The organism is Curtobacterium oceanosedimentum (assembly GCF_040545555.1).
Taxonomy (GTDB): Bacteria; Actinomycetota; Actinomycetes; order Actinomycetales; family Microbacteriaceae; genus Curtobacterium.
Genome location: NZ_JBEPMD010000002.1, coordinates 168,108 through 282,354, shown reverse-complemented (window position 1 = coordinate 282,354; position 114,247 = coordinate 168,108). Strand labels below are relative to the sequence as shown.

114 protein-coding genes (2 of these 114 only partly in view) are annotated in these 114,247 nt (G+C 71.1%); 90 read left to right on the top strand and 24 right to left on the bottom strand.

What is annotated here, in order from left to right; genetic code table 11:
* The 3 genes from ABIC52_RS03230 to ABIC52_RS03220 all read left to right on the top strand — a co-directional run.
* Nucleotides 1-758: the 3' portion of an alpha/beta fold hydrolase gene (locus tag ABIC52_RS03230; protein WP_161972651.1), read on the top strand. 31 nt of this gene lie to the left of the window's left edge; only the last 758 of its 789 coding nucleotides appear in the window; its start codon lies beyond the left edge, outside the window; the stop codon is at nt 756-758.
* Between the two features lie 66 nt (nt 759-824).
* Complete coding sequence (locus tag ABIC52_RS03225; RefSeq protein ID WP_238638210.1) at nt 825-1,697, top strand: hypothetical protein; 873 nt, start codon at nt 825-827, stop codon at nt 1,695-1,697.
* A 164-nt stretch (nt 1,698-1,861) separates the two neighbouring features.
* Nucleotides 1,862-3,337 (top strand): APC family permease, encoded by a 1,476-nt coding sequence (locus tag ABIC52_RS03220; protein WP_209675641.1) that lies wholly within the window; start codon nt 1,862-1,864, stop codon nt 3,335-3,337.
* Between the two features lie 97 nt (nt 3,338-3,434).
* On the opposite strand, the gene ABIC52_RS03215 is transcribed toward ABIC52_RS03220, so the two are convergent.
* Entirely contained in the window at nt 3,435-4,178 is a 744-nt protein-coding gene (locus ABIC52_RS03215; protein ID WP_354026603.1) for a LysE/ArgO family amino acid transporter, read from the bottom strand.
* Between the two features lie 70 nt (nt 4,179-4,248).
* On the opposite strand from ABIC52_RS03215, the gene ABIC52_RS03210 reads away from it, so the two are divergent.
* Entirely contained in the window at nt 4,249-5,169 is a 921-nt protein-coding gene (locus ABIC52_RS03210) for a LysR family transcriptional regulator ArgP (RefSeq protein WP_354026602.1), read from the top strand.
* 56 nt (nt 5,170-5,225) lie between these two features.
* On the opposite strand, the gene ABIC52_RS03205 is transcribed toward ABIC52_RS03210, so the two are convergent.
* Nucleotides 5,226-5,771, bottom strand: coding sequence for a TetR/AcrR family transcriptional regulator (locus ABIC52_RS03205; RefSeq protein WP_126892010.1), 546 nt, complete (start codon nt 5,769-5,771; stop codon nt 5,226-5,228).
* A gap of 133 nt (nt 5,772-5,904) precedes the next feature.
* Here ABIC52_RS03205 and ABIC52_RS03200 point away from each other — a divergent pair, with 133 nt between their 5' ends.
* The 5 genes from ABIC52_RS03200 (at nt 5,905) to ABIC52_RS03180 (ending at nt 12,771) form a co-directional block, all read left to right on the top strand.
* The gene (locus ABIC52_RS03200) at nt 5,905-6,939 is read left to right on the top strand and encodes an aldo/keto reductase (protein ID WP_354026601.1); all 1,035 of its coding nucleotides are present in this window, start codon (nt 5,905-5,907) and stop codon (nt 6,937-6,939) included.
* Nucleotides 6,940-7,406: 467 nt separating this feature from the next.
* Entirely contained in the window at nt 7,407-9,335 is a 1,929-nt protein-coding gene (locus ABIC52_RS03195; protein WP_354026600.1) for a glycosyltransferase family 2 protein, read from the top strand.
* Nucleotides 9,332-10,072, top strand: a complete 741-nt coding sequence (locus ABIC52_RS03190) for an efflux RND transporter periplasmic adaptor subunit (protein ID WP_126892008.1) — start codon at nt 9,332-9,334, stop codon at nt 10,070-10,072. Before ABIC52_RS03195 ends, ABIC52_RS03190 begins: the two co-directional genes overlap by 4 nt.
* Before the next feature lie 84 nt (nt 10,073-10,156).
* Nucleotides 10,157-12,148 (top strand): glycosyl hydrolase, encoded by a 1,992-nt coding sequence (locus tag ABIC52_RS03185; protein WP_354026599.1) that lies wholly within the window; start codon nt 10,157-10,159, stop codon nt 12,146-12,148.
* A gap of 125 nt (nt 12,149-12,273) precedes the next feature.
* Entirely contained in the window at nt 12,274-12,771 is a 498-nt protein-coding gene (locus ABIC52_RS03180) for a hypothetical protein (protein WP_354026598.1), read from the top strand.
* Nucleotides 12,772-12,783: 12 nt separating this feature from the next.
* On the opposite strand, the gene ABIC52_RS03175 is transcribed toward ABIC52_RS03180, so the two are convergent.
* A complete protein-coding gene (locus tag ABIC52_RS03175) occupies nt 12,784-13,563 on the bottom strand; it encodes an Fpg/Nei family DNA glycosylase (RefSeq protein WP_126892006.1) in 780 nt (259 codons plus the stop codon).
* A 116-nt stretch (nt 13,564-13,679) separates the two neighbouring features.
* On the bottom strand, nt 13,680-18,524 hold the full coding sequence (locus ABIC52_RS03170; RefSeq protein WP_209823777.1) for an ATP-dependent helicase: 4,845 nt from the start codon (nt 18,522-18,524) through the stop codon (nt 13,680-13,682).
* A 150-nt stretch (nt 18,525-18,674) separates the two neighbouring features.
* Between ABIC52_RS03170 and ABIC52_RS03165 the strand changes: the two genes are divergently transcribed.
* Nucleotides 18,675-19,352 (top strand): PadR family transcriptional regulator, encoded by a 678-nt coding sequence (locus ABIC52_RS03165; RefSeq protein ID WP_209823778.1) that lies wholly within the window; start codon nt 18,675-18,677, stop codon nt 19,350-19,352.
* A gap of 100 nt (nt 19,353-19,452) precedes the next feature.
* On the opposite strand, the gene ABIC52_RS03160 is transcribed toward ABIC52_RS03165, so the two are convergent.
* Nucleotides 19,453-20,073, bottom strand: coding sequence for an alpha/beta hydrolase (locus tag ABIC52_RS03160; RefSeq protein ID WP_354026597.1), 621 nt, complete (start codon nt 20,071-20,073; stop codon nt 19,453-19,455).
* Nucleotides 20,074-20,146: 73 nt separating this feature from the next.
* On the opposite strand from ABIC52_RS03160, the gene ABIC52_RS03155 reads away from it, so the two are divergent.
* Nucleotides 20,147-20,689, top strand: coding sequence for an NUDIX hydrolase family protein (locus ABIC52_RS03155; RefSeq protein WP_058729559.1), 543 nt, complete (start codon nt 20,147-20,149; stop codon nt 20,687-20,689).
* Between the two features lie 82 nt (nt 20,690-20,771).
* Here the strand turns inward: ABIC52_RS03155 and ABIC52_RS03150 are convergent, their stop codons facing one another.
* Together ABIC52_RS03150 and ABIC52_RS03145 are read right to left on the bottom strand one after the other, a co-directional pair.
* Complete coding sequence (locus ABIC52_RS03150; RefSeq protein WP_022903197.1) at nt 20,772-20,972, bottom strand: CsbD family protein; 201 nt, start codon at nt 20,970-20,972, stop codon at nt 20,772-20,774.
* Between the two features lie 201 nt (nt 20,973-21,173).
* Nucleotides 21,174-22,847, bottom strand: a complete 1,674-nt coding sequence (locus ABIC52_RS03145; protein WP_354026596.1) for a DEAD/DEAH box helicase — start codon at nt 22,845-22,847, stop codon at nt 21,174-21,176.
* Nucleotides 22,848-23,116: 269 nt separating this feature from the next.
* Here ABIC52_RS03145 and ABIC52_RS03140 point away from each other — a divergent pair, with 269 nt between their 5' ends.
* A complete protein-coding gene (locus tag ABIC52_RS03140) occupies nt 23,117-23,965 on the top strand; it encodes an endo alpha-1,4 polygalactosaminidase (RefSeq protein ID WP_354026595.1) in 849 nt (282 codons plus the stop codon).
* 180 nt (nt 23,966-24,145) lie between these two features.
* Here the strand turns inward: ABIC52_RS03140 and ABIC52_RS03135 are convergent, their stop codons facing one another.
* Nucleotides 24,146-24,505, bottom strand: a complete 360-nt coding sequence (locus ABIC52_RS03135; protein ID WP_209675620.1) for a GntR family transcriptional regulator — start codon at nt 24,503-24,505, stop codon at nt 24,146-24,148.
* A gap of 46 nt (nt 24,506-24,551) precedes the next feature.
* The gene (locus tag ABIC52_RS03130) at nt 24,552-25,121 is read right to left on the bottom strand and encodes a DUF1684 domain-containing protein (RefSeq protein WP_126892607.1); all 570 of its coding nucleotides are present in this window, start codon (nt 25,119-25,121) and stop codon (nt 24,552-24,554) included.
* Between the two features lie 242 nt (nt 25,122-25,363).
* On the opposite strand from ABIC52_RS03130, the gene ABIC52_RS03125 reads away from it, so the two are divergent.
* Nucleotides 25,364-26,401, top strand: coding sequence for a DNA cytosine methyltransferase (locus ABIC52_RS03125; RefSeq protein ID WP_354026594.1), 1,038 nt, complete (start codon nt 25,364-25,366; stop codon nt 26,399-26,401).
* Complete coding sequence (locus tag ABIC52_RS03120; protein WP_354026593.1) at nt 26,398-27,621, top strand: hypothetical protein; 1,224 nt, start codon at nt 26,398-26,400, stop codon at nt 27,619-27,621. The genes ABIC52_RS03125 and ABIC52_RS03120 overlap by 4 nt, the downstream gene beginning before the upstream one ends.
* Nucleotides 27,622-27,629: 8 nt before the next feature.
* On the opposite strand, the gene ABIC52_RS03115 is transcribed toward ABIC52_RS03120, so the two are convergent.
* Nucleotides 27,630-28,112, bottom strand: a complete 483-nt coding sequence (locus ABIC52_RS03115; RefSeq protein ID WP_209675616.1) for a hypothetical protein — start codon at nt 28,110-28,112, stop codon at nt 27,630-27,632.
* 65 nt (nt 28,113-28,177) lie between these two features.
* A complete protein-coding gene (locus ABIC52_RS03110; RefSeq protein ID WP_209675614.1) occupies nt 28,178-28,810 on the bottom strand; it encodes a GNAT family N-acetyltransferase in 633 nt (210 codons plus the stop codon).
* A gap of 108 nt (nt 28,811-28,918) precedes the next feature.
* Here ABIC52_RS03110 and ABIC52_RS03105 point away from each other — a divergent pair, with 108 nt between their 5' ends.
* Together ABIC52_RS03105 and ABIC52_RS03100 are read left to right on the top strand one after the other, a co-directional pair.
* Entirely contained in the window at nt 28,919-29,524 is a 606-nt protein-coding gene (locus ABIC52_RS03105) for a 2-phosphosulfolactate phosphatase (RefSeq protein WP_238638266.1), read from the top strand.
* Between the two features lie 55 nt (nt 29,525-29,579).
* The gene (locus tag ABIC52_RS03100) at nt 29,580-29,882 is read left to right on the top strand and encodes a DUF427 domain-containing protein (RefSeq protein WP_126892605.1); all 303 of its coding nucleotides are present in this window, start codon (nt 29,580-29,582) and stop codon (nt 29,880-29,882) included.
* Nucleotides 29,883-29,906: 24 nt separating this feature from the next.
* Here ABIC52_RS03100 and ABIC52_RS03095 read toward each other — a convergent pair whose 3' ends face one another.
* From ABIC52_RS03095 to ABIC52_RS03070, 6 genes are all read right to left on the bottom strand, one after another.
* Entirely contained in the window at nt 29,907-31,205 is a 1,299-nt protein-coding gene (locus ABIC52_RS03095) for an Nramp family divalent metal transporter (RefSeq protein ID WP_354026592.1), read from the bottom strand.
* 62 nt (nt 31,206-31,267) lie between these two features.
* A complete protein-coding gene (locus ABIC52_RS03090; protein ID WP_354026591.1) occupies nt 31,268-31,969 on the bottom strand; it encodes a CGNR zinc finger domain-containing protein in 702 nt (233 codons plus the stop codon).
* A gap of 47 nt (nt 31,970-32,016) precedes the next feature.
* Nucleotides 32,017-32,496 (bottom strand): SprT-like domain-containing protein, encoded by a 480-nt coding sequence (locus ABIC52_RS03085; RefSeq protein ID WP_238638276.1) that lies wholly within the window; start codon nt 32,494-32,496, stop codon nt 32,017-32,019.
* A complete protein-coding gene (locus ABIC52_RS03080) occupies nt 32,493-33,368 on the bottom strand; it encodes a hypothetical protein (protein WP_126892654.1) in 876 nt (291 codons plus the stop codon). The genes ABIC52_RS03085 and ABIC52_RS03080 overlap by 4 nt, the downstream gene beginning before the upstream one ends.
* A gap of 136 nt (nt 33,369-33,504) precedes the next feature.
* Nucleotides 33,505-34,320, bottom strand: coding sequence for a DUF4064 domain-containing protein (locus ABIC52_RS03075; protein WP_209823786.1), 816 nt, complete (start codon nt 34,318-34,320; stop codon nt 33,505-33,507).
* Between the two features lie 180 nt (nt 34,321-34,500).
* Entirely contained in the window at nt 34,501-35,343 is an 843-nt protein-coding gene (locus ABIC52_RS03070) for a spermidine synthase (protein WP_354026590.1), read from the bottom strand.
* A gap of 144 nt (nt 35,344-35,487) precedes the next feature.
* Here ABIC52_RS03070 and ABIC52_RS03065 point away from each other — a divergent pair, with 144 nt between their 5' ends.
* The 6 genes from ABIC52_RS03065 (at nt 35,488) to rpoC (ending at nt 46,563) form a co-directional block, all read left to right on the top strand.
* Entirely contained in the window at nt 35,488-35,988 is a 501-nt protein-coding gene (locus ABIC52_RS03065; protein WP_209675606.1) for a hypothetical protein, read from the top strand.
* Nucleotides 35,985-37,196 carry a sensor histidine kinase gene (locus ABIC52_RS03060; RefSeq protein WP_209675604.1) on the top strand — a complete coding sequence of 404 codons (1,212 nt, stop codon included), beginning with the start codon at nt 35,985-35,987 and terminating at the stop codon, nt 37,194-37,196. Before ABIC52_RS03065 ends, ABIC52_RS03060 begins: the two co-directional genes overlap by 4 nt.
* Entirely contained in the window at nt 37,193-37,882 is a 690-nt protein-coding gene (locus ABIC52_RS03055; RefSeq protein WP_126892206.1) for a response regulator transcription factor, read from the top strand. The genes ABIC52_RS03060 and ABIC52_RS03055 overlap by 4 nt, the downstream gene beginning before the upstream one ends.
* Nucleotides 37,883-38,215: 333 nt before the next feature.
* On the top strand, nt 38,216-38,791 hold the full coding sequence (locus tag ABIC52_RS03050) for a hypothetical protein (RefSeq protein ID WP_209823789.1): 576 nt from the start codon (nt 38,216-38,218) through the stop codon (nt 38,789-38,791).
* A 354-nt stretch (nt 38,792-39,145) separates the two neighbouring features.
* Nucleotides 39,146-42,634 (top strand): DNA-directed RNA polymerase subunit beta, encoded by a 3,489-nt coding sequence (gene rpoB, locus ABIC52_RS03045; RefSeq protein WP_066657077.1) that lies wholly within the window; start codon nt 39,146-39,148, stop codon nt 42,632-42,634.
* 47 nt (nt 42,635-42,681) lie between these two features.
* Nucleotides 42,682-46,563 carry a DNA-directed RNA polymerase subunit beta' gene (gene rpoC, locus ABIC52_RS03040; RefSeq protein ID WP_058728465.1) on the top strand — a complete coding sequence of 1,294 codons (3,882 nt, stop codon included), beginning with the start codon at nt 42,682-42,684 and terminating at the stop codon, nt 46,561-46,563.
* 133 nt (nt 46,564-46,696) lie between these two features.
* Here rpoC and ABIC52_RS03035 read toward each other — a convergent pair whose 3' ends face one another.
* Nucleotides 46,697-47,062 carry a VOC family protein gene (locus ABIC52_RS03035; protein WP_126892208.1) on the bottom strand — a complete coding sequence of 122 codons (366 nt, stop codon included), beginning with the start codon at nt 47,060-47,062 and terminating at the stop codon, nt 46,697-46,699.
* Nucleotides 47,063-47,419: 357 nt separating this feature from the next.
* Between ABIC52_RS03035 and ABIC52_RS03030 the strand changes: the two genes are divergently transcribed.
* From ABIC52_RS03030 to map, 43 genes are all read left to right on the top strand, one after another.
* A complete protein-coding gene (locus tag ABIC52_RS03030) occupies nt 47,420-49,090 on the top strand; it encodes a GspE/PulE family protein (protein WP_126892209.1) in 1,671 nt (556 codons plus the stop codon).
* Between the two features lie 19 nt (nt 49,091-49,109).
* The gene (locus ABIC52_RS03025) at nt 49,110-50,822 is read left to right on the top strand and encodes a type IV pilus twitching motility protein PilT (protein ID WP_354026589.1); all 1,713 of its coding nucleotides are present in this window, start codon (nt 49,110-49,112) and stop codon (nt 50,820-50,822) included.
* Nucleotides 50,822-52,045 carry a type II secretion system F family protein gene (locus ABIC52_RS03020; protein WP_126890937.1) on the top strand — a complete coding sequence of 408 codons (1,224 nt, stop codon included), beginning with the start codon at nt 50,822-50,824 and terminating at the stop codon, nt 52,043-52,045. The genes ABIC52_RS03025 and ABIC52_RS03020 overlap by 1 nt, the downstream gene beginning before the upstream one ends.
* Nucleotides 52,046-52,237: 192 nt before the next feature.
* Nucleotides 52,238-52,666 (top strand): type II secretion system protein, encoded by a 429-nt coding sequence (locus ABIC52_RS03015; protein WP_342342911.1) that lies wholly within the window; start codon nt 52,238-52,240, stop codon nt 52,664-52,666.
* 78 nt (nt 52,667-52,744) lie between these two features.
* Complete coding sequence (locus tag ABIC52_RS03010) at nt 52,745-54,205, top strand: hypothetical protein (protein ID WP_209823790.1); 1,461 nt, start codon at nt 52,745-52,747, stop codon at nt 54,203-54,205.
* On the top strand, nt 54,202-54,906 hold the full coding sequence (locus tag ABIC52_RS03005; RefSeq protein WP_153257431.1) for a PulJ/GspJ family protein: 705 nt from the start codon (nt 54,202-54,204) through the stop codon (nt 54,904-54,906). The genes ABIC52_RS03010 and ABIC52_RS03005 overlap by 4 nt, the downstream gene beginning before the upstream one ends.
* A 50-nt stretch (nt 54,907-54,956) precedes the next feature.
* Nucleotides 54,957-56,777 carry a hypothetical protein gene (locus ABIC52_RS03000; protein ID WP_126890939.1) on the top strand — a complete coding sequence of 607 codons (1,821 nt, stop codon included), beginning with the start codon at nt 54,957-54,959 and terminating at the stop codon, nt 56,775-56,777.
* Nucleotides 56,774-57,604 carry a prepilin peptidase gene (locus tag ABIC52_RS02995; RefSeq protein ID WP_126890940.1) on the top strand — a complete coding sequence of 277 codons (831 nt, stop codon included), beginning with the start codon at nt 56,774-56,776 and terminating at the stop codon, nt 57,602-57,604. Before ABIC52_RS03000 ends, ABIC52_RS02995 begins: the two co-directional genes overlap by 4 nt.
* 20 nt (nt 57,605-57,624) lie before the next feature.
* The gene (gene pilM / locus ABIC52_RS02990; protein WP_126890941.1) at nt 57,625-58,677 is read left to right on the top strand and encodes a type IV pilus assembly protein PilM; all 1,053 of its coding nucleotides are present in this window, start codon (nt 57,625-57,627) and stop codon (nt 58,675-58,677) included.
* Nucleotides 58,674-59,390, top strand: a complete 717-nt coding sequence (locus ABIC52_RS02985; RefSeq protein WP_126890942.1) for a hypothetical protein — start codon at nt 58,674-58,676, stop codon at nt 59,388-59,390. The genes pilM and ABIC52_RS02985 overlap by 4 nt, the downstream gene beginning before the upstream one ends.
* A complete protein-coding gene (locus tag ABIC52_RS02980; protein WP_126890943.1) occupies nt 59,387-60,088 on the top strand; it encodes a hypothetical protein in 702 nt (233 codons plus the stop codon). Before ABIC52_RS02985 ends, ABIC52_RS02980 begins: the two co-directional genes overlap by 4 nt.
* Nucleotides 60,089-60,260: 172 nt before the next feature.
* Nucleotides 60,261-60,983: a CBU_0592 family membrane protein gene (locus ABIC52_RS02975; RefSeq protein WP_126890944.1), complete on the top strand. Its 723-nt coding sequence runs from the start codon at nt 60,261-60,263 to the stop codon at nt 60,981-60,983.
* A gap of 45 nt (nt 60,984-61,028) precedes the next feature.
* A complete protein-coding gene (locus ABIC52_RS02970; RefSeq protein ID WP_209675582.1) occupies nt 61,029-61,463 on the top strand; it encodes a DUF6121 family protein in 435 nt (144 codons plus the stop codon).
* A gap of 36 nt (nt 61,464-61,499) precedes the next feature.
* On the top strand, nt 61,500-62,633 hold the full coding sequence (locus ABIC52_RS02965) for a hypothetical protein (RefSeq protein ID WP_354026588.1): 1,134 nt from the start codon (nt 61,500-61,502) through the stop codon (nt 62,631-62,633).
* Nucleotides 62,634-62,980: 347 nt separating this feature from the next.
* Nucleotides 62,981-63,349, top strand: a complete 369-nt coding sequence (gene rpsL, locus ABIC52_RS02960; RefSeq protein WP_058728453.1) for a 30S ribosomal protein S12 — start codon at nt 62,981-62,983, stop codon at nt 63,347-63,349.
* A 5-nt stretch (nt 63,350-63,354) separates the two neighbouring features.
* Nucleotides 63,355-63,825: a 30S ribosomal protein S7 gene (rpsG, locus tag ABIC52_RS02955; protein WP_058728452.1), complete on the top strand. Its 471-nt coding sequence runs from the start codon at nt 63,355-63,357 to the stop codon at nt 63,823-63,825.
* A 101-nt stretch (nt 63,826-63,926) separates the two neighbouring features.
* On the top strand, nt 63,927-66,041 hold the full coding sequence (fusA, locus tag ABIC52_RS02950) for an elongation factor G (protein WP_126890947.1): 2,115 nt from the start codon (nt 63,927-63,929) through the stop codon (nt 66,039-66,041).
* A gap of 137 nt (nt 66,042-66,178) precedes the next feature.
* Nucleotides 66,179-67,366: an elongation factor Tu gene (gene tuf, locus ABIC52_RS02945; protein WP_065960042.1), complete on the top strand. Its 1,188-nt coding sequence runs from the start codon at nt 66,179-66,181 to the stop codon at nt 67,364-67,366.
* Nucleotides 67,367-67,509: 143 nt separating this feature from the next.
* Nucleotides 67,510-68,487 (top strand): DNA topoisomerase IB, encoded by a 978-nt coding sequence (locus ABIC52_RS02940; RefSeq protein WP_126890948.1) that lies wholly within the window; start codon nt 67,510-67,512, stop codon nt 68,485-68,487.
* 81 nt (nt 68,488-68,568) lie between these two features.
* Entirely contained in the window at nt 68,569-69,384 is an 816-nt protein-coding gene (locus tag ABIC52_RS02935) for a DarT ssDNA thymidine ADP-ribosyltransferase family protein (protein WP_209675578.1), read from the top strand.
* 767 nt (nt 69,385-70,151) lie between these two features.
* A complete protein-coding gene (gene rpsJ, locus ABIC52_RS02930) occupies nt 70,152-70,460 on the top strand; it encodes a 30S ribosomal protein S10 (RefSeq protein ID WP_022903286.1) in 309 nt (102 codons plus the stop codon).
* 13 nt (nt 70,461-70,473) lie between these two features.
* A complete protein-coding gene (gene rplC, locus ABIC52_RS02925) occupies nt 70,474-71,127 on the top strand; it encodes a 50S ribosomal protein L3 (RefSeq protein ID WP_022903285.1) in 654 nt (217 codons plus the stop codon).
* Between the two features lie 2 nt (nt 71,128-71,129).
* Nucleotides 71,130-71,789 carry a 50S ribosomal protein L4 gene (gene rplD / locus ABIC52_RS02920; RefSeq protein ID WP_126890950.1) on the top strand — a complete coding sequence of 220 codons (660 nt, stop codon included), beginning with the start codon at nt 71,130-71,132 and terminating at the stop codon, nt 71,787-71,789.
* Nucleotides 71,786-72,085, top strand: coding sequence for a 50S ribosomal protein L23 (gene rplW / locus ABIC52_RS02915; protein WP_058742338.1), 300 nt, complete (start codon nt 71,786-71,788; stop codon nt 72,083-72,085). Before rplD ends, rplW begins: the two co-directional genes overlap by 4 nt.
* An 18-nt stretch (nt 72,086-72,103) precedes the next feature.
* Nucleotides 72,104-72,943 (top strand): 50S ribosomal protein L2, encoded by an 840-nt coding sequence (gene rplB, locus ABIC52_RS02910; protein WP_058728264.1) that lies wholly within the window; start codon nt 72,104-72,106, stop codon nt 72,941-72,943.
* Nucleotides 72,944-72,954: 11 nt separating this feature from the next.
* On the top strand, nt 72,955-73,236 hold the full coding sequence (gene rpsS, locus ABIC52_RS02905) for a 30S ribosomal protein S19 (protein WP_017885529.1): 282 nt from the start codon (nt 72,955-72,957) through the stop codon (nt 73,234-73,236).
* Nucleotides 73,237-73,261: 25 nt separating this feature from the next.
* Nucleotides 73,262-73,654: a 50S ribosomal protein L22 gene (gene rplV / locus ABIC52_RS02900; RefSeq protein ID WP_035809257.1), complete on the top strand. Its 393-nt coding sequence runs from the start codon at nt 73,262-73,264 to the stop codon at nt 73,652-73,654.
* Nucleotides 73,654-74,451, top strand: coding sequence for a 30S ribosomal protein S3 (gene rpsC, locus ABIC52_RS02895; RefSeq protein ID WP_022903280.1), 798 nt, complete (start codon nt 73,654-73,656; stop codon nt 74,449-74,451). The genes rplV and rpsC overlap by 1 nt, the downstream gene beginning before the upstream one ends.
* A 2-nt stretch (nt 74,452-74,453) precedes the next feature.
* Nucleotides 74,454-74,873 carry a 50S ribosomal protein L16 gene (gene rplP, locus ABIC52_RS02890; RefSeq protein ID WP_022906346.1) on the top strand — a complete coding sequence of 140 codons (420 nt, stop codon included), beginning with the start codon at nt 74,454-74,456 and terminating at the stop codon, nt 74,871-74,873.
* Nucleotides 74,873-75,190 (top strand): 50S ribosomal protein L29, encoded by a 318-nt coding sequence (gene rpmC / locus ABIC52_RS02885; RefSeq protein ID WP_058728265.1) that lies wholly within the window; start codon nt 74,873-74,875, stop codon nt 75,188-75,190. Before rplP ends, rpmC begins: the two co-directional genes overlap by 1 nt.
* Nucleotides 75,190-75,474: a 30S ribosomal protein S17 gene (rpsQ, locus tag ABIC52_RS02880; protein WP_066657023.1), complete on the top strand. Its 285-nt coding sequence runs from the start codon at nt 75,190-75,192 to the stop codon at nt 75,472-75,474. The genes rpmC and rpsQ overlap by 1 nt, the downstream gene beginning before the upstream one ends.
* Before the next feature lie 31 nt (nt 75,475-75,505).
* A complete protein-coding gene (gene rplN / locus ABIC52_RS02875; protein WP_017885523.1) occupies nt 75,506-75,874 on the top strand; it encodes a 50S ribosomal protein L14 in 369 nt (122 codons plus the stop codon).
* 3 nt (nt 75,875-75,877) lie between these two features.
* Nucleotides 75,878-76,237: a 50S ribosomal protein L24 gene (gene rplX, locus ABIC52_RS02870; RefSeq protein ID WP_126890951.1), complete on the top strand. Its 360-nt coding sequence runs from the start codon at nt 75,878-75,880 to the stop codon at nt 76,235-76,237.
* Complete coding sequence (gene rplE / locus ABIC52_RS02865; RefSeq protein ID WP_126890952.1) at nt 76,237-76,827, top strand: 50S ribosomal protein L5; 591 nt, start codon at nt 76,237-76,239, stop codon at nt 76,825-76,827. The genes rplX and rplE overlap by 1 nt, the downstream gene beginning before the upstream one ends.
* Before the next feature lie 179 nt (nt 76,828-77,006).
* Nucleotides 77,007-77,405, top strand: coding sequence for a 30S ribosomal protein S8 (gene rpsH / locus ABIC52_RS02860; protein WP_065960021.1), 399 nt, complete (start codon nt 77,007-77,009; stop codon nt 77,403-77,405).
* Nucleotides 77,406-77,411: 6 nt separating this feature from the next.
* Complete coding sequence (gene rplF, locus ABIC52_RS02855) at nt 77,412-77,948, top strand: 50S ribosomal protein L6 (RefSeq protein ID WP_066657016.1); 537 nt, start codon at nt 77,412-77,414, stop codon at nt 77,946-77,948.
* A gap of 2 nt (nt 77,949-77,950) precedes the next feature.
* Entirely contained in the window at nt 77,951-78,322 is a 372-nt protein-coding gene (rplR, locus tag ABIC52_RS02850; RefSeq protein ID WP_066657014.1) for a 50S ribosomal protein L18, read from the top strand.
* Complete coding sequence (gene rpsE / locus ABIC52_RS02845) at nt 78,319-79,098, top strand: 30S ribosomal protein S5 (RefSeq protein WP_126890953.1); 780 nt, start codon at nt 78,319-78,321, stop codon at nt 79,096-79,098. Before rplR ends, rpsE begins: the two co-directional genes overlap by 4 nt.
* Nucleotides 79,098-79,283, top strand: a complete 186-nt coding sequence (gene rpmD, locus ABIC52_RS02840; RefSeq protein ID WP_031273241.1) for a 50S ribosomal protein L30 — start codon at nt 79,098-79,100, stop codon at nt 79,281-79,283. Before rpsE ends, rpmD begins: the two co-directional genes overlap by 1 nt.
* The gene (rplO, locus tag ABIC52_RS02835) at nt 79,280-79,744 is read left to right on the top strand and encodes a 50S ribosomal protein L15 (protein WP_066657012.1); all 465 of its coding nucleotides are present in this window, start codon (nt 79,280-79,282) and stop codon (nt 79,742-79,744) included. Before rpmD ends, rplO begins: the two co-directional genes overlap by 4 nt.
* Before the next feature lie 146 nt (nt 79,745-79,890).
* Nucleotides 79,891-81,213 carry a preprotein translocase subunit SecY gene (gene secY / locus ABIC52_RS02830; RefSeq protein WP_126890954.1) on the top strand — a complete coding sequence of 441 codons (1,323 nt, stop codon included), beginning with the start codon at nt 79,891-79,893 and terminating at the stop codon, nt 81,211-81,213.
* Complete coding sequence (locus ABIC52_RS02825) at nt 81,210-81,800, top strand: adenylate kinase (protein WP_126890955.1); 591 nt, start codon at nt 81,210-81,212, stop codon at nt 81,798-81,800. The genes secY and ABIC52_RS02825 overlap by 4 nt, the downstream gene beginning before the upstream one ends.
* Nucleotides 81,801-81,808: 8 nt before the next feature.
* The gene (gene map, locus ABIC52_RS02820) at nt 81,809-82,639 is read left to right on the top strand and encodes a type I methionyl aminopeptidase (RefSeq protein ID WP_354026587.1); all 831 of its coding nucleotides are present in this window, start codon (nt 81,809-81,811) and stop codon (nt 82,637-82,639) included.
* A gap of 149 nt (nt 82,640-82,788) precedes the next feature.
* Here map and ABIC52_RS02815 read toward each other — a convergent pair whose 3' ends face one another.
* On the bottom strand, nt 82,789-84,066 hold the full coding sequence (locus ABIC52_RS02815; protein ID WP_354026586.1) for an LCP family protein: 1,278 nt from the start codon (nt 84,064-84,066) through the stop codon (nt 82,789-82,791).
* Nucleotides 84,067-84,363: 297 nt separating this feature from the next.
* Between ABIC52_RS02815 and infA the strand changes: the two genes are divergently transcribed.
* From infA to ABIC52_RS02775, 8 genes are all read left to right on the top strand, one after another.
* Nucleotides 84,364-84,585 (top strand): translation initiation factor IF-1, encoded by a 222-nt coding sequence (gene infA, locus ABIC52_RS02810; protein WP_017885509.1) that lies wholly within the window; start codon nt 84,364-84,366, stop codon nt 84,583-84,585.
* A 70-nt stretch (nt 84,586-84,655) separates the two neighbouring features.
* On the top strand, nt 84,656-84,772 hold the full coding sequence (gene rpmJ, locus ABIC52_RS02805; protein ID WP_022903266.1) for a 50S ribosomal protein L36: 117 nt from the start codon (nt 84,656-84,658) through the stop codon (nt 84,770-84,772).
* A gap of 148 nt (nt 84,773-84,920) precedes the next feature.
* Nucleotides 84,921-85,295, top strand: a complete 375-nt coding sequence (rpsM, locus tag ABIC52_RS02800; protein WP_058728274.1) for a 30S ribosomal protein S13 — start codon at nt 84,921-84,923, stop codon at nt 85,293-85,295.
* A gap of 9 nt (nt 85,296-85,304) precedes the next feature.
* The gene (gene rpsK / locus ABIC52_RS02795) at nt 85,305-85,703 is read left to right on the top strand and encodes a 30S ribosomal protein S11 (protein WP_017885507.1); all 399 of its coding nucleotides are present in this window, start codon (nt 85,305-85,307) and stop codon (nt 85,701-85,703) included.
* Between the two features lie 205 nt (nt 85,704-85,908).
* Nucleotides 85,909-86,901, top strand: coding sequence for a DNA-directed RNA polymerase subunit alpha (locus ABIC52_RS02790; protein WP_126890957.1), 993 nt, complete (start codon nt 85,909-85,911; stop codon nt 86,899-86,901).
* 66 nt (nt 86,902-86,967) lie between these two features.
* Nucleotides 86,968-87,525, top strand: a complete 558-nt coding sequence (rplQ, locus tag ABIC52_RS02785) for a 50S ribosomal protein L17 (RefSeq protein ID WP_126890958.1) — start codon at nt 86,968-86,970, stop codon at nt 87,523-87,525.
* 168 nt (nt 87,526-87,693) lie between these two features.
* Nucleotides 87,694-88,806 (top strand): FUSC family protein, encoded by a 1,113-nt coding sequence (locus tag ABIC52_RS02780; RefSeq protein ID WP_126890959.1) that lies wholly within the window; start codon nt 87,694-87,696, stop codon nt 88,804-88,806.
* Nucleotides 88,807-88,861: 55 nt separating this feature from the next.
* Nucleotides 88,862-92,146: an AfsR/SARP family transcriptional regulator gene (locus tag ABIC52_RS02775; protein WP_354026585.1), complete on the top strand. Its 3,285-nt coding sequence runs from the start codon at nt 88,862-88,864 to the stop codon at nt 92,144-92,146.
* A gap of 48 nt (nt 92,147-92,194) precedes the next feature.
* Here the strand turns inward: ABIC52_RS02775 and ABIC52_RS02770 are convergent, their stop codons facing one another.
* Together ABIC52_RS02770 and ABIC52_RS02765 are read right to left on the bottom strand one after the other, a co-directional pair.
* On the bottom strand, nt 92,195-93,037 hold the full coding sequence (locus ABIC52_RS02770) for an ABC transporter permease (RefSeq protein ID WP_126890899.1): 843 nt from the start codon (nt 93,035-93,037) through the stop codon (nt 92,195-92,197).
* Nucleotides 93,034-94,032: an ATP-binding cassette domain-containing protein gene (locus tag ABIC52_RS02765; RefSeq protein WP_126890900.1), complete on the bottom strand. Its 999-nt coding sequence runs from the start codon at nt 94,030-94,032 to the stop codon at nt 93,034-93,036. The genes ABIC52_RS02770 and ABIC52_RS02765 overlap by 4 nt, the downstream gene beginning before the upstream one ends.
* A 165-nt stretch (nt 94,033-94,197) precedes the next feature.
* Here ABIC52_RS02765 and truA point away from each other — a divergent pair, with 165 nt between their 5' ends.
* The 6 genes from truA (at nt 94,198) to glmM (ending at nt 101,721) form a co-directional block, all read left to right on the top strand.
* A complete protein-coding gene (gene truA / locus ABIC52_RS02760; RefSeq protein ID WP_354026584.1) occupies nt 94,198-95,130 on the top strand; it encodes a tRNA pseudouridine(38-40) synthase TruA in 933 nt (310 codons plus the stop codon).
* Nucleotides 95,127-95,873 (top strand): MBL fold metallo-hydrolase, encoded by a 747-nt coding sequence (locus ABIC52_RS02755; RefSeq protein ID WP_354026583.1) that lies wholly within the window; start codon nt 95,127-95,129, stop codon nt 95,871-95,873. Before truA ends, ABIC52_RS02755 begins: the two co-directional genes overlap by 4 nt.
* Before the next feature lie 106 nt (nt 95,874-95,979).
* On the top strand, nt 95,980-99,045 hold the full coding sequence (locus tag ABIC52_RS02750) for an ExeM/NucH family extracellular endonuclease (protein ID WP_354026582.1): 3,066 nt from the start codon (nt 95,980-95,982) through the stop codon (nt 99,043-99,045).
* A gap of 308 nt (nt 99,046-99,353) precedes the next feature.
* Nucleotides 99,354-99,800 carry a 50S ribosomal protein L13 gene (rplM, locus tag ABIC52_RS02745; protein WP_022904636.1) on the top strand — a complete coding sequence of 149 codons (447 nt, stop codon included), beginning with the start codon at nt 99,354-99,356 and terminating at the stop codon, nt 99,798-99,800.
* Nucleotides 99,801-99,836: 36 nt separating this feature from the next.
* Nucleotides 99,837-100,322: a 30S ribosomal protein S9 gene (rpsI, locus tag ABIC52_RS02740; RefSeq protein WP_126890744.1), complete on the top strand. Its 486-nt coding sequence runs from the start codon at nt 99,837-99,839 to the stop codon at nt 100,320-100,322.
* Nucleotides 100,323-100,344: 22 nt separating this feature from the next.
* Nucleotides 100,345-101,721 (top strand): phosphoglucosamine mutase, encoded by a 1,377-nt coding sequence (glmM, locus tag ABIC52_RS02735; RefSeq protein WP_354026581.1) that lies wholly within the window; start codon nt 100,345-100,347, stop codon nt 101,719-101,721.
* Nucleotides 101,722-101,826: 105 nt separating this feature from the next.
* Here the strand turns inward: glmM and coaA are convergent, their stop codons facing one another.
* The gene (gene coaA / locus ABIC52_RS02730) at nt 101,827-102,771 is read right to left on the bottom strand and encodes a type I pantothenate kinase (protein WP_126890746.1); all 945 of its coding nucleotides are present in this window, start codon (nt 102,769-102,771) and stop codon (nt 101,827-101,829) included.
* A 166-nt stretch (nt 102,772-102,937) separates the two neighbouring features.
* The gene (locus tag ABIC52_RS02725; RefSeq protein WP_209675562.1) at nt 102,938-103,423 is read right to left on the bottom strand and encodes a glutathione peroxidase; all 486 of its coding nucleotides are present in this window, start codon (nt 103,421-103,423) and stop codon (nt 102,938-102,940) included.
* A gap of 70 nt (nt 103,424-103,493) precedes the next feature.
* Here ABIC52_RS02725 and glmS point away from each other — a divergent pair, with 70 nt between their 5' ends.
* From glmS to ABIC52_RS02680, 9 genes are all read left to right on the top strand, one after another.
* The gene (gene glmS / locus ABIC52_RS02720) at nt 103,494-105,341 is read left to right on the top strand and encodes a glutamine--fructose-6-phosphate transaminase (isomerizing) (protein ID WP_126890748.1); all 1,848 of its coding nucleotides are present in this window, start codon (nt 103,494-103,496) and stop codon (nt 105,339-105,341) included.
* Between the two features lie 8 nt (nt 105,342-105,349).
* Nucleotides 105,350-105,724 carry a holo-ACP synthase gene (locus tag ABIC52_RS02715; protein ID WP_126890749.1) on the top strand — a complete coding sequence of 125 codons (375 nt, stop codon included), beginning with the start codon at nt 105,350-105,352 and terminating at the stop codon, nt 105,722-105,724.
* Nucleotides 105,721-106,824 carry an alanine racemase gene (alr, locus tag ABIC52_RS02710; protein WP_126890750.1) on the top strand — a complete coding sequence of 368 codons (1,104 nt, stop codon included), beginning with the start codon at nt 105,721-105,723 and terminating at the stop codon, nt 106,822-106,824. Before ABIC52_RS02715 ends, alr (ABIC52_RS02710) begins: the two co-directional genes overlap by 4 nt.
* Nucleotides 106,821-107,981, top strand: coding sequence for an alanine racemase (gene alr, locus ABIC52_RS02705; protein WP_209675560.1), 1,161 nt, complete (start codon nt 106,821-106,823; stop codon nt 107,979-107,981). The genes alr (ABIC52_RS02710) and alr (ABIC52_RS02705) overlap by 4 nt, the downstream gene beginning before the upstream one ends.
* A complete protein-coding gene (tsaE, locus tag ABIC52_RS02700) occupies nt 107,978-108,490 on the top strand; it encodes a tRNA (adenosine(37)-N6)-threonylcarbamoyltransferase complex ATPase subunit type 1 TsaE (protein WP_354026580.1) in 513 nt (170 codons plus the stop codon). The genes alr (ABIC52_RS02705) and tsaE overlap by 4 nt, the downstream gene beginning before the upstream one ends.
* Before the next feature lie 117 nt (nt 108,491-108,607).
* The gene (tsaB, locus tag ABIC52_RS02695; RefSeq protein ID WP_354026579.1) at nt 108,608-109,234 is read left to right on the top strand and encodes a tRNA (adenosine(37)-N6)-threonylcarbamoyltransferase complex dimerization subunit type 1 TsaB; all 627 of its coding nucleotides are present in this window, start codon (nt 108,608-108,610) and stop codon (nt 109,232-109,234) included.
* Complete coding sequence (rimI, locus tag ABIC52_RS02690) at nt 109,231-109,782, top strand: ribosomal protein S18-alanine N-acetyltransferase (protein ID WP_250366238.1); 552 nt, start codon at nt 109,231-109,233, stop codon at nt 109,780-109,782. The genes tsaB and rimI overlap by 4 nt, the downstream gene beginning before the upstream one ends.
* Complete coding sequence (gene tsaD, locus ABIC52_RS02685) at nt 109,769-110,824, top strand: tRNA (adenosine(37)-N6)-threonylcarbamoyltransferase complex transferase subunit TsaD (RefSeq protein WP_126890754.1); 1,056 nt, start codon at nt 109,769-109,771, stop codon at nt 110,822-110,824. Before rimI ends, tsaD begins: the two co-directional genes overlap by 14 nt.
* Before the next feature lie 101 nt (nt 110,825-110,925).
* Nucleotides 110,926-111,723, top strand: a complete 798-nt coding sequence (locus ABIC52_RS02680; protein ID WP_354026578.1) for a DUF4190 domain-containing protein — start codon at nt 110,926-110,928, stop codon at nt 111,721-111,723.
* A gap of 180 nt (nt 111,724-111,903) precedes the next feature.
* Here ABIC52_RS02680 and ABIC52_RS02675 read toward each other — a convergent pair whose 3' ends face one another.
* Nucleotides 111,904-113,106 carry a class I SAM-dependent methyltransferase gene (locus ABIC52_RS02675; protein ID WP_354026577.1) on the bottom strand — a complete coding sequence of 401 codons (1,203 nt, stop codon included), beginning with the start codon at nt 113,104-113,106 and terminating at the stop codon, nt 111,904-111,906.
* A gap of 159 nt (nt 113,107-113,265) precedes the next feature.
* Here ABIC52_RS02675 and groES point away from each other — a divergent pair, with 159 nt between their 5' ends.
* Entirely contained in the window at nt 113,266-113,562 is a 297-nt protein-coding gene (groES, locus tag ABIC52_RS02670; RefSeq protein ID WP_056121496.1) for a co-chaperone GroES, read from the top strand.
* A 122-nt stretch (nt 113,563-113,684) separates the two neighbouring features.
* On the top strand, nt 113,685-114,247 hold the 5' portion of the coding sequence (gene rarD, locus ABIC52_RS02665; protein ID WP_354026576.1) for an EamA family transporter RarD. It continues 400 nt past the right edge of the window; 563 of the gene's 963 nt are visible here — the first part of the coding sequence; its start codon is at nt 113,685-113,687; its stop codon lies beyond the right edge, outside the window.

Here is a 114,247-nt window from a genome sequence, read left to right as displayed (position 1 = left end):
CCGAGAGCGGCTCCGGGCCCGCCCTGGTGCTGGTCGGCGGCGCGTGGGACCACCACGGCAGCCCGGCGACCGACCGGATCGTCGCCGCGCTCCACGACCGCTACCGGGTCGTCACGTACGACCGACGTGGTCGGGGCGCGAGCGGGGACACGGCACCGTGGTCGGTCCAGCGCGAGGTCGAGGACCTGGCCGCGGTCACGGCCTCGGTCGGTGGCCCGGTCGACGCCGTGGGGTGGTGCGTCGGTGCCGGCGTGGTGCTGCGTGGCCTCGCAACCGGCGTGCCGTTCGGTCGCGCGGTGCTCTGGGAGCCGCCGTACCGCGCCTCGGTCGACCCGCAGGGCGACGACGTGCTGTTCGCGGACTTCCTCGACGGACACGTCGCAGCCGGACGCCGCGCCCAGGCGGTGCGGGCGTTCCTGTCGCGGGTGCTCGGCGTCCCGATCCCGCACATCACGGCGGCCCGTCTCAAGCCCGGCCTCTGGCGGTCGCTCCTGGCCGATGCCCACGTGCTCGCCCGGGACGTCCGGGTGCTCAACGGCCTCTCCGTGCCCGAGCGGGTGGCCGCATCGGTCGGCGTGCCGGTGCTCGTGGCCTCCGGCGACCGCGGAGCGGAGTGGATGCGGCAGGCCTCGGTCGCACTCGCCGAGGCGGTGCCCGGTGCGCGGCACCTCGTCGTCCCGGGTCAGGGGCACGTACCGGAGCCCAGCGTGCTCCGTCACCTGGTCGACCGGTTCGTCGGGCTCCCGGCGCCCGAGTGACCCGACCGCCCGAGCCCCGATTCCCGAGCGGACTGGCGGGCAGCGCGCATGCGAGAGGATGAGGACGTGACTGCTCCCCGCCTCGGCCTGCTGCTCGACGTCGACGGACCCATCGCCAGCCCCGTGACCCGCACGATCGCGATCCCCTCGATCGTGGCCGACCTCGTCGCGCTCGCCGCCGAGGGCGTCCCGATCGTCTTCAACACGGGCCGCAGCGACGCGTTCATCCGCGAGCAGGTCGTCGGTCCGCTCGTCGCCGGAGGGCTCGCCGAGGGTGGCCGTGTCCACGCGGTGTGCGAGAAGGGTGCCGTCTGGTGCTCGATCGGCCCGCAGTACGACGGCGGGATGAGCGACCTGGTGATCGCCGAGGACCTCGCGCTCCCGCGGGACTTCGCCGACGAGATGCGCGACCTGGTCCGTGACGAGTACGCCGACCTGGTGTTCTTCGACGAGACGAAGCACGCGATGGTGTCGATCGAGCAGCGCGTGGAGGTGTCGAACGCCGCGTACCTCGCCCGCCAGGCCGAGTTCGACGCGAAGGCGATGGCGGCGCTCGAGCGGCGCGGGCTCGGTGTCCGCCGGCTCGACGACGTCCGGCCCGACGCCGACGGTGCCGTGCAGTGGCGGGTCGACCCGACGATCATCTCCACCGACGTCGAGTCGGACCGGTCCGGGAAGGACATGGGGGCCGAGCGTGCCCTCGAGCTGCTCGCGCAGGACGGGGAGCTCCCGGTGACCTGGCGGACCGTCGGCGACTCCCGGAGCGACTACGCGATGGCTGACTGGCTGCACGCCAACGGGCACGACGTCGCGCACGTGGACGTCCGGCCGTCGGACGGGGTGCCGGCGACGCCGTACCCGGTGCTCACCGCTCCCGACGGGATCATCCACGACGAGGCGGGCGCGCGCTTCCTGGCCGACTGGCGCCACGGGGCCTGACCCGCACCGCTGCGCGGGCGACGACCGGGGCGGACGGACACCGTGCCTCCCGTCCGGACGGCTGGTGCTGCTGGGACGCACGACGGGGCGGCGCCGTTTGCGAGCCGGGGTGGTACACCAGTACCCTCACGGGGTCCACCGCCAGCCGTTTGACGGGAACCCCCATGGCATCACCGCTCCGCATCAAGTCGATCGAGGCCTCCCTCGCCGACTCCGAGGAGAAGGGCCGCTCGCTCAAGCGGTCCCTCAAGACGTTCGACATCGCCGCGATGGGCATCGCGGTCGCCGTCGGCGCCGGCATCTTCTCGGTCGGCGCGAACGCCGCTGCGAACTTCGCCGGGCCGAGCGTCATCATCTCGTTCCTGCTCGCCGCCGTCACGTGCGGCCTCGCCATCATGTGCTACGCCGAGTTCGCCTCGACCATCCCGGTCGCCGGCTCCGCGTACACCTTCACCTACGCCACGATGGGCGAGCTGCTCGCGTGGATCGTCGGATGGGACCTCATCCTCGAGACCCTGACCGCGAGCGCCGTCATCGCGAAGTACTGGGGCATCTACCTGAGCACCGCGTTCGGGGTCTTCGGCATCGACCTCCCCGACACGATCCAGCTCGGTCCGATCGGCTTCACGTGGGGCCCGGTCCTCATCGTCGGCGTCTTCACGCTGCTGCTCGCGTTCGGGACGCGTCTGTCGTCGCGGGTCTCGGCCGTCATCACGGTCATCAAGGTCGCGATCGTCGTCTTCGTCATCGTCGCCGGTGCGTTCTTCGTCAAGGCGGCGAACTTCGCGCCGTTCGTCCCGCCGGCGGAGCCGTCCAAGGGTGCCGAGGGCGGCGTCCTGACCCAGTCGCTCGTGTCGTTCGTCACCGGTCAGGCACCGGCACAGTACGGCGTCTTCGGCCTGCTCGCCGCGGCCTCGCTCGTGTTCTTCGCGTTCATCGGGTTCGACGTCGTCGCGACGAGTGCCGAGGAGACCGAGAACCCGCAGAAGACCCTGCCTCGTGGCATCTTCATCGGACTCGGCATCGTCACGCTGCTCTACATCGGCGTCAGCATCGTCATCACCGGCATGGTGTCGTACCAGCGCCTCGCCGACGAGGAAGCGCCGTCCCTCGCGTCGGCGTTCGACATCGTCGGGCTGCCGTGGGCGGCCGGCATCATCGCCATCGGGTCGCTGATCGGCCTGACGACGGTCGTCATGGTCCTGCTGCTCGGCCTGTCGCGCATCGTGTTCTCGATGAGCCGCGACGGACTGCTGCCGCGCTGGTTCTCGAAGACGAACCCGAAGACGCAGACGCCCGTACGGGTGCAGGTCGTCGCCGGTGTCGTCGTGGCGTTCATCGCAGGCTTCACCGCGGTGGAGCGCCTCGAGGGCATGATCAACATCGGCACGCTCTCGGCGTTCGTGCTCGTGTCGATCGGCATCGTGGTGCTGCGCAAGACCCGCCCGGACGCACCCCGTGCCTTCCGGGTGCCGTGGGTGCCGGTGCTGCCGATCCTCTCGGCGGTGCTCTGCTTCTGGCTGATGCTCAACCTCGAGGTCGAGACCTGGCTGCGCTTCATCGTGTGGCTGGCGATCGGGTTCGCGATCTACTTCGGGTACAGCCGACGCAACAGCCGGGTGGGCAAGGGCCTGCAGTAGCGGCGGGCTCCGCTCCCGAGGAACCACGGAACCGACGTCGAACCAGCTCAGCGGGCTGGTTCGACGTCGGTTTCCTGGTTCGGCACGGACCGCGCCGCTAGGCCCCGACGGCGAGTGCGACACCGAAGGACAGCATCACGACGGCGACGAGCCCGTCGAAGACCCGCCACGTGAGCGGCTTCGCGAACAGCGGGCGGAGCAGCCGTCCCCCGAACCCGAGTGCGCCGAACCAGAGGCAGCTCGCGGCGACCGCGCCCACGGTCCACCACCAGCGGTCGTCGACGCCCTGCTGGTTCGCCACCGAGCCGAGGAACACGAGCGTGTCGAGGTACACGTGCGGGTTCGCCCACGTGAACACGAGCATCGTCGCGACGGCCGCGCCGAGCGTCGGGACCGCGCGTGCCGCGGAGGCGGTCCGGGTCGCGACCGCGGGCGTCGAGCTCCGGCCGGGAGGCTCCTCCTCCGCCCGTCCCGCCGGTGCGGCCGTCGCCGGGGTCACCACACCGTCGTCCGCCGCGTCCTGCTCGACGGCCATGGCCTCGCCGCTGGGACGCAACGCCCGTCGGGCCGCGAGCACGCCGTACACGACGAGGAACGCCGCGCCGACGAACCGCACCACCACGAGCGCGACGGGGAACCGTTCGACGACCACCCCGACGCCGAGCACCCCGGCGACGATGAGCACCGCGTCCGACACGGCGCAGACGGCGACCGCGGCGGCGACGACACGCACCGGCGCGCTGACCGCGAGGCGGAGCAGGTAGGCGTTCTGCACACCGATCGCGACGATCAGGGCGAGGCCGGTGCCGAGGCCGGAGAGCAGGGGGAGGAGCGCGGTCACGGTCCCGACGCTAGGAGTCGCACCTGGTTCAGTCCAGCTCACGTTCCTGCAGTACCGTAAGCTCTGCTGCATGCTCCGTCTGCAGCGGGACCACCTCGAGACGCTCCTCGCCGCGGTCGACCACGGCACCCTCGACGCAGCGGCCCGGGCACTCGCGATCACGCCGTCCGCAGTGTCGCAACGGATCAAGGCGATGGAGCAGCAGCTCGGACGGGTCCTGCTCCAGCGCACGACACCCGTCGCGCCGACCGCCGACGGCGCGGTGGTGCTCCGGCACGCGCGGCAGGCCAGGCTCCTCGAGGACGAGACCGCCCGGGCGCTCGGCGCGGGCGGGGACGCCGACGCCCCCGTCGTGCCGTCGATCCCGCTCGCGGTGAACGCGGACACGCTCGGCACGTGGTTCCTCGACGCCCTCGCCCTCGTCCGAGCGGACACCGAGGTCGTGTTCGACCTGCACCGCGAGGACCAGGACCGCACCGCTGAACTCCTGCGCGCCGGCACGGTGATGGCCGCGGTCACGGCCGAGGCCGACCCCGTGCAGGGCTGCTCGTCCGTGCCGCTCGGCATCGACCGCTACCGAGCCGTCGCCTCGCCCGCCTTCGTCGACCGGTACCTGGCCGGAGCGGCGTCGGAGCGGCAGATGACCGTGCGGTTGGACGCCGTCCCGCTCGTCGACTACGACCGCGACGACGACCTGCAGCAGGGGTACCTCCGCCGGGTCCTCGGGCACGCTCCTCGTGGGCCGCGACACTTCGTCCCGACCTCGGCGGACTTCGCGCGCGCGGTGTCGCTCGGCTTCGGGTGGGGGATGCTGCCCGAGGCCCAGTGCCTCGACGGCCTGCGCAGCGGTGCGCTCGTCGAGCTGACGCCCGGGCGCCGGGCCGACGTGGCGCTGTGGTGGCAGCGGTGGAACCTGGCGTCACCGCTGCTCGAACGGGTGACCGAGGCCGTGCGGGCCACCGCGCGCGAGCGGTTGCACCAGCCGGGCTGACCGCGGACGCTCCCCGCCCCTCCCAGCAGGCCGCGGAGCCCGCCGGCGGTGCCGGGTCAGACGGTCGCCCGCCAGCGCAGCCCGTCGACGAGCAGCCCGACCAGCTGCTGGCTCTGCTCGGTCGTCGGCGCCCCGTGGCAGAGGTCGGCGACCGCGCGGAGCAGCTGCGTGGCGTCGATGTCGTTGCGGATGGTCCCTGCTGCCGAGGCCGCGTCGAGCAGACCGGTCAGCGCCCCGCCGAGCCGGCCGATGAACCAGGGGTGGAGTCCCTCGAACGCCGGGTCACCGGACTGGAGCGCCGCAGCGAGCCCGCGCTTCGTCGCGACGAACCCGGTGAACCGCTGGAGCCAGAGCGCGAGGGCCTCGTCCGGCTCGTGGTGGTCGGCGAGGTCCGCGGCGGCGTCGGCGCACTCCTCGACGGCCTGCTGGAACACCGCGACCACCAGGTCGGAGCGCTGGGGGAAGTGGCGGTAGAGCGTGCCGACTCCGACGCCGGCGAGGTCGGCGATCACCTTGGCGGGAGCGTCGACGCCCTGGTCGGCGAACACCTGACGAGCGGCGTCGACCAGGGCGTCGAGATTGCGGCGGGCATCGGCGCGCACGGTTCCTCCGAACGGGATCGCGGTGGGGGCTTGCGGAAACGGAACGGCGTTCCGTATCGTTGCGGAAGAGTGTTCCGCTTAGAGCCAGCCTACGACGACCGGCCGCGGGACGCCACCGACAGGAGGCACCACCATGCAGTACCGCACCCTCGGCCGCACCGGCATCCAGGTCAGCCCCTTCGCGCTCGGCGCCATGATGCTCGGCACCGACGGTCGCATCGGCAACGGCGACGAGCAGGACTCGATCCGCATCGTGCACCGCGCGCTCGACGCCGGCATCAACGTCATCGACACCGCCGACCGCTACTCGCAGGGCGGGTCCGAGGTCCTCGTCGGGAAGGCGATCAAGGGCCGGCGCGACGACGTCGTCCTCGCCACGAAGTTCAACGGTCCGATGGGGGACGACCCGAACCGGCGCGGGAACTCCCGTCGCTGGATCACCACGGCGGTGGAGGGCTCGCTCCGACGCCTGCAGACCGACCACATCGACCTGTACCAGGCGCACCGCCCCGACGACACCGTGGACCTCGAGGAGACCCTGTCCGCACTCACCGACCTCGTCCGGAGCGGCAAGGTCCGGGCCATCGGCTCGTCGGACTTCCCCGCATCGATGCAGGTCGAGGCGCAGTGGACCTCCGAGCGCCGCGGTCTCGAGCGCTTCCGGTCCGAGCAGCCGACCTACTCGATCCTCAGCCGCGGCATCGAGCGCGAGGTCCTGCCGGTCGCCCAGCGCTACGGCATGGGAACGCTGGTGTGGAGTCCGCTCGCCGGCGGCATGCTGACCGGGCGCTTCCGTCGGGGACAGCAGAACGACCTGTCGCGGGCGGGCATGTTCCGCCACGACCAGGACGACCGGCGGATCGACGCCGTCGAGCAGGTCGTCGCCCTCGCCGAGGAGACCGGCATCCCCACGACCCACCTCGCCCTCGCCTTCGCGATCGCGCATCCCGGCGTCACCAGTGCGCTGATCGGACCGCGGTCGACGGAGCAGCTCGACGACCTGCTGGCGGCGGCCGACGTCGCGCTCTCCGACGAGGTGCTCGACCGCATCGACGCGATCGTCCCGCCGGGCACCGACGTCACGCGGCTCGACCAGCAGTACCAGCCGCCCGCGCTCCTGCGACCCGAGCTCCGCCGTCGTCCGGCCGCCGAGCGCTCCGCCGCCTGATCCCCCCGACCCCTCTCGCAAAACGCAACCCCGGCGGTTGCTCGCAGCGCTGTACCGCTGCGAGCAGCCGCCTTCGTTGCGTTTCGCGGAAGCGGGAGGGCGGGAGGGGGAGCGGGCCGGGGAGCCGTCGTCACCCCGACCCCGCACCGCCGAGATGCGGGAAACCGCAAGAAGCGGCGGGGTCCTGCGGGATTCACGGGACGGACACACGAGCGCGTCGAGCGGGTCGTAGTGTCGCTGACGACCGACGGCACGGGCCGTCGTCGCACGACCGCTCTCGACACACCGAACTCCGCGACCGCACCCTCGGTCGCGACCTCCCCGGCGCAGGATCCCTGGTCCCGCCGCCGAGCCGGACCCCCGAACGGTCCGGCCCATGTCGCCACAGTCGCCGACGCCCGTCTCGCGACCCGTCGGCGTCCCTGCCTGTGGGCCGTGAGTCTCTCCCGACCCGACAGGAGATCCTCATGTCCGCACCCACGGACGTCCGTCGCTCGCGCCCGGACGCCAGTGCTCCGCAGCACCGCCGGAGCGCGCCACCGCAGTCCTCCGACGTGGCCCGGCCCGTCCAGCAGCAGCGACCGCAGCCGCAGCTGCTCCCGCCGCAGCTCACCCCCCGTGACCCGGAGCCTGCGCGCCGAGGCCAGCTGACCGAGCAGGTCCAGCACGCGCGACCCCGGTCGGAGAGCCGCGCGCACAGCCCCGTCATGGTGCTCATCGTGCTCGTCGCGACCCTGGGCGTGATGGCCTACGCGGTGTTCCTCCTCGACCCGGCGAACCGCGGCGACCTCCTGCCGTACGGCCTGGTGATCATCGCGGAGAGCGTGCTGGTCGGCCAGGCGCTGCTGTCGATGTGGACGATCCTGTCCGGCGGCGCCGACCCCCGGGACTTCGCGTTCCACCACACGCAGGACACCCTGTTCGACCGGGACACGATCGAGCGCGACGGGCTCACCGACCAGCCGCACCGCTGGCCGATGCACGTGCGTGGGCGCCGGGTCGAGGTCGACGTGTTCATCACGGTCTACGGCGAGGAGCTGTCGAAGATCGCGGCCACCGTCCGGGCAGCGGTCGCGATGCGCGGCGAGCACCGGACCTGGGTGCTCGACGACGGTCGGAACGACGACGTGCAGGCGCTCGCCGCCCAGCTCGGCGCGCGGTACGTCCGCCGCCTGTCGTCGCACGGCGCCAAGGCCGGCAACATCAACCACGCCCTGACCCTGGCCAAGGGCGACTACTACGCCGTGTTCGACGCCGACTTCGTCCCCGAGCCGGAGTTCCTGTTCGAGACCGTGCCGTTCTTCGCGGACGACACCATCGCCTTCGTGCAGACACCGCAGACCTACGGCAACCTGCACAACCTGGTGTCGCGCGGCGCCGGCTACATGCAGACGGTGTTCTACAAGTTCATCCAGCCCGGTCGGAACCGCTTCAACGCGGCCTTCTGCGTCGGTACCAACGTCATCTTCCGCCGCAGCGCGATCGACGACATCGGCGGCATGCACACCGACTCGAAGTCCGAGGACGTCTGGACCAGCCTGATGCTGCACGAGCGCGGCTGGAAGTCGGTGTTCATCCCGATGACCCTGGCCGTCGGCGACGCTCCCGAGACGATCGAGGGCTTCACGAAGCAGCAGCTGCGCTGGGCGACCGGCGGGTTCGAGATCCTGCTGACGCACTTCCCGTTCAACCCGAAGCACCGCCTGACCATGGACCAGCGACTGCAGTACCTGGTCACCGCGAGCTTCTACCTGACGGGCATCGTCCCGGGTCTGCTGCTCCTGGTGCCGCCGCTCGAGATCTTCTTCGACCTGCGCCCGATGAACCTGTCGATCGGTGCCGGTGAGTGGGTGCTGTTCTACCTCGGCTTCTACCTGATGCAGGTCGTGCTGGCCTTCTACGCGCTCGGCTCGTTCCGCTACGAGACGCTCCTGCTCGCCGCCGTGTCGTTCCCGATCTACGCGAGCGCGCTCTGGAACGTCCTGTGCGGCAAGGAGCAGGCCTGGCACGTCACGGGGGCGGACCGCGGCCGGACACCGTCGCCGTTCAACTTCATCGTCCCGCAGGTGCTCGTCTTCGTGTTCCTCGCCCTGACGAGCGTGGTGGCGGTCTGGCGCGACACCGGCAACGGCCAGTTCACGCTCGCGACGGCCTGGAACATCACGAACACCCTGGTCTTCCTCGCCTTCATCGTCGCGGCGTTCCGCGAGCAGGCCCGGAACCGCGTGGCCGACCGTGCGCGTGACCGCGGCGAGCCGGCCCGCCCGGCCGCGCTGCTCGCGCAGGCGCCGGCCAGCCCGGTCCGGACGACCGTCGTCCGACCCGACACCCTCGAACCCCAGCGCGCCGCGATCGCCGGCGTCGCGATGCAGATGCAGGACGGACCCCGCGCATGACCTGGACCAACCGACTCCGACTGTTCGGCGGCCTCGTGGTCGTCCTGGTGATCGTCGCCGCGTGCACGCTCGTCTTCAACCAGCGGCAGAGCGCCGTGGCCAGCACCTCGGCCGCGATCGCCGCGCAGGAGTACGCCGTGGGCACCGACTACGGCGGCACGGTCACCGAGGAGTACGTCCAGGAGGGCGACTCCGTCACCAAGGGCGAGAAGCTCCTGCAGGTGCAGAGCCTGCAGCTCGCCCAGGACATCCGGAAGGGCGTCGTCGGCGCGGACACGCAGACGAGCGCGTACGACATCGGCGAGGACGGATTCATCACGTTCAAGGCCGAGGTCTCCGGCACCGTCGCGAAGGTCGACGTGAAGACCGGCGGGTACGTGCAGGCGGGTTCCGAGCTCGGCACCATCCACAAGCAGGACAGCCTGTTCGTCACGTCGGAGTTCACGGTCACCCCGCGCGACTACGGCCGGATCCAGAACGGCGCCGAGGTCGAGCTCCGGCTGCCCGACGACCGCACGATCACCGGCACCGTGAAGAACGTGAGCGTGGAGACGAACGACGCCGGCAAGGCGAAGACCACCGTCGACGTCGAGAGCCCCGAGCTGTCGGCCTCGCCGTCGTCGGGCATCACGAGCCCCGGAACGCCGGTCGACGCGACCCTGCACCTGCGCGACGACGGCACGCTGGCGGGCGTCACCGACGCCGTCCGCGACTTCTCGCGTCAGATCGGGCTGTAGCCGGTGCGGCACCACCTGCACACCGACGGCCGCCCTTCGGGCGCACGCCGGGCCTCCCGACCGCTGCTCCTGGCCGTCCCCCTGGTGGCGTCCGTCGCCCTGCTGCTGAGCGCGTGCACCGGGACGGGAGGCGCGGACCACCCGACCCCGTCGGCCACCGCGACCGACTCGGCGGCCCAGGCGCGCGCGGTCGCCGCCCTGGGTGACGTCGCGTCGTCCACGGTCGGCACGATGCGCCTGGCGGAGGGACTCACCCCGCCGACGAACCGGTGGTTCTCCGGCCTGGTGTTCGGCGACGCGCCGCAACCGGTGTTCCCGACGCCGATCTCGTGGCAGGTCACGGACCACGGCTTCGCGGCCGGGCTGCCGGACGTGACCGCGACGGAGAAGACGATCGCCGGTGGAGCCGTGCCGCAGGTCGGCTTCGACCTCGGGGCGACGAGCACGGTCGTGTCGGCGTACGACGCGGTCTCGGTGACCGTCGAGCACCGCGACGGCGACACCGTGCTCGGGCACTCGGTCGTCGCCGAGGGCTCGCCCCTCGTGACCTACACCGCGGACCGCGACCAGACCCTGACCGGTACGTCGCCGCTCGACCCGACCGGTGACGGCACGGCGACGATGTCCGGCGGCGGCCGGACCTGGCAGGTCGTCGTGCGCGACGGCTCGGTCTCCCGGTCCGGCGTGACCCTGCGCAGCGGCGGCTCGGTGGTGCTCCTGCCGACGCCCGACGGTGCGTCGTCGTCCGAGGTCAGCCGGCTCGTCGAGGCCGCACGGCCGCTCTCCGGCACCTCGCTGGAGCGCAGCGCGACCGGCGGGTCCCAGCGCACCACGCTGTCGTACGACTTCGACGGCGGTGCCGGCGTGCTCGTCCCGCAGCCCGGCCAGGGCACCCGGGGGCTGACGTGCACCGACCTGCGCGTCGCGACCCTGATGGGTCCGGCGCCCGTCTGCACCGGGACGGCGCTGCGCTTCGGCGTCGACACCGTCGAGCCGTCCGACCGGCTCGACCTGTCCGGCCTGACCGACGGCCAGCGGGACACCCTCGCGGCGCAGGTGCGGCAGGACGCAGCCGGGGTGGACGCGTCGTCGTACGCCGCGGACTCGTACGGCGGCGGCAAGGACCTGTACCGCGTCGCGACGCTGTACCGGCTCGCCGTCGCACTCGGGCTCGACGACCAGGCCGCAGCGCTGAAGACGTCCGTCGTCGCCGAGCTCGACCAGTGGTTCGACCCGGCCGGGTGCGGTGGCAGGACCGCCCGGTGCTTCGCCCACGACCCGGAGGTCCACGGGCTCGTCGGGCAGCAGGCGTCGTTCGGGTCCGACGAGTTCAACGACCACCACTTCCACTACGGGTACGTGCTGTCCGCCGCCGCGATGGTGGCCGACGGCGACGCGTCCCTCGTCCGGAAGTGGCGCACCGTCGCGGACCTCGTCGCGGCGGACATCGCCTCGCCGACCGCGACCGCGTCGTTCCCCGCGCTCCGTGTCTACGACCCGTACGCGCAGCACTCCTGGGCGTCCGGCTACTCGCCCTTCGCCGACGGCAACAACCAGGAGTCGTCGTCCGAGGCGGTGTCCGCGTGGAACGGCCTCGCCCGCTGGGGTGCCGTGTCCGGGTCGTCGACGCTCGAGTCGACCGGCACCTGGCTGCTGTCGAACGAGGCCGCCTCGGCGCAGCGTGACGTGCTCGATCCCGACCTGTCGGCGTTCCCGGGCTTCACGCACCGGGTCGTCTCGCTGACGTGGGGCGGGAAGCGCGACCACGCCACGTGGTTCAGTGCGGCGGCCGCTGCACCGGCGGGGATCGAACTCATCCCGATGCCGGCGATGGCGGGCGAGTACGTCGACGCGGGCGGACGGCAGCAGATCCAGCGGGTGCTCGACGAGGCCGTGCCGGACGGCCGCTACGGCGTGCAGTTCGGCGACTACCTGCTCATGTACCGGGCCCTCGGCGGGAAGGCCGACGCGGCGGCGGCACTGCGCGACGCCGAGCAGCTGCCGGACGCGGTCATCGACTCGGCGAACACGCGGTCGTACCTGCTCGCGTGGATCATGACGCGGGACCGGTCGTAGCGGCCGGTCCTCGCATCCCCTCGACGGGCGGCACGGCGGTCTCCGGACCGCGGTGCCGCCCGTCGTCGTTCGCTTCCCGGACGCCCTGGGGTCCTGCACGGGGACCGCGGCCTACCGTCCACGCCATGACCACGCGAGCCAAGACCGCCACCGCGCTGCTCGGCGCTGCCACCCTCGCCCTGCTCCTGACGGCGTGCGACCCGGGCGGCGCCCAGAACATCGACCCGGTCGGCAAGGTCCCGGGCGACGAGCAGAAGTCGCAGTCGGCCGAGTGCGCCGTCGCGTCGAGCAACGCCGTGGACGCCATCGGCACCGCCGTCGGCCCGCACGACACCACGGACTTCGCCGACGTCGCGAAGGGCGACGGCGGCTGGTACCTCGCGGCGTCGATCGTGCCGTCGGACAGCAAGGACGCGAACGACGACGAGCTGACCATCTGGGCGACGGAGACCGACCCGACGGCCAAGGACTGGGACGGCACGATCTACGCCGTCAACCAGACCGCGAAGGACGCAACCTCGGACGAGTCGCGGTCGGCGTCACCGGCGCCGAGCTCGTTCAGCGCGGACTCCGACGCCGCGAAGCGCGCCGAGAGCTGCGCCGTCGAGGCCGCCGACCGCTGAGTCGCGCCCGCGTCAGGTCTGGCAGCGCGGGCACCAGTAGGTGTCCCGCAGCGTGAGCTCCGAGTCGCCGAGCTCACCCCGCCGCACGGGCGTCCCGCACCGGAGGCAGGGCTTGCCGGCACGGCCGTAGACCCAGAACCGACGCCCGGGCCGGTCGACCCCGGTCGTGACGCGGTTGCTGCGGTCACGGTTCATCGTGATGAGCCGGTGCGACAGCGCGATCGCCCGCGCGGGGTCGGGTACCTGTCCCACGGGTCGCGTCGGCAGCACCCCGCGCAGGAAGCAGAGCTCGTTCCGGTACACGTTGCCGAGTCCGGCCAGCACCCGCTGGTCGAGCAGCGCGAGTCCGATCGGCCGCTCCGGGTCGGCCGTCAGGTTCTCGAGCGCCCGGTCGGCGTCCCAGTCGGGGCCGAGCAGGTCGGGGCCGAGGTGCCCGACCACCTCGGACTCCTGGTCGCGCGGGACGACCTCGAGCACCCCGAGGGTGAACCCGACGGTCGAGACGTCCGCGGCGTCGAGCACCACGCGAGCCTGGTGCGCCGGTCGCCGCCACCGCTCACCGGGGGCGTAGACGTCCCAGCGGCCCTCCATCTTCAGGTGCGAGTGCACGGTCAGGTCGCCGATGCGGTGCAGCAGGTGCTTGCCGCGTGGCACGACCTCGTCGACCGTGCGGCCGACCAGGTCGAGCGTCGCGAACGCGGGGACGCGGAAGTCCGAGCGGGTCAGGACCTTGCCCGCGAGCGCGGTGTGCAGGCGCCGGGCGGCGCGGAAGACGGTGTCACCCTCGGGCACGGTGCACCTCCGCTCCCGCTCCGGTTCGTCCGCCTGCCCGTGCCGGGTTCCGGTCACAGGCACGGGCACGGCCGCGGGCTCGGCCACGGGGACGCGGCCGGGAGGCCCTGGTCGCCTCAGACACGCAGCCGCAGTCCCTGCGGGGTCGCCGTGAACCCCGCCTCGCGCAGCGCCGACCCGAGCGGCGTCTCCAACACGAAGTCGCCGTCCACCCGTTCGACCGAGAGCTTCCGCAGGCCGCTCCGCACGGTCGCCGCGATGGAGCGTGCCGCGACCGCGAGGTCCGCCGGGTCGTCGGTGAAGGTCAGGACGGACTTGCCCCCGCGCTCGACGTACACCGCGAGGCGGCCGTCGACGGTGGTCACGAGCGCTCCGGCCTTCCGCCCCGGGCGGTGCCCGCGCCCACCCGTGGTCGTCGACCGGGTCGGTGCGGCGGCGGCAGTGGTGGACGTGGCCGGTGCTGCTGCACCGCGGGCGCCGGTCGGGGCGACGGCGTCGGCAGCGGCGGACCCCGCGTCGGGGTCAGCGGGGGCGTCCTCCGACGGCCACGGCAGCGCGGCGCCGTACGGGTTGGCCGGGTCCGTCGCGGCGAGGGTGAGCGCCTGACGCTCGCGGTCCGGGTCGGCACGCTCGTCGTCGTCGAGGTCCCGCGCGTACGTCCGGAGCCGGTCGACCGTGGGGCTCGTCGCGAACTGCGCCGCGCCGAGTCCCTCGACAAAGTAGCCCCGGCGTGCACGACCCGACTCCTCGAACCGGCTGAGCACCCGGTAGACGCCGGCGAACCCGCCGCGGACGCCCTCGACCTGCACGGCGCCGCGGGTCACGACCCCGTACCGCTCGAGCAGCTGTTCCGCGGTCGCGGCCGCGCGCAGCGTCGAGTCGGACTCGGCGAGCGGCAGGATCGACCACCGACCGCCGACGGACGGCGGGCCGGACTGCGACGGCAGCGTCGGCCGACGACGCCCGCGGTACGCCCGAGCCCGCGGCGCACTCGTCGACCGCGCCTTGCCGCCGAGCATCGCCCGGAGCGGCGCGAAGGTGTCGTTCGTGACCTGGCCCGCCCAGACCAGGTCCCACAGCGCGGTCGTCAGGGCCTGGTCGTCCGTGCTGCCGACGGCCTGGCCGAGCTGCCGGAAGAAGTAGGCGCCGCCGCCGGCCAGGGCGCCGAGGACGTCGCGCTGCAACTCGGTGGTCTCGCCGCCGTCGGGCTCGGCGAGGGTGGTCGACGCGGTCTCGGCAAGGTGCAGGCGCACCCAGCCGTCGTTCCCGGGCAGGGTGCCGCCGCCGGACCAGAGGACCTCGCCGGTGGCGGTCAGCTCGTCGAGCATGCTCGTGGAGTAGTCGGTGACGCGGGACGGCAGCACCAGCGTCTCCCACGCGCTCGCGGGCAGGGCGACCCCGGCCAGCTGGTCGATGACCTGCAGCACGCCGTCCACGCCCCGGAGGCCGCCGCGGGTACCCGGTGCCTGCACGTGCTGCCACGCGGGCAGGAACCGGGCGAGGGTGTCCGGCGAGACCGGCTCGACCTCGTGCCGGAGCGCGGCGAGCGACTTCGTGCGGATGCGGCGGAGGACCTCGGCGTCGCACCACTCGGCGCCCTGGCGGTCCGGGCGGAACTCACCCTCGACCACGCGGCGGTCGGCGACCAGTCGGCGCAGGGTGTCCTGCACGACGGCGATGCCGAGTCCGAGCCGGGTCGCGGCCTCCTGCGCGGAGAACGGCCCGTGCGACCGGGCGTACCGGCCGACCAGGTCGCCGAGGGGGTCGGCGACGGGTTCGACGAAGGCGGTCGGCACGCCGATCGGCAGCGGGACCCCGAGGGCGTCGCGCAGGCGGGAGGCGTCCTCGATCACGGACCAGCGCGTCGTCCCGCCCTGCGAGAACGACAGCAAGCGGCGGTCGCGCTCGAGCGTCTCGAGCGCCGACCGGACCGTCGCACGCGCGGCGTCGGAGCCGGCGGTGCCGAGGCCGGCGGTGTCGGGGGTGCGACTGTCGGTGTCCGCGCTGTCGGCCACCCAGCTGCGGGCGACGAGCTCGTCCAGCTCCAGGGCACCGACGAGCCGCAGCACGTCGACGAGCCCCTCGGTGTCGCGCGCGCGACGGTCCGGGGAGAGCCGCTGCAGGTCGCGCTCGACCGACGCGATGACGGCGGGGTCGAGGAGCTCGCGCAGCTCGGCCCGCCCGAGCAGCTCGCCCAGCAGCGTGGAGTCGAGCGACAGTGCCGCCGCCCGACGCTCTGCCAGGGGCGAGTCGCCCTCGTACATGAACGCCGCGACGTACCCGAACAGGATCGACCGGGCGAACGGCGACGGCTGCTCGGTCTCACGCTCGACCAGGCGGATCCGGCGCTCGGCGATCTGGTCCGAGATGCCGAGCAGTGCCGGCACGTCGTAGACGTCCTGCAGGACCTCGCGCACGGTCTCGAGCACGATCGGGAACGTCGGGTACTTCCGGGCGACCTCGAGCAGCTGCGACGCCCGTTGACGCTGCTGCCACAGCGGGGACCGCTGGCCGGGGTTCCGACGGGGCAGGAGCAGCGCCCGCGCCGCACACTCGCGGAACCGGGCGGCGAAGAGCGCCGAGCCGCCGACCTCGTCCGTGACGAGTGCCTCGAGGTCGTCCCGCTCGAACACGAACAGGTCGGCCCCCGGCGGCTCGGCGTCGGTCTCCGGGATCCGCACGACGATGCCGTCGTCGGCCGCCATCGCGTCGCCGTCGATGCCGTGCCGTTCGCGCAGGCGCGCGCCGACCGCCAGGGCCCACGGCGCGTGCACCTGCATGCCGTACGGCGAGTGCAGGATGAGCCGCCAGTCGCCGAGCTCGTCGCGGAACCGCTCGACCACGAGCGTGGTGTCGTTCGGCACGTGTCCGGTCGCCGCCCGCTGGTCGCGCAGGAACGTCAGCAGGTTCGTCACGGCGCGCTCGTCGAGCCCGCCGGCAGCGACGCGGGCGCGGGCGTCCTCGTCGGACGCGGCGTCGACCTCGCGCACGAACGCACCCGTCGCGCGGCCGAGCTCGGCCGGACGTCCGATGCCGTCACCCTTCCAGAACGGCACGCGGCCGGGTTGCCCGAACGCGGGGCTGACGATCACCCGGTCGTGCGTGATCTCCTCGATCCGCCAGCTCGTCGCACCGAGGGCGAAGACGTCGCCGACGCGGGACTCGTAGACCATCTCCTCGTCGAGCTCGCCGACGCGCGACGCCTTCTCGCCGACCATGAAGACGCCGAACATCCCGCGGTCGGGGATCGTGCCGCCGCTCGTGACCGCGAGCCGCTGGGCGCCGGGACGCCCGGTCAGGGTGCCGTGCACGCGGTCCCACACCAGGCGCGGCCGGAGCTCGGCGAACTCGTCGCTCGGGTAGCGACCGGTCACCAGGTCGAGCGTCGCCTCGAACGCCGAGCGCGGCAGCGAGCTGAACGGCGCACTGCGGCGGACGAGCTCGAACCAGTGCTCGACCTCGACGGTGTCGATCGACCCGGCGGCGACGGTGTGCTGCGCGAGGACGTCGAGCGGGTTCGCGGGCACCGAGATCGACTCGATCTGCCCGGAGACCATGCGCTCGACGGTGACCGCGCTGTTCACGAGGTCGGCGCGGTGCTTGGGGAACAGGACGCCGCGGGAGATCTCACCGACCTGGTGTCCGGCGCGACCGACGCGCTGCAGGCCGCTGGCGACCGACGGCGGTGCCTCGACCTGGACCACGAGGTCGACCTCGCCCATGTCGATGCCGAGCTCGAGCGAGCTGGTCGCGACGACGCAGCGCAGGCGTCCGGACTTCAGGTCGTCCTCGATGATCGCGCGCTGGTCCTTCGACACGGACCCGTGGTGGGCCCTGGCGAGCACCGGGACCGCCGGGTCGGAGCCGCCGCCCTCGGTCTGCCCGGACTGCCCGATCACCTGGGCCGGCGGACGCTTCGGCTGCGCGACGGGCGCGTGTGCCGACGCGCGACCGGGGGACTGCGTGACGGGAGCCGACCCGGCCACCGCGCCCACGGCCTCCGGAGCGACGACCGCCGCCGTGTCGACGGCCGCGAGCACCCGCTCCTCGTGGATCTCGTTCAGCCGCGCCGTCAGGCGCTCCGCGAGCCGGCGTGAGTTCGCGAACACGATCGTCGACCGGTGCTCCTCGATGAGGTCGACGACGCGTTCCTCGACGTGGGGCCAGATCGAGCCGTTCGTCGGTGACTCGGTCGCGTCCGCGCCGACGGGCGGGGCGCCGAGCTCGGTCATGTCGTCGACGGGCACGACGACGCGCAGGTCGAAGGTCTTCTGTGCGGGCGGGGCGATGATCGACACGGGGGCGCGTCCACCGAGGAACCGTGCGACCTCCTCCGCCGGGCGCACGGTGGCGGACAGGCCGATGCGCTGCACGGGCTTCTCGAGCAGGTCGTCGAGTCGTTCGAGCGAGACCGCCAGGTGGGCGCCACGCTTGGTCGACGCGACCGCGTGCACCTCGTCCACGATGACGGTGTCGACGTTCACCAGGGTCTCGCGCGCCTGCGAGGTCAGCATCAGGTAGAGCGACTCGGGCGTGGTGATGAGGATGTCCGGCGGCTGTCGCAGGAGCCGTTGCCGGTCGGACGACGGGGTGTCACCGCTCCGGACGCCCACCGTGACCTCGGGCGGTTCGGTCCCGAGCCGACGCGCGGTCTGCGTGATGCCGACGAGCGGGCTGCGGAGGTTCCGCTCGACGTCGACGCCCAGCGCCTTGAGCGGGGAGACGTACAGCACGCGGGTGCGCTGCTTCGCCGGCGGGCGGTCGGTCGCGCTGATGAGCCGGTCGATCGACCACAGGAACGAGGCCAGCGTCTTGCCGGAGCCGGTCGGCGCGACCACGAGCGCGTGCTGCCCGGTGGAGATCGCGTCCCACGCGCCGGCCTGTGCCGCGGTCGGGCCGGGGAACGCGCCGCGGAACCACTCCGCGGTCGCGGGGGAGAAGCGCTCGAGGACGTCCGTCATGGTCCGTCCCATCCTGCACGTCGCCACCGACAGCGGGCCGGGCGGAGGAGATCCTTGACACAGCGATACGTAGCGATCTATCGTTGAGCCATCGCGATAGGAACAGAACCAATCGCGAGCTCACTTCACCACCGACAGGAAGGAGTCTTCATGCGCCCCTCGCACGATGACCTCGACAGCACCACGCCCCGCCGCGGCACCCGCGGCACCGGTCCGCGCGGCCCCCGCTTCGGCGGCGCGCGGCAGCACCACGGCCACGGCTTCCCCGGCCGTGACCGTGGCGACCACGACCACGGCGGACGCGGCGGCTTCGGCCCCGGCTTCGGCGGACGCGGCTTCGGCCCGGGCTTCGGCCCCGGGTTCGGCGGCGGCCCCGGGTTCGGCCGCGAACGCCGCCGCCGCGGTGACGTCCGCCTCGCGATCCTCGGCCTGCTCGCCGAGGGTCCGCAGAACGGCTACGCCGTGATCAAGACCATCGCCGAGCGCACCGGCGGCGCTTGGAAGCCGAGTCCCGGCTCCGTCTACCCGACGTTCCAGCAGCTCGTCGACGAGGACCTCGTCGTCTCGACCGGCGACGGCCGCAAGACGCTCTTCGAGCTCACCGACGCCGGCCGCGCCGAGGCCGAGGCGAAGGCGGACGAGATCGCCGCCGCGTTCGACGCCGCACCGGGCATGCCCGACACGCAGCGCGAGTTCGTCGAGGCCCTCCGCAAGGCCATGGGGGTGCTGCACGTGTACCGCACCAGTGCCTCCGACGAGCAGACCAAGGCGGCGACGGCGAAGGTCGACCAGCTCCGCAAGGACCTGCTGCAGATCCTCGCCGAGTAGCGCCGTGCCGGACGGGAGGCGCGTGGCGGGCCCGCCACGTGCCTCCCGTCCGTCAGCCGGTCACCCGGTCACCTCCGCGTACCGGTCGCGGGAGCGGTCGTCAGGAGGCGTCGACGAACGCCGCCACGTCGGCGAGCTCCTCGGCGGACACCGCGTGCGGCAGGCCGGCGTACGACCGGTCGGTCACGTCGGTGTTCGCCGCGGCCCACGCCTGCGTGCGGGCGGTGGCCTCGGCCGGGATCACCGGGTCGAGGTCGCCGTGCCCGAGGAAGACCCGCGGACGGACGGCTGCGACGGCCTCGTCCCGTGCGTCCGTCACCCCGGGCACCACGAACCCGGAGAGCGACACCGCGAAGGCGAAGGCCGCAGGTCGGGCGCGCAGCAGCTGCAGCGCCATCGAGCCGCCCTGCGAGAACCCGAGCAGCCCGATGCGCGGGTGGTCGGCGGACACGGAGTCGATCCAGTCGAGGACGCCCTCGACGGCGGCGTCGACCGGCTCGAGCGCGGGCGACCCCGGCGTGCCGAGCGGGTACCAGGAGAACCCGGGCCCCCACGGCATCGGCGCGCGGAGCGACGCGATCGTCCACGCGGACGGCAGCGCGGGCGCCAGACCGAGCAGGTCGCGCTCGTGCGAGCCCACCCCGTGCATGGCGACGAGCAGGGGCGTGCCCGCGCGTTCCCCGGTCGGACGGGTCCACTGCACGATGTCCGCATCGATCACGTGGACAACGCTAGCCGTCCACAGCGACCGCGCCTCCCGCCGAACTCGCCGGGGCGACTGGTAGACACGGTGCATGGCCTCGCTGCGCACCCCCGACCCCGACTCCGGCTGGCTGTCCGACGAGGAACTCGCGAACGTCCGTCGTCGGCTGCCCATCTGCTACGTCGAGGCACTGCCCGTCCGGACCGACGGACTCGGCGTCGTGACCGAGGTCGGCGTGCTGCTGCGCGTCGCACCGAGCGGCTCGATCGCCCGAACGCTCGTCTCCGGTCGCGTGATGTTCGGTGAGTCGATCCGGACCGCGCTCTTCCGGCACCTCGAGAAGGACCTCGGGCCGATGGCCTTCCCGCAGCTCCCTGCGAGCCCCACGCCGTTCACCGTGGCCGAGTACTTCCCGCTCCCCGGTGCCTCGGTGTTCACCGACGAGCGGCAGCACGCGATCTCCCTCGCGTACGTGGTGCCCGTGACCGGGACCTGCGAGCCGCGGCAGGACGCCCTCGAGCTCACGTGGATGAGCCCGATGGAGGCAGCCTCGGACGCGGTGGCCGAGGAGATGGAGGGCGGTCGCGGAGCACTCCTGCGCGCCGGTCTCGCCTCGGTCGGTGCCCTGCACTGACGGTCCGACCGACACCCGGACACGACGAAGCCCCCGGAACCGCATGGTTCCGGGGGCTTCGCAGCGCGGTCGTGGACCGGCTTCAGTGCTTCTCGTCGCGGAGGGAGTCCGCGACGCCGTGCGCCGCGTCCTTCACGTCGTCGACACCCTGCTTGGCCGACGCCTTGGCCTGGTCGGTCTGACCCTCGGCCTTCAGCTTGTCGTTGCCGGTCAGGTTGCCAACGCCCTCCTTGACCTTGCCGACGAGCTTCTCGCCGGTGTGGTTCTCTTCGCTGCCAGCCATACGGTCTCCTTCCAACGACGGACGATTCCCCGTCGGCCACTCACGCGGCCTTCGGTGAAGGAGAACCTACGCGGGAGCACTCCTGCTGCTCCCACCGGACGTCCAGGTTCCGGATGCCGACGCGAAAGCGACAGGACGCTGCCGAACAACGGCGGCGTCCTGTCGCTTTCGCGGACCACTCAGGCTCGAGCCCGCCGACGCTCAGTGGCGGTCGGCAGCCCCGGCCGGACGCGACGCCCGACGCGAGTCCCCACGGCGACGACCGCCGCCGGACTCACCCGCACCGGACCGACCCGCTGCGTAGCCGCCCTCGGACGACCACACCGGAGCGGACCCGCCACGGACGACGTCGCTCGACGCCCGACGGCTGCCGCCCGAACGGCGCTGACCACCGGTCGCGCCGCCCGACGCCGCAGCACCCGAGCCGGTGCCGCGACCGGCACCGCCGGCACGACCGGCAGCACCCGCGGAGGCCGAGGCACCCGCGGCGGCCGGACGACCACCGCGACCACCGGCGGCGCGACCCGAGCCGCGACCGGCCGAGGCGGCCTCGGGAGCCTGCGTCGAGCCTCCCGACCGTCCGCCGCGACCACGACGACGACCGCCGCCGGCCGAGTCGGTGTGTCCGCTCTCGGCCGCCCGCGGCTGTCGCAGACGCTGCTGCTGGACCGGGGCCTCCTCGACGTGACGGATCGGCGCGACCTCGCCCACGAGCTCGGTGACCGCCGGCGAGGTCGCGGTGACCTGCTGCGGGGTGACCTTGATCGCCGCTGCGCGCATCATCTGCGCGACGTCGCGGCGCTCGGCCGGCAGCGTCACGGTGACGACGTCGCCCGAGGAACCGGCACGCGCGGTGCGGCCCGAGCGGTGCAGGTAGGCCTTGTGCTCGGTCGGCGGGTCGACGTGCACGACGAGCTCGACGTGGTCGACGTGCACGCCACGGGCGGCGACGTCGGTGGCGACCAGCACGAGGGCCTCGCCGGACGAGAACTTGGCGAGGTTGCGCTCCCGGGCGCCCTGCGACAGGTTGCCCTGCAGGTCGACCGCGGGGATGCCCTGCGAGCTGAGCTGCTTCGCAAGGCGCTTCGCGTGGTGCTTGGTGCGCATGAAGAGGATGCGACGACCGGTGCCCGAGGCGAGTGCGCGGACGAGGTCCTTCTTCGCGTCGGCGTCGGCGACCTCGAACAGGTGGTGGGTCATCGCCTCGACCGGGCTGGTCTCGTCGTCGACCGAGTGCATCACCGGGCTGTGCAGGAACTTCTTGACGAGCTTGTCCACGCCGTTGTCGAGCGTGGCCGAGAACAGCAGGCGCTGCCCCTGCTCGGGCGTGGCCTGCATGATCTTCGTCACGCCGGGCAGGAAGCCCATGTCGGCCATGTGGTCGGCCTCGTCGAGGACGGTGACCTCGATGTCGCCGAGGTTCACGTGCCCCTGCTGCATCAGGTCGGCGAGGCGACCCGGGCAGGCGACGACGACGTCGACACCGGCGCGGAGCGCGTCGACCTGACGGCCCTGGCCGACGCCGCCGAAGATCGTCGTGGTGTTCAGGCCCATCGACTTCGCGAGCGGCGCGAGCGTCGCGTCGATCTGGGTCGCGAGCTCACGGGTCGGGGCGAGCACGAGCGCACGGGGGCGACCGGCGCGACGCGGCCGACGGCTCGCGGCGAGCCGCGCGGCCAGCGGGATCGCGAAGGCGATCGTCTTGCCGGAGCCGGTGCGCCCGCGGCCGAGCACGTCCTTGCCCTGCAGGGAGTCGGGCAGCGTGTCGGCCTGGATCGGGAACGCGGTCTCCTTGCCCTGCTGGGCGAGGGACTGGACCATCGGCGCGGGGACGCCGAGGTCGGAGAAACGGATGTCGGAAGGAGTGGCGGTCATCGTGACCTTTCGAGCCGGCTCGTGCCGGCCGTGGGCGCGCTCGGTTTCGGCGCGCGGGCGGGATCCCCGCGTCAGCAGAGGCTGACGCGGTCGCCGCAGCAGAGAGCCTGGCACCGGGTGACGGTGCGCGATCATCGACCGGATGAGGGTCGGGAGTCGGGGGCGTCCGTACGACGCACGAGGCGATCGGCGCCTCGAGTACCACCAGCATAGCGGGTACCCGTGGAGCGAGCCGAGGCCGTTCGCGCCCGGCGTGCGATGATCCCCTCGTGCGCACGCGATCCGTCCTCCTGACCACCGCGATCGCGCTGGTCGCCGTCCTCGGCAGCGCGGGCTGCGCCGAGGCTGCCGCGCCCGCCGCGCCTGCCGCGTCGTCGGCGTCCTCGCACCGGGACCTGCCGACCTCGGGACGCCCGGACTACCAGCTCGGCGGCGGCTACACCCCGCCCTCGGGCGTGACGATCGTCGAACGCGACAGCACCGACCGTCCGGCCGCCGGCAGGTACTCGATCTGCTACGTCAACGGCTTCCAGACGCAGCCGGGAACGCTCGCCGAGTGGGAGCGCCGCGCACCCTCGGCACTGCTGCGCGACGACTCCGGGGAACTCGTCGCCGATCCCGGCTGGCCGGACGAGGTGCTCCTCGACACCCGGACCGCCGCGGAGCGCGCCGCGATCACGGCGGAGCTGACGACGTCGGTCGCCCGGTGCGCCGACCGCGGGTTCGACGCCGTGGAGTTCGACAACCTCGACTCGTGGACGCGCTCCGGGAAGCGGCTGACCCGGTCCGCGAACCTCGCGCTCGCGACGGCGCTCGTCCGCCTCGGGCACGAGCACGGCCTGGCCGTCGGGCAGAAGAACACCCCGCAGCTCGGGAAGGCCGGTCGGCAGTCGACGGGCTTCGACTTCGTCGTCGCCGAGGAGTGCGTGCAGTACGACGAGTGCTCGGCCTACACGGAGGCGTACGGGGAGCGCGTGATCGACGTCGAGTACGCGGACACCCTCGACCGGTCGTGGGCGTCGGTGTGCCGGCTGCGCGACCGTCCGGCCATGACGATCCTGCGGGACCGCGACCTGGTCACCCCGGCCTCGGACGAGTACGTCTTCGAGCACTGCTGACGTCACGGTTCCCGGTTCGCGGTTCCGGGTTCCGCGAGACGCAACCTCGGCGGCAGTGCGCAGCGGCACGGCGTTGCGCGGCCCCGCGGACGTTGCGTGTTGCGGAAGGCGCGGGGACGGGGACGGCCGGGAGGCGCGGATCGCGTCCGTCCCGCGAGCTGCGGAACGCGGGTGGCCGGGTCAGGCGGGCCAGGCGTCGCGCAGGGCCGCCGCCGCCTGGTCGGCGGACAGACCGGCCTCGCGCGCGGCGGCCGCCAGGGCGTGCGCCGCCGTGGCGACGGCGTCGGGGACCTCGGCCGGCCGGACCACCCGCGTGCCGGCGCCCCGCGCGGTGTGCACGAGACCGGCCTCCTCGAGCAGCTGGTAGGCCTTCGCGACCGTCCCCGGGGCGAGCGAGAGCTCCTCGGCGAGGGCCCGCACGCTCGGCAGGCGCTCCCCGTCCACCAGGTAGCCGGCGGCGATCTGCGCCGCGATCTGCGAACGGACCTGCTCGAAGGGCGGCACCCGGCCGCCCGCGTCGAGTGCCACGAGTCCCGTCATGCGATCCACCCTTGCGTCCTGTCCGTGTGCTCGTGCCTGCGCGGCGTCAGAAGTCGTACTGCTCGCCGACCGGGATCGGCACGGCGACGGTGTTGCCCGGGGGAGCGAGGGGGCACGCCCAGGCCGGGTCGTACGCGCACGAGGGGTTGTACGCGAAGTTGAAGTCGAGGACGAGCTCGCCGTCGTCACCGCCGAGGTCCGCGCCCTTGATCGTGTCGAGCAGGTAGCGGCCGCCGCCGTACGTGCCACGGGCCCGGCCGGCGCTCGCGTCCTTCACGGGGACGAACACCCCGCCCGCGTAGCCGCCGTGCGACCACACGTCGAGCGTGCCGATGCCCGGCAGCCGGACGACACCGAGCCGGTCGAAGTGCACGGTGCCGTCGGTGCCCGTCTCGACGTCCATCGCCAGGGGCTCGGCCGACTCGATGCGCGCGCGGAACCGCCAGTCGGGGTCGTAGTCGGGGACGGGCAGCGCCTCGAAGTCGCGGGCGTCCTCGTCGAGCAGCGGACTGGCCGGGTGCTCGGCGAACATCGCGTCGCGGGTCTCGCGCCACATCGCGTGCGCGGTCTCGGGGTCGGCCGTCGCCCGCACCCGTCGGTACAGGTCGAACGTCATGCGCCGCCAGTCCACGGTGGCGAGCGTGCTGTGCACGCGGTCCTGGGCCCTCGGCTCCTGCGTCTGGCTCACGGGGACGAGCGTACGCCCGTGCGCTCCGGACCCGCCAGCGACCGGCCGGTCCTGTGGAGGCAGAAGGTCTTCCTCTGAGACTTGGTCCTTGCACTGATCCCGCGGGCATGGCGCCGCGGCTGCTCCATGGCACGAGTCTCGTGTCGTTGGGACGTGGGAGGCTAGTCCTCATGACCATCGGGAGTGCGCAGTACTCAGCAATTGACCTCTTCGCGGGTGCTGGTGGGCTGAGTCTCGGCGCTGGAAGGGCTGGACTGCGTGTTGTTGCCGCCGCGGAGTTCGACGCTGATGCGCTTGCTACCTTCGCTGGTCTTCATGCCGACGATTCCCCGGAACTCCTCGAAGGTGACATCAACCGTCGAAGCTTCGAGCGCTTCCACGGCGAGGTAGATGTGGTCATCGGCGGCCCTCCCTGCCAGCCGTACAGTCATGGAGGCCTGCGCATGGGTGTCACCGACTCGCGAGACGGGATCCCGGCCTTCATACGAGCAGTTGAGGAGATTCGGCCAAAGGCCTTTCTGATGGAGAACGTTCCGGGCCTTGCAGTGGGCTCGGCCAGGAAGGTGCTCGACCAGACGGTGGCTGCGATGAGGGAGCTGGGCTACGTCGTGGAGCACCGCGTCCTTCGAGCAGCTGATTTTGGCGTATCGCAGCGGCGGCAGCGTCTTTTCATCCAAGGGGTACTGGATGGGCTGCCGCATTGGCCGCGCCCAACTCACGGTGAAGGCACGCAGTCGCCTTGGGTAGCCGCAGCTAGTCTCCTCGATCCGATCAATCCGATAGGAGAGCCGAATCTGTCCAGCGTGACCTACGCTCGCACTCCGGACCTCCGACCTAGTCCCTGGGATGGTCATCTTTTCAACGGTGGCGGGCGGCCGATCAACCCCGATGGACTTGCGCCGACGCTTCTCGCATCCATGGGGGGTAATAAGACGCCGTGGCTCGACGCAGCCGAGCTAGTTCCGGCATATCACGCTCACCTTCGGTCGGGAGGGAAGCCTCATAGCGGGCCGGTTGAGGGCGCACGGCGTATCACGGTTCAGGAGGCAGCTCTCCTACAGGGGTTCCCAGTTGAGACGGAATGGTTCGGCCGACGCTCGTCGCAGTATCGCCAGATCGGTAACGCGGTGCCCGTCGCTCTTGCGGCGGCTGCAGTGCAAGGCCTTGTGACGGCCGTTTCAGTACAGAATGATTCGGTGGCCGCATGAGCGCTAGATCGGAGGACCTTGTCGAACTGCTGCGTGAGCGGTTCGAGAAGATGCCGGCGCGAGTGCAACTTGGTCAGGCTGCGGAGGACGTCCTGGCGCCGCTGGAACGTCCACTTCTCGGAGATGAGCCGCGGCACAGCCAGGCGGCGGAGGCTGCTCTCACGATCATCGCATTTTCGTTACTGGCGGGCAGGGTGCTCGACCTTCGCCTCGGCAGTCCGGACGTGTCTCCGAAGACCGGGCGCATATCAGGTGATCGCACTGTAGGTGACCTCGTCTGCGAACGACTATTGATGCCTCGGAACATCCCCGCGACACGAGGGCCATTCCAATCATCGACCTGGAGGAGTGGCTATAGGGCGAGTCAAGCGCGCGCTGCGGACCTCAGTGAGTTCCTGAGTTGGCACGAGAACGCAAGTCTCGCAGACGTTGATCAATTCTGTGATCGCCTTGTTGCGACTTTCCTGAGTGCCGCGGCGACGCTCGAACCCCTACCTAAGGTGGACGCGTCGTCTTTGACGTTTGCTCGGTTCCGTTCGTTCCTTGATGAGCTCTTCCAAGTGAAGAGTGGTGGGGCTTTCGAGCAGTATTGCTTCGCGGCGCTTCTGGAGCGTGAAATGAGCACTTCAGGAGTCGACGGCAGGGTAGTGACGAAGTCCGTTCGGTCGAGTGATTCGGCGACGGGTGCTGCCGGTGACGTGATTGTTCGCCGTGGGGGTCGCACGGCGGAAGCTTACGAAGTCACGGCTCGTCCTTGGCGGACCAAATTAGGTCAGTTGAGTACGAGCGCTCGCGCGGGGTTGACGGAGGTCACCATCGTGGCGAAAGACGTCGGCCCTGATCTTCGAGGAGTTGACCTGGAGGCCGAGCTGGCTCTCCTGCAGGCCGAACTCGCTGTTGACGTGGTCGTGATTGACCTACAAGGGAGCCTCGATCTTTTCTCGGGACGGATTGGTCGCTTCGAACGTGCGGACGTCATCCGACAGGTGTACTCGAACCTAGTTCAATGGCACAGGCGTGAGCCTCACCTGATCGCATCGTTCGTGACGTGCATCAGGTCGGTTGCGCTCGCGATGGACGAAGTCGAGGAGGCGGTCCTTCCCAACGATCCGGTCGAGGTAGACACAGCTGACGCTCGCCGCATGCTGGAGGATTTGAAGGCTTCTGAGTCCGCTGGAGCCCTACGCGCTCTGGCTCGGCTGCTCAGTCAGGAGGCGTAGCGTCCGCGTCAGCTGCCGGGACGACGCCAGGACGGCGCGAGCTGCCGCATCCGGAGCGCACGCCACTGCCAGATCACCCACATGCCCGGCCAGAGCGCGGCGCCGAGGACCGCGGGACGCATCCGGTAGGTCAGCCGGTCGAGCAGCAGGGTCCGACCGTCCCCGAGGTCGACGGTGGCCATCCGGTGCCGCATCGTCATCCGGCCGAACAGGCCCGAGACGCCACCGCCGTTGTCGCGCTGCACGGGGACGCCGTCCACCTCGTACAGGTCGATGTCGACGTGCGTGTCACCGCTCGGCACCACCCCGAACGCGTCGGCGGCGATGGGGTGCGGGACGCCGGGGGTCCATCGGTCCGGCAACCCCTCCGGCGACCGCGACCGGTAGACCAGGAACGGCTTCGTGACGGCGACCATCACCGACGGCGACAGCAGGGCGTCGCGGACGGCGTCGACGGGTGCGTCGAGGACGATGCGGAGACCGACGTGCATGCAGCGGACGCTACGCCGCGGCTCTGGACGGGCGACGTCCGCCCTGGGGACGGTACCGTGCGGGGTCAGGCGTGCCGGGCGGCCCGGCGGCGGGCGCCCTCGGCGCGGTCCCGGGTGCGCAGCCGCTCGGTGAGCGACAGGCGCACGGTCGGCCACTCGGCAGCGGTGATCGAGAAGACCACGGTGTCGCGCAGCGTGCCGTCGCGGCCGATCGAGTGGCTGCGGAGCACGCCGTCCTGCTTCGCACCGAGCGACGCGATCGCCGCTCGTGACTGCTGGTTGTGCCAGTGCGTGCGGAACTCGACCGCGATGCAGTCCCAGGTGTCGAACGCGTGCGAGAGCAGGAGCAGCTTCGCCTCGGTGTTGATCCCGCTGCGCTGCGTCGCACGCGCCAGGAAGGTGTAGCCGATCTCGACGCGACGGTTGGCCGTGTCGATGTTCGCGAAGGTCGTCGCCCCGACGACGCGACCGGTCGGGCGGTCACGGATCGCGAAGGGCACCATCCGTCCCGCGGCGTGCTCGCCGAGCCGCCGGTCGATCTCGGCCTCGACCCGGTCGGGGGCCGGCACCGAGGTGTACCAGGTGCGCCAGAGGTCGCCGTCCGCCACCGCCGCCCGCAGGTCGTCCGCGTGCTCGGCCGCCAGGGGCTCGAGGGTGACGCGGTCGCCGGTCAGGGTGGGGACGGTGGCGATCTCCATGGTCACCGATCCTACGGTCGCCGGTCCGACAGCGGGGCCTGGCGGACGCGCACCCGCAGCGCGGTCCTGTGGAGACGGACAGGTGCGGACCGCCGGTACCGTGGAGTGGTGGCAGCACGCACGCAGGAGCAGTACCAGGTCCGGTTCGCGTGGGGGACCGCCGGCGCCGACCGGATCGCGCACGGCACGCACCTCGTGGTGTGGGTGGACGTGCTGCCGGAACCGTCCGGGGGCGGGGCCGATCCCGCGGCACGGGCGCGGGCCGCGGCAGCCCTGCTGCCCGACGGTCCGGAGGTCGTGCTCGGCCACCTCGCCAACGCGGCGGCGGTCGCGGAGCGGGTGACGAGCCTCCAGGCCGAGCGCGGGGACCGGTGCGTCGTCGCGGTCGTCGCAGCCGGCCGCACCGCCGACGGCGCCGCGACCGTCGCGGACGCGGCGGGGGAACCGTCGGACGTCGCCGAGACGCCCGAGCCGGCGGTGGAGGACCTGCTCGCTGCTGGAGCGGTCGTCGACGCGCTCGTCACGGTCGGGATCGACCACACGTCGCCGGAAGCCGCAGCCGCCTGCGCCGCGTACACGGGGCTCCGTCGTGCGGTGAAGCACCTCGTGACCGCCGCCGAGGGTGCGACGGACCTGGACCGCGAGACGGTGCACGCGGCGCTCGCCGCGGGACCCGAGCTGGTCGTCCTGCGGGAATCCGGGATGCGGGCGTAGCGTTCCCGATCGCACGAGGCGTCGCGAGGACGCCGCTGATCGCAAGGAGCACGTCATGAAGGCAGTCGTCGGCGACACCGTGATCGCGGAGGCTCCGCAGGAGGACCTCATCCAGATCGAGGGCAACTGGTACTTCCCGCCGTCGAGCGTGAAGCCGGAGTTCTTCTCGGAGAGCGACACCCAGTACCACTGCCCGTGGAAGGGCGACACGCAGTACTGGACGGTCACGGTGGACGGACAGGAGCTGCCGGACCGCGCCTGGACGTACCCGACGCCGATCCCGTCGTCGTTCGACCGGGTCGGCAAGGACTACTCGGGCTACTACGCCTTCTGGAAGGACGTCCGCGTCGTCGACTGACGCCCGACGCCCGTCGCGAGCCGCTCAGCCGGCCCCGGTCAGGGTCAGCACCACGAGCGCCACGTTCAGGGCGACGATCACCAGCGCGATGACCCCCGCGACCACGCGGGTGGTCATCGCGTTGACGTCTGCGCCCATGACGCTCCGCCGCGAGGTGTAGACCACGAGCGGCACGATCGCGAAGGCGATGCCGAAGCTCAGCACCACCTGACTGAGCACGAGGAGCATCGTCGGGTCCGCGCCCACGGCCAGGAGCACGACGGCGGGCACCAGCGTGACGAGTCGACGCACCACGAGCGGGACGCGGACGTGCAGCAGGCCGTGCATGATCTCGGCGCCGGCCATGCAGCCGACCGAGGTCGAGGCCAGGCCGGACGCGAGCAGGCCGATCGCGAAGAGCACGCCGACGACCGGGCCGACGTTCGTCGCGATCGCGCCCTGGGCGCCGGGGATCGTGTCGGTGCCGGGGACCCCGGGGAGCGTGGCCGCCGCGAGCACGAGCATGCAGACGTTGACGCCGCCCGCGACGACGAGGGCCAGGGCGACGTCCCACCGCGTCGCGACGAGCACCCGGCGGCGCTCGGGCCCGGCGGGGACGTCGCCGTGCCGGTCCCGTGCCAGGGCGGAGTGCAGGTAGACCGCGTGCGGCATCACGGTCGCACCGAGCATCGAGGCGGCGAGGAGCACCGACTGCGCGCCCTCGAACCGGGGGACGAGCCCGCCGACGAGTTCGCCGGGGGAGACCTGCGCGAACAGCAGCCCGGCGCAGAACCCGACGGTCAGGATCGCGAGCATGGTCGTCACGACGGCCTCGAACGTGCGGGTGCCCCGGCGGCTGTGCAGGAGCAGGATCGCCATCGACACCACGCCGGTCAGCACGCCGCCGACGACGAGCGGCAGGCCGAACAGCAGGTGGAGGGCGAGCGCACCGCCGATGACCTCGGCGACGTCGGTGGCGGCGGCGACGACCTCGGCCTGCACCCAGAACAGCAGCCGGGGTGTGCGGCGCATGCGGAGGCCGAGGTGCTCGGGCAGCGACCTCCCGGTGACGACCCCGAGCTTCGCCGACAGGTACTGGACCACGACGGCGCTGGCGTTCGCGGCGACGAGCACCCAGAGCAGCAGGTACCCGTACTGCGCGCCGGCGGTCAGGTTCGCGGCGACGTTGCCCGGGTCCACGTAGGCGATGGCGGCGACGAACGCGGGCCCGAGCAGGGTGAGACCCGCGGCACGGCGGCGCGGCCGCTCGGGGCCGGGCGAACCGGTGCCGGCAGGGCGTCCGGACCGCCCGGGGTGGGCGCGGCGAGCGGCGGTGTCGGTCATGCCGACAGCCTGCCAGGTTTCGGCGTGCCGAATCCACAGGTTCGGCAGGTCTAATCGGTTGCTCAGGCCGCGGCGCGACGAGCGCGGTGCGCCCGCACCTTCGCGCGGTTGCCGCAGCGCTGCATCGAACACCACCGACGGGTCCCGCCCCGTGAGGAGTCGTAGAACACGAGCCCGCAGTCGTCGGCCGAGCAGCGGCTCAGACGGGTCGGTTGTCCGTCGGCGGCGACGTCGTCGAACCCGACCTCGGTGAAGAGCGCCACGGCGTCGCGCGCCACGCTCGACAGCGCCTGGGCCAGGCGGACCCGGTTCGCGCCCGCTCGACGTCGGCCCCCGGGCAGGCTCGGGGGGACGTCCGGCAGCGCCGCGAACAGGTTCACCGTGTCGATGTCGTCCGGCGCCGGCCGGGTGCGTCCGGTGCCGGCGCGGAGCCCCGCGGCGACCGCGGTCCGGGCCGCCGGGTCGGACGAGCCGACGGGGGCCGGGGCGGCGGCGACGGCCAGCCGGCCGATCGCGGCGCGGAGTGCCCGGGCGTCCTGCAGTTCCCGCGCCGTGGCGCCGACGTCGATCGGTTCGGTGTGGTCGCCCAGCCACTCGTCCAGGTCGGCCGGCGTCACGAGGAGTTCGCCGAGCCGTGCGCGGGGGCGACGGACGTCGGGGTCGTCCGCGAAGCCGCCGGTGTGGGCGAAGTCCAGGGCGATCCGGCCGGCGTCGAAGAACCACGACGACCCGCTGTCCGTCCGGATGTGCTGCCCCGTGTGCATCCGACCAGGCTAACGGCTCCCCGGCGCGCCTCCACGTGCCGCATCGATCATGCGGTAGCCGCGCGCCGCTCCCAGGCGATGAGGTTCCGGCCGTCGAAGCGCCGCGAGCACCGGGCACACGCAAGCGGCCTGGTCGGCGTGCGGTAGCGGAAGTGCTCGTGGCCCGCCGGACACGTCCCGATCCAGGGCGCGAGCTCGGACGCCACGGGTCCGTCGTACAGGCGGGACCCGGTGTACCCGATGTCGGCCGCCGTGCGACGCCACACCGGGCCGTGCCCGGCGCGGGGACCGGCGAGCGCGTGGGCGACCTCGTGCAGCAGGACCTGGTCGACGTCCTCGTCGGACACCCTGCTGACGATGTGCCGACTCACCGTGATGCGTCGACGGCCGAAGTCGCACTGCCCCGCCCGGGTCTTGGCGTGGTCGAACGCGAACGTCCAGCGGCCCGGGCCGAGGTGGGCGGTGAGCAGCTGCTCCGCCCGCGCACGGACGCGTTCCAGCACGACCGCCGAGGGCTGTGCCGTCACCGGCGGTCGGTGCCCGGCAGGTCGTCGGTCGGCTCGTCGCGGGGCGCCTGCCCCTTCTGCGCCGCCTTGGCTGCGATCCGGCCCCAGATGTCGTCGGCGTCGGTGCGTGCGGCGTCGGGTGCACCGAGCACACGACGGCGGACCGGCGGGACCTGCTTCACCGGTTCGGCGACGCGCGTCGTCTGCGGCTCGTCGTCCTCGGCACGGCGGGCGGCGACCTCGCGTGCGGTGCGGGGCTTGTCCGCGACGGCCTTCGGCTGCGCGACCGATGCCCGGAGCGCGGCCTCCACCGCGGTGCGGAGCGCCTCGGTGCGTTCGGACGGTGCACCCGCCTGGCGGAAGGCCTGGTAGGCACGCGAGAGCGCCGAGCGGGCCTCGTCGAACCGGGACAGCTCGAACAGCGACCAGCCCTCGAGCTCGGCGGCGGCGCCCTCGAGCTCCGGCCACTCCTCGGTCCGGGCGGTGTCCCGTGCCATGGCGGCCTCGGTCGCGGCACGCTCGTGGCGACCGAGGTCGTGCAGCACGTGCGCGCGACGGATGCGGGCGGCGACCTTGTCCGACCGTTCGCCGGTGAACATCGTCAGGCGGAAGACCTCCTCCGCCACGACGAGTGACTCGTCCAGCCGACCGAGCAGCCGGAGGAGCTCGGCCCGCTCGGCCAGGGCCTCGGTGCTGCGGCTCTGCCCGAGGTCGCGCAGCCGTTGCTGCACGACGTCGGCGTCCACCGCCGGCCGCAGGCTGATCGGCGCGAAGGTGCTCCCCGGGCTCACACCCGCGGTGACCGGGGCGGAGTCGCCCGGTGCGGCATGACGGGGTTCCCGGGCGCGGTCGGCGCGGTCGGGCTGCTGGCTGTCGTCGGGCGGGAGGGACATCGGTTCGAGGGTAACCGCGGCCTCCCGTGAGCGGGCGGTGCCACGCGCACGGGGGGTCCGAGAACGCGGGACGGCCCCGGGATGCGGAACGGCCCGCCCCGCTGCAGCGGGACGGGCCGTCGGTGCGACGCGTGGGTCAGTTGGTGCCGGTGACCGCGGCGGCCGCGGCGATGCTGATCGCGATGAACGTCGCGAAGGTGGCGACGACGGCGAGGATGATCGCGAGGACACCCCAGACACGACCCCGGCCCGAGACGGCCGCGACGATGCCCTGTACGAGGGCCCACAGCCCGAGGACGGCTGCGATGCCGACCACGATCAGCCCGCCGCTGAGCTGGGTCAGGGCCGACGGGTCGTTCATCAGCTGCTGCTGCATCTGCTGCTGCTGCTCGACGGAGCTGCCGCCGTTCTGCGCGATGTCGGCGAGTGCGCGGTTGCCGGCGAAGGCCGCGCCCATCAGGGCACCACCGACGACGCCGAGCACGAGTGACAGGACCCCGAGCGCGAACGCGACGAGGCCGACGGTCTTCTTCTTGCGCTTCGGCTCCTCGTACGACTGCCACGCCGGGCTGCCCGCGCTCGCCGGCGCCGAGGACGCTGCGTACGGCTGGTGGGAACCCTGGTGCTCGCCCCACGTCGGGGACTCGTGGCGGCCGTCGTGCTGGTCGCGCCGACCGTGCTGGTCGTGCTCGCCGTACTGCGCAGGCTGGCCGTACTGCGGCTGCTGCCCGTACTGCGGCTGGCCGTGGTCCTGCTCGCCGTACTGCGGCCGGCCCTGCTGCTGCTCGCCGTACTGCGGTGCCGAACCCGGCGCCGGGTCGACGCGCTCGCCGTAGCGGGGTGCGTCGTGCCGGTCGTGCTGCGGCGCACTGCCCCAGACCGGCGCGTCGGCGTTGCCCGGCGCGTTGCCGTCGCCCGTCCGGTCCTCGTTGCTCCGGTCGTCGTTCGTCATCTGGGGACTCCCTCGGTCGGTCGCGCGGTTGCGCGGTCGTTGTCCCCCATCCTGACAGCCGGATGCCCGACGTGTTCAGGGCGACACGGTGCTCCTGTACCTGTCCCACGGCCTGGAGGCTCGGTGGCGGACCGGCACCGGGCCTCCCGTCCGACGGGTGGTCGCGCCGCGACCGCGGGCTCAGCCGCCGAAGACGCTGCGGTTCGGCTCGGGGGACGCGACCGCGGTCGCGTCGGTGACGATGGGGGCCCCCGCCGTGAAGGCGCGGAGCTCCTGACCGTGCACCACCTTCGCCGGCATCGGGTCGGACGAGTACCGCCGGGGCATGTCCGCCACGGGCAGGTCGGTCCGCGACCCGAGCAGCACGATGTTGCCGAACCGCCGCCCCTTGAGCATCCCGGTGTCGGCGACCGCGGCGACCGACGGCAGGACGGCCTGCAGCGTCGAGGCCTGCCCCCGTGCGAAGGCGAGCCCGGCGCCGTCCGCCACGTTGACGGCGACGATCCCGGTGGGCGAGAGGAACTCGGCGACCGTCCGGTAGAACTCGATGCTCGTCACGTGTGCCGGGATCTGCGAGCCCCCGAACACGTCCACGACCGCCAGGTCCACCGTCCCGCGGAGCCCGGTCGGCAGCTTGCCGAGGACCTCACGGGCGTCCCCGTACCGGACGCGGATCGACGCACCGCGCGGGAAGGGGAGCACCTCGCGCACGTGTTCGACGAGGTCGCGCTCCAGCTCGACGACCTGCTGCCGCGAGCCCGGGCGGGTGACGGCGACGTACCGCGGCAGGGTCAGCGCCCCCGCGCCGAGGTGCAGCGCCGTGATCGGGCCCTCCGGCAGCAGGTCGATCGCGTGCCCGATCCGCCGGATGTACTCGAACGCCAGGTGCGTCGGGTCCTCGAGGTCGACGTGCGACTGCGGCGTGCCGTCGACCACGAGCGTGAAGGACCCGGGGCGGTGCCGGTCCGGCTCGACCGACGCCCAGCCCGCACCGATCCGGAACCCGTCGAACGCATCAGCCATGCCCCCAATGGAACACCACCGTGATCCCCACCCGGACCACCACCCGGACCACCACCCGTGGGTGGTGTGCCGCCGACCGCCGGCTCACGAGGCTGGGACCACCGGTCGGGGACCCCCGCCGGACACCTCGTCGGAAGGCACACCGTGTCCACCCAGCTCATCGCGAACGCCGTCATCGGCCTCGTCCTCGTCGGCTTCCTGGCGTACCGGCAGGCGACCTGGCGGACGCTCGACCCGGCGCGCGTCTGGCGCGCCCCGCTCGTCCTCGGCCTCGTCGGGGTCGTGGTGCTCGCGCAGGCGGCCGCCACCGTGACGACGCTCGACGTGCTCTTCCTCGGCATCGAGGCCCTGCTCGCGGTCGCGGTCGGCCTCGCGATGGGGTCGATGACCCGGTTCCGCGTGACCACCACCCCCGACGACCACGGCCGGACGCTGCAGGCGCGCACCGGCTGGGCGGGCGCCGGGCTGTGGCTGCTCCTGGTCGCCGTCCGCATCGGGCTCGACGTCGTCGGCGGACACCTCGGCGCGCACCTGCTCACCTCGACGGGCGCGATCCTGCTCGTCCTGGCGCTGAACCGGGCGGCACGGGCGCTGGTCGTCGACCAGCGCGTCCCGCGTGCGGCCAGCGGCATGATGGTCCGGTGACCAGCAGTCCGGACCCGGGGAGCACCACCGCCGCGTGGACCGAGCCCGTGCGCGACCGGAGCGGCTCCGTGCTCACCCGCGCCCTGAACCTGCTCGGCGTGCTGGTGGTCACGTACTGGTTCGTGCGCACCGGGACGGCCACCGGGCACCCCGCGTGGGTGTGGGTGGTCGGGTCGGTGGCGCTCGCCGCGTGGGTGCTCCGTGTCGCCGCGCGACGGGAGCGCCTGCTGCTCGCCACGGCCTGGGTCATGGTCGTCGCCGGGGCGGCGGTCGTCGTCCCCACGGGGGCGGTGGCGGTCGCCGTCCCGCTCGTGGGCGTCGTCGTCCTCGGCGCGAGCGCGCGGCAGCCGGCGTGGGCGGGACCGGTCGCCGCGACCGTGGCGCTGGTCGAGGTCGCGGGCACCGCCGTGCCGGCCGGGACACCGGTCGCCGTGGTGCTCGGTTCCGGCGGCGGACTGCTCCTGGCCGCCGTCGTCGGGTTCAGCCGCCGCCAGGCCCGCCTCGTCGAGGAACGCACCCGGCAGGCCGCGGTCGAGCAGCAGCGTGCCGGACTGCTGGCGGACCGGTCGCGGGCGGCCCGCGAGGTCCACGACGTCCTCGCGCACTCGCTCGGCGGGCTCGTCCTGCAGCTCGACGCGGTCGAGGCGCTGCTCGAGGCCGGCCGCGTCGAGGAGGCCACCCGGCGCGCCGGCGCGGCGCGGGCCCTGGCGGCGTCCGGGCTCGCCGAGGCCCGACGTGCGGTGCACGCGCTGCGGGACGACACGACGGGGCCCGTGACGCAGCCCGTGGACCTCGCGGGGCTGGCCGACGCCCACCGCGCCTTCGGCGGGGCGCTCACCACGCGCGGCGACCTGGGCCTGGTGTCGGTCGACGCGGCGCACCGCGCGGTCGTGGTCGCGGCCACCCGGGAGGCGCTGAGCAACGCCCGCCGTCACGCCGCCGGTCGACCCGTGGAGCTGTCCGTACGTGCGGCCGGCCCCGTGGTCGAGGTGACGGTGCTGAACGCGCTCGACCCCGCGAGCTCGGGCGCGGGCTCGGGCGCGGGCTCGGGTTCGGGGGCCGGCGCCGGGCTCGGTCTCGTCGGGATGCGGGAGCGGTTCGCGGAGCTCGGCGACGACTCGACCGTCACGGCCGGCGTGGTCGACGGGTCCTTCGTCGTGGCGATGCGCGTGCCGGCGACGACCGGCGGTGCGGGGGAGCGGGCGTGACGATCCGGGTGCTCGTGGTGGACGACCAGGCGATCGTGCGGGACGGCCTGGTGACGGTGCTGTCGCTCGAGCCCGACGTCGAGGTCGTCGGCGAGGCCGCTGACGGCGCTGCGGCGATCACGATGGTGGACGAGGACCCGCCGGACGTCGTGCTGATGGACCTGCGGATGCCGGGCACCGACGGCCCGACCGCCACCGCGGCGATCACGGCCGCACACCCCGAGGTCGCCGTGCTGGTGCTCACGACCTACGCCGACGACGCCTCGATCGTCGGCGCGCTGCGGGCCGGGGCGCGCGGGTACCTGACGAAGGACGCGGGCCGACGGGAACTGGCCACCGCGGTGCGCGCCGTGGCCTCGGGACAGGCCACGTTCGACGCCGGGGTCGGTGCGCGGCTCGTCGCGCAGCTCGGCGCGGGCCCCGGCACCGCCGGCGGTGCGGGAGCCGCCGGTGTCGACGTCGGTGTCCGGGGTGACGCTCCCGGGGGTGGGCTCCGTGACCGCTTCCCCGCGCTCACGCCGCGGGAGGCCGACGTGCTCGAGCGGATCGCCGCCGGTCGGACGAACCCGGAGATCGCCGCCGAGCTCTTCCTGACGGTGCCGACCGTGAAGTCCTACGTGAACCAGGTCTTCGCGAAGCTCGGGGTCCGCACCCGCGCCGAGGCCGTCGCCCGCGTCCTGCGCTGACGCAGCGTCGTCCCCGCACGGCCGGCCGACGTCACCACCAGCCGACGTCACCACCAGCCGACGTCAAGGGACAGGACGTACCGTTCTCCACGTCATCACCCGACAGGTGTCGAGCACCGCGCCCCGAGGGCGTGGCGTTCCGCCGGTCCGGGTGACCACGACGTGGTCGGCACGACCCCGCGCGACCCCCACCGCGCCCGGGTGCCCCGCACGTCGTCGGCGTGCCCCGAGGTGCGCCGCCCTACGGCGTGCGACGGCGCACCACACCACGCGTGCGCCGATCCCGGATCCGAGCGGCACGCGGCAGGACCCGACTCCCCCAGGAGACCCGCGATGACCGACACCCTCAGCGTCCCCACCCTGCGACCCGGCCGTGCTCCGCGACCCGGCCGTGCCACGAGACCCGGCCGCGCCCTGCCGGGGGTGCACCCGTCCACCCGGCCGCACCGTGCCTCCAGACCGGTGGTCGCGGACGGTGAGCGCGCTCCCCGGTGGATGCGCGCGGTCGGTGCCGTGCTGCTGCTCGGCGGTGGCGCGCTGACGGCGGCCGTCCTCGGCTGGCCGGGGGACGCGCCGGAGGTCGCCCTGCTGCTGCCGGGCGTGGTCGCCCTCGTCGCCGGAGCCCTGCTGCTGCTCGCGCGGACCGGCATCGCGGTGACCGACACCGACGTGGTGCTGCACTTCCGCCCGCTGCCGGCGCGCCGCATCGTCCGACGCCGGATCGCGGACGTCGCGGTCGTCGAGGCGGATGCCCGCACCTTCGGCGGGGTGGGGCTGCGCCTGGGCCGGGGCGTGCGGGCGCTCCTGCTCACCCCGGGGCGGGGCGTGCGGATCACGGACGACCGGGGTCGGGTCACCTTCGTGCGTGCCGAGCACCCGGAGGAGCTGCTGCAGGCACTCGAGGACTGACCCGGCTGCGGCTGACACCGAGGGGAATGCTCGGTGGGTGGCCGTGCTTATACACGCCATCGCCGAATCCGGTCAAGCCAGGACTGGACAGCGCGCGCCGGGGCGACCTATGATGACAGTTCGCGCTCCCTGGCATTCGTGTGTCGTCATATTGCGGTCGAACACGCGCCCTGGTGCAGCCGGTCCCGTATATGGCGGCGGGACCCGCTCACCGATCATCCCACAGGTCCCCGACGGTCGTTGCCGTCGTGCGTTCCGTGTCGGTGGTCCCGGGGTCGCGCCGAGCGATCAACCCACTCACCTACGTGCTGCTCGTCAGTACCGGCCCGACGGGGCCTACCGGAGGTCACACCCTTGGCTGCTGCGCCCAACGCATCCACCAACCCCAAGAACGGTCGCAACCACTCGCGACTCTCGTTCGCCAAGATCACGGACACCCTCACGGTGCCGGATCTGCTCGCCCTCCAGACGGAGAGCTTCGACTGGCTCGTCGGCAACGACGTCTGGAAGGCCCGCCTCGCCGAAGGACAGGAGCAGGGTCGCACCGACCTCGCGCTGCACTCCGGCCTCGAGGAGATCTTCGAGGAGATCTCCCCGATCGAGGACCTCGGCGAGACCATGCAGCTCTCGTTCACGTCCCCGGAGCTCGAGGACCCGAAGTACTCCATCGACGAGTGCAAGGAGCGTGGCAAGACCTACGCCGCGCCGCTGTACGTCAACGCCGAGTTCATGAACCACATGACCGGTGAGATCAAGACGCAGACCGTCTTCATGGGCGACTTCCCGCTCATGACCGAGCGCGGCACGTTCATCATCAACGGCACCGAGCGCGTCGTCGTCTCGCAGCTCGTCCGCTCGCCGGGCGTGTACTTCGAGCGCCAGCAGGAGAAGACCTCCGACAAGGACATCTACTCCGCACGCGTGATCCCGTCGCGTGGTGCGTGGCTCGAGTTCGAGATCGACAAGCGCGACCAGGTGGGCGTGCGCATCGACCGCAAGCGCAAGCAGTCCGTGACCGTCTTCCTCAAGGCCCTCGGCCTGACGAGCGAGGAGATCATGGAGGAGTTCCAGGGCTTCGCCTCGATCGAGTCGACCCTCGAGAAGGACGCCGTCCTCACGAAGGAAGAGGCGCTCAAGGACATCTACCGCAAGCTGCGTCCGGGCGAGCAGGTCGCCGCCGAGGCCGCGCGTGCGCTCCTCGACAACTTCTACTTCAACTCGAAGCGCTACGACCTCGCCAAGGTGGGTCGCTACAAGCTGAACCGCAAGCTCGGCATCGACGCGCAGCTCTCGGACTCGGTGCTGACCGTGCAGGACATCGTCCGCACCATCAAGTACCTGGTCTCGCTGCACGCCGAGAAGACCACGCTCGACGGTGTCCGCGACGGCGAGCCCGTCCAGCTGCGCCTCGACGTGGACGACATCGACCACTTCGGCAACCGTCGCATCCGCGCCGTCGGCGAGCTCATCCAGAACCAGGTCCGCACGGGCCTGTCCCGCATGGAGCGCGTCGTCCGCGAGCGCATGACCACGCAGGACATCGAGGCGATCACCCCGCAGACCCTGATCAACGTGCGACCCGTCGTCGCCGCGATCAAGGAGTTCTTCGGCACCTCGCAGCTGTCGCAGTTCATGGACCAGAACAACCCGCTCGCGGGTCTGACGCACAAGCGTCGCCTGTCGGCCCTCGGCCCGGGCGGTCTGTCCCGTGAGCGTGCCGGCGTCGAGGTCCGCGACGTCCACCCGTCGCACTACGGCCGCATGTGCCCGATCGAGACCCCGGAAGGCCCGAACATCGGCCTGATCGGTTCGCTCGCGTCGTTCGGTCGGATCAACTCGTTCGGCTTCATCGAGACGCCGTACCGCCGCGTCGTGAACGGTCAGGTCACCACGACCATCGACTACCTCACGGCGTCGGAGGAGGACGACTTCGTCGTCGCCCAGGCCAACGCGCCGCTGACCGACGACTTCCACTTCCAGGACGACAAGGTGCTCGTCCGGAAGAAGGGCGGCGAGGTCGAGCTCGTCGGCAAGGACGAGGTCGACTACATGGACGTCTCGCCGCGCCAGATGGTGTCGGTCGCGACCTCGCTCATCCCGTTCCTCGAGCACGACGACGCGAACCGCGCCCTCATGGGTGCGAACATGCAGCGTCAGGCCGTCCCGCTGCTCCGTTCCGAGTCGCCGCTCGTCGGCACCGGCATGGAGGGCTACACCGCCATCGACGCCGGTGACGTCGTCACCGCCGACAAGGCCGGTGTGGTCTCCGAGGTCTCGGCCGACGCCGTGACCCTGCAGCTCGACGAGGGCGGCACGCAGACCTACTACCTGCGCAAGTTCGACCGCTCGAACCAGGGCACGAGCTACAACCACCGCGTCATCGTCTCCGCAGGCGAGCGCGTGGAGCAGGGCGAGGTCATCGCCGACGGCCCCGCGACGGAGAACGGCGAGCTCGCGCTCGGCAAGAACCTCCTCGTCGCGTTCATGCCGTGGGAGGGCTACAACTACGAGGACGCGATGATCCTGTCGCAGAACCTCGTGAAGGACGACACGCTCTCCTCGATCCACATCGAGGAGTACGAGGTCGACGCCCGCGACACGAAGCTCGGCAAGGAGGAGATCACCCGCGACCTCCCGAACGTCAGCCCGGACCTCCTGGCCGACCTCGACGAGCGCGGCATCATCCGCATCGGCGCCGAGGTCCGCCCCGGCGACATCCTGGTCGGCAAGGTCACGCCGAAGGGTGAGACCGAGCTCTCCGCCGAGGAGCGCCTGCTCCGCGCGATCTTCAACGAGAAGTCGCGCGAGGTGCGCGACACCTCGCTGAAGGTGCCCCACGGTGAAGAGGGCACGATCATCGGCGTCAAGGTCTTCGACGCGCAGGACGGCGACGACGAGCTCGGCTCGGGCGTCAACCAGCGCGTGGTCGTCTACATCGCCCAGAAGCGCAAGATCACCGCGGGTGACAAGCTCGCCGGTCGTCACGGCAACAAGGGCGTCATCTCGACGATCCTGCCGGTCGAGGACATGCCGTTCCTCGCGGACGGCACCCCGGTCGACATCGTGCTCAACCCGCTCGGCGTCCCCGGCCGCATGAACTTCGGCCAGGTCCTCGAGATCCACCTCGGGTGGCTCGCGAAGCAGGGCTGGAACGTCGAGGGCATCCAGGAGTGGGCATCGGCCCTGCCGGAGGCAGCGCACAGCGCGGCGCCCGGCACGAAGGTCGCCACCCCGGTGTTCGACGGTGCGTACGAGCGCGAGATCGAGGGCCTCCTCGACAGCACGCTCCCGAACCGCGACGGCGAGCGCCTGATCGGTTCGTCCGGCAAGGCGCAGCTCTTCGACGGCCGCTCCGGCGAGCCGTTCCCGGAGCCCGTCTCGGTCGGCTACATGTACATCCTCAAGCTGCACCACCTGGTCGACGACAAGATCCACGCTCGTTCGACCGGTCCGTACTCGATGATCACGCAGCAGCCGCTGGGTGGTAAGGCGCAGTTCGGTGGACAGCGGTTCGGTGAGATGGAGGTGTGGGCGCTCGAAGCGTACGGCGCCGCCTACGCCCTCCAGGAGCTCCTGACGATCAAGTCCGACGACATCCTCGGCCGCGTGAAGGTCTACGAGGCGATCGTCAAGGGCGAGAACATCCAGGAGCCCGGCATCCCCGAGTCGTTCAAGGTCCTCATGAAGGAGATGCAGTCGCTCTGCCTGAACGTCGAGGTCCTCTCGGCGGACGGCCAGGCGGTCAGCCTCCGCGACACGGACGACGAGGTCTTCCGTGCCGCTGAAGAGCTCGGCATCAACATCTCCTCGCGGTTCGAGTCGTCGTCCGTCGACGACATCTGAGCCGGCCCGTACCGAACACGTTTCGAACTCAGCAAGAGAGAAGAACATTGCTCGAAGCAACGTCATTTGACGCCATCCGGATCGGCCTCGCGACCGCCGAGGACATCCGTCAGTGGTCGTACGGCGAGGTCAAGAAGCCGGAGACCATCAACTACCGCACCCTGAAGCCCGAGAAGGACGGTCTGTTCGGCGAGCAGATCTTCGGTCCGTCCCGCGACTGGGAGTGCGCCTGCGGCAAGTACAAGCGTGTCCGCTTCAAGGGCATCGTCTGCGAGCGCTGCGGCGTCGAGGTCACCAAGTCCTCGGTCCGTCGTGAGCGCATGGGCCACATCGAGCTCGCCGCACCCGTCACGCACATCTGGTACTTCAAGGGCGTCCCGTCGCGCCTCGGGTACCTCCTCGACATGGCGCCGAAGGACCTCGAGAAGGTCATCTACTTCGCGGCGTACATGATCATCGACATCGATGAAGAGGGCCGTCACGCCGACATGCCCGGTCTCGAGAACGAGATGCGCCTCGAGATCAAGAACCTCGAGGGTCAGCGCGACTCGATCATCGCGGACCGCCTCAAGAAGCTCGAGGACGACCTCGCAGCGCTCGAGGAAGAGGGCGCCAAGGCCGACGTGAAGCGCCGGACCAAGGACACCGCCGAGAAGGAGATGTCCCAGGTCCGCAAGTCCTTCGACGAGGACATCACCCGCCTCGAGCGCGTGTGGGAGGACTTCCGCAACCTCAAGGTCGGCGACCTCAAGCCCGAGGACGCCGTGTTCCACGAGCTGCAGGACCGCTTCGGGATCTACTTCGACGCCTACATGGGCGCCGAGGCGATCAAGCTGCGGCTCGAGGCCTTCGACCTGGCCGCCGAGGCCGAGTCGCTGCGCCTGCAGATCGCCGAGGGCAAGGGCCAGAAGAAGATCCGCGCGATCAAGCGTCTGCGCGTCGTCAGCTCCTTCCTCGCCACCGGCAACTCGCCGGCCGCGATGGTGCTCGACGTCGTGCCGGTCATCCCGCCGGAGCTCCGCCCGATGGTGCAGCTCGACGGTGGCCGCTTCGCCACGTCGGACCTCAACGACCTCTACCGTCGTGTGATCAACCGCAACAACCGTCTCCGCCGCCTGCTCGACCTCGGTGCCCCCGAGATCATCGTGAACAACGAGAAGCGCATGCTGCAGGAAGCGGTCGACGCGCTGTTCGACAACGGTCGTCGTGGCCGCCCGGTCACGGGTACCGGCAACCGCGCCCTGAAGTCCCTGAGCGACATGCTCAAGGGAAAGCAGGGTCGCTTCCGCCAGAACCTGCTCGGCAAGCGCGTCGACTACTCGGGCCGTTCGGTCATCATCGTCGGCCCGCAGCTCAAGCTGCACCAGTGCGGTCTGCCGAAGCAGATGGCGCTCGAGCTGTTCAAGCCGTTCGTCATCAAGCGCCTCATCGACCTGTCGCACGCGCAGAACATCAAGTCTGCCAAGCGCATGGTCGAGCGTTCGCGTCCGCAGGTGTGGGACGTGCTCGAGGAGATCATCCGCGAGCGCCCCGTCCTGCTGAACCGTGCGCCGACGCTGCACCGTCTGGGCATCCAGGCGTTCGAGCCGCAGCTCGTCGAGGGCAAGGCCATCCAGCTCCACCCGCTCGTGTGTGCTGCGTTCAACGCGGACTTCGACGGTGACCAGATGGCCGTGCACCTGCCGCTGTCGGTCGAGGCCCAGGCCGAGGCCCGCATCCTGATGCTCGCCTCGAACAACATCCTCAAGCCGTCGGACGGCCGTCCGGTGACCCTGCCCGCACAGGACATGATCATCGGTCTGCACCACCTGACGACCGTCCGCGAGGGTGCGCTCGGCGAGGGCCGTGCGTTCTCGTCGGTCGCCGAGGCGATCCTGGCCAAGGACCAGAACACGCTGCACCTCAACGCGATGGTGAAGATCCGCATGTCGGGTGTCCACTTCGCCGAGGGTGAGGCGCCGGAGGGCTACGAGGTCGGTCAGCCGATCCTCCTCGAGACCACCCTGGGCCGTGCGCTCTTCAACGAGACGCTGCCGGCGGACTACCCGTTCGTCCAGCGCGTCACCGACAAGGGCACCCTCTCCGCGATCGTCAACGACCTCGCCGAGCGCTACTCCAAGACCGAGACGGCCGCCGCGCTGGACCGGATCAAGGACGCGGGCTTCTACTGGGGCACGCGCTCCGGTGTGACCGTGGCGCTGTCGGACGTCGTGACGCCTCCTCGCAAGAAGGAGATCATCGCGGGCTACGAGGTCCAGGCCGCCAAGGTCCAGGGCGAGTTCGACAAGGGTCTGATCACCGACGCGGAGCGCCGCGCCGACCTGATCAAGATCTGGACCGAGGCCACGAACGAGATCGCGCAGGAGATGCGCGACAACTTCCCGATCGACAACACCATCAACCGCATGGTCTCGTCGGGTGCTCGTGGTAACTGGCTGCAGGTGCGCAACATCGCCGGTATGCGTGGTCTGGTGAACAACCCGAAGGGTGAGATCATCGCCCGCCCGATCATCAACTCGTACCGCGAGGGCCTGACCGTGGCGGAGTACTTCATCGCCACGCACGGTGCCCGCAAGGGTCTGGCGGACACGGCTCTCCGTACCGCCGACTCCGGCTACCTGACCCGTCGTCTCGTGGACGTGTCGCAGGACGTCATCATCCGTGAGGACGACTGCGGGACGACCCGTGGCCTCGAGCTGCCGATCGCGACCAAGGGCGAGGACGGCAAGCTCGTCCGCGACCCGCGCGTCGAGAACACGGTGTACTCGCGCACCCTGGCCGTCGAGGCCGTGGACGCGAACGGCACCGTGGTCGCCGAGGCCGGTTCGGACGTCGGTGACGTCCTGCTGGACACGCTGCTCGAGGCGGGTGTCGAGAGCATCAAGGTGCGCTCGGTCCTGACCTGCGAGTCCGCCGTCGGTGTCTGCGCGAAGTGCTACGGCCGTTCGCTCGCCACGGGCAACCTCGTCGACATCGGCGAGGCGGTCGGCATCATCGCCGCCCAGTCCATCGGTGAGCCCGGTACCCAGCTGACGATGCGTACCTTCCACACGGGTGGTTCGGCCTCGGCCGACGACATCACGCAGGGTCTGCCCCGCGTGACCGAGCTCTTCGAGGCTCGCACCCCGAAGGGCGCGTCCCCGATCGCCGAGGCCCCCGGCCGCGTCACGATCGAGGACACGGACAAGGGTCGTCGGATCATCCTCACGCCGGACAACGGCGACGAGCCGTTCATCTACCCGGTGCTCAAGCGTGCGACCCTCCTCATCGAGGACGGCCAGCACGTCGAGCTCGGCGAGCAGTTCATCGCCGGCACGGTGGACCCGAAGGAGGTCCTCCGGGTCAAGGGTGTGCGCGAGGTCCAGAAGCACCTCGTCAACGGTGTGCAGGACGTGTACGGCTCGCAGGGCGTGCCGATCCACGACAAGCACATCGAGGTCATCGTCCGCCAGATGCTCCGCAAGGTCACCGTCGTCGACCACGGCGACACCGACCTGCTGCCGGGTGAGCTCGTCGACCGGTCGCGCTACAACGCGCTGAACCGTGCGGCGCTGCAGGAGGGTCGCAAGACCGCCTCGGCTCGCCAGGAGGTCATGGGCATCACGAAGGCGTCCCTCGCGACCGAGTCGTGGCTGTCCGCCGCGTCCTTCCAGGAGACCACCCGCGTCCTCACGCAGGCGGCCATGGAGGGCAAGCAGGACCACCTCGTCGGCCTCAAGGAGAACGTCATCATCGGTAAGCTCATCCCCGCCGGGACGGGCCTCAGCCGGTACCGTGACGTGGACGTCGCCGCGACCGAGGAAGCCAAGGCGGAGCGGTACCCCAACCGCATCTTCGCCGACGACTCCTCGTTCTCGGACGCCGACCTGAGCTTCGTCGACTTCGACAGCTTCTCGTCGGACGACTTCACGCCCGGGACCTACAACTGAGCCTGAGCTGAACCCGGAAGGCCCCCGCATCCTCGGATGCGGGGGCCTTCCTCGTCCCACCGGCCGGGACGGCGGACGGGAGGCCCGTGGCGGGCCCGCCACGGGCCTCCCGTCCGCCGTGTGGCACGGTCTCTCAGGCGGTACGGCCCTTCTCGTCGACCAGCGAGTAGAGGCTGAGGACGTTGCCGTCGGGGTCGCGGACGTCGAACCAGTCGACGGCGCCGTCGACGCACTCGACCGGGCCGACGTCGATGCCGAGCGAGCCGATGCGGGCGTGCTGCGACCGGACGTCGTCGACGCCGAAGCGGACGGCCGCGGGGCGCTGCTCGGCGTCCGCGGCGAGGAAGAGCTGCAGCCAGATGCCGCCGATCTCGTACTCGACCACGCCGTCCTCGGGCTCGAGGTCGGGGTCCGCGCGCTGGAACACGGCGCCGTACCAGAGGCAGGACGCCTCGATGTCGGAGACGGGGAGCCCCACGGTCACGCTCGTGATGTCCATGTCTCATCATGGCTCGGAGCGGTCCCGCACGTCGAGGGGTTCGTCGTGCACCGGCCTCCGATCCGTCGTGTCCCGAACGTTCCTGCACAGGCCTTCGGCGTCGCCTCGTCGTCCACCGGCCGTCATCCCGAGCCGCGCGCCGCCGTCGTGGTCACGGAGCATCGACGCATGACGACCACCAGCCGGACCACTCGGTACCCGTCGGTACCCCAGCACTGGGGACACCCGCCACCCCGTCGCCCCCTCGTTGTGGGACTGCGGGGGTCGCACCGGGCGGCCGTAGCGTGGACGGGCGCCGCGCCGCTGCGGAGCACACAACCACGACCCGGTCTCGACCCGAAGGAGGCCCCGGGACACATGGCCACCCTGTCCGAGATCCTCATCCTCAACGGCGCACTGCCGATCGAACACCTCGACTCCATGACCGGCGACGAGACGATCGACGAGCGCGCGATCCGGTCCCTGGTGGACCAGGGTGTCGTGAGCGAGGCGCAGTACATCACGGCGCGTGCGGCGTCGAACAACTCGCACACCGTCCCGCTGACCGACTACCCGGTCGACGGCACCGCCGTGTCGATGCTGCCCGCGGCGCTCTGCCGCCGGCACGGGGTGCTCGGCATCGGGTTCGAGGGCGAGACCCTCGTGCTCGCGATGGTGAACCCCTCGAACGTGCTCGCGATCGACGACGCCCGCACCGCGTCCGGTCGTGCGATCAAGCCGCTCCAGGTCGAGGAGCGCGACCTCGTCAGCGCCCTCGACCGGTACCTGCGGGCCGACGACGAGATGAACGACCTGACGTCGTCGCTCGAGGACCAGTCGGCTGCGCAGACGCAGCAGCAGGTGGACCTGACCGACGGTGCACTCGACGACGTCCCGATCGTCCGCTTCGTCAACCTGCTCGTGTCGCAGGCGATCCAGGACCACGCGTCCGACATCCACATCGAGCCGGGCGAACACGAGGTCCGGGTGCGTTACCGCATCGACGGCGTGCTGCACGAGATGGCCCCGGCGCCGAAGAACATCCAGAACGGCGTGATCAGCCGGCTCAAGATCATGAGCGACATCGACATCGCCGAGCGTCGGAAGCCGCAGGACGGCCGGATGTCGGTGCGTCACGGCGGCCGGCAGATCGACCTGCGCGTGGCGACGCTGCCCACGGTGTGGGGCGAGAAGGTCGTCATGCGGATCCTCGACAACACGAACACATCGCTGACGCTCAAGGACCTCAACCTGCTCGAGCAGAACTTCCAGGCGTACCAGCGGTCCTACTCGAAGCCGTACGGCATGATCCTGGTCACCGGACCCACCGGTTCGGGCAAGTCCACCACGCTGTACACGACGCTCAACGCAGTCGCGAAGCCCGAGATCAACGTCATCACCGTCGAGGACCCGGTCGAGTACCGGATGGCCGGCATCAACCAGGTGCAGGTGAACCCGAAGGCCGGCCTGACGTTCGCGTCCGCGCTGCGCTCGATCCTGCGCTCCGACCCGGACGTGGTGCTCCTCGGTGAGATCCGCGACCACGAGACGGCGCAGATCGCGATCGAGGCCTCGCTCACCGGGCACCTGGTGCTCTCGACCCTGCACACGAACGACGCTCCCTCGGCCGTCACCCGCCTGACCGAGATGGACATCGAGCCGTTCCTGGTCGGGTCCGCACTCGACTCGGTGGTCGCCCAGCGTCTGGCCCGCCGGCTCTGCGACCGGTGCAAGGCCCCTGCGGTGTACGAGCCCGAGCAGCTGCACGCGCTCGGGTTCCTCGACCGTGCGGACGCGGCCGTGCCGGAGTTCTTCGCGCCGATCGGCTGCGCCGTCTGCTCGAACACCGGGTACCGCGGCCGCATCGCCCTGCACGAGGTCATGACCGTCACCGAGGAGATCGAGCGGCTCGCCGTCGCACGGGCCTCGAGCGCCGAGATCAGCCGCGTCGCCCAGCAGCAGGGCATGCTCACGCTCCGCCAGGACGGGTGGGAGAAGGTCAAGCTCGGCATGACCAGCGTCGACGAGATCCTGCGCGTGGTCGCGTAGTCCCGGGAGCACGAGGACGATGAACGAATCGGTGTACGACATCGAGGCCGGCGACGACCCCGTCGCCGGGTGGCACCCGGGGGTCCCGGGCAACGAGGTCGGCGGTCGTCGGGCTGCGCGGCTCGCGGCTGCCGCTGCGGCTGCTGCGGCGTCGGCCTCCTCGGCGCCGTCGGCCGCACCGGCCGACGACCGGTCGAGCGTGCCGACGTCGAGCAACGCCGTCTACGACCTGTCGGCCGAGCCCGACTGGGGTGCTCCGGCGGCGTGGAGCCCGGCACCGGAGGCCACGGTGGGGTCGGGTCCGGCGAGCACCGGCGTGGCGGCCGGTGCAGGGTCGTGGCCACCGCCCGCCGGCGACCCCGTCGCCGTCCCGGTCGCGCAGCCGCAGACCGCGCCGGCCACGCCCCCGGCCGCCGTCCCGCCGTCGACCGCTGCGTACGGGTACGCGGACTCGGTGACCGAGCACCTGCCGGTGGTGCCCGCGGTGGCGACCACGAGCCTCCAGGCCGTCCCAGCGACGTCCGGCCACGCGGTCGACCCCGCGTCGCACCCCGAGATCGGCTTCACGCGCCACGCTCGCGAGGTCGCCGACGCCGACCTCATCACGGCGCTCTCGCAGGTCGTCTACCAGGGCGCCTCGGACCTCCACGTCACCGCCGATGCACCGCCGACCGTTCGGGTCGACGGCTCGCTGCGACCTGCGGTGCCCGGGGGACCCTGGGCACGCAACAAGGTCATCGCCGCACTGAAGACGCTGCTCACCCCCGAGCAGGCCGGCCAGTTCGACCACGAGCAGGAGCTCGACTTCGCGTACTCGCTGTCGCCGGAGTTCCGCTTCCGCGTGAACTACTACCAGCAGCGCGGCAACTGGGGTGCGGCGTTCCGCATCATCCCGACGAAGATCAAGACGCTCAAGCAGCTCGGCATCCCGCAGCACGTGGGGGAGTTCGCGAAGCTGCCCCGCGGGCTCGTCCTCGTGACCGGACCGACCGGATCCGGCAAGTCGACCACCCTCGCCGCGCTCATCGACCTGGTCAACGAGACCCGTGCCGACCACATCGTGACGGTCGAGGACCCGATCGAGTTCATGCACGACCACAAGAAGGCGATCATCAACCAGCGCGAGGTCGGGGCGGACACGCACTCGTTCGCAGCCGCGCTGAAGCACGTGCTGCGACAGGACCCCGACGTCATCCTGATCGGTGAGCTCCGCGACCTCGAGACCATCTCCGTCGCACTGACCGCCGCCGAGACCGGCCACCTCGTCTTCGCCACACTGCACACGCAGAGCGCTCCCGGCACCATCGACCGTGTGATCGACGTGTTCCCGCCGCACCAGCAGGGGCAGATCCGCACCCAGCTCGCGGCGACGCTCGAGGGGGTCGTGTGCCAGACCCTCGTGCCGAAGGCGAACGGGTCGGGCCGTGTCGTCGCCACCGAGATCATGAAGACGACGCCCGCGATCGCGAACCTGGTGCGCGAGGGCAAGACCTACCAGATCACCTCGGCGATGCAAGCCGGCCGCGACGCCGGGATGCACACGATGGACCAGGACCTCGCCGAGCTCGTCAACGTCGGCACCGTCACCCGCGCCGCCGCGATGGAGAAGGTGCACGACGAGGACGGCTTCGACCGGCTCGTGCAGCGCGTCGAGTCGCCGTCCGACTCGTCCGCCGCGGCGATCGCTGCGTCGGAGATCGACTTCGGCGACAAGTACTCCGGAGGGCACTGATGTCACTCGCGTTCGACTACCGGGGCCGTGACGGCGCCGGCAAGCTCGTCAAGGGCCGGCTCGACGCTGCGTCCGAGGGTGCGGTCGTGCAGCGGCTCCGCACGATGGGTGTCTCGCCGATCGCGATCACCGAGGCGAAGCCCGGCACCGGACTGCAGACCGAGATCAAGATCCCGGGGTTCGAGAAGGGCGTCGGGCTCAAGGACCTCGCGATCATGTCGCGCCAGGCGTCGACGATGCTGTCGTCCGGACTCTCGCTGCTCCGTGCGCTGACGATCCTGGCCGACCAGACGGACAACAAGAAGCTCAAGGACATCCTCGGGAAGGTCCGGGACGACGTCGAGCGCGGTGTCTCGTTCTCCGACGCCGTCGCGAAGTACCCGGTCGACTTCCCGCCGATCATGATCAACATGATCCGTGCCGGAGAGACGGGCGGGTTCCTCGACCAGGCGATGGACTCGATCGCGACGAACTTCGAGAAGGAACACAAGCTCCGATCGACGATCAAGTCGGCCATGACCTACCCGGTCGTGGTGCTCGTGATGTCGCTGCTGGCCGTCGTGGTCATGCTCATCTTCATCGTGCCGATCTTCCAGGACATGTTCGCGTCGCTCGGTGGTCAGCTGCCCCTGCCGACGCAGATCCTCGTGCAGTTGTCGCATGCGATGCGGTGGGCCGGGCCGATCCTGGCGGTCGTGGCTGTCGTCGGCTGGCTCTGGTACCGAGGCAACAAGAACACCGATCGGTTCCGCGCCTTCCGCGATCCGGTCCTGCTCCGGATGCCGGTCTTCGGACAGCTGACCAGGAAGATCGTCATCGCGCGCTTCGCGCGGAACTTCTCGAACATGATCGGGGCCGGCGTGCCCATCCTGCAGGCGCTGCAGATCGTCGGGGAAGTGTCGAACAACTTCGTCGTGCAGAAAGCATTGACGCGCGTCGCGGAAAGTGTCCGGAAAGGCGAGTCGATCGCCGAACCGCTCGCCAAGGAATCGGTCTTCCCGGCGATGGTCGCGCAGATGATCGCGGTCGGTGAGGACGCCGGTTCACTCGAGGTGATGCTCGAGAAGATCGCGATCTTCTACGATTCCGAGGTGGAATCCACCACGGAATCCCTGACCTCGCTCATCGAACCGTTGCTCATCGCATTCCTCGGCGTGGTGGTCGGCGGCATGATCGTCGCGCTCTACCTGCCGATCTTCCAGATCTCCTCGCTCGTCAAGTAACTCGACGACGCGCACCCTCCGTTCGGGGGTCGGTCAGGAATTCCGCACCCCCGGTACTGGGGGCATTTCGCAACGCAGATCACCCCCGTTCTCGGGATTATGCCCGGAAAACGCCGTCAATACGCTTGCCAGCGGCGGCGGAGCACTCTGCGGCACATCCCCATCGCATTCCCGAGAAGAATGGAATCCACCATGTACTTCGCTCTCATGGGCAAGCTCGACGCTCGCCGCAAGGGCCTCCTCGAGGACAAGGAGAAGGGCTTCACGCTCATCGAACTCCTGGTCGTCGTGATCATCATCGGCATCCTCGCCGCGATCGCCATTCCGGTGTACCTCAACGTGCAGAACAACGCGAAGGACGCGTCGGTGAAGTCCGACCTGGCGAACGCGAAGACCGCGGTGATCGCGTTCCAGACGGATAAGAACGGCACGCTGCCGACGACGGCGGAGTTCGGAACTTCGGCGACGATGACGCCGTACGGCTACACGAAGAGTGACGGCACGACGTTCACCTACGTCCCCGCGGCGACCGGAAGCTCCTTCTCCATCTGCGCGGTCGGCGACACCAAGACCAGCTGGAAGATCACGGACACGACCGCAGCGGCCAAGGGCACGTGCTAGTCCTCTGACCCTGTGGGGGCGACCTGTCCGCGGACGGGTCGCCCCTCCGTCGCACTGACCATCACCGAGGAGGTGACCGTGATCCGCAGACTGCAGCGCGTGCTGCGCCCGGTCGACCCGTCGGCCCGTGAATCGGGCCTCTCGGTCATCGAGGTCATGGTCGCCATGATGGTCTTCGCCGTGATGAGCGTCGGGATCGCCTACGGCATCGCCAACACCCTCCAGCTCACCCAGACGAGCCGTGGCCGCGAGACCGCGGTGGCGCTCGCCTCGCAGGACATCGACTCGATGCGGCAGACGGCGGCCGCGACGACCGCCGGCATCTTCAAGGTGGTGAGCGCGTCCGGCGCGACGAACACGAAGACCCTCGGTGGCGTCACGTACCAGGTAGACCGGTCCGTCCGGTGGGTGCAGAGCGACGGTGCGAGCGGCGCGTGCGGCACGTCCAACGGCAAGCTCGCCTACAAGAGCGTCGTCGCGACGGTGTCGTGGCCGAACGCTCGAGGCGGCACGTCCTCGACCTCGATGACCTCGGCGATCGCCCCGAGCGACGCGGTCACCGACCCGGGCTACGGCACCGTGATCGTCTCGGTCGCGAACGCATCCGGTGCGCCGTTCCCCGGCGTCGCCGTCTCGCTGACACCGATCGCGGGCAGCGGCGCGATCGCGCCGAGCACCGCGCCGCTGCCGACCGACTCCCAGGGGTGCTCGTACGCGGTCAACGTGGTGCCGGGCGACTACACCGTCACTGCCACCGTCGCGGGCGGCATCGACACCGACCAGAAGCAACCCTCCCAGCAGACGCCGATCACGGTCGCTGCCGGCGCGAGCGCCCCCGTCCCGTTCGTCTACGACCGCGCGAGCCAGCTGACCCTCCGGTACGCGCAGACCTACGGCGCGACGCTCCCCACGAACATGCCCACGGTGCTGTCGAGCACCGGTGGCGGGCTCGACACGGTGACGCCCTGGGACACGACGAGCTCGACGCTCGCGATCACGTCAACCTCGACGCCCTCGCTCCCGGTCTTCCCCTTCACCTCCGGGTACACGGCGTTCGCCGGCCCGTACTCGAACAGTCCGAACTCCAGGGTCAACTGCCTCAGCCCGAGCGCCGCAGCGTGGACCGCACCGAACGCGGACGGCGCGGTCGGAGCCACGCCTGACGTGATCACGACGAGTGCGGGGGCGCCCGCGAGTGGGTCCGTGCGCATGGGCGTCGCGACGATCAAGGGCGTCAAGGGGCGCTACGTCACTGCGGTCTCCTCATCGACCCCCGGGCCGGGCGACCCGGGCTGCACCGCGGGCATGACGATGAAGTTCCCGGTGTCGACCGCGGACACCGCCACCATCGCTCTGCCCTTCGGCACGTGGACCATCTCCTCCGGGACGACCTTCGGGTCGACGTCGCGCAACGAGATCGCCACGAACGCCTCCAACGTCGCGCCGGTCACCCCCGGGTCGGTCAACCGCAAGACCGCGCTCATCGTCATCAGCTACGACAACACGCTCACCCTCGACCCTCGTGGACAGACCTCGTGACGCGGATGCTGGGCAGGCTGCGCCGCGAGGACGACGGCGTCGGCCTCATGGAGCTCATCGTCGCGATGAGCATCTCGATGGTGATCCTCGTCGCGGTCGGTGGGTTCTTCACCGCGACCCTGCGAGCCGGGTCGACCAACACCCGCTCCGACCAGAACGCCCGCTCCGCGTCGATCGTGATGAACTCGCTCACCCGGTACGTGCACGCAGCGAGCCTGCTCCCGGTGGCCGACGGCACGTACGCCGCCGCGATGACGCAGGCGGACGGCTCGAGGATGACGTTCACCGCCTTCGTGAACCTCGACGGCAACGCCACCGACGTCCCGGTGCAAGTGCGGTACTCGCTCAACGGCGCGAAGGGCCTCGTGCTCGACCGGTGGACGGGTACCACGACGAAGGGGTTCACGACCTTCCCAGCGCCGACACAACCGCCCACCACCTCGACCGTCCTCGGCGGGGCGGTGTCGTCCCCGACCGGTGACGGTGACCCGCTCTTCACCTACCTCGGCGCCAACGGCACCGCGTTGCCGACCCTCGCGGACGGGTCCCTGGCCGCGTCCCAGCTCGGAGCGGTCCGGGCCGTCCGCGTGAACCTCGAGCTCGGCGCCCCGGCTGCGGACACCCCGGGCAACACCCACATCCAGAACACGCTGTACCTGTTCAACGTGGCCTACGGCACGAGCACCGGAGCGACGCCGTGATCGGCCGGATCAGCACGGCACTCCGCCGGACGCACGGCGACGAACGGGGCATGGCCCTGGCGAGCGTCGTGATCTTCGGCACGGTCATGCTCATGCTCGTCGCGACGATGGTTGCGGTGTCCACGTCGGGCGCGGTGAAGTCGGCCACCGACCGGAACTTCCAGAACGCCATGGCCGCGGCCTACGCCGGCCTGGCCGACTACCAGTCGAAGCTGTCCAACGACAACGGCTACGCCCTGTACGGTAACGCGGCGGCACAGTTCAGCAAGACCAGTGGATCGACGTTCACGGGTGACGACGACAACCCGGCGTTCACGAGCAGCGGCTCGCAATGGGCGTCCGTCGTCGGCTCCACGGACCAGGTCTTCCGCTACGAGGTCGACAACGCCGACTACTCGTCGAAGGGCGTGCTGCGCGTCCGCGTCACCGGGAAGGCCGGCGGGAGCGTCCGGTCGCTCGTGGCGAACCTCAAGGGCGACGGCTTCATCAACTACCTCTACTTCACGAACTACGAGTCGTCGAGTCCGGCAATCTCCGGCAGTGACTGCACGACCGCCTACCAGTGGCAGGGCGGGGTCTCGAACCGGTGCCAGGCGGTGCAGTTCGCCGGAACGGACGTCCTGAACGGACCGATCCGGACGAACGACGTCTTCACCGCGGCGTGCACGACGACCTTCAACGGCAGCGTCGAGCAGCACGACACGCGAGTGCGACCGTCGAGCGGGACCTGCGGCGGCCAGTTCCTCGGCGGTGACCCGTCACCGGTGCCGTACCTCGGGCTCCCGGCGCTGAACTCAAACATGTCGCAGGAGACCAGGACCGACATCCCGGCGACGGTTCCCCGCCCCGGGTGCCTGTACACGGGGCCGACCCGGGTCACGTTCCTCGGAGGCGGCAAGATGACGGTCTGGTCGCCCTGGTCGAAGGCGACGCAGATCCGGGTGGACAGCGGGTCCGGCAAGGTGTCCGCGAGCGCGGACACCGCGAAGGCGGCGTCGCTCTGCGGGTCGATCGACGCCCTGCAGAGCCAGGGCGGCGCAACGATCCCCACACTGCCTGCGAACCTCATGTACGTGCAGGACGTCCCGTCCGCGACGAACAACGTGAACACCTGGTCCGGGACCTTCCCGTCGAAGTACACGAACACCTACTGCACGACCACGGTCACGGTCGGGGCGAACGGCAGGGCGACGACGAAGGCGAACCAGCCGTTCAGCAACGGACAGGGCTACCCGGCGGCAGGGGAGTGGGTGAACGGCCGGAGCGCCGGTCGCAACAACACGACGCAGACCGGTTCCGCGCCGGACACCTACTCGTGCACCGCCGGGGACGTCTTCGTCAGCGGTCCGTTCGCCGGCGCGATGACGATCGCCTCGTCGGGAACCATCTGGGCGACCGGCAGCGTGACCTACAGCGATCCGACCACCGACATCCTCGGCCTGGTCGGCCAGAACGCGGTCGAGGTGTACAACCCGACGAAGTGCACCTCCTCCGCGTACGACGGAACCGCGTGCAACAACTCCGGGATCGCGCTGCTGAACCGCTCGAACGGGGACGGCATCACCATCAGCGGTGCGATCGCGAGCAACGCCGGGACGTTCTGGAACCAGAACTACGACGTCGGGCCGAAGCTCGGCGTGCTCAAGGTCGTCGGCTCCATCGCGCAGAACTGGCGCGGTCCGGTCGCGACCACCGGGAACACCGGCTTCTCGAAGAACTACGTCTACGACCAGCGGCTGCTCACCACCGCCCCGCCGAAGTTCCTGCAGCCCGTCTCGACCTCGTACGGCGTGACGACCCAGGTCGAGGTGCAGGCCGCCTACCAGGTGGACGGCGCCTGCGCGACGGCGAGCACGGGAGCCTGCCGGTGAGCGCCGCCTGGGTCATCGCCGCCCTGGCCGGAGTGCTCGGCCTGGCGATCGGTTCGTTCCTCAACGTCGTCGTGCACCGCGTCCCTGTAGGGATCTCCGTCGTCGCGCCGCCGAGCGCATGCCCACGGTGCGACCACCCCATCCGCCGGCGGGACAACGTCCCGGTCCTCTCGTGGGTGCTGCTGCGCGCGAGGTGCCGGGACTGCGCCGCGCCCATCTCCGCCCGCTACCCCGCGGTCGAGGCGGTGACCGCCGTCCTCTTCGTGGTCGTCGCCCTCGTCGTCCCGCAACCGCTGGGCGCTGCGACGCTCGGCGAGGCCTTCGGCCGGACCGTGCTGCTCGGCGCGCTGCTCTTCCTGATGGCGGTGAGCGTCGCGCTCTCGCTGATCGACCTCGACACGCACCGCCTGCCGAACGCCGTCGTCTACCCGGCTGCCGTCGTGCTGCTGGTGCTCCTCGGCGCGGTGTCGGCGGTGTCCGGGGACTGGGGGGCCCTGCTGCGCGGTCTCCTCGGCGCGGTCGTGCTCGGCGGGACGTACCTGGTCCTGGCGCTCGCCGTCCCCGGTGGGATGGGGCTCGGCGACGTCAAGCTCGCCGTCGTCCTCGGCCTCGTGCTCGCGTACCTCGGATGGGGACCCCTCGCAGTGGGAGCTTTCGGCGGCTTCCTCGTCGGCGGTACGGTCGCGATCGCACTGGTCGCCATCGGTCGCGCTCGGATGGGCAGCGGGGTCCCGTTCGGGCCGTCGATGCTCGTCGGCGCGTGGATCGGCATCGTCCTCGGCGCACCCCTCTGGTCGGCCTACCTCGGGCTCCTCGGCCTCTCCTGACCCTCAACGAAAGCAGCACCATGGGAAAGAGCATCGTCGGCGTCGACATCGCCGCGTCGTCGATCCGCGCGGTCGAGGTCGGGGACGCCGACCGTGGCCGCCCCGTCGTCCTCCGGGTCGCCGAGGTGTCGACACCCGAGGGGTCGGTCAGTCGCGGCGAGGTCCTCGAGCCGAACACGGTCGGGGCCGCACTCCGACAGCTCTGGTCGACGGGCAGGTTCCGTTCGCGCGACGTCGTCCTGGGCATGGGGAACCAGCGGGTCCTCTCGCGTGACCTCACCGTCCCGCACGCGCCGCTCGCGCAGATCCGTGAGAGCCTCCCGTTCCAGGTGCAGGACATGCTGCCGGTCCCGGTGGGGGACGCGATCCTCGACTTCTACCCGGTCAGCGAGGGCGTCGACGAGTCCGGTCCGGTGATCCGAGGCCTGCTCGTCGCAGCGATCAAGGAGGCCGTGCTCGCGAACGTCCGCGCCGTGCGGCTCGCAGGCCTCAACCCGGTCGGTGTGGACCTCATCCCGTTCGCCCTCACGCGGGTGCTGAGCCCTGCGCAGGCGCAACACGGAACGATCGCCATCATCCAGGTCGGCGCGGACACCACGAGCGTCGTCCTCGCGACGGACGGTGTGCCGCAGTTCGTCCGCATCATCCCGTCCGGCGGGGACGACATCACCCGGTCGCTCGCCGGCCGACTCGACATCCCCTTCGCCCAGGCCGAGGCGGTGAAGCGGCACTTCGGGATCGGACCGGGCGCCCGCACGCCGGACGACGCGCGAGCTGTCGCGGCGGTGTTCGACACGGTCAACGAACTCGTGACGAGCCTCCGCAACACCATCAACTACTACGTCAACACCCGCCCGGACGAGGTCGTCGCCGGCATCGCACTCGTGGGTGGCGGCGCCCGGCTCATCGGGCTCCGCGAGGCCCTCGCCGACACGACGCACCTGCCGGTCACCACCCCGTCCGCCTTCCTCGGCGCGGGCTTCGGGCGGGCTGTCCGCGAGGAGGACGTCCTCGCGCACGGTGACTCGGTGGCCGTCGCCTACGGACTCGCAGTGGGGAGCAAGGCAGCATGACCAGCACGCAGGAACGCACGGAGGCTGCGCAGGGTCGTCGCGGCCGCGGGGCCCGTCGTGGTGCCTCGGACTCGACCGCGGGACGCGCGCCCCGGGTCGACCTCCTCCCGGCAGAGGTCTACGTCGAGCGTCGGCAGCGGGCGCTGACACGGCGCGCATGGCTCGGTGTCGTCGTCGTCGGCGCTGCCGTCCTGCTCGCGAGCGGCGGGGCGATGGCGAACCAGATGGCGACAGCGGCCTCGCTGACCGCCGCGCAGGCAGAGACCACGACGCTGCTCGCCCAGCAGCAGCGGTACGCGGAGCTGCGGGCAGCGGAGCGCGACTCCGACCTCCTGGAGTCGGCCCGGACCGTCGGAGGGTCGACCGAGGTCGAGTGGGACGGGACGCTCGGCGGCATCCGCGACGTCCTGCCGGCAGACCTCGCGATCAGCGGGATGACCGTCGCTTCCGCGACCGCGACGGAGCCGTTCGGACAGGCTGCCGATGGAGGTCCGCGGCCGAGGGTCGCGACGCTCGCGCTGACCGTGGCGTCGACGACCATCCCGTCCGTACCGGACTGGACCAGCCGCCTGTCCGGCCTGACCGGCTACCTGGACTCGTCGATCTCGTCGATCTCGTACGACCAGGACCGCGGCGAGTACACCTCCGTCATCGAGCTCGAGCTCGACGCGCGGGCCTACGACGGCAAGTACGACAAGGACGCCGACCGATGACGAAGCACCACCTGTCCCTCGTGATCGCCCTGGTGGTCGGTGTCGCGGTCCTGGCCGGCGGCTGGTTCCTCGGCGTGCAGCCGCAGCTCGCCGGGGCCGCGTCGAACCGGGTCCAGCAGGCGACCATCGACGCGACCAACGACAAGAACCGCGCCGAACTCACCCGTCTCGCAGCGGCCTTCTCCGGCCTCGATGCGACGAGGGCGGAACTCGAGCGGCTGCGGGCCTCGGTCCCGTCGACCGTCGACTCCGAGTCCTTCGTCCGCGAGATCGACGCAGACGCCGCTGCGGCCGGGGTGCAGGTCACGAACGTGACCATCGGGGACGCGACCCCCTACGCGCCAGCGAGCGCGGAGTCGGCCAGTGCGGAGCCGGCGAGCGCGGTGACGGCCACCCCGGGAGCGACCGCGGACGGCGCCGAGGAGACTCCGTCGGCGCAGGCTGCCACGGATCCGTCCATCACCGACGCGAACTTCTCGCTCGTACCCGTCACCGTCGCGGTCCAGGGGTCCTACGACCAGGCGCTGGCGTTCACGAAGGCGATGCAGTCCGGGTCGCGACTGTTCCTGGTCTCGGGGATCGCAGCAGCGAGCGAGGAGGAGGGCGACTCGCCCCCGATGCAGTCGCAGTCGTGGTCGCTGTCCGGGTCGGTCTACGTCTTCACGGGCACCTCGTCGAGCGCCTCGACGAACGGCTGACACCCCTCCGCAGAGCCCCCCGCGAAGTGGGTGCGACACGCCACGCCGCACCCACTTCCGCGACACCCGTCGCTGTGCCTACGATGCTCCCGACGCCGCACTCGCGGCTGCTCACACCCCTCTCGGACGGTCGCCTCAGGACGGCCGTCCCTCGTCGTGCCCGGAGTCGCGCGTGTTGGTCGGAATCGTGGAGTTCCTCGGCTGGTTCGGAGCCGTAACCGTCCTCGCAGGTTACCTGCTGTTCTCACTGGGCAAGATTCCGAACGGGCCGCTCTACCAGTCCCTCAACCTGGTCGGCGGGCTCTCCGTCGCCGTCAACGTCGCCGCGCACCACGCGGTCCCGTCGACGATCGTGAACGGCGTCTGGGCGGTCATCGCCGTGGTGGTCCTGGTGCGGATGGGCCGCGCCCGTCGCGCCGCCCGACGCGGGGTCTCGGAGACTCCCGCGGTCACCGTCCTGCACGTCGAGCCGCCGACGACGACCGCGGTCCTGCCGGTCGTCGGGCCCGCGCTGCGGGACCACGAGGCGGAGTCGACCCTGCTCGACCCGGAGGTGGCCCCGGCGGAACGCGACCACGAGGCGGAGCAAGCCCAGTGGAACCACGAAGCAGCCCCGGCGGGACGCGACCACGAGGCGGAGCCCGCGCAGCACGACCGCGCCGAGCCGCGCCTCCAGGACGGCACCGCGGCCCCCGTCGCCCCCATGACCGAGTCCGTCCCGGTCATCACCGCGACCATCGCGCTCGCGCTCGTCGCGGCGGCACAGCACCACGCGAGCCAGGAGCGCCCCCAGGGCCAGGAGCACCCCCAGGGCCAGGGCCAAGGCCAGGCTCCCGTGCCGGAGCGCGACGCCGAGCAGGACCGCGAGCACGCGCAGGAGCGCGCTGCGCGGTGACGCGGCGGCGCCGCCACCCAGGGCGCCCGGCAGTACGATCGAGCCATGTCCCGGTGGCTGATCGCGACGATGACGTCGGTCCTCTTCATCGCCCTCGTCGTCGCGGTGACGGGCTTCGAGGCCCTGCTCGCCGACGTCGAGGCGATCCCGCAGTCGGACGCCGGCCCGTACCTCGGTCCGGCGATGGTGGTCGCGGCGGCCGCGGTCGTGTTCCTCGCCACGGCGGCGGGGATCCGCGAGGGCAACCCCGGCGTCACCGCACTCGTCGCCGCTGCGGGCACCTACCTGGCGATGCTCGCGACGGGAGCGGTGGGCTACTCGATGACGCGGGGGGACGGGACCGAGCTCCTCGTGTTCCCCGCGGGTTCCGCGCTGAGCCCCTTCGTGGTCGGCTCGGTGGTCGTCGCCCTGCTCTGCGTCCTCGGCGGTGTCTCCGCCGCCCGGTACCAGGCCCGGTCGCGGGGGACCGCGCGGCGGTAGGATCCCGGAGCACGCACGAGGCACGACGGGGGACGCATGACCGACAACCAGCCGGGCGGGTGGGCACAGGTCCCGCACGTCGACACGCTCCGGGGCACGCAGGAGCCGCCGGTGCCCGTCGCCGCCCCTGCCGCACCTCGCCCGCGTCGCCGGATGCGGCGTGGCGCACTGGTCGGGATCATCGCCGGCGGTGCAGCCGTGGTGCTGCTGCTCGTCACGGGCGTCGTCGGGTACGCGACCCAGTCCTCCTCGCACTCGGCCGACCGGCCGGTGCGGGCCTTCCTCGACGACCTGACCGCGGGCCACGTGGACGACGCGCTGCGCCTGGCGGGTGTCGACCGCGACGACGCGGACGTGCTGCTCACGGACGCCGCCTACGCGAAGGCGACGGACCGTGTCACCGGGTACCGCATCGCAGCGACCCGCACCGACGGTGACACCGCCACCGTGCGCGCGTACCTGCGACAGGGCGGCCGGGACGTCGCCTCCACCTTCACGCTCGACCGCACGGGGACCGACTGGGGGGTCTTCCCGGTGTGGGAGCTCCAGGCGCCGGACCTCGGACGGGTCCAGGTCTCGGTCCGCGGCCCCGGAGGGACCACGGTCGAGGTCGCCGGGCAGCGCGTCCGGACGTCCGACGACGGCATCGCGAACCTGACCGCCCTGCCGGGTTCGTACGCCGTGGCGGTCGACGGCGGGAAGTGGTTCACGGCAGCGGGCGCGACCGCGCGCGTCCCCGGCTTCAGCACGACCGGTTCGGTGCCGGTGTCCATGACCACGGAGCTCACCGACGACGGGAAGCAGGCCGCCCAACAGGCGGTCGACCGCTGGGTCGACGGGTGCATCGCCTCCACGGACCCGGCGCCCGCTGGCTGCAGCTTCTACGCCTACGGCGAGGACCCGGCCTACACCTACACGAACCAGAAGTGGACGCTCGAGCAGCGCCCGCAGGTCACGGTCGGCGGATGGCTGTCGCGTGGGTGGACGGTTTCGACCTCGACCTTCGGTCGCGCCACCTTCACCGCCGACATCTCCGGGCCCGACGGCGTCGGCACAGCATCGGCGGGTCCGATGAACGTCAACGCGAGCGGGTACGTGTCGGGCTTCTCCGACGACGGCGCGACGTTCGAGTCCGCCGTCGGCAACGGTTCGTCCGACGCCGGTTCCTGACGCGGACGGGTCCGGTCCGGCGGTCGCCGCCTGGAGGCCCGCCCCACCATCGCGGACAGGTCCGGACGCGCGGTCGCCGGCCCGGAGGCTCGTCTCGCCACGGCAGCGTCGGCGCGCTCCGGGCGCGACGCGCCCGGATTGATTTCGCCGTGTGACGCGGGTAGTCTCTACCGGGTGTGCGCCCTCGGGCGCGCCCGAAATCCCGGGTCATCATCGTCGACCTCGACGAGACCGTACCGGGTCATCCATCCCACGACCTCCCTCCGCCGTCAGGCGGTGATCAGCGTGGGATGAGGAAGCCGACGGAATGCGTCGGCCAGAGCACGAGCGAAGAACCAGGAGAACAGTTGCCTACCATCCAGCAGCTCGTTCGCAAGGGTCGTACGCCCAAGGTCGTCAAGACCAAGGCGCCGGCACTGAAGGCGAACCCCCAGCAGCGTGGTGTCTGCACCCGCGTCTACACCACCACCCCCAAGAAGCCGAACTCGGCCCTGCGCAAGGTCGCTCGTGTCAAGCTCTCGAACGGCACCGAGGTCACGGCCTACATCCCCGGTGAGGGCCACAACCTGCAGGAGCACTCGATGGTGCTCGTCCGCGGCGGTCGTGTGAAGGACCTCCCCGGCGTGCGGTACAAGATCATCCGCGGTGCCCTGGACACCCAGGCCGTCAAGAACCGTAAGCAGGCCCGCAGCCGCTACGGCGCGAAGAAGGGTTGAGTTAGATGCCTCGTAAGGGTCCCGCCCCGAAGCGTCCCGTCGTCGCCGACCCGGTGTACGGCGCGCCGATCGTCTCGCAGCTCGTCAACAAGATCCTCCTGGACGGCAAGAAGGGCCTCGCCGAGCGCATCGTCTACGATGCACTCGAAGGCGTCTCCGCCAAGAACCAGCAGGACGCCGTCGCGACGCTGAAGAAGGCGCTCGACAACGTCCGTCCGACCCTCGAGGTCCGTAGCCGCCGCGTCGGTGGCTCGACCTACCAGGTCCCGGTCGAGGTCAAGCCGCACCGCGCGAACACCCTCGCGCTCCGCTGGCTCACCTCGTACGCCAAGGCCCGTCGCGAGAAGACGATGACCGAGCGTCTCATGAACGAGATCCTCGACGCGTCGAACGGTCTCGGTGCCGCGGTCAAGCGCCGTGAGGACACCCACAAGATGGCCGAGTCGAACAAGGCCTTCGCCCACTACCGCTGGTAATCCCGGCTCGGTAGTCCCGGCTCCGATCGGGCGTCGGTGGTCACGCACCACCGACGCCCGCCCGGGCGCCACCCTCTCCTACAACTCTTCCGGAGGAACCTGTGGCACAGGACGTGCTCACCGACCTGAACAAGGTCCGCAACATCGGCATCATGGCGCACATCGATGCCGGCAAGACCACGACGACCGAGCGCATCCTGTTCTACACGGGCATCACGCACAAGATCGGTGAGGTCCACGACGGCGCTGCCACGATGGACTGGATGGCGCAGGAGCAGGAACGCGGCATCACGATCACGTCGGCCGCGACGACCTGCTTCTGGGACAACAACCAGATCAACATCATCGACACCCCCGGTCACGTGGACTTCACGGTCGAGGTGGAGCGCTCGCTCCGCGTCCTCGACGGTGCCGTCGCCGTCTTCGACGGCAAGGAGGGCGTCGAGCCCCAGTCCGAGACCGTGTGGCGTCAGGCGGACAAGTACGACGTCCCCCGCATCTGCTTCGTCAACAAGATGGACAAGCTCGGCGCGGACTTCTACTTCACCGTCGACACGATCATCAACCGCCTCGGTGCGGAGCCGCTCGTGCTGCAGCTCCCGATCGGTGCCGAGAACGACTTCGTCGGCGTCATCGACCTCATCGAGATGCACGCCAAGGTCTGGCCCGGCGACGCCAAGGGTGACGTGACCATGGGCGCCCAGTACGAGGTCCAGGAGATCCCCGCGGACCTCAAGGACCGCGCTGAGGAGTACCGCGCGAAGCTGATCGAGCGCGTCGCCGAGACCGACGACGCCCTGCTCGAGAAGTTCTTCGGCGGCGAGGAGCTGACCAAGGACGAGATCAAGGGCGCGATCCGCAAGCTCACGATCGCTTCCGAGGTCTACCCGGTCCTCTGCGGCTCGGCCTTCAAGAACCGCGGCGTCCAGCCGATGCTCGACGCGGTCATCGACTACCTCCCGTCCCCGCTCGACGTGCCGCCGATGATCGGCCACGACGTCAAGGACGAGGAGAAGGAGATCATCCGCAAGCCCGACGCCACCGAGCCGTTCTCGGCCCTGGCGTTCAAGGTCGCGGTGCACCCCTTCTTCGGTCGTCTGACCTACGTCCGCGTGTACTCCGGCTCGATCGAGTCCGGTGCCCAGGTCATCAACTCGACCAAGGGCAAGAAGGAGCGCATCGGCAAGATCTTCCAGATGCACTCCAACAAGGAGAACCCGGTCGACAACGTGACCGCGGGCCACATCTACGCGGTGATCGGCCTCAAGGACACCACCACCGGTGACACGCTCTGCGACCCGACCGACCAGGTCGTCCTCGAGTCGATGACGTTCCCGGAGCCGGTGATCGAGGTCGCCATCGAGCCGAACACGAAGGCCGACCAGGAGAAGCTCTCCACGGCCATCCAGAAGCTCGCGGAAGAGGACCCGACGTTCCGCGTCGAGCTCAACGCCGAGACCGGTCAGACGACGATCAAGGGCATGGGCGAGCTCCACCTCGACATCCTCGTCGACCGCATGAAGCGCGAGTTCAAGGTCGAGGCGTCGGTCGGCAAGCCGCAGGTGGCCTACCGCGAGACCCTGACCAAGGTCGTCGAGCGCTACGACTACACGCACAAGAAGCAGACCGGTGGTTCCGGCCAGTTCGCGAAGGTGCAGATCGCCCTCGAGCCGATGGAAGTCACGGCCGAGAAGGTCTACGAGTTCGAGAACGCCGTCACCGGTGGTCGCGTCCCGCGTGAGTACATCCCGTCGGTCGACGCCGGTATCCAGGACGCCATGCAGGTCGGCATCCTCGCCGGGTACCCGACCGTCGGCGTGAAGGCCATCCTCAAGGACGGCGCGGCGCACGACGTCGACTCGTCCGAGATGGCGTTCAAGATCGCCGGTTCGATCGCCTACAAGGAGGCCGCCCGCAAGGCCGGCCCCGCCATCCTCGAGCCGATCATGGCCGTCGAGGTGCGTACTCCCGAGGAGTACATGGGCGACGTCATCGGTGACCTGAACTCCCGTCGTGGCCAGATCGCCTCGATGGAGGACGCCTCGGGCGTCAAGGTGGTCCGCGCGAGCGTGCCGCTGTCCGAGATGTTCGGCTACGTCGGGGACCTCCGGTCCAAGACCTCTGGTCGTGCGGTCTACTCGATGACCTTCGAGACCTACAGCCAGGTCCCGGCCAAGGTCGCCGAGGAGATCATCGCGAAGAACAGCGGAGAGTAACGCTCCGGCGTTCTCTCCACAGGCGAGGGTGCCCGGCGACGGGCCCCTCGTCACCAAGTACAGTTAGACACACACCCTGCACGCCAACGGTTCACGGAACCGGGGGCATGCTCTCCGAGTCCTGAGGAGGACCCACAGTGGCCAAGGCCAAGTTCGAGCGGACCAAGCCGCACGTCAACATCGGAACCATCGGTCACGTCGACCACGGCAAGACCACGCTCACGGCGGCGATCACCAAGGTTCTGCACGACCAGTACCCGGACCTCAACGAGGCCCGTGACTTCGCTCAGATCGACAGCGCTCCCGAGGAGCGCGACCGCGGCATCACGATCAACATCTCGCACGTCGAGTACCAGACCGAGAAGCGCCACTACGCGCACGTCGACGCTCCTGGTCACGCCGACTACGTGAAGAACATGATCACCGGTGCGGCGCAGATGGACGGCGCGATCCTCGTGGTCGCCGCCACCGACGGCCCGATGCCCCAGACGCGTGAGCACGTCCTGCTCGCCCGCCAGGTCGGCGTCCCCTACATCGTCGTCGCGCTGAACAAGTCCGACATGGTGGACGACGAGGAGATCCTGGAGCTCGTCGAGCTCGAGGTCCGTGAGCTCCTCGGCTCGCAGGAGTTCGACGAGGACGCCCCCGTCGTGCAGGTCTCGGCGCTCAAGGCGCTCGAGGGCGACGAGAAGTGGGTCAAGTCCGTCCAGGACCTGATGTCCGCCGTCGACGAGAACGTCCCGGACCCGGTGCGCGCCACCGACCAGCCGTTCCTCATGCCGATCGAGGACGTCTTCACGATCACCGGTCGTGGCACCGTCGTCACCGGTCGTGTCGAGCGTGGCACGCTGGACCTCAACTCCGAGGTCGAGATCGTCGGCATCCGCCCGACGCAGAAGACCACGGTCACGGGCATCGAGATGTTCCGCAAGCTGCTGGACAAGGCTGAGGCGGGCGACAACACCGGTCTCCTCATCCGTGGCCTCAAGCGCGAGGACGTCGAGCGCGGCCAGGTCGTCGTGAAGCCGGGTTCGGTCACGCCGCACACCGAGTTCAAGGCGAACGCGTACATCCTGACCAAGGAAGAGGGCGGTCGTCACAACCCGTTCTACGCGAACTACCGTCCGCAGTTCTACTTCCGCACCACGGACGTCACCGGCGTCATCACGCTGCCCGAGGGCACCGAGATGGTCATGCCCGGCGACACCGTCGCCATGTCGGTCGAGCTGATCCAGCCGATCGCGATGGAGGCCGGCCTCCGCTTCGCCATCCGTGAGGGTGGCCGCACGGTCGGCGCCGGTACGGTCGAGGAGATCGTCAAGTAACTCCCGGTTCTCCGGAAGACACTGCGCCAGCGGGGTCGGGCCTTCGGGTCCGGCCCCGCTTCGTCGTGCCCGGCGGACGTCCGGTCCGTCCCGGGCGCGTTCCCGGTGACGGGTCCCAGGCGTCGGCAGGCAACATCGTGGGAGTGACCCGTCTCCGCCGCTCCGCGACCAACGGTCGTGGCTACCACCGTGTCCGCAGCGGCAAGGGCTTCTCGTACCGCGACCCGGACGGGAAGACCGTCACCGACGCCGTCGTGCGACAGCGCCTCGACGACCTCGTGATCCCTCCGGCCTGGGACGACGTGTGGATCTCGCCGTACGAGAACGGGCACATCCTCGCGACCGGCAAGGACGGCGTCGGCCGGCGTCAGTACATGTACCACCCCGGGTGGCGCGAGCGGATGGACCGGATCAAGTACGACCGGGCACTCGCCCTCGCGGAGTCGCTGCCGTCCGCGCGACGGATGGTCACGCAGGACCTGCGGCGGCCCGAGCCCGACCGGCGGCGTGCCCTTGCCGCGGCCTTCCGGATGCTCGACCAGGGTTCGCTCCGGGTCGGGTCCGAGCGCTACGCCACCGAGCACGGCAGCCGCGGCCTGTCGACGCTGCTGTGTGCGCACGCCCACGTGTCCGGCGACGACATCGAGCTCGACTTCCCGGGCAAGAGCGGGCAGGAGTGGTCGTCCACGATCCACGACCACGACCTCGCGCGGGTGATCGCCGGGATGAAGCGTCGTGGACCGAACGCGCGCCTGCTGTCCTTCCGTGCCGAGCGCGGTGCCGAGTGGGAGCCGCTCGCCGCCGAGGACATCAACGAGTACGTGAAGGAGCGAGCCGGTGACGAGTTCACCGCGAAGGACTTCCGCACCCTGCACGGGACCGTCGCGGCCGCGGTGGACCTGGCGCGTACCGGCCCGCAGTCGAGTGAGGCCAAGCGCAAGAAGGCCGTCTCGCACGCCGTGAAGGCCGCGAGCGAGGAGCTGGGCAACACCCCGACGGTGTGCCGGCAGAGCTACATCGACCCGCGCCTGCTCGACGCGTACCAGCACGGCGAGACCATCGACCCCGAACGCCTCCACGCCGCCGAGTCCGAGGTGCGTGCCCTGCTCTACCGACAGTGACGGAAGGGGGCGGATCATGACGTACGGTTGGACACCGTGCCCGATCTCCCCCACCCGGGCACGGAAGGACCTCTCCCAGTCGTGACCGACGAGTGCATCCACGGTTTCCCCACCGAACTCTGCGACATCTGCTCGCCCCGACAGGCCGAGGTGCCTGCAGTCCCCACCACGCCGACGCCCCGTCGGACCCGCATCACCACCGACCTCCGCTCCACCCCGGCCCCCGCGCGCGGCTCCTCGTCGCTCCGGTCGCCGGCTGCTCCTGAACTGCCGGAGCCCCGCGTGTTCGCGTCGCTCCGGGCGCACCACGCCACCCACGTCGACAACCTGGCGTCCATCGTCGGCGAGGGCGCCGTCCTCGCCGCCGACACGGCCACTCCGGTCGTCGACGTCAGCTCTGCCGAGACGCGTGCCGCGCGCGCCGAGGCGACCGCTCCCGACGGTGGCTCCGTGTCGGGTCACGTCCCGTTCACGCTCTCGCCGGACGCCACACGCTGGGACGAGCTCCGCCGCGGCGCCGAGGGCACCCGCTGGTCCGACGCCGCCCGACGCACGCGTGCCACCGAGTACGTCGTGCTCGTCGTGCCGGTGTCCGCGTTCGGCGCCTCCGTGATCGTCGCCGACCAGGACGCCGAGGCCGACGACGTGCGCTTCGCGGTCGGACCGGAGGCAGCGACGAACCTGATCCGTCGCACCGACTTCACCGACCCGGAGATGCACGGCCTCGAGCTGCTCGCCGGGCCCCGTGTGCCGTTCTCGTCGATCGCCGTCATCGGGGTGCCGAACGACCGCGTCCGACAGCAGGTCAAGACGCTGCTCGCCGAGCACCGCGTGACCGGTCCTCGGGTCGCGGTCTTCCCGCCGTGGTTCGTCCCGCCGGTGCCCGAGGAGTTCTGACCCGGTCGGACGCCCTCCCTGCCATCGTGCCCGCTCGGCCTCGCCGAGCGGGCACGATCCGTTCCGCCGACCTCGACGGAGTCACTCGACGGAAGGTGTCGGGTCCCGTCTGGCCGCGCCGAGCGGGCGAGATCCGTCACGCTGAGCCCCCGGACCCGACCGATCCCACCCGCGCGGCGCTCGGCGCGCGGCGTGTCCTGCCCGCTCGCGGACCGCCACCGGACCCGACGTGCGCGGGCCCGCGCCCGTCGAGTCGAGAAGGGTGCCGAGGGCGGACCGACCACCTCGGGAAGGTGCGCGACGCGCCCGGGGTGCGCCGCGCCTCCAGGCCGGGCAGAACCGCGCCGTTCCGGGGGAGCGCGCCGTCCCGAGCCCCGCGGAACCCGACGACACGCCCGGGTTGCACAGGTGCCGTGCCTATGCGAGACTTGTCCGGTTCCGAATTCCGCGGGCGTTCGCGCGCGCAGGATCACTGCTCTGGCAGTGCACAATCCCTCCGTCCAGCGGAGCTGGGTTGGGCCGCAGGCAGCAGAACACGATCGAGTCCCCACCACCACCCCGGGTGCACCTGTGCCCGGAGTGGGGGGAAGCGACATGCCCACGCTGGACGGCCACGGTCGCCCTGCGCGGTTGACAGGAGAACAGCGGTCATCCCCCGCGGATGCGGCCGGTTGGTTCAGGAAAACAGCCAAGCCCTGCAGGAATGCACGGTGACGGCGGCGTCAGGCGGCCCGAGGGTGCGCGGCGCAGAGAGGACAGAGAGACACATGGCGGGACAGAAGATCCGCATCCGGCTCAAGTCGTACGACCACGAGGTCATCGACACGTCGGCCCGGAAGATCGTCGACACGGTGACCCGTGCCGGTGCGACCGTGGTCGGCCCGGTGCCGCTCCCCACCGAGAAGAACGTGGTCACCGTGATCCGTTCTCCCCACAAGTACAAGGACTCGCGCGAGCACTTCGAGAAGCGCACGCACAAGCGGGTCATCGACATCGTCGACCCGACGCCGAAGGCCGTCGACTCGCTCATGCGACTCGACCTCCCGGCCGACGTCAACATCGAGATCAAGCTGTAAGGGGGACTGACCGATGGCGAACTCAACCAAGACCGTCAAGGGCCTCCTCGGCAAGAAGCTCGGGATGACCCAGGTGTGGGACGAGAACAACAAGTTCATCCCCGTCACCGTGATCGAGGTCGGCCCGAACGTGGTCACCCAGATCCGCAACGTCGAGCGCGACGGCTACGAGGCGATCCAGATTGCCGCCGGCGCGATCGACCCGCGCAAGGTGAACAAGCCGGCCGCCGGCCATTTCGAGGCTGCTGGTGTGACCCCGCGTCGCACCCTCACCGAGATCCGCACCAACGACTCCGCCGAGTACACGCTCGGCCAGGAGCTCACCGTCGACACCTTCGAGGCCGGCCAGAAGGTCGACGTCGTCGGGACGTCGAAGGGCAAGGGCTTCGCCGGTGTCATGAAGCGCCACGGCTTCGCCGGTGTGTCCGCTTCGCACGGTGCCCACCGCAACCACCGCAAGCCCGGTTCGATCGGTGCTTCGTCGACCCCGTCGCGCGTCTTCAAGGGCATGCGCATGGCCGGCCGCATGGGTGGCGAGCGCGTGACCGTCCTCAACCTCACGGTGCACGCCGTCGACGCCGAGAAGGGTCTGCTGCTCGTCAAGGGCGCCGTCCCCGGTGCTCGCGGTCGCTCCGTCTTCGTCCGCACCGCCGTGAAGGGTAAGTGATCATGGCCACCGAGACCGCAACCACGATCGACGTCCTCGACGCGACCGGAGCCGTCGCCGGCAGCATCGAGCTGCCCGCCGAGCTCTTCGACGTCGAGACGAACGTCCCGCTGATCCACCAGGTCGTCACCGCGCAGCTCGCCGCCGCGCGTCAGGGCACCCACAAGACCAAGAACCGCGGCGAGGTCCGCGGTGCTGGTCGCAAGCCGTTCAAGCAGAAGGGCACCGGCCGCTCCCGTCAGGGTTCGGTCCGCGCTCCGGAGCACACCGGCGGTGGCGTCGTCCACGGACCGACCCCGCGCGACTACTCGCAGCGCACCCCGAAGAAGATGATCGCCGCGGCTCTGCTCGGCTCGCTCTCGGACCGCGCCCGCGGTGGCCGCATCTCCGCTGTCGAGTCCTTCGTCCCGGCTGAACTGCCCTCGACGAAGACCGCTCGCACGCTCATCGAGAAGGTCGCGCCCGTCAAGAACGTGCTCGTCGTGCTCGAGTCGGCCGACGAGCTCACGCTCAAGTCGGTCCGCAACCTGCCGAACGTCCACGCGCTCTCGTACGGCCAGCTCAACGCCTACGACGTGCTCAAGGCCGATGCCCTCGTCTTCAGCAAGAGCGCACTCGACGCCTTCATCGCGTCGAAGACCGCGAAGGAGATCTCCGCATGAGCGGCTTCAACAAGGACCCGCGCGACATCATCATCTCGCCGGTCGTCTCGGAGAAGAGCTACGGCCTGATCGACCAGGGCAAGTACACGTTCATCGTGGACCCCCGCTCGAACAAGACCGAGATCAAGCTCGCCATCGAGAAGATCTTCGACGTCAAGGTCGCGAGCATCAACACGCTGAACCGTCCGGGCAAGACCCGTCGCACGAAGTTCGGCCTGGGCAAGCGCAAGGACACCAAGCGCGCCATCGTGACGCTCAAGTCCGGTTCGATCGACATCTTCACGGCTGTCGGCTGAGGACCAGAGGGATAAATCATGGCTATTCGTAACTACAAGCCGACGACCCCCGGTCGTCGCGGCTCGTCGGTCGCCGACTTCGCTGAGATCACCCGTTCGACGCCGGAGAAGTCGCTGCTTCGTCCGCTGCCGAAGACCGGTGGCCGCAACAGCTCGGGCCGCATCACCACCCGCCACATCGGTGGTGGCCACAAGCGCCAGTACCGCGTGATCGACTTCCGTCGTCACGACAAGGACGGCGTGGACGCCAAGGTCGCACACATCGAGTACGACCCGAACCGCACCGCGCGCATCGCGCTCCTGCACTACGTCGACGGCACGAAGCGCTACATCATCGCGCCGAACAAGCTCAAGCAGGGCGACGTCATCGAGCAGGGCCCCGGCGCCGACATCAAGCCCGGCAACAACCTGCCGCTGCGCAACATCCCCGTGGGCACGGTCATCCACGCCATCGAGCTCCGCCCCGGTGGCGGCGCGAAGATGGCGCGTTCGGCCGGTGCCTCGGTCCGCCTCGTCGCCAAGGACGGCCCCTACGCGCAGCTCCGTCTGCCGTCGGGCGAGGTCCGCAACGTCGACGCCCGCTGCCGCGCCACCATCGGCGAGGTCGGCAACGCCGAGCAGTCCAACATCAACTGGGGCAAGGCCGGCCGCATGCGCTGGAAGGGCGTCCGCCCGACCGTGCGTGGTGTCGCGATGAACCCGGTCGACCACCCGCACGGTGGTGGTGAGGGCAAGACGTCCGGTGGTCGTCACCCGGTCAGCCCCTGGGGCCAGGCCGAGGGTCGTACGCGCAAGCCGAACAAGCCGAGCGACAAGCTCATCGTCCGTCGCCGTAACGCCGGCAAGAAGCGCAAGTAGGAGTTCAGAAGATGCCACGCAGTCTGAAGAAGGGCCCCTTCGTCGACGAGCACCTGCTCCGCAAGGTCGTCACGCAGAACGAGGCCAACACCAAGAACGTGATCCGTACCTGGTCGCGTCGCTCGATGATCGTCCCGAACATGCTCGGGCACACGATCGCCGTGCACGACGGCCGCAAGCACATCCCGGTGTTCGTCACCGAGTCGATGGTCGGTCACAAGCTCGGCGAGTTCGCGCCGACCCGCACCTTCCGTGGTCACGTGAAGGACGACAAGAAGGGCCGTCGCCGCTAAGGCGGGGACGAAGAGGAGGAACGAAATGGTGGAGTCGATCGCACGTGTGCGACACATCCGCGTCACGCCTCAGAAGGCCCGTCGCGTCATCGAGCTGATCCGCGGCAAGCAGGCTCACGAGGCCCTCGCCATCCTGAAGTTCGCCCCCCAGGGCGCTTCGGAGCCCGTGTACAAGCTGGTCGCCTCGGCGATCGCCAACGCACGTGTCAAGGCGGACTCGACGAACAGCTTCCTCGACGAGCGCGACCTCTACGTGAGCCGCGTCTTCGTCGACGAGGGCACGACCCTGAAGCGGTTCCAGCCGCGTGCCCAGGGCCGGGCCTTCCGCATCAACAAGCGCACCAGCCACATCACGGTCGTCCTCGCGACGCCGGACGAGGCCGAGGTCGCCGCGACGAGCAAGAAGGCGAGCAAGTAATGGGCCAGAAGGTCAACCCGTACGGCTTCCGTCTCGGGATCACGACGGACCACGTCTCGCACTGGTTCACCGACAGCACGAAGGCCGGTCAGCGCTACGCCGACTACGTGGCCGAGGACATCAAGGTGCGCGAGTACCTGAAGAAGACCCTCGACCGCGCCGGTGTCGCCCGCATCGAGCTCGAGCGCACCCGTGACCGCGTCCGAGTGGACATCCACACCGCGCGTCCGGGCATCGTCATCGGTCGCCGTGGCGCCGAGGCGGAGCGCGTCCGTGGCGAGCTCGAGAAGCTCACCAAGAAGCAGATCCAGCTCAACATCCTCGAGGTCAAGAACCCCGAGACCGAGGCCCAGCTCGTCGCGCAGGGCATCGCCGAGCAGCTCTCCGCTCGTGTCGCGTTCCGTCGCGCCATGCGCAAGGGCCTGCAGGGTGCACAGCGTGCCGGTGCCAAGGGTGTCCGCATCCAGGTGTCGGGTCGTCTCGGCGGCGCCGAGATGTCGCGCTCGGAGTTCTACCGCGAGGGCCGCGTGCCCCTGCACACGCTCCGCGCCAACATCGACTACGGCTTCTACGAGGCGCGCACCACCTTCGGTCGCATCGGCGTGAAGGTCTGGATCTACAAGGGCGACATCACGAACAAGGAGCTCGCTCGCGAGCAGGCGAACCAGCGTTCGTCGCGCCCGGAGCGTCGTGGCGGCCCCCGTGGCGAGCGCGGCGACCGTCGTGGCGGCGACCGTGGCGGCCGTCAGCAGCAGGCCCCGCAGGACGCGCCGGCCGGCGCAGGAGTTGAGGCGTAACCATGCTTATTCCCCGTCGAGTCAAGCACCGCAAGCAGCACCACCCGAAGCGCTCGGGTCAGGCCACCGGCGGTACCAAGGTCAGCTTCGGCGACTACGGTATCCAGGCCCTCACCCCGGCCTACGTGACCAACCGTCAGATCGAGTCCGCTCGTATCGCGATGACGCGTCACATCAAGCGTGGCGGCAAGGTGTGGATCAACATCTACCCGGACCGTCCGCTGACCAAGAAGCCGGCTGAGACCCGCATGGGTTCCGGTAAGGGCTCGCCCGAGTGGTGGGTCGCCAACGTCAAGCCGGGTCGTGTGCTCTTCGAGCTCTCCGGCGTCAACGAGGACATCGCCCGCGAGGCGCTGACCCGTGCAATCCACAAGCTGCCCCTCAAGGCACGCATCATCAAGCGCGAGGAGGGCGACGCGTAATGGCGATCGGTTCCAAGGAGCTCCGTCCCACGGAGCTCGACACGTTCGAGAACGAGCGTCTCGCTGACGAGCTGAAGAAGGCCAAGGAGGAACTCTTCAACCTCCGCTTCCAGTCGGCCACCGGCCAGCTGGAGAGCCACGGTCGTCTCCGTGCCGTCAAGCGCGACATCGCACGCATCTACACCGTCCTCCGCGAGCGCGAGCTCGGCATCCGTGCCACCCCCGCGCCCGTCGAGACCGCCACCAAGGCCAAGAAGACGAAGAAGGCTGACAAGCCGGCCGAGTCGACCGAGGCCGCTACCGCCGAGGAGAACTGATGGCGAACGAAGAGAACAACTCCGCCGCCTCGACCCGCGGCTACCGCAAGACGCGTCGCGGCTACGTGACGAGCGACAAGATGGACAAGACCATCGTGGTCGAGGTCGAGGACCGCGTGAAGCACGCGCTCTACGGCAAGATCATCCGCCGCACGTCCAAGGTGAAGGCCCACGACGAGCTCGGCACCGCTGGTGTCGGCGACCTCGTCGTGATCAGCGAGACCCGTCCCCTCAGCGCCTCCAAGCGCTGGCGCCTGGTCGAGATCCTCGAGAAGGCCAAGTAGGCCCCGGCCTGCTTCGGAATAGGAGACAGCAGTGATTCAGCAGGAATCCCGCCTGAAGGTCGCCGACAACACGGGTGCCAAGGAGATCTTGACCATCCGCGTGCTCGGTGGCTCGGGTCGTCGCTACGCCGGCCTCGGTGACGTCATCGTCGCCACGGTGAAGGACGCCATCCCCGGCGGCAACGTGAAGAAGGGTGACGTCGTCAAGGCGGTCATCGTTCGCACCAAGAAGGAGACCCGTCGTCAGGACGGCTCCTACATCAAGTTCGACGAGAACGCGGCAGTGATCCTCAAGGCCGACGGCGACCCGCGCGGTACGCGCATCTTCGGTCCTGTCGGTCGCGAGCTCCGTGACAAGAAGTTCATGAAGATCATCTCGCTCGCGCCGGAGGTGCTGTAAGCCATGGCGAACATCAAGAAGGGTGACCTCGTCCAGGTCATCACGGGCGCCAAGCAGGAGCGTGGCGGCGACCGTGGCAAGCAGGGCAAGGTCATCGAGGTCCTCAAGGACAAGAACCGCGTCGTCGTCGAGGGCGTGAACTTCGTGACGAAGCACGTCCGCGTCGGCCAGACGCAGCGCGGGTCGAAGACCGGTGGCATCGAGCAGCACGAGGCTCCGATCCACGTGTCGAACGTCGCCATCGTCGACCCGAAGACCAAGAAGCCGACCCGCGTCGGCTTCCGTACCGAAGAGGTGGAGAAGGACGGCGTGAAGAAGACCGTCCGCGTCCGCTACGCCAAGAAGTCGGGTGAGAAGCTCTGATGACCGACACGACTGCCGCGCCGGAGACCAAGGTCGAGCCGCGCCTCAAGCAGAAGTACAAGAACGAGATCAAGACCGCTCTCACCGAGCAGTTCGGGTACGCGAACGTCAACCAGGTCCCCGGCCTGGTCAAGGTCGTCGTGAACACCGGTGTCGGTGAGGCCGCTCGTGACTCCAAGGTGATCGACGGGGCCGTCAAGGACCTCACCGCGATCACCGGTCAGAAGCCGGTCGTGACGAAGGCCCGCAAGTCCATCGCGCAGTTCAAGCTGCGTGAGGGCCAGGCCATCGGCGCGCACGTCACCCTCCGCGGCGACCGCGCGTGGGAGTTCATCGACCGCCTCGTCACCCTCGCCCTGCCCCGCATCCGCGACTTCCGCGGTCTCAGCGACAAGCAGTTCGACGGCAACGGCAACTACACGTTCGGTCTCACGGAGCAGTCGATGTTCCACGAGATCGACCAGGACCGCATCGACCGCGTGCGTGGCTTCGACATCACCGTCGTGACCACCGCGAAGACGGACGACGAGGGCCGCGCGCTGCTCCGCCAGCTCGGCTTCCCGTTCCGTTCGGCCGACCAGACGGTCTAAGATAGTCCGGGCGCTGCGGGCCGGAGGATTCACGTCCTCCGGCCCGCACGCACGAACACCGGCCGACGGCGACAGCCGCCGGCCCCCAGGTCTCCGGGATCCGCTCGGAGACCACCCGATCGCTCAGGTCGGCATTCGTGGAACGGGTGTCGAAACCAGGCGAAGAATGGACGACCATCATGACGATGACCGATCCGGTCGCAGACATGCTGACCAGATTGCGGAACGCGAACTCGGCGCACCACGACGCCGTCTCGCTCCCCAGCTCCAAGCTGAAGAAGAACATCGCCGAGATCCTCAAGCGCGAGGGTTACATCAGCGAGTGGAAGATCGAGGATGCCCGCGTCGGGCAGACCCTCACGATCGACCTGAAGTACGGCCCCGAGCGCGAGCGTTCGATCGCCGGCATCAAGCGCGTCTCGAAGCCCGGTCTCCGGGTCTACGCGAAGTCGACGGAGCTCCCCCAGGTCCTCGGTGGCCTCGGCGTGGCGATCCTCTCGACCTCGTCGGGACTGCTCACCGACCGTGAAGCCGAGCAGAAGGGCGTGGGTGGGGAAGTCCTCGCCTACGTGTGGTGATCGACAATGTCTCGAATCGGACGTCTTCCCATTGACATCCCCGCGGGTGTGACCGTCGCCATCGACGGCCAGACCGTCGCGGTCAAGGGCCCGAAGGGCGAGCTCGCGCTCACCGTCGCGGAGCCCATCCAGGCCAAGGTCGAGGAGAACCAGGTCCTCGTCACCCGTCCGGACGACGAGCGCAGCTCGCGTGCGCTGCACGGCCTGACCCGCACCCTCATCGCGAACAACATCGTCGGCGTGACCCAGGGCTACTCCAAGGGCCTCGAGGTCGTCGGTACCGGTTACCGCGTCGCGGCGAAGGGCAGCAACGTCGAGTTCGCGCTCGGCTACTCCCACCCCATCACGGTCGAGCCGCCGGCGGGCATCAGCTTCGCCGTCGAGGGCAACAACAAGCTCACCGTGTCGGGCATCGACAAGCAGGCCGTCGGCGAGGTGGCTGCCAACATCCGCAAGCTGCGCAAGCCCGAGCCCTACAAGGGCAAGGGTGTCCGCTACGCGGGCGAGATCGTGCGCCGCAAGGCCGGAAAGTCAGGTAAGTGATCATGGCTCTCGGTATCCGAGGAAAGAGCAAGTCGGCCGCCAAGGCGCGCCGTCACAACCGTCTCCGCAAGAAGATCACCGGCACCGAGGCGCGTCCGCGTCTCGCCGTCACCCGTTCGTCGCGTCACGTGTTCGTCCAGGTCATCGACGACGCGAAGGGCCACACCCTGGCCAGCGCATCGACGATGGAGGCCGACCTCCGTTCGTTCGACGGCGACAAGACGGCCAAGGCCCGTCGCATCGGCGAGCTCGTCGCCGAGCGTGCGAAGGCCGCTGGCGTCGAGGCCGTGGTCTTCGACCGCGGTGGGAGCAAGTACGCCGGTCGCGTCGCCGCGATCGCCGATGGTGCCCGTGAAGGAGGGCTGAACCTGTGAGCGACATCGCGAACAACAACGAAGCGGCCGAGACCGAGACCGAGACCGCTGCTGCGACGGAGACCGTCGCCAAGGCCGCGGCCGGCAAGGAAGCGGAAGCCCCTGCCGTCGCCGAGCGTCCGGTCGAGACCGCCGCGGGCTCCGCGTCGAACAACCGCGACAACGCCGACCAGCGCGGCCGTCGTGGCGGTGGACGTGACCGTCAGCAGGGTCGTGACCGCAACAACCGCGGTGGCGACAGCCAGTTCCTCGAGCGCGTGGTGACCATCAACCGCGTCTCGAAGGTCGTCAAGGGTGGTCGTCGCTTCAGCTTCACGGCGCTCGTCGTCGTCGGTGACGGCAACGGCCTCGTCGGTGTCGGCTACGGCAAGGCGAAGGAAGTCCCGACCGCGATCTCGAAGGGCGTCGAGGAGGCGAAGAAGAACTTCTTCCGCGTCCCGCGCGTCGGCAACACCATCCCGCACCCGGTGCAGGGTGAGGCCGCTGCCGGTGTCGTCCTGCTGCGTCCGGCCGCTGCCGGTACCGGTGTCATCGCCGGTGGTCCGGTCCGCGCCGTGCTCGAGTGCGCCGGCATCCACGACGTCCTGAGCAAGTCGCTCGGTTCGTCGAACACGATCAACATCGTGCACGCGACCGTCGAGGCGCTGCAGCAGCTCGAGGAGCCCCGCGCCGTCGCGAGCCGTCGTGGCCTCGACGTCGACCGGGTCGTCCCGGCTCGTCTGCTCCACGCCGAGGCTGCGGCGCTGCGTGCCGCGACCGAGAAGGCAGGTGCGTGATGGCGATGCTGAAGATCACGCAGACGAAGTCCGTTATCAGCGAGAAGCAGTACCAGCGCGACACCCTGCGCAGCCTGGGCCTCAAGCGCATCGGCCGTACGGTCCTGCGTGAGGACAACGCCCAGAACCGCGGGTACATCGCGACGGTGGCGCACCTCGTGAAGGTCGAGGAGGTCGACGCATGAGCGACGAGAAGAACGAGCGGGTCCAGGTGCTGAAGCTGCACCACCTCCGCCCGGCTGCCGGTTCCAAGAAGGACCGCACCCGTGTCGGCCGTGGTGAGGGCTCGAAGGGCAAGACCGCCGGCCGCGGTACCAAGGGCCAGAAGGCTCGCTACCAGGTCAAGGTCGGCTTCGAGGGTGGGCAGATGCCGCTGCACATGCGCACCCCGAAGCTCCGCGGGTTCAAGAACCCGTTCCGCGTCGAGTACCAGGTCGTGAACCTGGACAAGATCGCGGAGCTCTACCCGAACGGTGGCGACGTCACCGTTGCGGACCTGGTCGCCAAGGGCGCCGTCCGCAAGAACGAGAAGGTCAAGGTTCTCGGTCAGGGTGACATCAGCGTGAAGCTCACGGTCTCGGTCGACAAGGTCTCGGCGTCCGCCGCCGAGAAGATCGTGGCTGCTGGCGGAACCGTCTCCCAGTAACCCCCGTCGGCGGCCCGTGCGTTTGCGCACGGGCCGCCGTTACGGTTTCCTTGACAGTGGCCGGCGTCCGTCGGCCAGGTCGGCGCTGCCGATCGACACCGTGATGACCCCGATCGGGTCGCCGGTCCCAGAAGTTCGGAGTCCTCGTGTTCAGAGCGGTCGCGCGCATCATGCGCACCCCAGATCTTCGCAAGAAGATCGGCTTCACCCTCGCGATCATCGCGCTGTTCCGTCTCGGGTCGTACATCCCCGCGCCGTTCGTCGACTACACCGCCGTGCAGAGCTGTCTCGCCAGCGCGTCGTCCTCCGGCGGCCTCTACGACCTGATCAACCTCTTCTCCGGCGGCGCGCTGCTCAAGCTCTCGGTCTTCGCGCTCGGGATCATGCCGTACATCACGTCGTCGATCATCGTGCAGTTGCTGCGCGTGGTCATCCCGCACTTCGACGCCCTCTACAAGGAGGGCCAGTCCGGCCAGGCCAAGCTGACGCAGTACACGCGCTACCTCACCATCGCGCTCGGTGTCCTGCAGTCGACCACCCTCATCACGGTCGCGCGCTCCGGTGCTCTGTTCGGCACGAACGCCTCCGCCTCCTGCTCGTCGATCATCTCGAACGACAGCTGGTACGCGATCATGCTGATGGTCGTGACGCTGACCGCCGGTACGGGTCTCATCATGTGGATGGGCGAGCTCGTCACCGAGCGCGGCATCGGCAACGGCATGTCGCTGCTGATCTTCACGTCCATCGCGGCGCAGTTCCCGTCGGCGCTCTGGGCGATCGAGCAGTCGCAGTCCTTCGAGCTCTTCCTCTTCGTCATCCTGGTCGGCCTGGTCATCATGATGGCGGTCGTCTTCGTCGAGCAGTCGCAGCGGCGCATCCCGGTGCAGTACGCCAAGCGCATGGTCGGTCGTCGCACCTACGGCGGCAACAACACCTACATCCCGATCAAGGTGAACATGGCCGGCGTCGTGCCCGTCATCTTCGCCTCGTCGCTGCTGTACCTGCCGGCCCTGGTCGCGCAGTTCAACCAGCCCTCGGACGGCTCCGAGCCGGCCGCGTGGGTGACCTGGATCCAGAACAACCTGACCTCGGGTGACAACTGGTTCTACATGGTCCTGTACTTCCTGCTCATCGTCGGGTTCACGTACTTCTACGTCGCGATCACCTTCAACCCCGAAGAGGTCGCCGACAACATGAAGAAGTACGGCGGCTTCATCCCGGGCATCCGGGCCGGTCGTCCGACGGCCGAGTACCTCGACTACGTCCTGACCCGGGTGACGTTGCCCGGCTCGCTCTACCTCGGTCTCATCGCGCTCATCCCGCTGGCAGCACTGGCGCTGTTCGGCGCGAACCAGAACTTCCCGTTCGGCGGCGCGAGCATCCTCATCATCGTGGGTGTCGGTCTCGAGACCGTGAAGCAGATCGACTCGCAGCTGCAGCAACGTCACTACGAAGGGCTTCTCCGTTGAGCGCACGTCTCATCATCGTCGGACCTCCCGGAGCCGGGAAGGGCACCCAGGCCGGTCGGATCGCCGAGGGCTTCGGCGTCCCCGCGATCTCCACGGGTGACATCTTCCGCAAGAACGTCTCCGAGGGCACCCCGCTGGGTGTGCAGGCGAAGGCGATCATGGACGCGGGCAACTACGTGCCCGACGAGCTGACGAACGAGCTCGTCAAGTCGCGGCTGAGCGAGCCGGATGCCGAGCAGGGCTTCCTGCTCGACGGCTACCCGCGGACCGTGGGGCAGGTCGAGTACCTCGACGCGCTGCTCGCCGAGCAGGGCACCGGGATCGACGCCGTCGTGCAGCTCGTCGCCGACCAGGACGCGCTCGTGGCGCGACTCCTGAAGCGTGCCGAGGAGCAGGGCCGCAGCGACGACAACGAGGAGACGATCCGTCGTCGCCAGGAGGTCTACACGGAGCAGACGGCCCCGATCGTGGCGGCCTACGCCGAGCGCGGTCTCGTGGTCGACGTCGACGGGCTCGGCGGGATCGACGAGGTCGGTGACCGCATCCAGGCGGCGCTGACGTCGCGCGGCCTCACCGCGGGCGTCTGACTCCCGTCGTGCGGCGTCGGAAGCCCTCGATCTACAAGTCGCCGGAGGAACTCCGGGCGATGGTCCGCCCCGGGCTGCTCACCGAGGCTGCCCTCGGTGCGGTCCGTGCCGCGATGCGTCCCGGCATCACCACGGGCGAGCTCGACGCGATCGCCGAGCGCACGATCCGTGACGGTGGCGGTGTGCCGAACTTCCAGCTCGTCCCGGGCTACCGGCACACCCTGTGCGTGTCGGTGAACGACGAGATCGTCCACGGGATCCCCGGGGACCGCGTCCTCGCACCGGGCGACATCGTCTCGGTCGACGCCGGTGCCGAGGTCGACGGGTGGAACGGTGACAGCGCCTTCACGACCGTCCTGCCCGGCGGGGACGCCACGTCCACCACGGCTCGGCAGTCGCTCTGCGACACGACGGAGCGCGCCCTCTGGCACGGCATCGCCGCGCTCGCGCACGCGCGGAACCTCAACGAGGTCGGCGCCGTGATCGAGGACGCCGTCGACGAGACGGGGACCTGGGGCATCGTGGAGGACTTCACGGGGCACGGGATCGGCCGCTCGATGCACGAGGACCCGCCCGTCTTCAACTACCGTGTCCGCGGTGCCGGCCCGGCCGTCCGACCCGGGCTGGTCGTCGCGATCGAGCCGATGGTGACGGCCGGGACGATCGACAGCTCGACGGACGACGACGAGTGGACGATCAGGACGCTCGACGGCTCCGACGCGGCGCACTGGGAGCACTCCGTCGCCGTGCACGCGGACGGCATCTGGGTGCTCACCGCCTCCGACGGCGGCGCCTCGGGTCTCGTACCGCTCGGCGTCACGCCGGTCCCCGTCCCGTAGGGACGACCGCCGCCGTTCCGCCCCGGCGGATCCTTCCGCGCGCCCGGCCGGGAGGCTCGCCCCGACTCCGCGGGTCGTCTCCCGTCACCGACGCTGGCCGGTACCGGCTCCGGTACGAGTGACCGCGCCGGCGCCGGTTCCCGACGGGCTCAGTTCCCGACGGAGCAGGTCTGCTCGGAGGCGGACTGCCCGGAGATGTTCGAGGGCAGCGGCGTCGCCGTCGGCGTGCCACCAGCCGGCGCAGCACCCGACGCAGCACCGGACGGCGCACCGCCCGAGGTGTCACCGCTGCCGGCCGGCGCCTCGCCGGGGGCCGTGTCCGTGCCCGGCGTGCTGCCCGCGGTGGCGGACTCCTCCGACGCGCGGCCGGTCGTGGAGTCGCTGAGCGAGGTCTTGCGGTCCTGCTGCAGCACGACGTTGAGCTCGTGCGCAGCCGCCTCGTCGACGAGCACGTGCGCGGTGTCGGACGGGTCGTCCACGACCGGGTACTGCACGAACAGCATGTCCGACGTGCTCATGCCCCGGAGCGTCGAGGCGAGCCCGACGAGCGTCCGGGTCTGCGCCAGACCGTCCGAGAGCGTCATGTTCGACAGTGCCGCACCGGCCAGCTTGTAGAGGGTCACCGGGTTCGACAGGGTGCCGTCCGAGGCCACCTTGCGGAGCAGGGCCGACAGGAACACCTGCTGCGAGCTGATGCGCGCGAGGTCGCTGCCGTCGCCGACGCCGTGTCGGCTGCGCAGGAACGCCAGCGCGTCCTGGCCCTCGAGCGTGTGCTGTCCGGCGGCGAGGTGCAGGCCCGTGTACGAGTCGTCGATCGGCTTCGCCACGCAGACGTCGACACCGCCCAGGGCGTTCGACATCTCGATCACGCCGTCGAAGGTGATGAGCCCGGCGTACGGGATGGTGAGCCCGGTGAGGTTCTCGACGGTGTCCACGGCGCAGGAGATCCCGCCGCGCCCGAGCGACTCGTTGATGAGCTCCCGGTCGACGGCCGGGTACGAGGTGCCGGTCTCGGGGTTCGTGCACGCCGGGATCGGCACCTTGAGGTCGCGGGGGAAGCTGACCGCCGTGAGCTGCTGGTGGTCCTGCGAGATGTGGACGAGGATCGTGACGTCGTTGCGGGCGCCCTCGACGTCCTCGTCGGAGTCGAACTGCCCGACGCGGGTGTCGCTGCCGAGGAGCAGGATGTTCGCCCCGCCCTGCATCGCGGTGATGTCGGCCGTCTTCGCGGTGTTCTGGTCGTCCTTGCTGAGCTCGACGGTGTGCGGTGCGGCGGCGAGCTGCGCGCCGGCGATGGCCGCGACGCTCGTGCCGCTGACCAGGACGACGGCGACGGCGGCCGCGACGAACCCCAGCAGCGTGCCCCATCCGCGACGGCGCGGCAGCCGGCCGTGGCGGGCGAGGGGGCGGCGGGGTGCTTCGGGCACGTGGTCTCCGATCGGTTCTCCGGCGCAGGTGCCGGACGGTCAGCGATCGCCAGGCTACGGCGGTGGGCCCGGTCCGCAACCGGGAAGCGACCGAGGATCCACTCTGGACCGTTCAGCCCGGGGCACGACAGCCCCAGACGGAGGGACCCGGCGCGGCCCGGAACCCGCCGGCACTTGGCAATCTGCGCTCGATCCCATACGATTGATCTTTGGTGTGTCATGCCCTTCGGCGTGGCGCCCGACCCGCAGACCGGCTCGGGGATCACACCGGTAATCCAACCAAGCGACAGTGAGGCTATGGCCAAGAAAGACGGCGTCATCGAGATCGAGGGCTCGGTGCTCGAAGCTCTGCCCAACGCGATGTTCCGCGTTGAGCTGACCAACGGACACAAGGTCCTCGCGCACATCTCCGGGAAGATGCGCCAGCACTACATCCGTATCCTCCCCGAGGACCGCGTGATCGTGGAGCTGAGCCCGTACGACCTGACCCGCGGCCGGATCGTCTACCGCTACAAGTGATCCGCGAGCTGGAAAGGAACGGCTCGGCGAACCCGCCGGGCACGAAGCCAGCGAGCAACAGGAAGCAATCATGAAGGTCAACCCCAGCGTCAAGCCCATCTGCGAGCACTGCCGTGTCATCCGCCGCAAGGGCCGCGTCATGGTGATCTGCAAGAGCAACCCGCGCCACAAGCAGCGCCAGGGCTGAGCTCCCAGCAGGACCCACAACTCAACACTGCACACGCAGTACCAGAACCCCGTCGCGACCTCGGTCACCGGCGGGGGGACACCTCGGGGCGGAGGCCCGGGCACCGGTACTGCGCCACACCTCCACCGAAAACAGGAGCAGCCAGCACATGGCACGTCTAGCAGGCGTCGACATCCCGCGCGAGAAGCGCGTGGAGATCGCACTCACGTACATCTACGGCGTCGGCCGTACCCGCGCGGTCCAGGCACTCGCCGAGACCGGTATCTCCGGTGACATCCGCGTCAAGGACCTGACCGACGACCAGCTCGTCGCCCTCCGTGACTTCATCGAGGGCAACTTCAAGGTGGAGGGTGACCTCCGCCGCGAGGTCGCCGCCGACATCCGCCGCAAGGTCGAGATCGGTAGCTACGAGGGTCTCCGCCACCGTCGTGGTCTCCCGGTGCGTGGTCAGCGCACCAAGACCAACGCGCGTACCCGCAAGGGACCGAAGCGCACCGTGGCAGGCAAGAAGAAGGCCCGATAGGAGATCATCATGGCTACCCCCAAGACTGCCGCGCGCAAGCCGCGTCGCAAGGAGAAGAAGAACGTCGCCGTGGGCCAGGCCCACATCAAGAGCACGTTCAACAACACCATCGTCAGCATCACCGACCCGTCGGGTGCCGTCCTCAGCTGGGCGTCCTCGGGTGCCGTGGGCTTCAAGGGTTCGCGCAAGTCGACGCCGTTCGCGGCGCAGCTCGCCGCCGAGTCCGCTGCGCGTCAGGCGCAGGAGCACGGCGTCAAGAAGGTCGACGTCTTCGTCAAGGGCCCGGGCTCGGGTCGCGAGACCGCGATCCGTTCGCTCCAGGCCGCTGGCCTCGAGGTCGGCTCGATCAACGACGTCACCCCGCAGGCGCACAACGGCTGCCGCCCGCCGAAGCGTCGCCGCGTCTGACGCGAGGAGCAACCGGCCGTTCCCCGCTCGTCCCCTGACCGGGGCGAGCGGGGCCGGCCATTCCTGGTCGTTCGATCGCGCACGTCGGGCCCTCCCGGCCCTGCGCTGCGCGTGATCACAACTCAACAGACCCGTCGGGGCCCGGTCGGCCCCGTCGTACCGCCGAGTGTCATATAGCGGACACTCCGCCGAAAGGAATCCCACAGTGCTCATTGCACAGCGCCCCACCCTGACCGAGGAGTCGATCTCCGAGTACCGCTCGCGCTTCGTCATCGAGCCGCTCGAGCCGGGCTTCGGTTACACCCTCGGCAACTCGCTGCGCCGCACGCTCCTCTCCTCGATCCCCGGCGCGGCTGTCACCAGCATCCGCATCGACGGCGTCCTCCACGAGTTCAGCACCGTCCCCGGTGTCAAGGAAGACGTCACCGAGATCATCCTCAACATCAAGAGCCTCGTCGTCTCCAGCGAGCACGACGAGCCGATCACCGCGTACCTGCGCAAGCAGGGTGCCGGTCAGGTCACCGCGGCGGACATCTCCGCTCCGGCCGGCGTCGAGATCCACAACCCGGACCTCGTCATCGCGACCCTGAACGACACCGCGCGGTTCGAGCTCGAGCTGACGATCGAGCGTGGCCGCGGCTACGTCTCGGCGACGCAGAACCGTTCCGAGTTCAGCGAGGCCGGGCAGATCCCGATCGACTCGATCTACTCGCCGGTCCTCAAGGTCACCTACCGCGTCGAGGCGACGCGTGCCGGTGAGCGCACGGACTTCGACCGCCTGGTCGTCGACGTCGAGTCGAAGCCGGCGATCTCGCCGCGCGACGCCATCGCCTCGGCCGGCCGCACGCTGGTCGAGCTGTTCGGTCTCGCCCGCGAGCTGAACACGGCGGCCGAGGGCATCGAGATCGGCCCCGCGCCGGTCGACGCGGTGCTCTCGAACGAGCTGCAGACCCCGATCGAGGACCTCGACCTGTCGGTCCGCAGCTACAACTGCCTCAAGCGGGAGGGCATCAACACGGTGTCCGAGCTCGTCGCCCTGTCGGAGACGCAGCTCATGAACATCCGCAACTTCGGTCAGAAGTCGGTGGACGAGGTCAAGGACAAGCTCACCGAGCTCGGCCTGTCCCTCAAGGACACCGTCCCCGGATTCGACGGCGCCCACTTCTACAGCGGGTACGACGAGGACGAGTCCAACTGACCTCGCGCTGACGCGCACGCGCACCGATGAGTCGGTGCGCACCACCATCACCACTGGAGAACTGACATGCCGAAGCCCACCAAGGGCCCCCGCCTCGGTGGCGGCCCCGCCCACGAGCGCCTGCTCCTGAGCAACCTCGCCAACGCCCTCTTCACGCACGGTCGCATCACGACCACCGAGACGAAGGCCAAGCGCCTGCGTCCCGTCGCCGAGCGTCTCATCACGTTCGCGAAGCGTGGCGACCTGCACGCGCGTCGTCGTGTGATCGCTCAGCTGCGCGACAAGTCCGTCGTGCACACGCTGTTCACCGAGATCGCCCCGCAGGTCGAGGACCGTCAGGGCGGCTACACCCGCATCACGAAGCTCGGCTTCCGCAAGGGTGACAACGCGCCGCTCGCCTCGATCGAGCTCGTCCTCGAGCCGGTGTCCAGCACGCCGGCCCCGGTGACGCGCACCGCGGCCCCGGCTGCTGCCGCTCCGGCCGAGGAGACCCCGGCCGAGGAGACCCCGGTCGAGTCCACGGAGACGACCGAGGAGTCCGCTCCGGTCGAGGCCGAGACCGAGACCCCGGCTGCCGCCGAGGTCGAGGCCGACGCCGAGGCCAAGTCGGACGACGCCAAGTAGGTCCAGCACCACCGCACGGAACCCCCGCGACGCACGTCGCGGGGGTTCCGTCGTCCCTGCGGGGCGCGTGCCGTCGGACGGGAGGGTCGGGACGGCGCCGCCACGGGCCTCCCGTCCGGAGCGCACCCGCGTGCCCTCCCAGCGTCACCGCCGTACGGTGATCGCGACATGGCGAGAGCGGAACGGATCACCGGCGCAGGGCGCCGACTGTGGCGGTGGAGTCGGGACTCCGGCACGCAACCGCGGTTGCTGCTCGCCGGCAAGGCGGCACTCGCCGCCACGATCGCGTGGACCCTGGCGAAGTACGCGCCGGGCATCGCCGCCGAGTACCCGTACTACGCGCCCCTCGGCGCGATCGTCGCGATGCGCACCACGGTCTTCGCGGGGATCCGCGCCGGTGTCCAGACGCTCGTCGGCATCACCCTCGGCATCCTCATCGCCGGGTTCACGATGCTCGTCGGCGACCCCGGGGTCGTCGCGGTCGCGCTCGTCGTCGGTCTGGGCGTCCTGGTGTCCGGGTTCCGGATCCTCGGCGAGGGGTACTCGTGGGTGCCGATGGCGGCGCTCTTCGTGCTGCTCATCGGCGGCGGCAACGCCGAGGGCTACTCGTTCGCCTACGTCGTGCAGATGGCGATCGGCATCGCGATCGGCCTCGCGGTGAACTTCGCGGTGGTGCCGCCGCTGCACTTCTGGGACGCCGAGCGGCGCATCGACCAGGTGAACGGTGTGCTCGCGCAGCAGCTCGACGACCTGGCCGACGTGCTCGACGAGGGGGAGCCCGACACCGGGGCGTGGGACCGCCAGCAGGAGCGGCTGGACAAGGCGATCGCGGACGTGCGGGACCGTGTGTCGACGGCGCAGGAGGCCCGCCGGATGAACCCGCGGAGCGTGCTGCGCGGACCGCGGGCACGACTGCAGACCGACGGAGCGCGCTTCCGGGCGCTCGAGCGCGTGGCCTGGTACACGACCGACCTCACGGAACTGGTCGCCCGGTCGGGGCCCGTCGCGGAGAACCTCGGCCGGCCGGACCCGGCGTTCGCGGAGCCGTTCGCGGCCGCGCTCCGGAAAGTCGCCTGCGTGGTCCGGGGCGACTGCCCGGAGGACGGTGCCGACGAGTCCATCGCCGACCTCGAACGGGCGCTCGACGCCAGTGACGCGGACCCGTCGCAGGTCACGGTGACCTCGAGCGCGATCGTCGCGCTGCGCGGCGTGCTCGAGTCGGAGAAGCGCGCGACCGCCGACGTCGACACCTCGACCGGTCCGTCCGGCAGACGCGGCTGAGTCCCGTCCCGTGCCGTCGTCGCGGTCCGGAGCGGGTCGTCGGTAGGATCCGAGGGTGCCCGTCGCGCCCCGTGTCGCCGTCCTCGGACCGGTGTCGGTCGCCGGGCCGGACGGCGCTCCGCTCCTGGTCCCGGGGGCCCTGGCCAGGTCGTTCCTGACCGCCCTGGTGCTCGCACCCGGCCACACGCTCGGCACCGCCACGATCATCGACGAGCTCTGGGGCGAGGACCGGTCGAAGGGCGCTCGCGCAGCCCTGCAGACGCTGGTGTCCCGCCTGCGCCGGACGACGGCCGAGGGAGTCGTCGTGTCGACCAGCACCGGGTACGCACTCGGTGGCGACCCGTCCGACGTCGATCTGGTGGCGGCGGAGCGGACGGCGTTCGACCCGACCGCCGACACCGGCACCGTCCGCGCCGCCCTCGACCGGTGGCGCGGCGCCCCGGGTGCCGACGTCGGCGGGGACCTCGGCGTCGCGCTGTCCGACCGGGCCGCTGCTGCCGAGCACGCGCTGCGTCGACGCCTCGCGGCCCTGCTGCTCGCCGACGGCGACCCGGCCGCGTCGGCCGTCGCCTGGCTCGCCGAGGTCGACGCCGCGCCCTACGACGACGCGGCCGCCGGTGGAGCGATGCGCGCCCTCGACGCCGACGGGCGCACCTCCGAGGCGCTGGCGGTGTTCGCCGCGTACCGGGAACGGTTGGCCGACGGACTCGGGGCCGACCCGTCCGCGGAGCTCGTGCGGCTGAACACGGAACTCCTCAGGCGATCGACGGCCGTGGAGGACCACCCCGTCCGGCGCACCGGACTCCGCGCCGCGCCCAACGAGCTCGTCGGCCGAGGGGACGACGTCGCCCACGTCGCCGCACTGCTCGACGAGCACCGCCTGGTCACGGTGCTCGGACCGGGCGGGCTCGGCAAGACCCGGCTCGCGCAGGCCGTCGCCACCGAGCTGCCCCCGACCACGGGCGTCGTCGTGTGCGAGCTCGCGCCGATCGGCGACGCCGAGGACCTGCTCCCCGCACTCGGCGCCCTGCTCGGGATCGCCGAGGTCCGGACGGCCCGCATGCTGCAGGACGCGGTCGTCACCGACCTGTGGGCACGGGTGGTCCGGGCCCTCGACGACGGCCCGACCGTGCTCGTACTCGACAACTGCGAGCACCTGCTGCAGGCCGTGGCCCGCTGCACGGCCGACCTGCTCGCCGCCGTGCCCGGGCTGCGGGTGCTCACGACGTCCCGGGCACCGCTCGCCATCGCCGGCGAGGTCGTCGCGCCCCTCGGTCCGCTGCCGGTCGAGGCGGACGGCGCCGCCGTCCGGCTGTTCACCGAGCGAGCCCGTGCCGCCCGACCCGGAGCGGTCCTGCCGGTCGACGCCGTCCGCCGGATCTGCACCCGGCTCGACGGGTCCCCGCTCGCCATCGAGCTCGCCGCCGCCCGGATCCGCGGCATGTCCGTCGACGAGGTCGAACGACGACTCGACGACCGTTTCGCCCTGCTGCGGGGCGGCGACCGCAGCGCCCCGGAACGGCACCGCACGCTGCTCGCCGTCATCGAGTGGAGCTGGCGGCTCCTCGACGAGGGCGCCCAGGACCTGCTGACCCGGCTGGCGCTGTTCCCCGACGGGGTCGCGGTCGACGCCGTCGAGGCGGTGGCCGAGCCCGGACGGCGCCAGGACGCGCTCGACGACCTCGCCGACCTCGTCGAGCAGTCGCTCGTGCAGCTCGTGGAGACCGAGGGGGAGCCGGTCCGCTACCGCCTGCTCGAGACCGTCCGGGAGTTCGGCGCAGCACGCCTGACGGAGCGGGGCACGACCGAGGACGTCCGCGCGGCGATGACCGCATGGGGCCGGGAACTGTCGGCTGCGCGGAACCTGTTCGCGCTGCGGGGGCCGGCGCAGATCGTCGCCTTCACCGAGGTCCGCCGCGAGGCCGACACCCTCGTCACCCTGCTCCGCTGGGCGCTCCGGGCCGACGACGTCCCGACGGTCACGCACGTGTTCGCTGCGCTCGGCGGGTACTGGACGCTGCGCGGGCTGCACCGCGAGCTGGTCGGGACGGCGCCGGACGTCGTCGCCGCCCTGCGCTCGTGCGTCCCGGGCCCCGCGGACCGGACCGCCGCGATCGTCGGGCTCGTGCTCTGCGGAGCCACGTCGGCGTTCACCGACCTCCGCACCACGGCGCGGTCGATCGCGGGCCTGCGGACCCTGCACGCGACCGGTCGTGCCGAGGACCCGGTCGTCGACGCGCTCGCGACGCTGCTGCTCTCGATCGGGCGTCCCGAGCAGGGCTTCGCCGAACTGACGCGCCTGCGCGCCGACCCGGACCCCGCCGTGGCGTGCCTCGGCACGATGCTGAGCGCGCCGCTGGCCGAGAACGCCGGTGACCCCGTCGGGGCCCTGCGGTACGCACGTCGGGCGAAGGAGCTGGCGGTGGCGACGGGCGAGGCCTGGACCACCGGCACGGTGGCGGTCACGCTCACCCAGCTGCTCGCCCAGTCCGGCCGCTACGCGGAGTCCCTGGCCGAGGCGGTCAGCGCCCGCGAGCACCTGGAACGCTTCGGCGCCGACGACGACCTGTACGAGATCGGCTGGACCGTGGGCCTCGCGTCCGCCGCGACCGGGGACGTCGACCGTGCCCGCTCGATCGCAGCGGACCTGCGGCACCGGCCTGCGGCCGGCCGCGGGGGCTTCGAGGACCGTGGACTCATCGCGGTGCTCGCGGTCGCGATCACGGCGGAGTGCGACCGCCACGAGGGGCACCTCGACGCGGCGGCGGCCGGGTACACCGAGGCGTGGGACGTCGTCCAGCCGCCGCGCGGTCCCGCCGCGCAGTGGGCGCTCATGGCGGGCGCTGCTCGGATCGCCGCGGTCGACGAGGCGACGGCAGCCCGGGCGGGACGGGCCAGCGGACCGCAGCCGCCCGCATCGCAGCCGCCCGCAGTACAGCCACCCGCAGTGCAGCCGCCCGCATCGCTGCCGCCCGTGTCGCTGCCGCCCGCGGAGCTGGCCGTCGCGCGTCGGATCCGGACCGGTGCGCTCGTGCAGCTGCGGCTGCGGCAGGTCCGCCGGGACGTGCCCGTGATCGGCACGGCGCTCGCCGGCCTCGCGATCGCCTACGTCCGCACCGGACGTCCGGAGGCGGCTGCCGCGTGCTGGGGCACGCTCACCAGGATCGGGTCGCGGCAGGACTTCGCCGTCCTGGCCCACGCCCGACTCCGACCGGTGCTCGCCGGGGCCGTGGGGGAGCAGACGCTCGCCGACGCCGAGACGGCCGCGGCCGGCAGGGACCGGGCCGAGGCCGTCTCGTGGGTGCGCGGTGTGCTCGAGGACGCCCGCCTGCCCGGCTGACCCGGACGGGGAGCGGAGCGCCGGGCCGTCCGCCGGGCCGAGCCCGCGTCAGGCCTTCCGCATGTACGCACGGACCGTCAGCGGGGCGAACACCACGACGACCACGGCCGCACCGAGCAGGCTGAGCCAGAGGTCACCGCCGACGACGCCGTGGTTCACCAGGTCGCGGACGGCGGTGATGAGGTGCGAGACCGGGTTGACCTCGGTGAACCAGCGCAGCCAGGCGGGCAGGGTGTCGGTCGGGACGAACGCGTTCGACAGGAACGTCAGCGGGAACAGCACGAGGTTCGCGATGCCGGACACGCTCGACGCGGTCCGGGCGATCACCCCGAAGTAGGCGAAGACCCAGCTGATCGCCCACGCCACCACGATGACGAGGAGCGCCGCGAGCAGCACGGCGCCGAGGCCTCCGGCGGGACGCAGACCCATGACGATGCCCACGACGAACGTGATCGTCGTCGCGATGGCGTACCGGACGGTGTCGGCGAGCAGCGCGCCGGCGAGCGGGGCGATCCGGGCGATCGGGAGCGACCGGAAGCGGTCGAACACGCCCTTGTCCATGTCCTCGCGGAGCTGCACCCCGGTGACGACCGACGACGTGATCGCCGTCTGCACGAGGATGCCGGGGATGATCACCGGCAGGTAGCTCCCGACGTCGCCGGAGATCGCGCCGCCGAAGATGTACGTGAACATCACCGTGAAGACGATCGGCATGAGCGTCACGTCGAACAGTTGCTCCGGCGTCCGGCGGATCTTCACGAGCCCGCGGTACGCCATCGTGAACGACTGGCGGACGGTGGCGGCGAGGCCGGAGCCGCCGACCCCGGGGCGTGGGGTGACGCGCGGCGCCGAGGACGGCGTGGTGGTCGGGGTGAGGGTGGTGGCGGTCATGCGAGGCTCCCTTCGAGCGCGCGGTCGGTCGTGGTGGTGTCGGCGTCGGCCGGTGCGCCGGTGATGGTGAGGAAGACCTCGTCGAGGGTCGGCTTCTGCACGCTCATCTCGGCGAGCGAGATCCCCGCGTCGCGGAACGAGACGAGCAGGTCGGTGACGCGGTCGGGGGCGGTCATCGGGGCGGTCAGCCGAGCGCCCTCCGGGCTGACGACCGCCGGGGTGCCGAGCACGCGTTCGACGAGCGCGGCCGCGGTCGCGAGGGCGTCCGGCTCCGCGTCCGCCAGGCGGAGCTGCAGCGAGGCGGTGCCCACCGAGGACTTCAGGTCGTCGGCGGTGCCCTCGGCGACCACCCGGCCGTGGTCGATGACGGCGATGCGGTCGGCGAGCTGGTCGGCCTCGTCGAGGTACTGCGTCGTGAGCAGGACGGTCGACCCGGTCGCGACGAGCTCGCGGATCGTGTCCCACATCTGCGCACGGGTCCGCGGGTCGAGCCCCGTGGTCGGCTCGTCGAGGAAGATCAGCGGCGGCTGCGCGATGAGGCTCGCCGCCAGGTCCAGCCGACGCCGCATGCCGCCGGAGAACGCCTTGAGCGGGCGCGACGCGGCCTCGGTCAGCCCGAAGCGCTCGAGCAGCTCGCGTGCCTTGCGCTTCGCGTCGCCGCGGGACAGCCCGAGCAGTCGCGCGAAGATGACGAGGTTCTCGGTGGCGCTCAGGGTCTCGTCGACGCTCGCGTACTGCCCGGTCACCCCGATCAGGGAGCGGACGGTCTGCGGCTCGCGGCGGACGTCGTGCCCGAAGACGCGGGCCTCGCCGCCGTCCGGCCGGAGCAGGGTCGCGAGCATCGAGATGGTGGTCGTCTTGCCGGCGCCGTTCGGGCCGAGCACGCCGTAGACCGTGCCGGCCTCGACGCGGAGGTCGACACCGTCCACGGCGCGGTTGCTGCCGAACGTCTTGACGAGGCCGGTCGCCTCGACGGCGAGTGGTGTGGTGGTCATCGCACAGGTCCTTTCGTCGATGTCGGGACGATCGTGCCGCCGGCCGCTCACGCGGCACTGACGTGGCACTGACACGAGTGGGTGCTCGCCGTCAGCGGGGCAGGCGCGGTCGCCGTCAGCGCGGTCGGACGGGAGGCCCGCCCCGGCCCCGGTACGCTCGCTCCCGTGGCAGGGACGGACGACTCGGACACCGGCGGCGGCGCTGCCGTGCGCCTGCGGTTGGACGTCGCGTACGACGGCACCGCCTTCTCCGGCTGGGCCCGGCAGCCCGGGCTGCGGACGGTGCAGGGTGCGCTCGAGTCCGCGCTCGCCACGGTCTTCACCCGGTGGGGCGAGCCGCCGCAGCTGACGGTCGCCGGTCGGACCGACGCCGGGGTGCACGCCACCGGGCAGGTCGCCCACCTCGACCTGACCGCGGAGCAGTGGGGTGCGCTCACCCGGCCGCGGCGGTCGTCGCCGGACGGACCGCCTCGGACCTCGCTCGACGGGCTCGTCAAGCGCGTGAACGGGCTCGCCGGGGCGACGGGAGACGTCGTCGTCACGCGGGCGTCGGTCGCGCCGGACGGGTTCGACGCCCGGTTCTCCCCGCTCTGGCGGCGGTACGAGTACCGGGTGGCGGACGCCGACGCCCCGCGCGACCCGCGTCGTCGGGGGCACACGCTCTGGCACCCGACGCGCCTGGACCCGGCGGCGATGGAGCGCGGTGCGCTGACGTTGCTCGGGCTGCACGACTTCGCGACCTTCTGCAAGCCGCGCGAGGGCGCGACCACGATCCGGACGCTGCAGGAGTTCCGCTGGGACCGCGAGCCGGACGGCGTGCTGGTGGCGCGCCTCCAGGCCGATGCGTTCTGCCACTCCATGGTGCGGGCGATGGTCGGGGCGACCATCGCCGTCGGCGAGGGCCGCTTCGGCCCGGACCGCCTCGAGGAGCTGCGGGTCGCGCAGCAGCGCACGAGCGCGTTCAAGGTCGCACCCGCGGCCGGTCTGACCCTCACCGAGGTCGGCTACCCGGGGGACGACGAGCTCGCGGCCCGGGCGGCGCAGACCCGTGCGCGCCGGACGGACGACGAGCCGGACGCCGGTACCGTCGGGGGATGAGCTCCCGCAGGCCCCGGTCCGTCGTCTCCGTCGCACCCGGGGTGGTGTTCGTCGAGGGACCGGTGTCGAACTGGGTCGTGCTCGCCGAGGAGGACGGCGTCGCGCTGATCGACGCCGGCTACCCGGCCGACAGCGACCTCGTCCTCGACACCGTGCGCTGGGCCGGCCACGACCCGGAGGACCTGCGCCGCGTCTACGTCACGCACGGGCACGTCGACCACGTCGGCGGCATCCCCGGGATCCTCGAGCGGTACCCGCACGTGCAGGTCCTGGCCCACGCCGACGAGCTCGACAACGTGCGCGGACCGCACCGGCAGCAGGTCCGACCGGCGGAGATCGGCGGGCGTCTGGCCGCACCGCGGACCCTCCGCTGGCTGGCCCGGGCGCTCGGCTCCGACGCCCTGCGACCGGTGACCGTCCCGACCGCCCGGGCCTTCACCGCGCACGACTTCGAGGGGCACGCGGTGACACCGTTCCCCGCCGTCGGGCACACGGCGGGGTCGACGGCCTACCTGCTGCCGGCGGCGAACGCGATCGTCACCGGCGACGCGGTGGTGTCGCACCACGACACGCTCCCCGGGTCGTGGCAGCCGCGGCCGCGCATGATCACGTCGTTCTTCACCGCGGACCAGGCGACGGCGCTCGAGTCGGCTCGGGCGCTGCCGGTCCCGGAGATCGTGCTCCCCGGGCACGGGCCCGCCGTGCACCGCGTCGGCAGCGGGTGGGTCCCGGTCGCCGACTGAGTGACCCCTGCTCTGGGGTGGACCGGATCGTTCACCTGCCCGAAACCTGAGCGACCGATCAGGTGTCTAGCGTGGTGCAGTCCCCCTCCTCCTGCCGAAGGTCAGCATGCCCAACCTCCTGCGGCGCACCGTGCTGTGCGCCACGGTCGCAGCGACGATCGTCGCCGCCCCACTCGTCTCCGTCACCACCGCCGTCGCGAACCCCGCGGGTACCGGTCTCGTCATCTCCGAGGCCTACCTGAAGGGCGGTAGCGCGAACCAGCCCTTCACGAACAAGTTCGTCGAGCTCGAGAACCCCACGGACGCGCCGGTGTCGCTCTCCGGCTGGACGCTCCAGTACCGGTCCGCGACCGGCACCGCGAGCTTCGCGACGGGCGCCCTCTCGGGCACGGTCCCCGCGAAGGGGTCGTTCCTCGTGCAGATGGGGTCGAACGGCAAGGTCGGTGCAGCGCTGCCCACCCCGGACGCCGTCACCGGACTGAACCCCTCGGGGACGACCGGCACGCTCGTGCTCTCGGACCAGGCGAGTGCGCTCGCGCTGCCCGCCGGCGCCGTCGCGACGGGGACGCCAGGGGTCGTGGACCTGCTCGGCTACGGCACGTCGAACACCTTCGAGACCGCCGTCGCGACCGCCGGTTCGGGCAACACCGTCCCTGACGCGCTCGCTCGCACGGGCGCGGCGGACTCGGACTCGAACGCGGCGGACTTCCGCGTCACCACGTCGATCACGCCGGAGAACGCGGCCGGTCAGACCGGCGGCGGCACCACCGATCCCGGGCCCACCGACCCCGGCACGCCGGCCGGTCCCGCCGAGGCCGTCACCATCTCGCAGCTGCAGGGCACCGGCACCGCGTCGCCGTACGTCGGCAAGCGCGTCGTCACCGACGGCGTCGTGACCGCCGTCTACGCGACGGGTGGTCTGAACGGCTACACGGTCCAGACCGCCGGCACCGGTGGCGCGGTCGACCTCGCCACGCACACCGCGTCGGACGCCGTGTTCGTGTTCTCCGCCGCGACCGCGGGCAGCGTCACCATCGGCGACGCCGTGCGCCTCACGGGCACGGTCGCCGAGTACGACGGTCTCACCGAGCTCGAGGTCGCCTCGACCGCCGACGTCGAGAAGCTCCCCGCCGCGGGCGTCGTGCAGCCGGTCCCCGCCACACTGACGCTGCCGCGCACCGATGCGCAGCGCGAGTCGCTCGAGAGCATGCTCGTCGCACCGCAGGGCGACTACACGGTCGCCGACAACTACACGACGAACCAGTACGGCGAGATCGCGCTCGCCGCGGGGACGGAGCGCCTGATCCAGCCGACCGAGGTCGCCCGCCCGGGCAGCGCCGAGTACGCCGCGGTCGTCGCCGACAACGCCGCGCGCAAGATCGTCCTCGACGACGGTGCGAGCACGAACTTCCTGCCGCGTGACGACCAGAGCCAGGCTGCGCGTGAGATCCCCGTGTCCTGGCTCACCCAGGGCCCGGTCACGGTCGGCGCCGCAGCGACCTTCTCGAAGCCGGTCGTCCTCGACCACCGGAACGACGCGTGGAAGTTCCAGCCGACCACGCCGATCACCGGCGCGACCCCGGCGGCCGACCTGCCCGCGTCGTTCTCGGACGTCCGCACCGCGGCGCCGGAGGACGTCGGTGGCGACCTCCGGCTCGCCGGCTTCAACGTGCTGAACTACTTCCCGACCACGGGTGACCAGCTCACGGGGTGCAAGTACTACGTGGACCGCGCGGGCAACCCGCTCACGGTCAACTCCGGCTGCAACGCCCGCGGTGCCGCGAACGCCGACGACCTCGAGCGGCAGCAGGTGAAGATCGTGAAGGCGATCAACGCCCTCGGTGCCGACGTCGTCTCGCTCGAGGAGATCGAGAACTCCGCCGCCTTCGGCCAGGACCGCGACGCGGCCGTGGCGACCCTCGTGGCGGCGCTCAACCGGGCCACCGGGCAGGACACCTGGGCCTACGCGAAGTCCCCGGCGAAGCTCGCCGCGAACGAGGACGTCATCCGCCTCGCGCTCATCTACAAGAAGGACCGGGTCGCGCCCACCGGCGAGTCCACGATCCTGACGGACTCCGACGTCTTCCAGCGGCAGCCCGTCGCCGACGCCTTCCGCCCGGTCGGCGGGACCGCCGCCGACGACTTCCTCGTGATCGCCAACCACTTCAAGTCGAAGGGCTCGGGCATCGGCGAGAACGCCGACCAGGGAGACGGACAGGGAGCATCGAACGCCGACCGCGTCCGTCAGGCCCAGGCGCTCGCGACGTTCTCGACGTCGATGCAGCAGCAGTACGGCACCGACCGCGTGTTCTTGATCGGCGACTTCAACGCCTACAGCGAGGAGGACCCGATGGTCGTCCTGCGCGACGCCGGGTACACCGACCTGGCGCCGGCCGAGGACTCCTCGGAGTACTCCTACGTCTTCAGCGGCCTGAGCGGCTCCCTCGACCACGTGCTCGCGTCCCCGGCTGCGCTCGCCGCCGTCACGGGCGTGGACATCTGGAACATCAACTCGACCGAGTCGGTGGGCCTCGAGTACAGCCGCCACAACGTGAACGTTTCCGACCTGTACCGCGACGACGTGTACCGGGCGAGCGACCACGACCCGATCCTGGTCGGCTTCGACCTGGCGGCCGACGAGACCCCGACCCCGGGTGACGGCGAGACCCCGACCCCGGGTGGCGGCGGGACGCCGGCCCCCGGCACCGGCACCGGCACCACGCCGGCCCCCGGCACCGGCGTGGGCCAGGCGCCCGCGGCACCCTCGGCGTCCTCGCTGACGGGGGCGAACCGGGGCGGCGTCACGGCGCCCGCCTCGGCGCGAGCGGGCGAGACCATCACCGTCGGCGTCGGCTCGGCGCTCGCCGGGCAGCGCGTCTCGGTGTGGCTGTACTCCGACCCGGTGCTCCTCGGCACGGCGGTCGTCGCCGCGGACGGCACCGTGCGCGTGACGATCCCGCCGAGCACGACGACGGGTCAGCACCGCCTCGCCGTCACGGCTGCCGACGGATCGCTCATCGGGTGGACCGACATCCGGATCGACCCGGCGACCGGCGAACTCGCGTTCACCGGCGCCGAGCTCACCGGCGGCCTCGTCGCCGCACTGCTCCTGCTCACGGCCGGTACCGGCCTGGTCGTGGCACGTCGTCGCCGGGCGGCGCGCACGGACTGACCGCGCCGGCACCCGATCTGCGACATCGCACCCGTCGACCGACGGGTGCGATGTCGCGTCCCGCACGGTGATCCGGACCACGGACGGACGGGAGGCACATGGCGGTGCCGCCCCGCGCCTCCCGTCCGGCACGGCCCGCGTTCGACAAGGTGCGCCGCGTCGGGTAGGCTCTCACCTTGGTCTGTGCGCCCCGTGCGCCGGACAGTCAGATGAGCCCTCCACCGGGCAGTTCCACGAGCATCGCCCGCGGAACACCCACCGGAGCGGGATTCACGGACTCCTCACCTCGACACGAAAGCAGCACTCCTGTGACTCGTACGTTCTCCCCGAAGCCGGCAGACGTCCAGCACGACTGGATCGTCATCGACGCGACCGACGTCGTCCTCGGCCGTCTCGCCACCCACGCCGCGGCGCTCCTGCGCGGCAAGCACAAGGCCACCTTCGCCCAGCACATGGACATGGGTGACTACGTCATCATCATCAACGCGGACAAGGTCGCCCTCACCGGCTCCAAGCTCGCCAAGAAGGTCTACTACCGTCACTCGGGCTACCCGGGCGGCCTCACGGCGACCTCCTACCCGGAGATGCTCGAGAAGCACCCGACCCGCGCCGTCGAGAAGGCGATCCGCGGCATGCTGCCGAAGAACACCCTCGGCCGTGAGCAGCTCAAGAAGCTGAAGGTCTACGCCGGCGCGGAGCACCCGCACGCCGCGCAGCAGCCCAAGGCGTACACCTTCGACCAGGTCGCGCAGTAACGACGGCCACGACGACTTCAAGGACTGATAACACTCATGGCTCAGATCGCTGACTCCCTCGACCAGACCCCGGAGAGCTTCACCACCGAGAGCGCCCCGGCGTCCTCGGAGGCCGCTCCCCGCCAGATCCTCAACGTCTCGGGCGGTGCCGTCGGGCGCCGCAAGGAGGCCATCGCCCGCGTGCGCCTCGTCCCCGGTGGCGGCGCGTTCACGGTCAACGGCCGCACGCTCGAGGACTACTTCCCGAACAAGCTGCACCAGCAGCTGATCAACGACCCGTTCAAGGTGCTCGAGCTCCTCGGCGCCTACGACGTCGTCGCCCGCATCACGGGCGGTGGCCCCTCGGGTCAGGCCGGTGCGCTCCGCCTCGCGATCGCCCGTGCGCTGAACGAGATCGACCGCGAGAACAACCGCGCCACCCTCAAGAAGGCCGGCTTCCTCACCCGTGACGCCCGCGTCATCGAGCGCAAGAAGGCCGGTCTCAAGAAGGCCCGCAAGGCGTCGCAGTTCTCGAAGCGCTAGTCGCTCGACGAACCCGATCGCAATGCCGCGTCTGTTCGGTACCGACGGTGTTCGTGGACTCGCCAACGGCGAGCTGACGGCCGCGCTGGCACTGGGTCTCGCCCAGGCCAGCGCGGCCGTGCTCACGCACGGACACCATGCGGACGCCCGCCGGGCGTCCGGTCGACCGCGCCCCCGCGCGGTCCTGGCGCGCGACCCGCGCGTATCCGGTGAGTTCCTGGGTGCCGCGGTCGCGGCCGGGCTCGCCTCCGCCGGCGTCGACGTGCTCGACGCCGGGGTCATCCCCACCCCCGCTGCGGCGTTCCTCGTCGCGGACATCGACGCCGACTTCGGCGTGATGATCTCCGCGTCGCACAACCCGGCGCCCGACAACGGGATCAAGTTCTTCGCCACCGGTGGTCGCAAGCTCCCCGACGAGGTCGAGGACCGCATCGAAGCGGCCATGCACGACCAGTCCGCGCCGACCCCGACCGGCGGTGACGTCGGTCGCATCACGCGTTTCGCCGACGCCGAGGACCGCTACGTCGTGCACCTGCTCGGCACGCTGCCGCACCGGCTCGACGGCCTGCACGTCGTGCTCGACTGCGCGAACGGTGCCGCCGCTGGCGTCTCACCCGAGGTGTTCGTCAACGCCGGCGCGAAGGTCACCCTGATCGGGGCCGACCCGGACGGCATGAACATCAACGACGGCGTGGGCTCGACCCACATCGACAACCTGGCCCGTGCCGTCCTCGAACACGGTGCCGACGTCGGCATCGCGCACGACGGCGACGCGGACCGCTGCCTCGCGGTGGACGCCGCGGGCAACGCGATCGACGGCGACCAGATCATGGCGATCCTCGCGCTGTCGCTGCAGGAACGCGGGCAGCTGGCCTCCGACACCCTGGTGGCCACCGTCATGTCGAACCTCGGCCTGAAGCGTGCCATGGCGGACGCGGGCATCACCGTGCTCGAGACCGGCGTGGGCGACCGCTACGTGCTCGAGAAGATGAACGAGGGCGGGTTCTCGCTCGGTGGCGAGCAGTCGGGCCACATCATCTTCAACGACTACGCGACCACGGGCGACGGGGTCCTGACGGGCCTCCACCTGGTGGCCGAGATGGCGCGGACGGGCAAGACCCTGCAGGAGCTCGCCTCGTGCATGACCGTCTTCCCGCAGGTGCTCCTCAACGTGCGCGGTGTGGACCGGCACGGGCTGTCCGACCAGGGCGTCCAGGACGCGGTCGCCGCGGCGACCGAGGCGCTGGGCGACTCCGGTCGCGTGCTGCTGCGTCCGTCGGGCACCGAGCCGGTCGTCCGTGTCATGGTCGAGGCCGCCTCGCAGGAGGACGCCCAGCGCGTCGCCGAGGAGCTCGCCGACGTCGTGCGCGACCGGCTGGCGATCGACGCCGCCGCGTAGGGCACTCCAGGCCCCGCAAGACGCAACGAGGGCGGTTCCTCGCAGCGGAGTACCGCTGCGAGGAACCGCCCTCGTTGCGTTTCGCGGGCTGTCTCCTCGGCCGCGTCAGATCTTGCGGAGCAGCACCGAGTTCACCTTGTGGTTCGCGCCCTTCTTGAGCACGAGCGTGGCCCGGGAGCGCGTCGGCAGCACGTTCTCGAGCAGGTTCGGCTCGTTGATCGCCCGCCACACGTCGGTCGCGGTGCGGACCGCGTCCTCCCGGGACAGCGACGCGAACCGGTGGAAGAACGAGTCCGGGCTCGAGAACGCCTCCTCCTGCAGGGCCAGGAAGCGGTCGACGTACCAGGACTCGATGTCCTTCGTCTTCGCGTCGACGTAGATCGTGAAGTCGAACAGGTCGGACAGCGCGAGCCGCCCGTGCACCGGCGGCGCGAGCACGTTGAGGCCCTCGACGATGAGGACGTCCGGCTGCCGCACCACGATCTCGGCGTCCGGGACGATGTCGTAGACCAGGTGCGAGTAGTACGGCGCGCGGACCTCGGCCGCCCCGCTCTTCACCTGGCTGACGAACCGCAGCAGCGCGCGTCGGTCGTACGACTCCGGGAAGCCCTTGCGGTCCATGATCCCGCGGCGCTCGAGCTCCGCGTTCGGGTACAGGAACCCGTCGGTCGTCACGAGCTCCACCCGCGGGGTGTCCGGCCAGCGCTTCGTCAGCTCCCGCAGCAGGCGCGCGACGGTCGACTTGCCGACCGCCACCGACCCGGCGACACCGATCACGAAGGGCGTCCGGCCGGCCCGCTCGCCGAGGAACCGGCTCGTCTCGGCGTGCAGGTCCCTGGCGCCGGCCGCGTACAGCGTCAGCAGGCGGGAGAGGGGCAGGTAGACCTCCTGCACCTCCTGCATGTCGAGCCGGTCACCGAGACCGCGCAGCTGCACGATCTCGGTCTCGGTGAGCGACAGGTGCTCCTTCGGCGCGAGCTGGGACCACTCGTCGCGCGGGATCTCCACGAACGGGGTCGGGTGCGCGACGGCGGCTTCCGTGATCGGCATGGGCACGAGCGTACAGACGGGAGGCACGACCGACGTGGGCGGACCGGCCCGCCGGCACCGTGCCTCCCGTCCGGAGCCCGGTGCCTGTCCGCGCGACGCGACCGCCGGGCCGCGACTCCGCCGGTCAGGCGGGCAGGGCCGCCGGTCAGCCGGGCCGCTCCGCCGGTCAGGCGGGCAGGGCCGCCTCGATGGCGGCGACGACCTCGGGGGCGTCCGGCTTCGTGGTCGGACGGAAGCGCATGACGGTGCCGTCGGGGGCGACGAGGAACTTCTCGAAGTTCCAGCTGACCCGACCGGCCTTGCCGGATGCGTCCGGCGTCTCCTTGAGGGCCTGGTAGAGCGGGTGGGCGCCCTTGCCGTTCACCTTGACCTTCTCGGACATCGGGAACGTGACGCCCCACGTGGTGGAGCAGTACTCGTCGATGGCCTCGGAGGAGCCGAGCTCCTGCAGGAACTGGTTGCTCGGGAACCCGAGGACCGTGAAGCCGCGGTCGCCGTAGGTCTTCTGCAGTGCCTCGAGCTGCTCGTACTGGGGCGCGAGCCCGCAGCGCGACGCAACGTTCACGACGAGGACGGCCCGGTCGGAGAACCGCCCGAAGGTGGTGTGCTCCCCGTGCAGCGTGGTGATCTCGATGTCGTCGAAGCGTCCCATGGCCCAAACGTTATCCCCACCCCCATCACGTCGCAGGGTCGACGGTCAGCCAGGCCGTAGGATCGAACGCATGTGTGGAATCGTGGGCTACGTCGGCAGCAAGAGCAGCCAGGAGGTCCTCCTCGGTGGGCTCCGTCGTCTCGAGTACCGCGGCTACGACTCGGCGGGCGTCGCGGTCGTCGACCGGCCGGGTGACCTCGTCTCAGCGAAGAAGGCGGGCAAGCTGCAGGCACTGATCGAGGAGCTCGAGTCGCACCCGATCGCGGACGGCGGCACCGGCATCGGGCACACCCGCTGGGCGACCCACGGCGGCCCGACCGACGGCAACGCCCACCCGCACCTGGCGGACGGCGGCAAGCTCGCGCTCATCCACAACGGCATCATCGAGAACTTCTCCGAGCTCAAGCGGGAGCTCCTCGCCGAGGGCGTCGAGTTCGCCAGCGAGACCGACTCCGAGGTCGCCGCGCACCTGGTCGGTCGTGCGTTCCGTGCCACCGGGGACCTCACCGCCGCGATGCAGCAGGTCGTGCAGCGGCTCGAGGGCGCGTTCACGCTCCTCGTCGTGCACGCCGACCAGCCGGGCGTCGTCGTCGGTGCCCGTCGCAACTCCCCGCTCGTGGTCGGCCTCGGTGACGGCGAGAACTTCATGGGCTCCGACGTCGCCGCGTTCGTCGCGTACACGCAGCGCGCCCTCGCGATCGGCCAGGACGAGATCGCCACGATCCGTCCCGACGGTGTCGAGGTCGTCCACTTCGACGGCTCCCCGGCGACCCCGGAGGAGTTCGAGGTCAGCTGGGACGCCTCCGCCGCCGACAAGGGTGGCTGGAGCTCCTTCATGGCCAAGGAGATCAGCGAGGAGCCCGAGGCCGTCGCCAAGACCATCCTCGGTCGCGTGCACGACGGTGCCGTGACGCTGACCGACCTCGACCCGATCGCCGACCGGCTGCAGCAGGTCGACCGTGTCATCGTCATCGCCTGCGGCACCGCTGCCTACGCCGGCATCCTCGGCAAGTACGCCATCGAGCAGTGGGCACGCGTCCCCGTCGAGGTCGAGCTCGCCCACGAGTTCCGCTACCGGGACCCGGTGCTGGACGACCGGACGCTGGTCGTCTCGATCAGCCAGTCCGGCGAGACCATGGACACGCTCATGGCCGTCAAGTACGCCCGCGAGCAGGGTGCGCAGGTGCTCTCCATCTGCAACACCCAGGGCGCGACGATCCCCCGCGAGTCCGACGCGGTGATCTACACGCACGCCGGTCCCGAGGTCGCGGTGGCGTCCACGAAGGCCTTCATCGCCCAGGGCGTCGCGCTGTACCTGCTCGGGCTCCACCTGGCGACGCTCAGGGGCACGCTGACCGCCGAGCAGATCGCCGAGCAGGTCGCCGAGCTCGAGGGCCTCGCGCCGAAGCTGCAGCAGACCATCGACGACGCGTCCGGCGTCGCCGAGCTCGCACGCTGGATGGCCGACACCCGGAGCGTGCTGTTCCTCGGTCGCCACGTCGGGTACCCGATCGCGCTCGAGGGTGCCCTCAAGCTCAAGGAGCTCGCGTACATCCACGCCGAGGGCTTCGCCGCCGGTGAGCTCAAGCACGGCCCGATCGCGCTCATCGAGCCGGGGCAGATCGTCTTCGTCATCGTGCCGTCGCCGCGTGACGCCCGGTCGCTGCACCCGAAGGTCGTCTCGAACATCCAGGAGATCCGCGCCCGCGGTGCCCGGGTGATCGCCATCGCCGAAGAGGGCGACGCCGCCGTGCTGCCCTTCGCGGACGAGGTCCTGCGGATCCCGCTCGCGACGCCGCTGTTCGAGCCGCTGCTGGCCGTCGCGCCGCTGCACATGTTCGGCATGGAGCTCGCCGCCGCCAAGGGCCTCGACGTCGACCAGCCGCGCAACCTGGCGAAGTCGGTCACCGTCGAGTAGCACCCGACGTGATCATCGGCATCGGGGTCGACGTCGTCGACACGGAGCGGTTCCGGGGTGTGCTCGAGCGCACCCCGGCGCTCCGCACGAGGCTGTTCACGCCGGCCGAGCAGCTGCGCGACGGTGCACCCCGGCCGGTGACGTCACTCGCGGCCCGGTTCGCTGCGAAGGAAGCGCTCATCAAGGCGTTCGGCTCGAGCGCCGGGCTGAGCTGGCAGGAGCTCGAGGTCGTCGCGGACGACCAGCGGAACCCGTCGCTCACCCTGCACGAGGGCGCTCGACGGGTGGCTGCGGACCGCGGTGTCACGAACGTCCACCTGTCGCTGTCGCACGACGGCGGCATCGCGACGGCGTTCGTCGTCATCGAAGGAGGGGGCGCATGAGCGCGTTCACGGGGATCACGGTCGACCGCGAGGCCCTCATCGCGAACTACGCGACGGTGTCCGAGCGCGTGGCACCGGCCGGCGTCATCGCGGTCGTCAAGGCGAACGCGTACGGCCACGGGGCGATCGACGCCGCACGGGCGTTCGTCGACGCCGGCGCCGAGTGGCTCGGGGTCGCCGATGTCGACGAGGGCATCGCGCTCCGCCGCGCCGGCATCGACGAGGGCGTCCGGATCCTCGCGTGGCTGCACGCCCCCGACGAGGACTTCCGCCGCGCCGCGCAGTACGACGTCACCCCGGCGGTGTCGAGCGTCTCGCAGCTCGCCGCCGCCGCCGACTCCGAGGTGCCCGCGGTGCACGTCTGCGTCGACACCGGGCTGAGCCGGAACGGCGCCGTCGAGTCCGAGTGGGCCGAACTCTTCGCGACCGCCGGACGGATCGCGCGCTCCGGCGGTCGCACACGCGTCGAGGGGCTCATGTCGCACCTGTCGAACGCGTCCCGCGCGGACGACCTCGACCAGGACGCGGCACTCCAGCGGGCGCTCGACGGCCTGGCGGCGAACGGCATCGTGCCCGACGTGGTGCACCTCGCCGCGAGTGCCGGCAGCATCGCCGTCCCGGAGACCCGGCACGACGCGGCACGGGTCGGTCTCGCGCTCTACGGCCTCAGCCCCTTCGCCGACCGCACCGCGGCCGACCTGGGTCTGCGCCCGGCGATGCGCGTCACCGCCGCGGTGCTCCGGACCGTCCCGGTCGCGGCGGGTGAGGGCGTCAGCTACGGCTACACCTGGCGCGCGACGACGGACACGCGGCTCGCGGTGATCGGGCTCGGGTACGCGGACGGCTTCGACCGCGACCTCGGCAACCGGGTGTCGGTGCGCATCGGCGACCGGATGTTCCCCGTCGTCGGCCGCGTCGCGATGAACGCGATGCACATCGACATCGGCGACGCCGACGTCCGGGTCGGTGACGAGGTCGTGCTCTGGGGCGACCCGGCGGACGGCGACCCCGCGGTCGAGGACTGGGCGGCGGCCATCGACACCATCAACTACGAGGTGGTCGCCAGGGTCGGCCGCAGCGTGGAACGGAGGACGACGTGAACGCGCCGCTGCGCCGGGCCCGGATCGACCTCGACGCCTACCGGTCGAACCTCGACCTCGTTCGGGAGTGGATGCACCCCGTCGAGGTCATGGCGATCATGAAGGCCGACGCCTACGGGCACGGCCTCGAGCCGATCGCGCTCGCCGCCGTCGACGCGGGGGTCCGCTGGATCGGTGTGCTGACCGTGCCCGCCGCGCTGCGCCTCCGGGCGATCGGCGTCGGCGAGGACGTCCACCTGTTCACCTGGCAGCACGACCCGGCGCTCGACTTCCGCGACGCGATCGACTCCGCGATCGACCTCGGCGTCTCGAACGTCGCCGAGCTGCAGCGCGTCGTCGACGCCGTCGACCAGCGTCCCGCACGCGTGCACCTCGGGGTCGACTCGGGGCTCCACCGCGACGGCGCCACCCCCGACGTCTGGCCCGAGCTGGTGTCGCTCGCGGTCGACGCCCAGCGCGCCGGACGCATCGAGGTCGTCGCGGCCTACACGCACCTCGCCGAGTCCTCCGACGACGACGACAGCGCCGCCGTCGCCGCCTTCGACCGGGCCGTCGAGACCGCGGAGGACCTCGGGCTCGACCTGCCGACGGAGCACGTCGCCGCGTCCCTCGCGGGTCTCGAGCGCAAGGAGTTCCGCAAGGACATGGTCCGCATGGGCGCGAACCTGTTCGGCATCCCGGGCGCCGACGGGGTGTCCGCCGCCGACCTCGGCCTCGAGCCGGTGATGACGCTCACCGCCTCGGTCGCGAAGACGAAGCGCGTGCCGGTCGACACCGGCGTCTCCTACGACTACACGTACCGCACCGCGTCGGAGACGACCCTCGCGCTCGTGCCCGTCGGGTACGCGGACGGGGTCCCGCGCCGTGCACAGGGCCGCGTCGAGGTGGCCATCGGCGGCAAGCGGTACCCGATCGCCGGTCGGGTCGCGATGGACCAGTTCCTGGTCGACGTGGGCGACGACGACGTCCGCGTCGGTGACCAGGTCGTCCTGTTCGGCACGGGGGAGCACGGCGAGATGACGGTGCTCGAGTGGGGCGAGGCGCTCGGCACCATCGGGGAAGAGGTGACGTGCCGGATCGGCGCCCGGGTCCCGCGCGAGGTCGTCGGGCACCAGCTCGAGGGCCGCGTCGGCGACTACCTGCGGGAACAGCCGTGACCGACGCCCGCGTGCTGCTCGACAGGACGGTGTCGACGACCGACGAGATGGGTGCGCTCGGCGCCCGACTCGCCGCGGTCCTGCGTGCCGGGGACCTCGTCGTGCTGACCGGCCCGCTCGGCGCCGGCAAGACCACCCTCACCCGCGGCCTCGGCGCCGCGCTCGGCGCACGGGGTCAGGTGTCGAGCCCGACGTTCGTCCTGGCCCGGACGCACCCGACCACGGCCGGACCGGACCTGGTGCACGTCGACGCCTACCGGCTGAGCGACCCGGTGGAGCTCGACGACCTCGACCTCGACTGGGACACCTCGATCGTGGTCGTCGAGTGGGGGCGCGGGTTCGTGGACGGCATCTCGGACGACGTGCTCGACGTCGAGATCGTCCGCGCGACCGGAGCCGGTGCGCCCGACTCCGGAGCCGACGAGCTCGATCCCGACGACGTGCCGGACGAGCCCCGACGGGTGGTCGTCACCGGCACCGGCGACCGCTGGGCCGGCGTCACCCTCTGACCGGGACCGCGGTCACCTGCTCGGCCGTCAGGCCAGCGGATCGATGAAGAAGTCGGCGTCGGCCGGGTCGTCGACGGGCAGCCGGTCCGTCGTCCCGTTCGCGCCTACGATGGACGGGTGCTCCTCGCCATCGACACGTCCGCCGGTACCTCCGTCGCCGTCGTCGACCCGGCCACCGGCCGCGCCGTCGCCGAGCGCAGCACCGACGACTCCCGCCGGCACGCAGAGGTGGTCGGCCCGTTCCTCGCCGACGTCCTCGCCGAGGCCGGGATCGCCGGCTCCGGCGTCACCGGGGTCGTCGCCGGCATGGGCCCCGGCCCCTTCACCGGTCTGCGCGTCGGCATCGCCGCCGCCCGCACCTTCGCCGCCGCACGCGGCGTCCCGTTCCTGCCGCTCGTCAGCCACGACGCCATCGCGGCCGACCAGGACCAGGACGGACCGTTCGTCGTCCTGACGGACGCGCGACGCCGCGAGGTCTACTGGAGCGCGTACGACGAGACCGGCACGCGCGTCGCCGGTCCGGGGCTCGCGAAGCCGGCCGACCTGGACGAGGCGATCCGTGCCTCCCGTCCGGATGCCGTCGACTGGCCCCGCGTGATCGTCGCGACCGTCCCGGCCGGGAGGCTCGGGGCGCTGGCCGCAGACCGGCTCGCCTCCGGTGCGCCCTTCGCCGACGACGCCCCCCTCTACCTGCGCGACCCCGACGTCACCGTCCCGGGAGCCCCGAAGCGGGTCGTCCGGTGACCGGACTGCCCGCACTCCCCGCGGGGCTGCGGCTGCGCCGCGCGGTGCCGCAGGACCTCGACGACGTCATGTTCCTGGAGCACGCGTCCTTCCCCACCGATGCGTGGTCCTCGTCGCAGATGGCGGGCGAGCTGTGGTCTCCGCACGGGTACTACGTCGTCGTGGAGACGACGGAGGACGGGGCGCCGACGGTCGTCGGCTACGCGGGACTGTCGTCGCTCGCGGGCAACCCCGTCGCCGACGTCCAGACGATCGCGGTCAGCGCGGAACAGCGGGGGAGGGGCATCGGGAAGGTGCTCTTCACGGAGCTCCTCGACGAGGCCCGACGCCGCGACGTGCACGAGGTGTTCCTCGAGGTGCGTGCGGACAACCCCGTGGCGCAGGCGATGTACACCGCGGCCGGGTTCGAACGGATCGCCGTGCGTCCCCGCTACTACCAGCCCGACGGTGTCGACGCGTGGGTGATGCGGGCGGAGCTCCCCGCCACGCCCGGTGCGTCGGGCGGCGTCGGACCGATCGGACAGGAGACCCTCGGTGAGCGCGACTGAACCCCTGGTGCTCGGCATCGAGACGAGCTGCGACGAGACGGGCGTGGGCATCGTCCGCGGGACCACGCTGCTGGCCAACGTCATCGCGTCGAGCATGGACGAGCACGCCCGGTACGGCGGCGTCGTGCCCGAGGTCGCCGCGCGGGCGCACCTCGAGGCCATGACCCCGACCCTGCACGAGGCACTCGAGCGCGCCGGCGTGACCCTCGACGAGCTCGACGCCGTCGCCGTCACCGCCGGCCCGGGGCTCGCCGGCGCCCTGATGGTCGGTGTGGGGGCGGCCAAGGCCCTGGCCGTCGCGACGGGCAAGCCGCTCTACGGGGTGAACCACCTGGTCGGGCACGTCGGCGCGGACGTGCTGCGGGCCGACGGCAGCGCGATCGAGCTGCCGACGGTGGCACTGCTCGTCTCCGGTGGGCACACGTCGCTGCTGCTCGTGCGGGACCTGGTCGGCGACGTCGAACTGCTCGGCGAGACGATCGACGATGCGGCGGGCGAGGCGTTCGACAAGGTCGCACGCCTGCTCGGTCTGCCGTACCCGGGCGGGCCGCAGATCGACCGGGCCGCGGCGGACGGCGACCCGACCGCGATCCGCTTCCCGCGGGGCCTGACGCTGCCGAAGGACATGGCGCAGCACCGGTACGACTTCTCGTTCTCCGGGCTGAAGACCGCGGTCGCACGGTGGGTCGAGAAGTGCCGCGACGAGGGTCGGGAGGTCCCGGTCGCCGACGTCGCGGCATCGTTCCGCGAGGCCGTCGTCGACGTGCTCCTCACGAAGGCGCTCGCCGCGTGCCGGGACACCGGTGTCGACCGGCTGCTGCTCGGCGGTGGGGTCGTCGCCAACGCTCGGCTGCGAGCCGTGGCCGAGGAACGCTGCGCGGACGCCGGCGTCGCGCTGCGGATCCCGCCGTTCGACCTCTGCACCGACAACGGCGCCATGATCGCCGCGGTCGGGGCACGCCTGGTGGCCGAGGGGCACGCGCCGAGCGACCTCGGCATCGCGGCGGACTCCACGCTGCCGGTGACGACCGTCCAGGTCTGAGACGCGCTCCCGGGCGGCGAGCGACTGCTGAACCCGCCTCCGGCCCGTGTGGGAGGATGCTCAGCAGGCACCGACCGACCGGGTGCCAGGAGGGGTGGACGGTGTCCGATCAGAACCAGTGGCCGAAGCCGGGCGAGTCGAACGCGAGCGACGACGGCCGGCCGCAGCAGGACGGCCAGCAGTCGGGTGCGGCGCAGCAGTCCAGCGCGTCGCAGTCGACCGGCCAGCAGCCGGGCACCCCGTACGGTCAGCCGTCGCAGGGCAACCCCTACGCGCAGCCGGCGCCGGGCGCACCCTCCGGCCAGGGGCAGCAGTCCGCGAACCCGTACGCGCAGCCCCAGCAGTCGCAGCAGAACCCGTACGCGCAGTCCTCGCAGCCGGGCAGCCCGTACGGCCAGCAGCCGCAGCAGCAGAACCCGTACGCGCAGCCGGGCAACCCCTACGGGCAGCAGCAGCAGCCGCAGCAGCAGGGCAACCCCTACGCGGCCTCGGGTCCCCAGCACAACCCCTACGCGCCGCAGCAGGGCAGCAACCCCTACGCGGCCCCGTACGCCACGACCGGGTACCAGCCGTACGCCCAGCGCCCGAAGACGAACACCCTCGCGATCCTGTCGATCGTCTTCAGCGGTGTCGCCGGTCTGTCCCTGCTGACCTTCGTCTTCGCGTTCTTCGCGGTGCTCGCGGGCCCCGCCGGTGCGATCCTCGGGCACGTGGCACTCGGCAAGACGAAGACGACGGGGGAGTCCGGGCGCGGCCTGGCGCTCGCCGGCATCATCGTCGGGTGGATCGCGACGGGCATCGCCCTGATCGGCGTCATCGTGTTCTTCGTGGTGCTCGCCAACTCCGGCGGCGGGTACTCCGACCCGTACGACTACGACTCGGGTGCCTTCATCCGCTGATGCGCGCTGACTCGCGCTGACCCGCACTGACCCGCTCTGTTCCGTTCCGCGGAAGCGACAGACCCCCGCCGATGTCCGGTGGGGGTCTGTCGCTTCCGCGGACCCGATCGCGACAGCGATGCGCGCCGAACGCGCGGGCGCCCGTGCAGCCCGGCGGGCCGCACCGCCCCGCCCCGCGGGCTAGCCGGCCGCGTCGGTGAGCCGCTCGCACAGGAGCGCGGTGTGCCGTCCCTCCAGACGGGTGAGCACGAGCGTGACCGACCGCCGCCCCCGCAGCCGCAGCCGCTTCCGGAACTGCGCGGGATCCACGTCGACCCCGCGCTTCTTGATCTCCACCGTGCCGACGTCGTCCGCCGCCAGGCGTGCCGCGAGCTGCTTCACGTCGAGCGGCATCGTGTCGAGCACCCGGAACCCCTGCGCGAACGGCGTCGTCACCGCGCGGTCCGACGTGACGTACGCGATGCCCTCGGACAGCATGCGCCCGTCGATCGAGCGCGCCAGGTCCCCGATCAGGCGCGCGCGGATCACGGCCCCGTCCGGCTCGTACAGGTAGGCACCGACGGGACCGACCTCGACGTCCTCGGCGTCGGCCGGACCGGTGAGTTCGGCGATCCCGTGCGCGCCGATGACCGTCGCCGCACGGCGCACACCGTCGCGGGCGAGGGGGCCGGACCACAGGACGAGCTCGACGACCTCGCGGTCGACGGACACCCACTGCGCCTCGAGCGTGTCCGGGATGAGGTCGCGGTCGATGCCGGGCCCGAGCTTCACCCCGGTCGGGGTCGTCGTCGCCGCGGCGAACACGGTGTCGAGCGTCGGCGACCAGTCGTCCGGGTCGGCCAGGCGTCTCGTGTTCGCGTGCCCGGCGGTCCGTCGGGCGGGGTCCATCCACACGCCGTCCACCCGGGACAGGTCGAAGGACGCCGCGTCGCCGAGCTCGACCCGCGCGTTCGGCCAGAGCGCGAGGTTGTGCGTCGCGACCGCGGCGGTCACCTCGTCACGGTCGACCGCGGTGACGTCGAGGTCGAGCGCCGCCATCGCCATGGCATCGCCGCCGATGCCGCACCCGAGGTCCGCGACCCGGGTGATCCCCGCAGCGGCGAACCGGCCGGCGTGCTGCGCGGCGACCTGCAGCCGCGTGGCCTGCTCGAGCCCGGCCTCGGTGAAGAGCATCCGTCCGGCGAAGTCCCCGAACTTGGCGCGGGCCTTCTGCCGGAGCTTCGCCTGGGTCAGCACCGCGGCGACGAGGCCGGGATCGTGCCCCTCGCCGCGCAGCCGGGAGACCACGCGGACGATCTCGCCCCCGTCGGAGACGCCGGGGGTACGGTCGAGCAGGGCCATCCCCTCGGGGGTCAACAGCTGGGCGAGGTCGGCGGCTTCCACCCGACGATCCTCCCAGGTCGCCGGGACGCCCGACACGTGCTGGCACTCGGATTGACCGAGTGCCAGACTGTCCCTAGAGTTGTCGTTGGCACTCTCCTGTGCGTAGTGCCAACCGGTTCCCATCTGTACCGAGTCAGTACCGAGAAAGAAGAGGTCACCGTGGCCGTCACCATCAAGCCGCTCGAGGATCGCATCGTCATCCGCCAGGTCGAGGCGGAGCAGACCACCGCTTCCGGTCTCGTCATCCCGGACACCGCGAAGGAGAAGCCCCAGGAGGGCGAGGTCGTCGCCGTGGGCCCGGGCCGCATCGACGACAACGGCAACCGCGTGCCGCTCGACGTCGCCGTCGGCGACAAGGTCATCTACTCGAAGTACGGCGGCACCGAGGTCAAGTACTCCGGTGAGGACCTGCTCGTCCTCTCGGCGCGCGACGTCCTCGCGGTCATCGAGCACTGAGACCAGCAGCTCTCGTCACGAACGCCCCGTCCGGCTCGCAGCCGGCGGGGCGTTCGTGCGTCCGGCGGCCGGGAGGCGCGGTGCCGCTCCGCAGCGTCCGACCAGCTTCCTAGGATGGTTCCGTGAGTGAAGCGACTCCGGCACGTCCGGCACGCAGCGAGGCATCCGTCGGCGTCGTCCAGGCGATCGTCGCGTACGGGCTCTGGGGGCTCATGCCCCTGCTCTTCGCCGCGATGGCTCCCGCGGGCGCGTTCGAGATCGTCGCCTGGCGGATCGTCTTCGGCCTGGTGTTCTGCGCGGTGGCGGTCGCCGTCACCCGGTCGTGGCTCCGGACACGCTCCCTGCTCGCCCAGCGTCGGGTGATGCTCGTGATGGGGCTCGCGGCCGTCCTCATCCTGGTGAACTGGACCGTGTACGTCGCCGCGACGACGACGGGCCACACGGTCGAGGCCGCGCTCGGCTACTTCATCAACCCGCTCGTCACGATCGCCCTCGGGGTCGTCGTCCTCCGCGAGCGCTTGCGTGCGGCGCAGTGGGCGGCGGTCGGCATCAGCGTCGTCGCGGTCGTCGTCATCGCGGTCGGCTACGGGCAGGTGCCGTGGATCTCGCTCGCGCTGGCGTTCTCGTTCGGCCTCTACGGCCTGGTGAAGAAGCGGGTGGGCGGCACCGTCGACGCGCTGAGCGG

Bases quoted from the DNA above. Each gene is read 5' to 3' on its own strand.
- ABIC52_RS03220 (WP_209675641.1), top strand. From the start codon at position 1,862: ATGGCATCACCGCTCCGCATCAAGTCGATCGAGGCCTCCCTCGCCGAC.
- ABIC52_RS03210 (WP_354026602.1), top strand. From the start codon at position 4,249: ATGCTCCGTCTGCAGCGGGACCACCTCGAGACGCTCCTCGCCGCGGTC.
- ABIC52_RS03200 (WP_354026601.1), top strand. From the start codon at position 5,905: ATGCAGTACCGCACCCTCGGCCGCACCGGCATCCAGGTCAGCCCCTTC.
- ABIC52_RS03195 (WP_354026600.1), top strand. From the start codon at position 7,407: ATGTCCGCACCCACGGACGTCCGTCGCTCGCGCCCGGACGCCAGTGCT.
- ABIC52_RS03190 (WP_126892008.1), top strand. From the start codon at position 9,332: ATGACCTGGACCAACCGACTCCGACTGTTCGGCGGCCTCGTGGTCGTC.
- ABIC52_RS03180 (WP_354026598.1), top strand. From the start codon at position 12,274: ATGACCACGCGAGCCAAGACCGCCACCGCGCTGCTCGGCGCTGCCACC.
- ABIC52_RS03170 (WP_209823777.1), bottom strand. From the start codon at position 18,524: ATGACGGACGTCCTCGAGCGCTTCTCCCCCGCGACCGCGGAGTGGTTC.
- ABIC52_RS03165 (WP_209823778.1), top strand. From the start codon at position 18,675: ATGCGCCCCTCGCACGATGACCTCGACAGCACCACGCCCCGCCGCGGC.
- ABIC52_RS03155 (WP_058729559.1), top strand. From the start codon at position 20,147: ATGGCCTCGCTGCGCACCCCCGACCCCGACTCCGGCTGGCTGTCCGAC.
- ABIC52_RS03150 (WP_022903197.1), bottom strand. From the start codon at position 20,972: ATGGCTGGCAGCGAAGAGAACCACACCGGCGAGAAGCTCGTCGGCAAG.
- ABIC52_RS03145 (WP_354026596.1), bottom strand. From the start codon at position 22,847: ATGACCGCCACTCCTTCCGACATCCGTTTCTCCGACCTCGGCGTCCCC.
- ABIC52_RS03135 (WP_209675620.1), bottom strand. From the start codon at position 24,505: ATGACGGGACTCGTGGCACTCGACGCGGGCGGCCGGGTGCCGCCCTTC.
- ABIC52_RS03130 (WP_126892607.1), bottom strand. From the start codon at position 25,121: ATGACGTTCGACCTGTACCGACGGGTGCGGGCGACGGCCGACCCCGAG.
- ABIC52_RS03125 (WP_354026594.1), top strand. From the start codon at position 25,364: ATGACCATCGGGAGTGCGCAGTACTCAGCAATTGACCTCTTCGCGGGT.
- ABIC52_RS03120 (WP_354026593.1), top strand. From the start codon at position 26,398: ATGAGCGCTAGATCGGAGGACCTTGTCGAACTGCTGCGTGAGCGGTTC.
- ABIC52_RS03115 (WP_209675616.1), bottom strand. From the start codon at position 28,112: ATGCACGTCGGTCTCCGCATCGTCCTCGACGCACCCGTCGACGCCGTC.
- ABIC52_RS03110 (WP_209675614.1), bottom strand. From the start codon at position 28,810: ATGGAGATCGCCACCGTCCCCACCCTGACCGGCGACCGCGTCACCCTC.
- ABIC52_RS03100 (WP_126892605.1), top strand. From the start codon at position 29,580: ATGAAGGCAGTCGTCGGCGACACCGTGATCGCGGAGGCTCCGCAGGAG.
- ABIC52_RS03095 (WP_354026592.1), bottom strand. From the start codon at position 31,205: ATGACCGACACCGCCGCTCGCCGCGCCCACCCCGGGCGGTCCGGACGC.
- ABIC52_RS03090 (WP_354026591.1), bottom strand. From the start codon at position 31,969: ATGCACACGGGGCAGCACATCCGGACGGACAGCGGGTCGTCGTGGTTC.
- ABIC52_RS03080 (WP_126892654.1), bottom strand. From the start codon at position 33,368: ATGTCCCTCCCGCCCGACGACAGCCAGCAGCCCGACCGCGCCGACCGC.
- ABIC52_RS03075 (WP_209823786.1), bottom strand. From the start codon at position 34,320: ATGACGAACGACGACCGGAGCAACGAGGACCGGACGGGCGACGGCAAC.
- ABIC52_RS03070 (WP_354026590.1), bottom strand. From the start codon at position 35,343: ATGGCTGATGCGTTCGACGGGTTCCGGATCGGTGCGGGCTGGGCGTCG.
- ABIC52_RS03050 (WP_209823789.1), top strand. From the start codon at position 38,216: ATGACCGACACCCTCAGCGTCCCCACCCTGCGACCCGGCCGTGCTCCG.
- ABIC52_RS03035 (WP_126892208.1), bottom strand. From the start codon at position 47,062: ATGGACATCACGAGCGTGACCGTGGGGCTCCCCGTCTCCGACATCGAG.
- ABIC52_RS03030 (WP_126892209.1), top strand. From the start codon at position 47,420: ATGGCCACCCTGTCCGAGATCCTCATCCTCAACGGCGCACTGCCGATC.
- ABIC52_RS03025 (WP_354026589.1), top strand. From the start codon at position 49,110: ATGAACGAATCGGTGTACGACATCGAGGCCGGCGACGACCCCGTCGCC.
- ABIC52_RS03020 (WP_126890937.1), top strand. From the start codon at position 50,822: ATGTCACTCGCGTTCGACTACCGGGGCCGTGACGGCGCCGGCAAGCTC.
- ABIC52_RS03015 (WP_342342911.1), top strand. From the start codon at position 52,238: ATGTACTTCGCTCTCATGGGCAAGCTCGACGCTCGCCGCAAGGGCCTC.
- ABIC52_RS03000 (WP_126890939.1), top strand. From the start codon at position 54,957: ATGGCCCTGGCGAGCGTCGTGATCTTCGGCACGGTCATGCTCATGCTC.
- pilM (WP_126890941.1), top strand. From the start codon at position 57,625: ATGGGAAAGAGCATCGTCGGCGTCGACATCGCCGCGTCGTCGATCCGC.
- ABIC52_RS02985 (WP_126890942.1), top strand. From the start codon at position 58,674: ATGACCAGCACGCAGGAACGCACGGAGGCTGCGCAGGGTCGTCGCGGC.
- ABIC52_RS02980 (WP_126890943.1), top strand. From the start codon at position 59,387: ATGACGAAGCACCACCTGTCCCTCGTGATCGCCCTGGTGGTCGGTGTC.
- ABIC52_RS02970 (WP_209675582.1), top strand. From the start codon at position 61,029: ATGTCCCGGTGGCTGATCGCGACGATGACGTCGGTCCTCTTCATCGCC.
- ABIC52_RS02965 (WP_354026588.1), top strand. From the start codon at position 61,500: ATGACCGACAACCAGCCGGGCGGGTGGGCACAGGTCCCGCACGTCGAC.
- rpsG (WP_058728452.1), top strand. From the start codon at position 63,355: ATGCCTCGTAAGGGTCCCGCCCCGAAGCGTCCCGTCGTCGCCGACCCG.
- rpsJ (WP_022903286.1), top strand. From the start codon at position 70,152: ATGGCGGGACAGAAGATCCGCATCCGGCTCAAGTCGTACGACCACGAG.
- rplC (WP_022903285.1), top strand. From the start codon at position 70,474: ATGGCGAACTCAACCAAGACCGTCAAGGGCCTCCTCGGCAAGAAGCTC.
- rplD (WP_126890950.1), top strand. From the start codon at position 71,130: ATGGCCACCGAGACCGCAACCACGATCGACGTCCTCGACGCGACCGGA.
- rplW (WP_058742338.1), top strand. From the start codon at position 71,786: ATGAGCGGCTTCAACAAGGACCCGCGCGACATCATCATCTCGCCGGTC.
- rplB (WP_058728264.1), top strand. From the start codon at position 72,104: ATGGCTATTCGTAACTACAAGCCGACGACCCCCGGTCGTCGCGGCTCG.
- rpsS (WP_017885529.1), top strand. From the start codon at position 72,955: ATGCCACGCAGTCTGAAGAAGGGCCCCTTCGTCGACGAGCACCTGCTC.
- rplV (WP_035809257.1), top strand. From the start codon at position 73,262: ATGGTGGAGTCGATCGCACGTGTGCGACACATCCGCGTCACGCCTCAG.
- rpsC (WP_022903280.1), top strand. From the start codon at position 73,654: ATGGGCCAGAAGGTCAACCCGTACGGCTTCCGTCTCGGGATCACGACG.
- rplP (WP_022906346.1), top strand. From the start codon at position 74,454: ATGCTTATTCCCCGTCGAGTCAAGCACCGCAAGCAGCACCACCCGAAG.
- rpmC (WP_058728265.1), top strand. From the start codon at position 74,873: ATGGCGATCGGTTCCAAGGAGCTCCGTCCCACGGAGCTCGACACGTTC.
- rpsQ (WP_066657023.1), top strand. From the start codon at position 75,190: ATGGCGAACGAAGAGAACAACTCCGCCGCCTCGACCCGCGGCTACCGC.
- rplX (WP_126890951.1), top strand. From the start codon at position 75,878: ATGGCGAACATCAAGAAGGGTGACCTCGTCCAGGTCATCACGGGCGCC.
- rplE (WP_126890952.1), top strand. From the start codon at position 76,237: ATGACCGACACGACTGCCGCGCCGGAGACCAAGGTCGAGCCGCGCCTC.
- rpsH (WP_065960021.1), top strand. From the start codon at position 77,007: ATGACGATGACCGATCCGGTCGCAGACATGCTGACCAGATTGCGGAAC.
- rplF (WP_066657016.1), top strand. From the start codon at position 77,412: ATGTCTCGAATCGGACGTCTTCCCATTGACATCCCCGCGGGTGTGACC.
- rplR (WP_066657014.1), top strand. From the start codon at position 77,951: ATGGCTCTCGGTATCCGAGGAAAGAGCAAGTCGGCCGCCAAGGCGCGC.
- rpmD (WP_031273241.1), top strand. From the start codon at position 79,098: ATGGCGATGCTGAAGATCACGCAGACGAAGTCCGTTATCAGCGAGAAG.
- rplO (WP_066657012.1), top strand. From the start codon at position 79,280: ATGAGCGACGAGAAGAACGAGCGGGTCCAGGTGCTGAAGCTGCACCAC.
- infA (WP_017885509.1), top strand. From the start codon at position 84,364: ATGGCCAAGAAAGACGGCGTCATCGAGATCGAGGGCTCGGTGCTCGAA.
- rpmJ (WP_022903266.1), top strand. From the start codon at position 84,656: ATGAAGGTCAACCCCAGCGTCAAGCCCATCTGCGAGCACTGCCGTGTC.
- rpsM (WP_058728274.1), top strand. From the start codon at position 84,921: ATGGCACGTCTAGCAGGCGTCGACATCCCGCGCGAGAAGCGCGTGGAG.
- rpsK (WP_017885507.1), top strand. From the start codon at position 85,305: ATGGCTACCCCCAAGACTGCCGCGCGCAAGCCGCGTCGCAAGGAGAAG.
- rplQ (WP_126890958.1), top strand. From the start codon at position 86,968: ATGCCGAAGCCCACCAAGGGCCCCCGCCTCGGTGGCGGCCCCGCCCAC.
- ABIC52_RS02780 (WP_126890959.1), top strand. From the start codon at position 87,694: ATGGCGAGAGCGGAACGGATCACCGGCGCAGGGCGCCGACTGTGGCGG.
- ABIC52_RS02770 (WP_126890899.1), bottom strand. From the start codon at position 93,037: ATGACCGCCACCACCCTCACCCCGACCACCACGCCGTCCTCGGCGCCG.
- ABIC52_RS02765 (WP_126890900.1), bottom strand. From the start codon at position 94,032: ATGACCACCACACCACTCGCCGTCGAGGCGACCGGCCTCGTCAAGACG.
- ABIC52_RS02755 (WP_354026583.1), top strand. From the start codon at position 95,127: ATGAGCTCCCGCAGGCCCCGGTCCGTCGTCTCCGTCGCACCCGGGGTG.
- ABIC52_RS02750 (WP_354026582.1), top strand. From the start codon at position 95,980: ATGCCCAACCTCCTGCGGCGCACCGTGCTGTGCGCCACGGTCGCAGCG.
- rpsI (WP_126890744.1), top strand. From the start codon at position 99,837: ATGGCTCAGATCGCTGACTCCCTCGACCAGACCCCGGAGAGCTTCACC.
- glmM (WP_354026581.1), top strand. From the start codon at position 100,345: ATGCCGCGTCTGTTCGGTACCGACGGTGTTCGTGGACTCGCCAACGGC.
- coaA (WP_126890746.1), bottom strand. From the start codon at position 102,771: ATGCCGATCACGGAAGCCGCCGTCGCGCACCCGACCCCGTTCGTGGAG.
- ABIC52_RS02725 (WP_209675562.1), bottom strand. From the start codon at position 103,423: ATGGGACGCTTCGACGACATCGAGATCACCACGCTGCACGGGGAGCAC.
- glmS (WP_126890748.1), top strand. From the start codon at position 103,494: ATGTGTGGAATCGTGGGCTACGTCGGCAGCAAGAGCAGCCAGGAGGTC.
- alr (WP_126890750.1), top strand. From the start codon at position 105,721: ATGAGCGCGTTCACGGGGATCACGGTCGACCGCGAGGCCCTCATCGCG.